The organism is Cohnella terricola (assembly GCF_007786475.1).
Lineage (GTDB): Bacteria > Bacillota > Bacilli > Paenibacillales > Paenibacillaceae > Cohnella > Cohnella terricola.
The window spans coordinates 230,687-346,029 of sequence record NZ_VNJJ01000002.1 but is presented as its reverse complement, the minus strand read 5'-3'; the positions used below and the strand labels follow the sequence as shown (position 1 = coordinate 346,029).

Genomic DNA, 115,343 nt, shown 5'->3' with positions numbered 1-115,343 from the left:
GCAGCTCGTGCTGGAGAAGTTCATCGCCTTCGATAAGGAAATCTCCGTTATCGCAGCGAGAAGCCCTTCCGGCGAAGTGAAGACGTTCGCCCCGGCGGAAAATATCCACGTTCATAATATATTGCATTTATCTATCGTTCCCGCGCGAGTGGGAGACGAGGTGCTTCGCGAAGCGGAGAAGCTGGCGGTGTCGATCGCCGAGACGCTCGGCGTTGTCGGACTGATCGCCGTCGAGATGTTCGCGACTGCGGACGGCAAGCTGTACGTCAATGAGCTGGCGCCAAGGCCGCACAACTCGGGACATTACACGATGGAAGCTTGCCGCACATCGCAATTCGAGCAGCATATTCGCGCGATCTGCGATTTGCCGCTCGGAGATGCGTCGCTGTTGACGCCGGTCGTCATGGCGAATATTCTCGGCGAGCACATGGACGCTTTGCTGGATTGGATGAAGGAACGCGATGTCGCCGCCGAGAAGCTCGGCGTCGAACCGAAAGTTCACTTGTACGGCAAAGCCGAGGCCAAAGCAAGACGTAAAATGGGACATATCAACGTGTTGGCTCCGAACGTGGACGCCGCGTTGGATTGGATCGCCCAATCGAATATATGGAGGGACTAATCACAAATGTTGGAGCGTTATAGCCGCCCCGAGATGAGGGCCATCTGGACCGAAGAAAACAAATTCAAAGCTTGGTTGGAAGTGGAGCTGTGCGCATGCGAAGCATGGGCGGAGCTTGGCCACATCCCGCATGAAGATACAGTAGAACTTCGCAAGAACGCGAAGTTCGACATCGACCGCATCAACGAGATCGAGTTGGAGACTCGCCACGACGTCATCGCCTTTACCCGCGCGGTATCGGAAAGCTTGGGCGCCGAGCGCAAATGGGTGCACTATGGCCTAACCTCGACGGATGTCGTGGATACGGCGATCGGGTACTTGCTTCGTCAAGCGAACGAAATTTTGCGTCAAGATATTCAAAACTTCATCGCGATCCTCCGCGATCAAGCGATTAAATACAAATCAACTCCGATGATGGGCCGTACGCACGGTGTCCATGCCGAGCCGACGACGTTCGGGTTGAAGCTGGCGCTGTGGCACGAAGAAATGAAGCGGAACCTGGAACGGTTCGAGCATGCGGCGGACGGCGTACAGTTCGGCAAAATGTCCGGAGCCGTAGGCACTTACGCGAATATCGATCCGTTCGTGGAGCAGTTCGTCTGCCAGAAGCTAGGCATCAAGGCAGCTCCGATCTCGACGCAGACGCTGCAGCGCGACCGCCATGCGGAATATATGGCGACGCTGGCTCTGATCGCGACTTCGATCGATAAGTTCGCGACGGAAATCCGCGGGTTGCAGAAGAGTGAGTTCCGCGAAGTGGAAGAGCCGTTCGGCAAAGGTCAGAAAGGCTCGTCGGCGATGCCGCACAAGCGCAATCCGATCGGTTGCGAGAATATGAGCGGCCTGTCCCGCGTCATTCGCGGACATATGCTGACGGCGTACGAGAACGTGCCGCTGTGGCATGAGCGCGACATCTCGCACTCTTCGGCGGAGCGGGTCATCCTGCCGGATGCGACGATGCTGCTGAACTATATGCTGAACCGTTTCGGCAATATCGTGAAGAACTTGACGGTATTCCCGGAAAATATGAAGCGCAACATGACTCGCACATATAATGTTCCTTTCTCCGGACGCGTGATGACGAAGCTGATCGACAAAGGCTTCAGCCGCGAGCAAGCGTACGATACGGTGCAACCGCGCGCGATGCAAGCTTGGGAAGAGCAACGCGACTTCCGCGATATCGTGGGGTCTACGAAAGAGATCACGGACGTGCTGTCCGCTGAAGAAATCGCCGATTGCTTCGATCCGACGTGGCACTTGAAGCATGTGGATACGATTTTCGACCGTCTCGGTTTGAAATAAGACGTTTATATAATGAAGGAACGCGAGGAGGCCAACATGACTACCCAAGCTTTGGCTACGGCCGAAGGGCTCGTTAAAGCCCCCCTGATCCATAAGGGCAAAGTCCGGGAGCTTTACGATCTCGGCGAACATCTATTGATCGTGGTAACCGACCGGATATCTGCGTTCGACTACGTGCTGGACCCGCCCGTTCCGGGCAAAGGCAGCGTACTTAACGGCTTGAGCGCCCACTGGTTCGAATTAACGTCGAGTGTTCAGCCGAACCATGTCGTTCACACCGACGTTAGCTTGCTGGGCGATATCGTCAGCGAGCCGGAGAAGCTTGCCGGGCGGATCATGGTTAGCCGCAAAGCGCAACGGGTCGACATCGAATGCGTCGTGCGCGGGTATATCACGGGCGGCGGATGGCGGCAGTATCAAGCGAGCGGCGAAGTGAACGGTATCCCGTTGCCTCAGGGGCTCCATAAAAACTCGAAGCTCGAGCAGCCGATCTTCACGCCGGCCGGCAAGAACGATGTCGGGCATGACGAAGACATCCCGTTCGAGGAGATGGCCCGCCGCGTCGGCACCGAACTGGCGGAAGCTTTGCGCGATCGCAGCCTGAAGCTGTACGAGTTCGGCCGGGATTATTGCGCGAAGCGCGGCATCATCCTCGCGGATTGCAAGTTCGAGTTCGGCTTGATCGACGGAGAGATCATCCTGATCGACGAGCTGTTTACTCCGGATTCCTCGCGTTTCTGGGCGGAAGAGAACTATAAGCTCGACGTCGAGATCGACAGCATGGACAAGGAGCCGGTGCGCGCTTACCTCGCGGGATCGGATTGGGACAAGAACAGCCCGCCGCCGCCGCTTCCGGCAACCGTCGTTGAAGCGACCACGTCGCGGTACAACGATATTTACCGCCGACTGGCGGAGTAGCAAAGTTGGCGATTCCGCCGCTGTAACGATCTGCGGGACCGTTAGGACGACTAAAGTTGGCGATTCCGCCGCTGAAACGATCTGCGGGACCGTAAGTGGTGGCACTCACCGAAAGTGCGGCGAGATAAGACACTGAGGGTGCGTTATTGGCGGCGCGGGCCGAGAGTGCGGCGAGATAAGACACTGAGAGTGCGTTATTGGCGGCGCGGGCCGAGAGTGCAGCGTGATAAGACACTGAGAGTGCGTTATTGGCGGAGCGGGCCGAAAGTGCGGCGCGATAAGACACTGAGGGTGCGTTATTGGCGGCGCGGGCCGAGAGTACGGCGAGATAAGACACTGAGAGTGCGTTATTGGCGGCGCGGGCCGAGAGTGCAGCGTGATAAGACACTGAGAGTGCGTTATTGGTGGCGCAGGCCGAGAGTGCGGCTCGATAAAGCACCAAGAGTGCGTTATTGAAGAAGCTGACCACTACCCAAACTATTTTTAACAAGCCATATGTCCTTATAGAATCCAACTACTCATCACCATCCCATATCAGGAGGAACTCCCACATGAAAGCAAAGGTATACGTGACGATCAAGCAGAACGTGCTCGACCCTCAAGGCAACGCCGTACAAGGCGCGCTCCACACGCTGGGTTTCAACGAAGTGAGCAAAGTGAGAATCGGCAAATACATGGAGCTCGACCTGGATACGAACGACCGCGCTCAAGCGGAGGAAAAGCTCAAAGTCATGTGCGAGAAGCTTCTGGCGAACACGGTCGTCGAAGACTATCGCTTTGAATTGGAGGACTGAGGCGCCCATGAAATTCGCTGTCCTTGTTTTCCCGGGTTCCAACTGCGACATCGACTGCTACAAAGCGGTAGAAGATACGGTCGGCGAAGCCGTCGATTACGTGTTCCATACGGCAACTGATCTGTCCGCTTACGACGCGATTCTCGTGCCGGGAGGATTCTCCTACGGGGATTACCTGCGCTGCGGCGCGATCGCTCAATTCGCTCCCGTCATGGCGGAAGTGAAGAAAGCGGCCGAACAAGGCAAGTTCATCCTCGGCATCTGCAACGGATTCCAAATCTTGACCGAAACGGGCCTGCTCCCAGGCGCGCTGATCCGCAACAACTCTCTGAAATTCCGCTGCCACCAAGTCGGCCTTAAAGTAGAGAACGCCACTACGGGCTTCACGAACGACTACAAGCAAGGCGAGGTCATCACGATCCCGATCGCGCACGGCGAAGGAAGCTACTATGTGAACGATGAGACTTTGGCACAATTGAAAGCCAATAACCAGATTGTTTTCCGCTATGCGGGGGAAAATCCGAACGGTTCGGTCGACAATATCGCCGGCGTCTGCAACGAAGCGGGCAACGTCGTCGGCATGATGCCTCACCCGGAACGCGCGGTCAAAGAAATTCTCGGCTCCGCCGACGGCGCTCGAATGTTTACGTCAGTACTTAACGCTTGGAGGGAACGTAATGGCGCAGCAAGTATCCGCTAAAGAACCAACAGCCCTGCAGATCGCAGAGCAGAAAATATATAAGCAATTCGGCGTATCGGAAAAAGAGTACGAGCTCATCTGCGACTTTATGGGACGTCAACCTAACTATACGGAGATCGGCGTATTCAGCGTTATGTGGTCCGAACACTGCGCATACAAGAACTCCAAGCCGCTGCTCAGAAGATTCCCGACGTCCGGCCCTCGCGTCCTGATGGGACCCGGCGAAGGCGCGGGCATCGTCGACATCGGCGACAACCAAGCGGTCGTGTTCAAGATCGAATCCCACAACCACCCTTCCGCGGTCGAACCGTACCAAGGCGCGGCTACGGGCGTGGGCGGCATTATTCGCGATATTTTCTCGATGGGCGCTCGTCCAGTCGCCTTGCTGAACTCCTTGCGCTTCGGCCGTCTCGAGAGCGAGCGCGTGCGCTACCTGTTCGAGCACGTCGTCAGCGGGATCGCGGGTTACGGCAACTGCATCGGCATCCCGACGGTCGCGGGCGAAGTTATGTTCGACGAAGCTTACGAAGGCAACCCGCTCGTAAACGCGATGTGCGTCGGGCTGATCGATCACGATAAAATCCAACGCGGCGTCGCCAAAGGCATTGGCAATCCGGTATTCTACGTCGGACCGGCAACAGGCCGCGACGGTATCCACGGCGCGACGTTCGCATCCGAGGATCTGACGGCGGAATCCGAAGCGAAGCGTTCGGCGGTACAAGTCGGCGATCCGTTCATGGAAAAGCTGGTCATGGAAGCGACGCTCGAACTGATCGACTCCGGCATCGTGCTTGGCATCCAGGATATGGGCGCAGCCGGACTTACTTGCTCGAGCGCGGAGATGGCAAGCAAAGCGGGCAACGGCATGGAGCTGTACCTCGACGAGGTGCCGCAGCGCGAAGAAGGCATGACGGCGTACGAAATGATGCTGTCCGAGTCGCAGGAGCGGATGCTGTTCGTCTGCGAGCCTCAGCACGAAGAGCAGGCGAAAGGCATTTTTGCACGGTGGGGACTGCATTGCGCCAAAGTCGGCAAAGTGTCCGACGACGGTCGCCTGAAGCTGTTCCACAAAGGCGAGCTTGTCGGCGACATGCCGGTTAAAGCTCTCGTCGACGACTGCCCGGTTTACAACAAACCGTCGGCGGTTCCGGAATATTACCTGAAGAACGGTTCGATCGACACGAACCGCTACGAGCAAACGATCGACTTGAACGGAGCCCTGAAGAAAGTGCTCGGTTCACCTTCGCTCGCAAGCAAAGAGTGGGTTTACAACCAATATGATTACATGGTGCGCACGGAAACGGCTGTACGTCCGGGTTCGGACGCGGCGGTCGTTACGATCCGCGGCACGCGCAAAGGCCTTGCGATGACGACGGACTGCAACGGACGTTACGTTTATCTGGACCCAGAAGTCGGCGGCCGGATCGCGGTAGCGGAAGCGGGGCGCAACATCGTCTGCTCCGGTGCCGAGCCGCTGGCGATTACGGACAACTTGAACTTCGGCAGCCCGGAGAAACCGGAAGTGTTCTGGCAGATGGAGAAGGCAGTCGATGGCATGGCGGAAGCTTGCCGCTTCCTCGATACGCCGGTCATCGGGGGCAACGTGTCGCTCTATAACGAAAATACGAAAGGCGCGATCTACCCGACGCCAGTTGTCGGCATGGTCGGTCTCGTACACGATACGGATCACATCACGACGCAAGAGTTCAAAGCCGAAGGCGACGTTATCTTCTTGCTCGGTGAGACGAAAGCAGAGATCGGCGGCAGCGAGTTCCAATACGCGGTACATGGCGTAACGGAAGGCCGTCCTCCGGAATTGGATCTGGCAACCGAGAAAAAAGTGCAACAGACGGTGCTTGGCGCGATTCAACAAGGGCTCGTCGCTTCGGCGCACGACTTGTCCGAAGGCGGCCTAGCGGCTGCTCTGGCGGAAGCGGGCTTTGGACGCGGCCTCGGCGTGAACGTGACGTTCGAGACGAACTTGCGTCTGGACCTGGCGCTGTTCAGCGAATCGCAATCGCGTATTTTGCTGTCGGCGAAGCCGGAACTTGCGGATAAGCTGGCAGCCGCGATCGAAGCAGCGGGCGTTCCTCTGCAGCGGCTCGGCACGGTATCGGGCGATCGCCTGAAAGTCCGCATCGGCGGACACGATGCGATCGATGCTTCGGTCGAAGAGCTTCGCCAAGCGTGGAAGCAAGCGATCCCGAACCACATGAACGGACAAACGGCATGACATCTAGCGTTGTGAACGGGGGGACAGCAGTGACGCGGCTCTGGACCGGGGATTATTACAACGAAGGCAACGGCAGCAAGGAATCCATTTTCGACAAAGTTAAGGAAGAGTGCGGCGTGTTCGGGGTGTACGGTCACCCCGACGCGGCCAACCTTTCCTACTACGGGCTGCACGCATTGCAGCACCGCGGAGAGGAAAGCTGCGGCATCTGCACGTCCGACGACGGCGTTTTTAATTTCCATAGAGGCATGGGGCTCGTGAAAGAAGTGTTCGACCGCGATCGCCTGGAATCGTTGAAGGGCAGTCAAGCGATCGGACACGTCCGGTACTCGACCTCCGGTTCTAGCCAGCTCGGAAATGCGCAACCGCTCGTGTTCAAATACCGCGGCGGCGACCTGGCTGTCTGCACAAACGGTAATCTGGTGAACGAGCCGGGTATTCGCAAAGAGCTGGAAGAGTCGGGTTCGATTTTCCAGACGACGAGCGACACGGAAGTGATCGCGCATCTGATCGCGCGTTCTCCGAAGGATCTGATCGAAGCGGTGAAAGACGCTTTCTCGCGGCTGATCGGAGGTTATGCGTTCCTGATCCAGACGAAGGACTGCCTGATCACGGCATGCGATCCGCACGGTTTGCGTCCGATGGTTATGGGTCGGCTCGGAGAAGCTTATATTTTCGCTTCGGAGTCTTGCGCGCTGGAGACGATCGGCGCACAATACGTTCGCGATATCCAACCGGGCGAGCTGCTTGTGGTCGATAAGAACGGCTTGCGCGAGGATCGTTTTGCGCCGATGGTGCGCCGGGCGATGTGCGCGATGGAATATATCTATTTCGCCAGGCCGGATAGCGACATCTACGGCGTGAATCTGCACACTTCACGGAAGCGGATGGGCCAGATTCTGGCGCAGGAATCGTTCGTCGACGCGGACGTCGTCACCGGCGTTCCGGATTCGAGCATTTCGGCGGCGATCGGTTACGCGGAGCAGACGGGCATTCCTTACGAATTGGGATTGATCAAAAACAAATATACCGGACGCACGTTTATCCAGCCTTCGCAGGAGCTTCGCGAGAAGGGCGTTAAGATGAAGCTGTCGGCGGTACGCAAAGTCGTAGAAGGCAAACGCGTCGTCATGATCGACGATTCGATCGTCCGGGGCACGACTTCGCTGCGGATCGTGAACATGCTTCGCGACGCGGGCGCACTCGAGGTTCATGTGTGCATCACTTCGCCGCCGTTCATGAACCCTTGTTATTACGGCATTGATACGCCGAATCCGGCGGACTTGATCGCTTCGAGCAAGACGGTGGAGGAAATCCGCCAGGCGATTAACGCGGACTCTCTCTTTTTCCTTAGCGAAAAAGGGCTAAAGGACGCGGTCGGCGTTCACGAGAACGAGTATAACAACGGATTGTGCATGGCGTGCTTCAACAACGATTATCCGACGCCCGTTCAATTCGAGGACGCCAAGCTGACCTCTTGCAGTTGCGATTAATTGCGGCTTAAACGCACCAAATAAGCTCGCCCGGCGAGCTTCAAAGTATAAGGGAGTTGAAACCATTGTCTGAAGCGTACAAACAAGCTGGAGTCGATATCGCGGCCGGCAACGAAGCGGTTGAACGGATGAAGAAACACGTCAAAAAGACGTTTCGTCCGGAAGTGCTGACGGGTCTCGGCGGATTCGGCGGATTGTTCAGCCTGAACAAAGACAAGTATGAGGAGCCCGTGCTCGTCAGCGGAACAGACGGCGTAGGCACGAAGCTAAAGCTTGCGTTCGCGATGGACAAGCACGACACGATCGGCATCGACGCCGTTGCCATGTGCGTCAACGACGTCGTGGTGACCGGGGCCGAACCTCTGTTCTTCCTCGACTACCTGGCTTGCGATCGCGTCATTCCCGAGAAGATCGAAGCGATCGTCAAAGGCGTTGCCGATGGTTGCGAACAAGCTGGCTGCGCGCTGATCGGCGGTGAAACCGCGGAAATGCCGGGTATGTACGCCGAAGGCGAATACGATATCGCCGGATTTACGGTCGGCATCGTTGACCGTAAGAAAGCGATCGACGGTTCGACGATCAAGCCGGGCGACGCCCTCATCGGACTGGCTTCCAGCGGCATTCATTCGAACGGCTTCTCGCTCGTTCGCCGTCTGCTGCTCGAACAAAGCGGTTACTCGCTGACGGACAAGCCGGCGGAGCTGGAAGGCCGTACGCTGGGCGATGTCCTAATCGAGCCAACCCGTATTTACGTCAAGCAAATTCTGAAGCTGCTCGAGAGCGTCTCGGTCAAAGGGATGGCTCACATTACGGGCGGCGGATTCATCGAGAATATTCCACGGGTACTGCCTGAAGGCACGAACGCCGACATCGTTCGCGGCTCCTGGCCGGTACTGCCGATCTTCGGCCTGATGCAGCAGAAAGGCAGCATCTCCGATCGCGACATGTACACGACGTTTAACATGGGCATCGGCATGGTGCTCGTCGTTCCCGCGGAGCAAGCGGAACAAGCGCTGGCGATCGTGAAGGAGCAAGGCGAGCAGGCTTATCGCATCGGCACGGTGACTGAAGGCAGCAAGATCGTCACGTTCGAAGGCGCGGAGCTGCCATGACCGCGTCGTCGCAGCTGCTGAAGGTAGCGGTATTCGCATCCGGAAGCGGAAGCAATTTTCAGGCGCTTGTCGAAGCGATCCGGGAGCAGAACGTTCCTGCGACGGTATCGTTGCTCGTCTGCGACAAGCCGGAAGCGAAGGTGGTCCAACGCGCGGAAGCGCTGGGCATACCGACCTTCCTCTTCGACCCTAAATCGTACGCGACTAGGGAAGCCTACGAAGAAGAGATCGTCGATCGTCTCCGCGAGGAAGGCGTGGAATTGATCGTGCTGGCCGGTTATATGAGGCTAATTACCGCGACGCTCGTGGAGCCTTATTACGGTCGGATGATCAACGTCCACCCGGCTATGCTGCCGTCCTTCCCGGGGGTGCGGGCGATCCGCCAGGCGCTGGAATACGGCGTCAAGCTGACTGGCGTAACCGTACACTTCGTAGATGGCGGAATGGATTCCGGCCCGATTATCGCGCAGAAAGCCGTCGAGATCCGGGATGACGATACGGAAGAAACGCTGGCGGAACGCTTGCATAAGGTTGAACACGAGTTATTGCCGAAGGCCGTTCGCTGGATTGCGGAAGGCCGCGTGACGTTGAACGAACGGAAAGTGAACATTCGTCTCGGCGATTAACGCCGGGCAACGAGGCGAAACAGGAAAGGACGAGAACACTATAATGAGCGAGATCCACGAAATTGCTTTACGCTACGGCATGAACCCGCACCAGAAAGAAGCGAAGCTGTTTGCAGACGGCAAGCCGCTGCCGCTCACCGTGGTAAACGGGGACCCGGGCTTCATCAATCTGCTCGACGCTTTGAACGCGTTCCAACTCGTACGCGAGCTCCGTCAAGCGACCGGGCTTCCGGCCGCCGCTTCCTTCAAGCACGTAAGTCCTGCGGGAGCGGCTGTCTATTCGCCGTTATCGCCGGAATTGGCGAAGGCTTATTTCGTCGACGGAACCGAGCTTTCTCCTCTGGCGACCGCTTACGCCCGCGCTCGTGGAGCCGACCGCATGTCCTCCTTCGGAGACGCGGCCGCGCTTAGCGACGTCGTGGACGCATCGACGGCGACGCTCTTGAAACGCGAAGTGTCCGATCTGATCGTGGCGCCGGGCTATACGCCGGAGGCGCTCGACATTCTGAAGCAGAAGAAGGGCGGCAAGTACCTGATTCTTCAGATCGACCCAGAATACGTACCGGACCCGATCGAGACCCGTACGCTGTTCGGCATGAAGCTGCAGCAGGAGCGCAATAGCGCCGTGCCGGACGCCTCGGTGTTCGACATCGCTAACGTCGTGACGGCGAACAAGGACATTTCGGAAAGCGCCAAGCGCGACATGCTCGTAGCGCTCATCACGCTCAAATATACGCAGTCCAACTCCATCTGTTATACGCTGGACGGACAGACGATCGGCATCGGCGCCGGCCAGCAATCGCGCATTCACTGCACGCGCCTCGCCGGAGACAAAGCGGACCGCTGGTATCTCCGGCAGCATCCAGCCGCGCTGAACATGAAGTTCCGCGAAGGTCTGGCGCGTGCCGAGCAGAACAACGCCATCGACCTGTGGCTCGAGGACGAGGTGACCCCGATCGAGCAAGCGGCTTGGGAAAGCTGCTTCGAGGTCGTACCAGCCCGCCTGACTCGCGAAGAAAAGCGCGAATGGCTGAACGGCTTGAAGGGCGTCTCCTACGGCTCCGACGCTTTCCTTCCGTTCCGCGACAACCTCGACCGCGCCAGCCGGAGCGGCGTGCAATACGTCATTCAAGCCGGCAAGTCGCTGCGGGACGAAGAAGTGGTGCAAGCCGCGAACGACTACAACATGGTGATGGTATACTCGGGAGTTCGCCTGTTCCACCACTAAATAGGAAGTTCAAAAAGTCCAATTTTGATCACGAAGATGATCGGGAAGCGGATTCGACATCGAATCTTGAACTCAGCCGGATCTTCCGGTACTCATGTAGGTCTGCCTACACTCCGTTCCTCATCACCGGTCTTCATCCAACCTTCTCGGTGCTGAAATTCGGACTTTTTGAACATGTATATGAAGGAAAGGGGCGGGGAGAATGTCCGCAAAATGGCAAGAGCTGGCGGAACGCACCGTTCAGCAGTTGAAATCAAACGACTATCCGGGTCGCGGAATCGTCATCGGCTTGACGCCGGACGCATCGCGGTACGTGCAGGTTTACTGGATTATGGGCAGAAGCGAGAACAGCCGCAATCGTATTTTCGTGCCGGAGGACAACGGTTTTCTGCGCACGGAAGCGCGCGATCCGGCCAAGCTGTCCGATCCTTCTCTCATTATCTATTATCCGCTCCGCCATGAAGGCGGCGCGCATATCGTCACGAACGGCGACCAGACCGACACGATCTGGGAAGCGCTGCGAAGCGGCGGCACCTTCGAGCAGGCTCTGGCGAAGCGCACGTACGAGCCGGACCCGCCGAACTTCACGCCTCGCATCTCGGGCATCGTCGATCTGAACGATAAGCAGAATGCCTATAAGCTGTCGATCCTGAAGTCGAACGAGAACGACGAATCCCAGACGAAGCGCCAATATTTCCACTATGAAAAAGCGATCGCGGGATACGGACACTTCATCTCGACGTATCAAGGAGACGGCAATCCGCTGCCTTCTTTCGCGGGTGAGCCGCAGCTCGCTCCGCTGTTCAATGACGAACAGGAGACGGCGCGGTTTTACTGGAATCTTCTGAACGAGGACAACAAAATCTCCTTGCTCGTGAAGACGATCCGCATATCCGACGGCGAAGTATCCTTGAAGGTCATCAACAAGGATTCCGAAGGAGGCGTCTAATCGTGCGCATTCTGGTTATCGGCCGCGGCGGCCGCGAGCATGCGATCGTCTGGGCGCTTAAGAAGAGCGAGAAGGTTCAACAAATCTATTGCGCACCCGGCAACGCGGGCATCGCCCAACTGGCGGAGAACGTGGACATCGGCGAGATGGAGTTCGCGCGTCTTGTGGCATTCGCCAAAGAGCAGGCGATTGATCTCGTTGTTGTCGGACCGGACGACCCGCTGGCCGCGGGTATCGTCGACGAGTTCGAGGCGGCTTCGATTCCGGTATACGGCCCGCGCAAGAATGCCGCCGAGATCGAGGGCAGCAAGATTTTCATGAAAAACCTGCTGCGCAAATACGAGATTCCGACCGCGAAGTACGAGACGTTCACCGATTACGAGTCGGCCAAAGCTTATCTCGGTCAGCAATCGCTGCCGATCGTCATTAAAGCGGATGGGCTTGCCGCGGGCAAGGGTGTAACGGTCTGCTTCTCGCGTGAGGAAGCGGATAAGGCGCTCGAGGAGACGATGGTGAGCAAATCATTCGGCTCCGCGGGGGACAAGGTGGTCATCGAGGAGTTTCTGGAAGGACAGGAGATGTCCATTCTGGCGTTCGTGGATGGCAACGACGTTCGCGCGATGTCGCCGGCCCAAGACCATAAGCAAGTGTTCGACAACGATAAGGGACCGAATACGGGAGGAATGGGCACGTACTCGCCGCTTCCGCATATCGACCAGTCGATCATCGACGACGCGATTGAGAACATCGTGAAGCCGACCGCCCGCGCGATGGTGTCCGAAGGGCGTCCGTTCCGCGGCGTTCTGTTCGCCGGTCTGATGATTACGAAAGACGGTCCGAAGACGATCGAATTCAATGCGCGTTTCGGCGATCCGGAGACGCAAGTCGTGTTGCCTCGTCTGGAGACGGATTTACTGGACATCTTCCTCGCGTCGATCAACGGCACGCTTGATCAGATCGACATTCGTTGGAGCGACGAGTCGGCCGTGTGCGTCGTGCTCGCTTCGGGCGGCTACCCCGGCTCTTATCCGAAGGGCTTCCCGATCGACGGTCTGGACAGCGTAACGGTTCCCGGCGCGCTTGTCTTCCACGCGGGAACCGCGCTAAAAAACGGACGGGTCGTGACGAACGGCGGACGGGTGCTCGGCGTCGTCGGACGCGGCGTGAGCATCGCGGAAGCGCGGGCTAACGCTTATGCGGCTGCGGCCGGCATCACGTTCGAGGGCAAACAGAATCGCACAGACATCGCGGCCAAGGCGCTCGTGTAATGCGCCAAAATAGTTTATTCAAATAAGCCACTGGTACGGATAGCTTGCGCAAGCAAGCGGCCCGCACCAGTGGCTTATTCTTTATAGAACAGCGACTTGCGATGAGCCAGAACCAAGGCGACCGCATAAATGACGCCGAGGATGATCAGTACGGTCAAAACGTGGGACGACACCCACCGGACGAAGTTTTCCATGGCTACATCTCCCATGAGCAAAATGGCCCCCGTCGCTTTGCGGATCAGCGGCAAGGTTATGGGATAAGATTCCCCTTTTTTCGTGGAATCATGAGACTTTCTCAGTTCAGGCCGGGCTCTGGCTCCCTTCGCCGCGGACATGGTAAAATAAGAACATCATACGAAATTGACGCAAGGCTCCTCAGGTCGCCAAGACGGATAAGGGAAGGGCGAATGTTTGGTATGGCCAAGGGCTTCATTACAAGCATCGAACGTTTCAAGCCGCATACTTTTCAGGCCGAGCAGGGAGAAGGCCTGTTCATGTCGCATTCGCACGAATACGACGAGCTGACGTTGATATTGCACGGAGAAGGATATTACAGCGCTAACGATCAAAATATTAAGGTGTCTGCGGGAGATTTGATCCTGATTCCTTCCGGCCTGCATCACGGCTTCGTCTGCACCGAGCCGTGGGCGGGGCTGTCCGTGCATTTTCTCTATGCCAAGGTTCCGGCTTATACCCAATACTTGTTCCTTAACGCTTATCAGAAGCCGCATCGACTTTGGAGCGCGCATCTGGACGAAGGGGACAGGCAATGGGCGGAAATGAGTCTGACCCGACTGGAGAGGGAATGGCATTTCGAGGAACGAGGCGACTATTCCTACGATCTGATGAGAATCGCATTCGAAACGGTGCTGCTGTTGTTCCATCGGAACGCCATCGCCGCTCCCGACGCCGAGACGAACGGTGATAAGCGGATCGTGCAAGAGGTGCTGAAGGAGATTCACAGAAACTACAACACGCCGATCACGATTCACGATATTGCCGCTCGTCATTATTTGTCGGAGAGCATTCTGCGCAAAAAGTTTTCGGAAGCGGTAGGCGTTTCTCCCAAGCAGTACGTCATCAATCTGCGGATCGAGGAAGCCAAGAGACTGCTGCGCCAGACTGGCAAAGCGATCGAGTTTATTTCATCCGAGGTCGGTTTCACGAGCTCCAGCCGCTTTTACGAGCAGTTCGTAAAATCCGTCGGAATCACTCCGCTCGAGTGGCGCAAGCAAATTTAGAATGAATAAGCATACGAAGGGGCTTCCGGAGGTCGAACCGACTTAAGAGGAAGCCCCTTATTCATGCGTCTAGCGAACCGAGAATTTCGCCGTTTTCGACCGTCGAAATCGCAACGGTAACGCTCTTTTTTGCGGAATAAATAAAGCGTTTTCATAATTGTTCGTCCCTGACGCGCGCCTATAATTAAAGGTGAAGACAGATCTAATACAAAAGGGAGTGTCTATCAGATGAGACTCGGAAAGGGTAAAAGCTTGCTTGCCGTTACGGCGTCGTTGACGCTGCTCGCGGGAATGACCGCTTGCGGCGGCAACAATGGGAAGGAGCCTTCGGCCGGCGCGGATAGCACGGCGAAAAGCACGGCGAAGAGCAGCGCGTCCGGAAGCCAAGCTCCTGGGGGCGATCCGGTTAAGATCAAGTTCGCGGGCTGGGGCGATCCGTCGGAGAAGGAAGTGTTCACCAAGCTGATCAAGGACTTCGAGGCGAAAAATCCGACGATCAAGGTGGAATACTTGCATATTCCGGCAGACTACGTCGGCAAGATGAACACGATTTTGGCGGGAGGCGACGCGCCCGACGTCTTCTACGTGCCGGATGGGGATTTCGGCCGTTGGGTCAGCCAGGGCTTGCTGCATCCGATTCAGGAGTTCGTCGACTCCAGCTCGATCGATACCGGAGACATGTGGGAGTCGGGTCTTCTAAGATACCGTTACGACGGGGCGGTCAACGGGAAAGGTCCGCTTTACGCGCTGCCTAAAGATATCGGTCCGACCGTTCTTTACTACAACAAAGAGATCTTCACCAAAATGAACGTACCGTTCCCGAGCGCCGATACGCCGATGACCTTCGAGCAATTGCTTGATACGGCGAAGAAGCTAACCGTCGAAGAGAATGGGAAGATCAAGCAGTACGGCATGGGGCCGATCTGGTGGGAAGGCTTTGTATTCGGCAACGGCGGCGCGTTCCTCAGCGACGACCGGCGAGAATTCGTCGGCAACGGCGAGGCGGCCGTTGCGGCATTGCAGTTTGCGGCGGATCTGGCCAACGTGCATAAGGTCGTGCCGAACGCAGCGGCTTTGAAGGACATGAACGACAGCCAGATGTTCCAGACGGGCAGGCTGGCGATGATGATTACCGGACGCTGGATGGTACCCGAGTTCCGCAAGCTCGGCTTCGATTGGGACGTCGCTCCGCTGCCGGTGAACAAATGGGCGGGCTGGAGCGGTTCGGTCGGAATCGGCATTTACAGCAAAACGAAGCAAATCGAGGCCGCTTACAAGCTCGTGGAATATTTGGGCGGACCGGAAGGTCAGAAGGAGCAGTCCTTGATGGGCTTCGCGATCCCGAGCTTTAAATCGATGGCCGCCACGGAAGTCTTCCTGCAGCCGGGACAAAAGCCGGAGCATGCGGAGGTGTTCATCAATGCAGCGGAAAACCAAGTGCCGGGCCCGTGGACGAACCTGCCGAACGCTAAATGGTTCGACATGCTGTCCCAAGGGCTGGCCCCCATGTGGGACGGCAAAAAATCGGCCGCCGATGTCTTGAACGGGCTGAAGCCGAAGATCGACGCGGCGATCAAAGAAGGAAATCCGGCGATTTTTAAGTAAAATGGACGCCGGGCGGAGGGAAACCCTCGCGGGTTTACCTTCGTCCGCTCCGGAATGACGGAGGGGAATTATGAAGCGCAAGGAATACGCATGGGCCTATCTGTTCATCTCCGCTCCGATAGTGGGGTTTTTGCTGTTCGCGTTCATTCCGCTGAGCTATTCCGTTTATGTCAGTTTCACGGAGTATAGCGGGTATCAAGCTCCCGTATTTACGGGAACCAACAATTACGCCAAGCTCGCCTTGCACGACGAGCTGTTCTGGAAAACTCTGTTCAATACGTTCTATTCGGCGCTGAGCATTCCGATCGGCATGGTCGTGGCGCTCGGAATCGCGATGTCGCTCAATCAGAAGGTGCGCGGTATCCGCTTTTTCCGCACGATGTTCTTCCTGCCGACGATTAGCTCGGTCATCGCGCTGACGCTGCTTTGGAAATGGATTTTCAACGATAGCTACGGGTTGCTGAATTACTTGCTCGAGCTGATCGGTATCCAGGGACCAGCATGGCTGAGCAGCGAGACGTGGGCCATGCCCGCGATGATCATCCAGGGCGTCTGGGCGGGGCTTGGCATCAACATGGTGCTTTACCTGGCCGCGCTGCAGGGCGTTCCGAAGAGCTTTCATGAAGCGGCGGAGATCGACGGGGCCAGCGGCTGGCAAAGGTTCGTAAAGATTACGATTCCATGCATCTCGCCGACAACGCTCTATATTTTGATCACTTCCACGATCACGGCCTTGCAAGACTTTCCGCGCTTCCAGATCATGACGGAAGGCGGACCGAATTATTCGACGACGACGATCGTCTATTATTTGTTCCAAAATGCGTTCCGCTATATGAGCATGGGCTACGCATCGGCTATGGCTTGGGCGCTCGGTCTGTTGATCCTGGCGATTACGCTGCTTAATTTCTGGCTGTCCAAACGCTGGGTGCATTACGAATAGGAGGGACATGCATGTCGAATACCGCAATCGTAAGAAGCGTCAGGCAGAGGAAGAAGAGAGCGGGCGAGCAGGTCCGTAAAGCCTTCGCGTACTTGTTCCTGACGGCGGGATCGCTCGTGATGGCCATTCCCTTCCTATGGATGCTGTCGACGTCGTTGAAGGAGCAGGGACACGAATTCGAAATGCCTCCGAAGTGGATACCCGAGGTATTCGAATGGCACAATTACGCTTTCGTGTTGACGGAAGCCGATATTTTGAAAGGTTTTCTGAACACGCTGTTCGTCATCTCCTTGCCCTGCCTGGTCGGCTTATTCACGAGCGCGCTGGCAGCCAATGCGTTCGCGAGGATGGATTTTCCGGCGAAAAACGTGCTGTTCACGATGCTGCTGACGACGATGATGATCCCGGGCGTCGTCACGATGATTCCGGCGTTTATTTTGTTCAAGCAGATCGGCTGGATCGACAGCTGGCTGCCGCTGATGGTACCAGGAATGTTCGGCGCGGCTGCCGCGGTGTTTCTGCTTAGACAGTTTTTCATGACCATTCCGAAGGAGCTGGAGGAAGCGGCCAGGGTGGACGGGATGAATCCGCTACAGATTTTCCTCCGGATCATGCTGCCATTATCTAAACCCGCCATCATCACGCAAGGGCTGCTTGGCTTCCTTGCCGGCTACAACGATTTTCTCGGGCCGCTCATTTACGTCAATTCTCCCGAGAAGTTCACGCTCCAGCTCGTTCTGGCATCGTTCCAAGGCTTCTATACTTCGCAATGGACGTACATTATGGCCGGCTCCGTGCTGGCGCTGATCCCGTCGCTGCTGCTGTTCTTCTTCGCGCAAAGATATTTCGTCGAGGGCATTACCTTGACCGGAATGAAGGGGTAAAAAGACAGGCAGCGTCATGCTTAGCGCCGGTCACTCGATCCCAATCCGCGCGAGCCGTTCTATCAAAAGCGGGGATCCTGACATTACAATACTAGGAGAGAACGAACCGATGAACCCAACCTTCCGCAATCCGATCGTCGAGAAGGCGGCCGATCCTTGGCTGCTCAAGCACAGCGACGGTTATTACTACTTCATGTCCACGCAGTCCGGCGGCCTGGATATTACAAAATCCGACTCCATGACGGGAATCGCCGCAGGCCGCAAGAAGAGGGTGTGGATTCCGGAGAAAAGCGGCCCTTACAGCCACAATCTATGGGCTCCGGAGCTGCACCGGCTGGAAGGAAAGTGGTACATCTACTATACCGCCAACGATGGAGGCGGAGACGAATCCCGACGAATCTGCGTATTGGAAAACGACGCCGCCGACCCTCTAGAGGGAGAATGGAACTGGAAAGGAGCGCTCGAGACGCCTCTGGCTGGCTTAGACGGTACGGTCATGGAATCGGGGGGACGGTTGTACTTTCTATATGCCGGATACGGACATTACCCCGATTACGGCTCCGCCATCTTCATCATGCGCATGTCGAATCCGTGGACGTTAGATCTTGACGGAGGACATGAGCTGCTCACGGCTCCGACTCTGGAATGGGAGAAGCAGGGCGGAATGGCGATCAACGAAGGTCCCGTCATTTTGCGCAGGAACGGCCGCGTATTCCTCGTCTATTCGGCCAGTACGACCTGGTCCGAGGATTACGCGCTGGGCATGCTGGCGATGAAGGAGGACGCCGATCCGATGCAAGTCTATTCATGGGACAAATCCCCCGTGCCGGTATTTCGCAAAAGTCCGGAAAACGGAGTTTATGCTACCGGACATAACAGCTTCACGATATCGCCGGACGGAACGGAGGATTGGATCGTGTTTCACGCGCTGCCCGCGCCGGGAGCGGAAACGGGGCTTCGCAGCACCCGGTTGCAGAAATTCGGGTGGAAGCCGGACGGTACGCCGGACTTCGGGGTGCCGTTAAGCGATTCGCACGATATCGAGCTTCCCGCGGGCGAGAGGAAATGAAATTGCGTTAGGAATGGCGGGAAGTAAGGATGAAGCTTCGCGATCCAACATTCATCCTGCCGAGATAGGAAGAAAAATGAGAAGTTTCCGAAGACAAGAACGATGCCACCTGGCGTCTTCGCCCTGGCTAGCGATAGATGCGATGGGGCTGTCCTATAAGTCGTCTTGCAGACGACCAAAGGATAGCCTCTATTTTCTTTGTCCATATTAGTTTTACGGGCTTATTCGAAAGCATGAAGTTTGAGGGTTGACAGGAGAATGCGGAGATGTTAATTTTAATTCATACTAAACTAATCGGAATTTAAGGAAATGAGGAATACAAGATGGAAAAACCGATCACGATCCGACACGAAGATCTCTCTCTAGCGGCAACCATTCATTATCCGAACCTAGATGGCGCTTGCCCGGAGAAAAAAATGCCTCTGGTGGTCATTTGCCACGGTTTCATCGGCAGCCGGATCGGCGTCGACCGGTTGTTCTTGCTGGCCAGCAGAATACTAGCCCGCAAAGGTTATCTTGTCATCCGTTTCGATTACGCGGGTTGCGGAGAGAGCGACGGGATATACGGCGAACACGGCCTCGATTCCATGATCGCCCAGACGCGCTCCGTGCTGGACTATGGGCTTGGGCTCGATTGCGTCGATCCGCTCAGGGTGACGTTGCTCGGCCACAGCCTTGGAGGAGCGGTCGCGCTTCTGACGGGAACGAAGGATCGCCGGGTCAAGTCGCTGGCATTGTGGTCTCCGGTCGCGTACCCTTTTAACGATATCGTGAAGATTGTAGGACGGGAAGTATACGACGAGACGGTGAAAAAAGGCTCGGCAGATTACCACGGCTATCCGTTAAAGCCCGAATTTTTCGAATCGCTGCAGCAGCATCAGCCTTTCCAGGAAGCCCGGAAGTTTCAGGGCGACGTGTTTATCGCCCACGGGACTTCAGACGACGTCATACCGACCGATTACAGCTTCCTGCTGGAGAAGACGTTCTGGCTGAGGGGCGAGAGCCGCTGCGACAAAAATATATTGTTTCAGGCCGACCACACTTACTCCAGAGGAGAACATAAAGCGGAGCTTTATCAATCCACGACCGAGTGGCTGGCCAGTCACGAGAAGCGCCAGCAAGATTGGCAGCATTGGAGCATTTAAGAATACGAAGGTTCCCAGACGAAAGGGATAATCTTCAATTAAACACTATAGAATTTATAAGTTTCCGGGGGTGAAGCAGGTCTTCATCCTTTTCGTTTTTTGGTTCTTGGGGTGATTAGTGATGAGAAACATCGTACTTCCGCCTTGTGGGGCTCTGATGGGGAGCAGGTACGATGAAAAACATCGCTAAGAGGAACGAGCCTCCACTTTTTATTCGCCTCAGGGGGTGATTAGTGATGAGAAACATCGTACTTCCGCCTCGCGGGGCGCTGATGGGGAGCAAGTACGATGAAAAACATCGCTAAATGGAGCGAACACACTCATAAGGACCGTCAGGGACGTACGAGGCTTCCCAAAGAACCCACTTTAAAATCAAACTTTTGGTGAATTAATTGCGTCTAGATATTTGAATGTAGTGAGAGGATGAAATTGCAGTCATGGAGCCGTATATATTAGCCGTAGCGTGGGTACCGGGGATTACATTTTCGTAAAAGCCGACGGCCTCTGGAAAGTGTATCGCTTCCAATAAAATCCTGAAGAATTCGCCTTTTTTTCGCTTTGAATCGACCCAATCCAAAGCAAACTTTTTAATTTCTATCTTTTTCCCGATGTGCTCGTATGGTTTAATGATAGAGTACATACAAGCGAAGGGAGAATGAGCATGACGCAACGAATGAGATTCGCGATGCAACTTACGCTTGCCGCCGCGCTCGTAGGGTTGACCGCTTGTTCGAAAGAGACGGCCAAGCCGACTGAGACCGACATTTCGACGGCGAGCGCTTCCGAATCTCCGACCGATACAGCCCCTCCAATCCCGTACTTACTGGCTCCCTTGACGGGTTTGCCTGTGGAGAAGGAAGTCACGAACCGTCCGTTCTCGGTCATGATCAATAACCTTGCCCCGGCCAGGCCGCAATCCGGGCTAACGCAGGCTGACACTGTATGGGAACTGCTTGCAGAAGGCGGCATTACCCGCCTTGTGGCCGTGTTCCAGAGCAAAGAGTTTACGGACCCGATCGGACCGATTCGCAGCATTCGGCCTTATTTCATCCAAGTCGGCGAATTTTACAGTGGCGTGCTCGTCCACGTAGGCGCAAGCAACGACGCTTTCGCCATTCTGCAGAAGCAGCACAAGGAAGATCTCGACGAGATTACGAATGCGGGCGCTTACTTCTACCGGGACAAAACCCGCAAAGCGCCGCACAACGTCTACTCGACGCTCGAGAAGCTCCGCGCTGGAGCTGAGAAGCGCAAGTACAAGGATACGGCCATCGTGCCCGTCTTGAAATTCGATAGTGTACCGCCTGCGCTGGCGACGGCCGAATCGGCCAATCAGATCGACATTAAGTTCCAACTGTCGAATTATAAGGTTTCTTACGCCTACGATAGCTCGAAAGCGCTCTACTTCCGTTCCATCAACGACAGTCCGCACATCGACAAAAATAACGACGAGCAGTTGTCCGCAACGAATCTCGTCGTCTTATCGGCGAAGCACGATATCAAAGACGATGTCGGCCGTCTGGTCGTCGATCTGGACAGCGGCGGGGAAGCGATTCTGTTCCAGCAGGGCAAGGTGATTCCATGCCGCTGGGAACGTAAAGAAGGCGACGTCATCCGTCTCGTGAAGGATGGCGAGGAGCTGCCGTTCCTGCCCGGAGTGACTTATTATCACGTCGTGCCGAATTCGTCCGCCATGGACAAGCATGTCACCTATCAGTAATAATGGTATGGAGGCCGTTCCGAAGGGACTTCGGGACGGCCTGTTTCGTATGATTGCAACTTGACCTTCCTTTAATTCGTCAATTTTACTGTGATTCGATTTCTTTAGATGACGCGATGGAAGATTGGTCTCGCTATGGAGGATATGATGACGGATTCGCAAAGTAAGAAAACCAAGAAAAACCGGAAAAACAAGAGCATGACTCGAAGAGTTCTGACGATCGCCTCGATCGTGATCGGGGTTCTCCTCATCGGAGCTGGGAGTTATGCGGGATTTTTAATCAACAAGGCGGATTCCGCGATCCATCGGATGTCCGCGAACTCGAACGGCCAATCGCCGTTGAACGGGAATGCGACGGCGGAGGATGAGGAGATCGAGGCGGGCGAATCGATCAAACCCGTGACTTTTCTGCTTGCGGGGGTCGACAGCCGGGACGGAAGCGGCGGCGCTATGAATACAGACGTTCTGATGTTAGTGGCTTTTAATCCAGATACCCGTTCGGCGAGTATGTTGTCCATACCACGGGATTTGTTAATGAAAACGAAATCGCTGCCTTCACGCAAAGCCAATTACTATTATCCGTATTTCTATATCAAGGATAAAGAGACGGTTATCCCCAATGTGAAGCAATTTTTCAGCGATCAAACGGGACTGCCGCTCGATCATATGGCCGTCGTCAATTTCGATGTCCTACGCCAAGTCGTGGATGCACTCGGAGGGCTGGAAATCGACGTCGACATGGACATGAAGTACGTGGATAAGGCGGACGGGACGTCCATCGATTTGAAGAAAGGATTGCAGAAGCTCGACGGGCAGGGCGTGCTCGATTTCGTGCGTTACCGTAAATCGAATCAAGGAACCCGGGAGTCGTCGGACTTTGCCCGTAACCAACGGCAGCAGATCGTGATCAAACAAATCGTGGACAAGCTGGGGACGTTAAACGGAATGACGCAGTGGGGAAAAATATTGGACATCATCGGCGATAACGTGAAGACCGATGTTCCGGAATCGGATCTGCGCCAGTGGGTGCTGAACTTCCCGAAAATCAAGCCGAATACGATTCGCTCCCTTCAGTTGGAAGCCCAATGGTCAAGTCCTTTCGTCTACGCGAACGCCGATGATCTCAGACAAGCTTTGTCCGCTTTACGTTCCGAGGTCGGGCTGGCGCCGGACACTTCCCTTCGAGTCGAAGACGTCTTCGGCATCATGAAATAATGCGATCATTCTAGCGATTGTCCGCTCTGTCTTGAAGAGCTGGACAATCCTTTTATTTTCTGTTGACAAATACCGACTATACCGATAAGATATAAAAACATAACTGACTGACCAGTCAATCTGGAAGAAGGGATATGCCATTACAAGCGTAAATCAGCCTACTCAGCGGGATTTGAGAAAATCGCAATTGTTGGATATCGCGGTGGAGCGTTTTGCTAAGTACGGTTACCAGAATACGAAGATCTCGGATATCGTGAATCAAGCGGGCGTAGCGCAAGGAACTTTCTATTGGTACTTCAAAAGCAAAGAAGCCATTGCTCTTGAAATCATCCAGAACGGAAGGGAGCGGTTGCTTAAAGTAATTCAGCGGGGTTACCGGAGCGGCGTCGGTTCCGTCGAGGAAATGGTCAAGGGCTCCGAACGCCTCTTGGCCGATATATTCCGATTCGCTCAGGAGAATCGTTACTTTATGGAACTGCTGCTGACGGGCAATGGCGAAGAAGAAGCGATTCGCAAAGCTTTTCGGGACATGCGCATCGAAATGGAAGAAGCGTTCAAAACTAACATTCAGCGGGCCGTGGAACTTGGAATGCTTCCGGAGTCGACAGACTTGCACATTCGGGCGGCGCTGCTGGTCAGTCTGATCGAAGGCATCGTCGCAAGATGGTTGTTCGGCCCGATATCTCCTCAATCGGATATCGGCGAAAGAACGGTCGAGCAGATGGCTGCGGAGACGGTACGATTTGAATTTTTCGGGTTGCTCGGCCTATGACAACTATGTGCAAGGAGGATGACGGGCGTTGCTTACGTATGCTTTAAGACGTATAGCTATGATGGTTCCAAGCGTGATCGGAATCATCCTGATCACCTTCATCTTGACTCGGGTATTGCCGGGTGATCCCGCTCTGATGATTACAGGGGAGCAGGCTCTGCCGGAATTCGTGGAAAAAGTCCGGGAGCAATACGGGCTTAACGATCCGCTTTGGGTTCAGTTGTGGGATTACGTCAAACAATTGGCACATGGCGATCTTGGTTTTGCCTGGCATACCGGGCATTCCGTAGCCTCGGACTTCATCACCCGGTTTCCGGCTACGCTGGAGCTGACGCTAGCCAGTATGGCGATCGCCTTGATCGTTGCTATTCCGCTAGGGATTCTCGCAGCTTCCAGACAAAATTCGATCTTCGATCATATCGCCCGCGTGTTATCCATTCTCGGTTCTTCCGTTCCGATCTTCTGGCTCGGGTTGCTTCTAATCACGATGTTCTATGCGAAGCTTGGTTGGCTGCCTGCTCCTATCGGGCGGATTAGCGGAGGGATCAATCCTCCTACCGACATCACTGGACTATACGTGTTGGACAGCTTGCTTAGCTGGGACATAGTAGCGCTGAAGGATTCGCTGCTGCACCTCCTGCTTCCCGCATTATGTCTTAGCATGGGTACAATGGCGATCGTGACCAAGATGATCCGGGCAAGCATGCTCGAAGTGATCCGTCAGGACTTCATGAGAACCGCCAGGGCAAAGGGTTTGTCCGAGCGGGCCGTCATATATAAGCACGGGCTCATTAATTCGCTTATTCCGACGCTGACGGTCATCGGCCTTCAATTCGGCTACTTGCTAGGAGGGGCCGTCATTACGGAGACGATCTTCGTGTGGCCGGGCATCGGCAATTACGTTACGGAGTCGATACTATCCGCGGATTACGCGCCGATTCAAGCGATGACGCTCATTAGCGCCGTGCTGTACGGCATTCTCAATCTTGTGGTCGAATTGCTGTATGGGGTGCTTGATCCCCGGGTGAGATATGAATAAGTCGAGATGGAAGTCGATCAGGGAGCAAGCAGGGAAGATCCTAGCTAGAAAGCTTGTCTTGTTTGGTCTGATATTGGTATTGTTGTGGGTCTTGCTTGCTTTGCTTGCTCCATGGATTGCCCCTTACGGGCCGAATGAAATCCGAACGGAAGACAAGCTGCAATCGCCGAATCTGTCGCATTGGTTCGGCACCGATAATTTCGGCAGGGATATTCTGAGCCGAATTCTATACGGGGCGAGGGTCACCGTATGGACAGGCATCGTCTCGATCGGGATCGCTTGCTCGGTAGGGATTCCGCTTGGAGCGATAGCCGGTTTCTTCGGAGGCAAGCTGGGGAACGTGATCATGCGCGTCATGGATACGCTGCTCGCTTTCCCGTCCTTGATTCTGGCGATGGCGCTCGCCGCCTCGATCGGCCCGGGACTGACCGGCGCATTACTGGCGGTCGGAATCGTGGCGATTCCGGAATTCGCCAGATTGATGTACGGGCAAACAGTCGTCATTAAGGAAAAAGAATTTATCGAAGCCGGCAGAGCGTTGGGCGTGCGGAATAAAGCAATTCTTTTCAAGCATGTACTGCCCAATGCGTTCGCGCCTCTCATCGTGCAAATTACGCTAGCGCTCGGTTCAGCCGTGCTGACCACGTCAAGCCTTAGCTTTATCGGCCTCGGAGTAAGGCCGCCTACCGCCGAATGGGGAGCGATGATCTCCTACGGACGGGGGTATATCATATCCGGAGAATGGTGGATGACCGTATTCCCGGGCATCGCCATCGCTTCTACGATATTCGGCTTTATCTTGCTTGGAGACGGTTTGCGCGACGCGTTCGATCCGCATGGCCGCAATTCCAAGACCAAATTCAAATAGAAAAACTAACATCAGGAGTGGACGCATAATGAAAAGACAAAAACTTCTCATCGTAATTTCCGCCATGCTCGCAATACTGCTGCTGGCCGGCTGCGCCAAAAGCGCAAACCCAAAGAATAACGCTAGCCCGAGCGCTTCCGGAGAGGCTCAGCCTTCCAAACCCGCTGGGGGCGATACGATTACGATCGCTTACTCCCAGGGCGCGGGACAAACGATGGACCCTCATGATGCGGGCGATTTTACCTCTGCGTCTTATGCATTCGCTCTGTATGACCAACTCGTCACGAGCGGCACGGAAGAGAAAGACGGCAAGACGATCGGTCGCACGGATCTAATCGTTCCTTCGCTTGCCGAATCTTGGACCGTATCCGACGACTTGAAGACATACACTTTCAAGCTGCGCGACGACGCGAAGTTCCAAAGCGGCGAGCCGGTAAACGCGGATGCCGTCGTCTACTCCTTCGAACGGGTACAGACGAAAGGCGAAGGCGGTTCCCTGTACGAGCTCTCCGGCCTGACATCGGTCAAGAAGATCGACGACAGGACGGTAGAATTCACCCTGGCAAACCCGAATCACTTGTTCCTGAAATATCTGGCGACCTTCACGTTCTCCATCGTCGATCCTTCGATCGCTAAGAACAACCCGGACGACTACTTGGCGCAGCATTCCGCTGGCTCCGGCGCGTTTAAGCTGGAGAAGTGGGATCCAGCCACTGAAGCAGTATTCGTAGCGAACAAAGACTATTGGAAGGGCGTTCCGAAAGTCGACAAAGTCATCGTCAAATTCGTAGCCGAGGCATCCAACCGCGAATTGTTCCTTGGAAAAGGAGATGTAGACGTCGCGCTCGACATCCCTGCGAAAGACGTGGAAAGCCTGTCCAAGAAAGACAACCTGACGATCAGCTCGGAATCTTCGAACCGGATCGTATACCTGGGCATGAACGCGAAGTTCAAACCGTTCGACCAATTAAAAGTCAGAGAAGCGATCAACTACGTGATCGACCAGCAGAAGCTGATCAAGGACGTGGCATACGGCCAAGCTTCGCCTCTCAAGAGCTCGATCTCGAGCAGATCGCCAGCCTTTAGCGCCGACGCCTATCCGTACAGCTATGATCCAGAGAAAGCGAAAGCTCTTCTGAAGGAAGCGGGCTTGGAAAAGGGCTTTACGTTCGATCTGACCGTGAACTCGTCGACGCAAGACTATGAAGACATTGCCGTTCTGCTTAAAGCGGAGCTTGAAAAAATCGGCGTAACGATGAACATCAACAAAGTGGCTCCGGCGCAATACCGCGAGCTGATCAACAATAAGAACGCCGCGGCTTACTTGGGTAAATACACGTCGCTGGTCAACGATCCTTCGTATCATTACGGATTCCTCTTGGACAGCAAGGGAGCGTCCAACTACACGGGTTACTCCAGCAAGACAGTGGACGATCTGCTGGCGCAAGCCAACAAGGAGCCTGATAATGCGAAACGCACCGATCTGTACAAACAAGTGCAAGCGCAGGTTACGGCCGACTCTCCTTGGGCGTACCTGTATGAAAGCAATTTGATCGCGGGACTGAACAAAGATGTGAAAGGGTACATTTTCTACCCGGACGAAATCATCCGCTTCAGCTCGTTGTACAAGTAATAGAGGAAGACCCCCGAGCGGCACGGGGGTCTTACCCCATTTTTAACTCATCATGGGAGGCAGCTATGACGAAGCTTCTGGAAATCGATAATTTGTCCATTGAATTCGCGACTCCTTCGGGGCCGGTCGAGGTCGTGAACGGGGTCAGCTTGGATATCGAGCCCGGACAGACGTTAGGCCTTGTCGGAGAATCGGGCAGCGGCAAAAGCGTTACATCGTTGTCCGTCCTGCGGTTGCTGCCCAATAATCTGGCCCGTGTCGCCGAAGGGGATATCCGGCTGAACGGGGAAAGCCTGCTCGGCATGTCCGAGAAACAGATGCAGAACGTTCGCGGCAATCGGATCTCGATTATTTTTCAGGAGCCGATGACAGCCTTGAATCCGGTGTTCAAGATTGGCCGGCAGGTTCGCGAAGCGGTTCGCCAGCATAACAAAATGAGCGGAAGAGCAGCTCAGAAGAAAACGATCGAGCTGCTGAGCGAAGTCGGGATTCCGTCGCCCGAACAAGTCGTGAACGTCTACCCGCATCAACTGTCCGGGGGAATGCGCCAGCGCGTCATGATCGCGATGGCGATGGCCTCCAATCCGGAGGTGCTGATCGCGGACGAGCCGACGACGGCTCTTGACGTGACGATCCAAGCGCAGATTCTGGATCTGATGCGGAAGCTTCAGAAGGAGCGGGGGACGGCGATCATTTTGATTACCCATGACTTGGGGGTCGTCGCCGAGCTTTGCGACCGGGTATGCATTATGTATGCGGGGCAGATCGTCGAGCAGGGGGACGTCAAGACGTTGTTCAAGGAGCCGAAACATCCTTATACAGCCGGACTGCTGAAATCCATGCCGCAATTTACCGGCAAAGAGAACCAGCTGCAAGCCATCTCCGGTCAGGTTCCTCATCCCGCTGATTATGCGGAAGGCTGCCAATTCGCGGGGCGTTGCTCTTCCAGAATGGAGATGTGCGATACAGTCGAACCGGAATCGTATGACTTCGGCAACGGCCACAGGTGCAAATGCCATCTCTACAAGGAGGGAGCAGAATGACGCCTATTCTTAAAATCAAGGATCTCAAAAAACATTATCCGGTGAAAAAAGGGCTGTTCGGAGCGAGGAGCACGGCCAAGTCGTTGGACGGCGTTTCGCTAGAGATCAACAAGGGAGAAACCTTCGCGATCGTAGGCGAATCGGGTTCGGGAAAAACGACGCTCGGCAAAACGCTGCTGCGCTTGATCGAGCCGACCTCCGGAAGCATCTTCTTCGAGGGGACGGATATCACGCATCTTGGCGCGGAGCCGATGAGGCAACTGAAGACCGACATGCAGATCGTCTTCCAGGATCCGTACGGCTCGCTCGATCCGAAGTGGACGATCGGACGCACATTGGAAGAACCGCTCCGTACCCATTTCAGCCTGACCGATTCGGAGGTCGCCGAGAAGGTGAGCCGCATCCTGGAAGTCGTCGGGTTGACCCCGCGGCATGCGCTCCGGTATCCGCACGAATTGTCCGGCGGACAGCGGCAGCGGGTAGGCATCGCAAGGGCGCTTATTTTGGAACCTAAGTTCGTCGTATTCGACGAGCCGGTATCGGCGTTAGACGTCTCGATACAAGCTCAAGTGCTGACTTTGCTTCAGGATCTGCAGAAACGGCTGTCGCTCACGTATTTATTCATCTCCCATGATCTGTCCGTCGTGCGCTATATCAGCGATCGCGTCGGCGTCATGTATTTAGGCAAGATGATGGAGGTCGGACCCACGGAGGCATTATTCTCCGAACCCCTCCACCCTTATACGCAAGCGCTGATCTCTGCGATACCGCAACCCGATCCGGAGCAAAGGCGGGAAAGAATCGTGCTCGAAGGAGAAGTGCCGAGTCCGCGCAATCCTCCGTCCGGCTGCGTGTTTCATACGCGCTGTCCCCATGTGATGCCGCAATGCCTGACGATCGTCCCCGAATTGCAGCGGATTTCCGAGGGGCGTTACACCGCTTGTCATCTATACAACAACAAATAACAGAAAGAAGGATGTCATATGCGCGTTATTACAAAATGGCAAGGGAAAAAGTTTTTTCAAGCGACGGGACCGTCGGAATATCCGATCAACATGGATGCTACCCCGTCTTGGGGAGGAGAAGGCAACGGCGCTTCTCCGGTCGAGGTGCTCATAGGGAGTTTGGCTGGCTGTATCGGAATGGACATCGTGCTCATTCTCGAGAAATTCCTTCCCTCGATCGAACGGATCGAGATCGAAGCGAACGGCGTGCGCAAGGAAGAAGCGCCTAAAGGGTTTACCGATATCGAGCTCACTTTCCACGTCGACGGCGACATTCCGGACTATCGCATCTGGAAAGCGATCGAGATGGGAACGGAGAAGTATTGTTCCGTATCGGACTCGCTGAGCGCTAAGATCACCCATCGGGTCATCCTGAACGGCACGGAAATCATCAAAAACTAATGCGAAATGAGAAATGGTGGTGTTAGGGAAGTTATCCTTGCGCCACCATTTTGTGTTTCTGATAGCCTGGAAGCAGAAATAATCGACTAACTCAGGCGGTGCCGGGCCAAACCCTGGGAATAGCTCGAAATAATCGAGTAACTCACGCCGCGTCGGGCCAAACCTGGGAATAGCTCGAAATAATCGAACTGCTCGAGCCCCGTCGCACCATTCCGGAGGAATAGCTCGAAAAAATCGACTAACTCACGCCGCACCGGGCCAGACCCCGGGAATAGCTCGAAATAATCGACTAACTCACGCCACGTCGGGCCAGACCCCGGGAATAGCTCGAAATAATCGAACACTCATGCTGCACCGCGCCAAATCCTGGGTGTAGCTCGAAATAATCGAACTGCTCGAGCCCCGTCGCACCATTCCGGAGAAATAGCTCGAGAAAATCGACTAACTCACGCCGCGTCGGGCCAGACTCCGGGAATAGCTCGAAATAATCGAACTGCTCGAGCCCCGTCGCACCGTTCCGGAGGAATAGCTCGAGAAAATCGACTAACTCACGCCGCGCCGGGCCAAACCCTGGGAATAGCTCGAAATAATCGAGTAACTCACGCCGCGTCGGGCCAGACTCCGGGAATAGCTCGAAATAATCGAACTACTCGAGCCCCGTCGCACCATTCCGGAGGAATAGCTCGAGAAAATCGAGTAACTCACGCCGCGTCGGGCCAGACTCCGGGAATAGCTCGAAATAATCGACTAACTCGTGCCACACCGCGCCAAATCCTGGGCATGGCTCGAAACAATAGAACAACTCACGTCTGGCCAACTTATTAGCGCACGTATTAGCTTTCCACAGCGCTGAGGAAGAAAAGAGGTTCTTCCTCAATCATCCAGATTCAACCAAATAACGGAAGCATAGCGATAATCAACTAAGGAAAAAGTAATAAAAAGTATGAATGTGGCGATCGGGGGATATACCCAGCTTGTCTGCCCTGTGATAAAATAATTAAGTTAACGGATTGTAATCGGAAGATTAACGATACGTAAACTCGAGCCAGCAACATACATGGGAAAGAAGGGTTATCCGTGTTTCGCAAAAAAGACATTTTTTTTAAGACGTTGGAGGAAATGGCGGACATCATCGTTGAAACCGTCGACCATTTCGCAGGTGCCGTGAACGGAGACCTGCCCGACGTCGCCGCTTTCGCAAGAGAAATGAAGGAGTTCGAGCATAGAGGAGATAAGTGCACTCACATTATTTTGACCGAACTGAACAAAACCTTCATTACGCCGATCGAGCGGGAAGACATCATGGAGCTAATCAAGAAGCTGGACGACGTGCTCGACGGGATCGAAGCTTGCGCTTCGCGGTTCGAGATGTACCATATCGTCAAAGCGGACCCTTTCATTCGCAATTTCGGTGATTGCTTGCGCCGCTGCTCGCAAGAGATCAAATCAGCGATTTACCTGCTTTCTCAGAAAAAATTGCTGGCCATGCAGCCGCACTGCGTGAAGATCAACGAGCTGGAGAACGAAGGCGACGATCTGATGCGCCAAGGTATTAAGCACCTGTTCCAGAACGTGACCGATCCGATTGAATTGATTAAGCATAAAGAGATCTACGAACGATTGGAAGAAACGACCGATTCGTGCGAGGATGTCGCCAATACGCTGCAATCCATCATTATGCGCAATTCTTGATCGGCGCAAGCGGGGACGGATTAGAATATAATGGATTATACATTGTCTTTAGTTGTCATTATCGTCATATTGGCTCTTAGTTTTGACTTCATCAATGGATTCCACGACACCGCCAACGCGATCGCGGCCTCGGTATCGACGCGGGCGCTAACTCCGCGCAGAGCGATCCTGCTGGCGGCTATTATGAATTTGGTTGGCGCGCTGACGTTCACGGGCGTAGCGAAGACGATCGGAGGCAGCATTACCGATCCGTTTAAGCTGGAGCATGGTCTGACGGTCGTCATCGCGACGCTGATCGCGGCGATCGCCTGGAACTTGGTTACCTGGTGGCTGGGCATTCCGTCGTCTTCGTCCCATGCGATTATCGGGGCGCTAGCCGGCGCGGCCATCGCGTCAGAAGGATGGAAAGGGATTAACTATTCCGGGTTTACGACGATTCTCAAATGGCTGATTCTTTCGCCGATCATCGCGTTTATCGTCGGTTTTTGCATCATGTTCGTATTAAAGCGCATTTTAGCCAATTTCAGCCCGCACCGAGTGAACAAAGCTTTCCGAGTTGGACAAGTGATCACGGCCGCTTTTCAATCATTTACGCACGGCACGAATGATGCGCAGAAGGCAATGGGAATCATAACGTTGGCTCTCGTAACGGCGGAAATCCAGCCAACGCTCGACATTCCTTTGTGGGTAAAGCTGTCGGCGGCCATCTCGATGGCGCTCGGCACGTCCGTCGGGGGCTGGAAGATCATCAAGACGATGGGTACGAAGATTTTCAAGATCGATCCGATGAGCGGCTTCTCTGCCGACTTGGGATCGGCGTCGGTTATTCTGGGCGCGACACTGTCGCACTTCCCCGTCAGCACGACGCACGCCGTAACGTCTTCCATTCTGGGTGTCGGATCGGCCAAGAAATTCTCGAATGTGAAGTGGAGCATGGCGGGACGTATCGTCTTGACTTGGGTCATTACGATTCCGGCCGTCAGTCTGCTCGCGATGCTGATTTATTACCTCCTCGCTTTTTTCCTCCATTAATGGGGCTAGGATTCGAAAAATAGGCGCGGGAGGACCCAAACCTGATCGCCTTGGAATACTACAATAGAGTAAGGTCGTCGCCGCCATCTCTGTTAGTCTGGAGGATTCCCCATGCTTGCGTATTCGGATCAGGCAAAATCGAGCGTCCAACTATTAGAGGAATACGTCGCAAGCAATCCGACCGCCGAGGGGAAGAAACTTGTCTTCTCCGGCGTCGGCAACCGCGACGTCTATAATATATGCGCCCCATTCATGGACCAAGGCGAGCCGGTCATTGCCGGCCGGGTGGAGGACCGCAACAAGGAATCGTCCGAAGTGATGTTTTTCGTCGAACGGCAGGGCGTGTGGGTGCCGAGGAACGGCGCTCCGGTGTTCGCGCTTCAGGATCCTTTTTTTACTTTCATCGGCGATGAGCTTGTTTTCGGGGGCGTCGAGGTCTATTTCGACAATGAGGATCCGGACTACGTTACTTCTTGGAGAACGGTGTTCTACCGGGGATTTTCCGTGGGTGGGCTGCAGCCGTTCGCCAAGGGGCCGCTTACGATGAAAGACATTCGTCTCATCGAGCTCGAGAACGGACGGATCGGCGTATTTACCCGTCCAATGATGGTGGAAGGCGCCCGCGCTTTAATCGGGTACGTCGAAATCACTTCTCTCGACGAGTTGACGGAGGAGACGATATCGGGGGCGCGGCTTCTGCGAGGCCAATTCCTGCGGGAGGAATGGGGCGGAGCGAACGAGGCGCACCTGCTTCGGGGCGGACTCATCGGCGTGCTTGGCCATATCGCCTGGATGGAGGAACACAATATCCGGCACTATTATCCGATGGTGTTCGCCTTCGATCCGGCGGAGCATCGGAGCACACCGATCAAGCTGGTTGCCTCCCGAAGTATGTTTCCCGACGGTCCGGCCAAGCGGACGGACCTTGTGGACGTCATTTTCAGCGGGGGGCTCATTAGACACTCGGACGGAACGGCTTCCCTGTATACGGGAGTCAGCGACGCGGAAGCCCATATGATCGTCATTCCCGATCCATTCCTGGAATATGAGACCTAAATGGCATAAAAGAGGCTGCTCCTTGACTGGTTGACAAGGAACAGCCTCTTTGGTTTCTCGGGTATAGGCAAAACACGTCAACGCCGCTTAGTCGGTTTTTTGCGGCGCGATTTGGAACCGGAAGGACGTCTTCGCCTGCGAGGAGCGGAACCTTTCGAAATGGCGGGGGCGTCGGATTTTCCTTTGCCCATGAACAGCTTGAGCATGGGGGCCATCTGCTGCATGGTCGCCATGAATTTCTGGACCTTGCCCATCGTGGAAAGCACCCCTTCAATGCCTCCCATGCGATCGATAATCGATTTGATGTCGCCCAGATTGGAGAGGTTGAAGGGAAGTCCTCCTTTGGCCGGCGCCGGAGTCGCCGCCGGTGCTTGAACGGGGACTGCCGTCTGTTCTATGACTGCGGGAGGACCGGAGTACGCGCCTTCGATTCCCGGATAATTTTCCTGTCCGTAACCCGGAGTCCAGCTATGCAGAGAGGGAGAAAACGGATCGTTCATGAGGTCACACCCTTTCTTCAACACTAGGTTATTCCGGGCCGGAGCCTTCGGCATGGACGGATGCCTGCGCCCAACGATATTTTAATCCTGTAATGCGTGAATACGGTGATCTTGAACAATTGCGAGGTAAGCAGTACAATGAAACCGAAGCCAGATCGGAACGAGGAAAGGATGCGAAGGTATGCAACTTAAGAAGCTTAACGATAAATCCATAGATCAATTGTTCGAAGCGATCCTGACGCTCAAGAGCGTGGAGGAATGCTACGTCTTTTTCGATGATCTGTGTACCGTGAACGAGATTCAATCTCTATCCCAACGACTTGAAGTCGCCCGTATGCTCGGCAAAGGCAATACATACAATCAGATCGAGACGGAGACGGGGGCAAGCACGGCGACCATCTCCCGTGTGAAGCGCTGCCTGAATTACGGCAATGATGGTTACAAATTAACGTTGGAGCGGCTCGGCCGATTCGGTAACGAAGCGGACGCGAAATAATCAAGCGCACCTTATAACAACTTCCGCAGATGAGCAAGCCGCCGGCGTATCAGCGTCCGGCGGTTTTCTATGACAGTATAGGCATCTTTTTCGTTTTTTTAGGTTCCTGGGGTGATTAGTGATGAAAAACATCGCACTTCCGCCTTGCGGGGCGCTGGTGGCGAGTAAGTACGATGAAAAGCATCGCTAAGAGGAGCGAGCCGCCACTTTTTGTTCGCCTCCGGGGTGATTAGTGATGAAAAACATAGTACTTCCGCTTGTGGGGCGCCGATGGGGAGCAAGTACGATGAAAAACATCGCTAAGAGGAGCGAACACACTCAAAAGGGCCGTCAGGGCGATATTTCCTGACGGTTCTTATCATGGGGGCGGTCGATTTACGAATACGCGCAAGGTCGACGTCCGGCGTTGACATTGCTATGACGATTCGCTAGCATGAAGATAATGAAAGAAGATGCAGACGGAGTAGAAAGGGGCCTGCTCATACATGAAGCCGGGCTTGTTAGTCATTAGCCACGGTTCTTCGGATCGCGGATGGGTCTCCCTGGTGGACCGAACGATAGAGACCGTTCGCGAGCGAATGGGAGATGCCTTGCGCATCGAAGCCGGATTTCTGGAACTGGTAGATGGTAGGCTAATTCAAGACGGAATTGACCGGTTGATCGCTGAAGGCGTGACGGATGTATTGGCGTTGCCGTTATTCGTCTCTTCCGGGAGCACGCATGTCGACGAGATCGGTTGGGCTTTGGGGGCTTTCCAGGAGCCCGGAACAGAGACGGACTTGGAGCGTTTTCGGACATCGCCGATGCGGGTTACCTATGAGAAACCGATGGGGACGGATCCGGAGATCATTGGCATTGTTGCGGAGCGATTGTCGGAGATGTCCGTCGATCCTAGCGAAGAGATCGTCTTATTGGTCGGACACGGCAGCTCGGTGGACGACTTTCGCGAGAAGTGTGAGCAAGAGCTCCCGATAATCGCGAAGAAGGTCGCGGAGAAAGGGAAATACGCGGAGGGTACGACGGCGCTTCTGTTGCCGAGCCAAGTCGGGACGAGGCTGGCGGAGCTCGCAGACAAGAGGCCTGGGAACCGGGTGTTGGTATGCGCGTTGTTCCTGGGCGAAGGGTATTTTACCAAAACCGTTGTTCCGAGGCGGTTAGAGGAATCCGGCCTGATGGAGCTGTGTCGTTATAACGGCCGTGCATTAATGCCGCATCCGAACGTGGCCGAGTGGATCGGCCGCAAGGCGAGTGAATGGTTGAAGAACGTTCATGCACACACATGATGGAGAACATGAAGAGGGGATTCGGTTGGAAACGATTCGTGCCCGATTGATCTATAATCCGACTTCCGGACGGGAGGAAGTCAAACGCAAGCTTGGCGCTATTTTGCAGCGACTGGAGAAGGGTGGCATAGAGACTTCGTGTCACGCAACCGAAAGTAAGGGCGATGCGACCAGAGCCGCTTCGGAAGCGGTCGCACGGGGCTTTGACCTGATTATCTCGGCAGGCGGAGACGGCACCTTAAATGAAGTGGTGAACGGGATGTCGACCCATGAACAGAGGCCTGCTCTCGGAATTCTGCCGCTTGGGACCACGAACGATTTCGCGCGCGCTCATGGCATTCCGCGGAAGTGGGAGGACGCCTGCGAACTGATTACCCGGCGGCATACGACCCCGGTCGACATAGGCCAAGCGAACGATAGATATTTTATTAATATCGCGGGCGGCGGTTCACTGACGGAATTAACTTACGAAGTTCCCAGCAAGCTGAAGACGATGGTCGGACAGCTTGCTTATTATATGAAGGGACTCGAGAAGATTACGCGGCTGAATCCGACTCAGATGCGCATTCAAGCGGAAGGCGTAGGCGAGTTCGACGAGGAATTCATGCTGTTCCTGATCGCCAATAGCAATTCCGTAGGCGGCTTCGACCGGCTCGCGCCGAACGCGAGTACGAATGACGGCGTGTTCGACGTGCTTGCTTTGCGCAAATGCAACCTGGCGGAATTTTTGCGAATCGCCACCTCCGTGCTGCGCGGCGAGATGGTGATGAACGATCCGCACTTCATCCATTTTCAGACGAATCGCATCTCGGTGGACTCGGATCATCGCGTTCAGTTAAACGTAGACGGAGAGTTCGGGGGCACGCTTCCATGCGCGTTTAACTTGCTGCCGTCTCATCTGAACGTGATCGTGGATGAACGCGGGAAATCATCTTATCGGAAGAACGGACCGGGACGGGCGTTGCAGCTATGAGCGGAAAATACGGCAAGAGAAGCAAGGACGGTAGGGACAGCATGAGGGGCACGAAGGGTGAAAATAAGTTTGGCGGTCGGGGCGGCGCGTCGTCGCTCGCGGGCGTTCCCGTAGCGGTCGGGCAACGGGTCGAATGCGAGATCATCGGATTGACGCATGAGGGAGAAGGGGTAGGCCGGGTCGAGGGCTATACCCTTTTTGTTCGTGATGCGCTTCCGGGGGAGCGGGTGCGGGCGGAAGTGCTTAGCATCGGAAAGTCGTTCGGCCGCGGTCGGATGACGGAGGTTCTGGACGCCGGCGTGTCGCGCCGGGTCTCCCCGCCGTGCCCGATCTACGATTCGTGCGGCGGCTGCCAGCTCCAGCATCTAGGCTACGCCGAGCAGTTGAAGTGGAAACGCAGGCACGTCGTCGACAACCTGGCGCGGATCGGTAAGTTGCCGGTGGCAGGGGAAACGAGAGAGATGATCGAGGGTTCGGGCGAGGGAGAACGTCCTCCGGTGATCGTGCATCCGACGATCGGCATGGACGAGCCTTGGCGTTACCGAAATAAGGCTCAAGTGCCGATCGGCTTCGGCGATGGCGGCCTGATCGGCGGTTTCTATGAGATGGGCAGCAACGACATCGTCGAGATGGACGCTTGTCTCATCCAGCAGGAAGAGAACGAAGAGACGGTGCGCGCGGTGAAAGAAGCCGCCCGTCTGCTCGGCGTGTCCGCCTACAATCGCGCGACGGGCCGCGGGCTGCTTCGGCATGTCGTCGTGCGCCATGCGCGGACGACTGGACAGCGCATGGTCGTGCTCGTGACGAACGGCCGAGATATCCCGCACGCTCAGGAGCTGATCGGGCTGATTCGGGAGCGGGTGCCGGGCATCGCGAGTATCTGCCAGAACGTGCAGACGGCGGCGACTCCGGTCGTCTTCGGCGATGAAACCCACGTGCTGTGGGGAGAGGAAGTCATCTACGACGAGATCGGCGGCATTGCGTTCGCGATCTCTCCTCGCTCCTTCTTCCAAGTCAATCCGGAGCAGACGGTCCGGTTATACAGCAAAGCGGTGGAATATGCGGCCTTGACCGGGACGGAAACGGTCGTTGACGCCTACTGCGGTATCGGCACGATCTCGCTATTCCTCGCGAAACACGCGGATCGCGTCTACGGCGTCGAGATCATCCCGGAAGCGATCGAGGATGCTCGTAGGAACGCCGCGATCAACGAGATCGCGAACGTGGAGTTTGCCGTGGGCGCAGCGGAGTTGGTCATGCCCCGCTGGCAGGCGGAAGGCATTACGCCTGACGTCATCGTCGTCGATCCTCCCCGCAAGGGCTGCGATCCGGCGTTGATTAGCACGATGCTGGAGCTGAAGCCGGAACGGATCGTGTACGTATCTTGCAATCCTTCTACGTTGGCGCGGGACTTGAGGCTGCTCGAGGATGGGGGCTACCGCACGGTGGAGGTTCAACCGGTGGATATGTTCCCGCATACGGGGCATGTGGAAGTTGTTTGTTCCTTGATTTATAAGGGCTTGGAGTGAGTGGATAAGGTGGTTGGGGACGGAAGCTATTCCCGTCCCTGTTTTCGTATTAATATTTAAATCCCGCAGATATAGCCCGTTTACTGATACAATATTTTATTATGTGAAGTCTTCTAAGGCAGAGCTTCACTTAGATAGAGTTAGAATTCCTTTAACTGTTATACAGGCGCTTGCCGCGCAAGGACTCGCGGGTAAAATACCGGTGGCCGGACAAGACGCGGAGCTTGCGGTCAAGCTGGCACAAGGCGAAAGCGTGGACGCGGACCGGAAACTGAACAACGGTAAAATCGAGTTGCCGTCCGTACTGCTTGAGCCGATCGCCGTGGACAAATTCAACATCGACGAAACGATCATCGCCGACGGATTCCACTCGCGAGCCGATGTGTATAAGAACGTGAAGAAGGAATAGTAAGCGCGAACGAAGCCCGGCCGGGGTTACCCGGACGGGCTTATTTTATAAACGTACGATCCGCCAGCTTAAAAAAGTATAGATGGTCGTAAAAAAGTGCTATTGTAAAGCGCTTTCAAGCAAGCCTCTCGGTGATATATTTGACTTGTTACCTATCTATTCCATTTCTGAAGGGAGCCTGAAAAATGAAAAGCTTTAAAATGATTGCAATGCTGGTGATTATCGCACTTTTTGCCGCGGTCCCCACAGCCTTCGGCAAGAGCAAAGTAAACATCGGAATCGTCCTGCCGACCAAAGACGAGCCGAGGTGGGTGCAGGACGAGGCACGGTTCAAAGATGCGCTTAAAGGCACGAAATACACGACGGAAATTTTGTTCAGCCAAGGCTCTTCCGCCAAAGAGAAAGAAAACGTGGAAACGCTGATCAACAAAGGCATTAAAGTGTTGATCATCTGCCCGCAAGACGGCGATGCGGCAGCCTCTGCCGTGAAAGCCGCCAGAAAAGCGGGCATCAAGGTCATCTCCTATGACCGCCTGATCACGAACACCGACGCGGTCGACTACTACGTTACGTTCGACAGCATTGCGGTAGGCGCGGCTCAAGCGAAGTACCTGGTCGACCATGCGAAAGGCAAAGGCCAGCCGTTGTACCTCTACGCCGGCGCCGCTTCCGACAACAATGCATTCCTGTTCTTCGAAGGCGCATGGAACGTTCTGCAGCCGAAAATTAAAGACGGCACGTTCAAAATCGCCAACTCCAGCGAAGCCGTCGCCCTGAAAGACAAAGCCAAATTATCCCGTAAAGAAATGAGTAAAATCATCGGCCAGATCACGACAAACTGGGATCCGAACGAAGCGAAAAACAAAGCGCAAACGCACTTGACCGCGGCCGCGGCCGACGCGAAAGGCAACGTTTTGATTCTCGCGCCGAACGACGGCACCGCCCGCGCCATCGCGGACGTATTCGCTTCCGACAAGGAGATCACCAGCTATGTCGTGACGGGTCAAGACGCCGAGAAAGCATCCATCCAATCCATCATCGACGGCAAGCAATCTATGACGGTGTTCAAAGACGTTCGTACGCTCGTCCAAGACGCCATGGGCATGGCCGTCAACATCCTGGACGGCAAAACGCCGCAAACGACAGGTGAATACGACAACGGCAAGATTAAGGTCAAAGCCAAACAGACGAAAGTCATCGTAGTCGACAAAAAGAACGTGAAAAAAGAGATTATCGATTCCGGCTACTACGCAGCGAAAGACTTCAAGGGTCTGTAATTCTCAAAAACGCATAGCATTCGAGAGGAATAGTGATAGGTTCGTCTATCGCTATTCCTCCATTGTTTGAGTTGCTTGGCTAAGGAGTGCGAACGATGAGCGAAAACATACTCGAGATGAATCATATCTCCAAAGAATTTACAGGCGTCAAAGCCCTGACGGACGTCAGCTTTAAAGTCGCGAGGGGAGAAATTCATTGCCTCGTCGGCGAGAACGGGGCGGGAAAATCGACGCTGATGAAAGTGCTCAGCGGCGTGTATCCATACGGCACGTATACGGGTGATATCGTGTTCGAAGGCAGCGTTCAAGCGTTCGGCAAAATCAGCGACAGCGTAGAAGCCGGAATCTCGATCATTTACCAGGAGCTTGCATTGTTCCCTGATTTATCCGTTTACGAGAACATCTTTGTGGGTCATGAAGTTAGACGAGGAGCGCTCGTCGACTGGAACCTGACGATCGTTCAGGCCAGAAAAATGCTGGAAAAAGTGAAGCTGAAAGTTGGCGCCGAAACGCTAATCAAAGACTTGGGCGTTGGCAAGCGGCAACTCGTGGAAATCGCCAAGGCGCTGAGCAAAGACGTCAAGCTGCTCATCCTGGACGAACCGACGGCGGCGTTGAACGAAAACGACAGCGAAAACTTGCTGCAGCTGTTGCGCGAGCTGAAAGATCAAGGCATTACGAGCATCATGATCTCCCATAAACTGAAGGAAGTCATTTCTATCGCTGATAAAGTAACCGTGCTCCGTGACGGCCGAACGATCTGCACGCTCGACGGATCAAAGGGCGAAATATCCGAAAGCGTCATTATCAAGAACATGGTCGGCCGCGAAATCGAAGACATTTATCCGAAGAGACTGAATAAAAAATTCGGCGACAACATTCTCGAAATTAAGAACTGGACTGCCTACGATAGTCAGGCGGGCCGGAACGTCGTGAAAGACGCGAATATGCACGTGAGAAAGGGAGAAATCGTCGGCATCGCCGGCTTGATGGGTTCGGGACGGACGGAGCTGGCGCTTAGCATTTTCGGCAATCCGAAGTCTTATAAACTGCAAGGCGACTTGTGGATGGATGGAGATCCGGTATCGTTTAAGCATACAAGCGACGCGATCAAAGCCGGGATCGCCTACGTCACCGAAGACCGCAAGGGCGACGGGTTGTTCCTGATCCAAGACATCAAGCGCAACATTACGACCGCCAATCTGCGAAAGGTTTCCTCCAACGGCTGGATCAACAACAACGAAGAAGTCAAATCCGCCAACGTTTACAAAGACTCCATGAATATTAAGGCGCCTTCCGTGGAGCAGATCGTTGGCAACCTCAGCGGCGGCAACCAGCAGAAAGTGTCGCTCGGCAAATGGCTGTTCGTCGGCCCCAAATTGCTGATTCTGGATGAGCCGACCCGGGGCATCGATGTGGGGGCCAAATTCGAGATTTACTCAATCATGAACAAGTTGATCGACGAGGGATTGAGCATCATCATGATTTCGTCCGAACTCGGCGAAGTGCTCGGCATGAGCGACCGCGTGTACATCATGGCCGAGGGCAAGGTGAAGGGCGAGCTGTCGATCGATGAGGCGGACCAGGAAAAAATTATGCAGCTTGCTACGCAATAGGAGGAGCCGGTACGATGCATTTTTACAATGGGGCAAAATCTCTGATCAAACAAAATATTCGCGAATACGGCATGTACATCGCCCTGTTCGTCATCATTCTGATTTTTTCGGTCATGACAGACGGCCTGTTCATTTCCTCCCGCAACATCAGCAACCTGCTGGACGCCACGGGGTATATCGCGGTGCTGGCCGTCGGCATGACGCTCGTCATCGTCATTCGACATATCGACCTGTCCGTCGGATTCGCAGCCGGATTCATGGGCGCGATCGCCGCGATCTTGCTGACGCAGGCCGGAGTTCCATTCTATTTGACGATTCCGGTCATTCTTGTGCTTGGCATCGCGGTTGGCCTACTGAACGGCGTGTTGATCGCTTCGATCGGCATTCCTTCGTTCGTCGCGTCGCTTGCGGGCATGCTCATCTTCAGAGGTGCGCTGCTGCAAGTGACCGAGGAGACGGGGACGATCGTCATCGATGACGATAACTTCAATGCGATCGGCAACGGATACATTCCGGAGATCGCCAGAGTGGGCGACTTGAGCTTGCTGTCTTTGATTCTCGGTGTAGTTGCGATTTTGCTCTATATTTACTCCCGTTTTTCCAACCGCAGAAACAAGCTGAAGTATGAATTCGAAGTTGTCTCCCGAGGCGTTTTCGCGTTGGAACTGATCTTCGTTTCGGCCATCATCGCGTACATTACCTGGATTATCGCAGGCTACAACGGATTTTCCTGGACGGTCATCATCATGCTGTTCGTCGTTATCGTGTATCATTACCTGACGACGAAAACCGTGCTCGGACGCCATATTTACGCCGTGGGAAGCAATCCGGAGGCTGCGCATCTGAGCGGGATCAGCGTCAAGAAGATCACGTACATCGTATTCGGTTCCATGGGTATGCTCGCCGGATTATCCGGCATTCTGTTCACGTCCCGGATGGAGTCGGCGACGACGACCGCGGGCACGTTGTTCGAACTGGACGCGATCGCGGCCGCTTATATCGGAGGCGTATCCGCAGCCGGAGGCGTTGGAAAAGTCACAGGATCGATCATCGGGGCGCTGGTCATGGCTTCGCTGACCAGCGGCATGAACTTGCTGGGAGTCGGCATTTCCTATCAATACATGATCCGCGGGGGCGTGCTAGCGGCGGCCGTTATCTTCGACGTCGTGACCCGCAGAAAAAGAGCTTAGTTGGATTTTCATTTTAAGCCGTCCTCGGCTCGTACCGCGATATCGCGCGGGAGAGTAGAGGGCGGCTTGTGATTTATGTGATTGGATTATGTTCCTTCCTAGGGGGCATGTGGAGTGCTGTGTATCGGTTGTCTTAAATGTCCTAGTGCCGAATGAATTACTTTTGTTGTCGCGGCGAAGGTTGCCTTTAAATCACCTGCGAGAAATTTTTGAAAGGTTGAAACTGTAAATAGAGTGGCGGCTATTCCCCATAAAGTGCCTGTAATGCGTTCCTACTCGTCCGCAATGCTGTGTGTTGCTTACGCACACAGATACAACAGAGCGTTAATATCAAAATGAAGTGATCATTTGGGGGAAGCAAAGAATGCTCAGATGCCTTACAATAGATAAAGCACGAAAAGTCAGGGTGAGCATTCGCTACCACGATAGCTACTGCCGAAAATCTAAGAAACAGACAGGATGAGAAGATTTGAGCAACATTGGATTGGGAAATGAACTACCTTCCAATTATGAGCAGCTAAAAATAGCCGCGAATCGGACTTCAAATTGGAAAGAACGTTTAGCGGCTGTGGAAGAGTTAGGTCAGTGGAAACACGCAAAAATCATTGACGTTCTTAGGCATCGATTGAATAACGACCTCGTGTATTCCGTACAAGAGGCGGCCTTCCGCAAGCTCCAACAACTTGGTGAGGATGTGCAACTGCCGCCAAGGAAGCAAGGTGAACCGATTAGTGGCGTTACAAAAATTCTGGTGAGAATAAAGAAGAGCTTGCCGGCAGGCCATTCGTACGAAGCTTTCAAAGAGAAACTCAAGAAGATGCGGCTCGATATTTACGATACTTATGAGGGTAACAAGGGCGATGATTTTGATCAGTGGCTTGAGAACAAGTGGGCTGAATTATCGGCAAGGTAAAATTAGGAAAAAAATAGGAGTGATGGTTTGAAGAAGAATAAGCCAATGCCGTTCGATGAACTGTTGAAGGAATTGCAAGGGCAAAAAACAGCTCAAGTAGATCCCGATCATATTCCATTAGAGCAACTGTTTGACGAGACATTTATGAAGAAGCATTCCCAATTAAATAGTTTCTCGGAGTTTCTGGCGAAGGGCAATTTTCAAATCGAAACACAAGAAGATATTCGGAACATTCCTGACGAGCTGTTAGAACGACATGTTGCAAGAGAGACGGAATTTGCAAATTGGAACGAGATGCTACAAGCGGCGAGTAGTGAGTTTGGAAGTAAAGATAAAAAAGCTGATAGTTAGTGCACGCGTGTGGAGTGTATATTGTCAACATACAGAAAAGATCTTCTTATAGGTGAAGGCGATGAGGGGCGGACCGAATCTCGGCCTCGAGCATTTTAATAATTGCAAGTTATTAATAATGAGCGTTCCGACAAGTTTTTTCGTTGGTACGCTCTTTGTTTTTTTATTGTACTAGATTCATCCTTGCAAGTAAGTCCCGCTAATCAATTTCCTTTGCAGGCTAAGAGTAAAGGAGCAAAATTGGTCATCGTAAATCAAGAACCAACACAGCTAGTTGATTAATTTTGGGCTTGGGCTGTTCTCAGGCTAAGCATCCGGAGAGGACTACTTAAAGACACATTACATTTGATTTAGTGTGCAACCACCTTATTTATATAATCGGGGACGGATGGGGGACGAAAGCTTCCATTAGAGAGCAAACGGCAACCAAACAGAAGCATATTTGAATCGGGAAAACCCTAATAAATCATGGATTTAGTCGGCCTCGGTAGATAGGAACCAAGTAGACTATGTTCCCTCATACGACACACGTTGAAAATGTCGCGTTACTTGTAAGAAGTGTTGCAGAGGTAAAGCTCAGAAAAAGCTGCGGAAATAACAATCGAATCCCGTCAGATTGAAGCGACTACGATAAAACGTACAAATGACCCTGGCTTGGGTGTAGTTAGAGCCATTTTGTACGTTTTTTCGTACATAAGGACGTCTGATGGCGACGAAATCATAGATTTTGTACGAATAATCGTATGAATAGGCTTAATTAGACGGTACCGATTGAATTTTATACGATATTTCACTCAAAGTGGCGAAGCACGCCCCAATGATCCTGCACCGAGCAGGGTTAATTGGGGCGTTTTTTATTTTAGTCAAGGAGGGAATGAAATTGAGCTTCGAAATCAAACATGAATTGAGTCAAGGAAACATGTCCTTTTGATTTTGTATGTAAGCGCGAACTTAAAGTTTTCTTTGTAATTCACATGTGGTCCCATCTTCCATGATAAAGTTAGAGGGGAAAAATCGACAAAAATTGTGGTGAATTGAGGGGAGTATTCGGTTCTTAATCATCACCATGGTGTTTAGTATGTTTTTTCGTCGGAAAACCGTTGTCGAATTTTCATTTACGACTCATATTATGTCGCATTGTCGAGGGACACGGGTGTTTACATGAGAGGGAAGGTTATATCGTAATGAAGATTAGTATCGTCCTCTACGCGCAGCATTATCGTTTGGCCGTCCAATGTCTGGATCGTATCCAACAATTCACGTCAATCCCCTACGAACTGCTGATCGTAGCCGATGATGGATTGGACGATGTAATTAATTTTTTGACTTTTGAATACGAACATCGGGTCATTCGCAACGAAGGCAAAAGCGTAGCCTCCGCCTACAATCTGGGCGCAGCGGCGTCTTCTGGAGAACGGATCGTCTTCCTTCGGGATCAGATCATGGTGAGCGAAGGCTGGCTGGAGGCTTTGTCGGGCTGTTTGGATAAGCACCCCAATGCGGCTATCGCAGGACCGATGATGAATGACGTCAGCGGGGAGCAGCGGATTTCGGTGCTCTTCAAGAACAAGGAGCATCTCTATCAATCGGCGCCAATTCTGAGGCTTAACAAGTCGGATGTCTATACCCGGGTGCCAAGGCTCATCAGTTTGCTCATGATGATACCTCGCGAATGCTATGATCGCATCGGCGGCTTCGATGAGCGCTTCGAAATCGAGACTTACGAGGACGATGATCTGTGCTACCGCGCTTTGATGCTGAACTACGATCTATACATCGCGGAAGGCAGCGTTGTCTTCTGGCTCGAACCGCCGCCCATGGATCCGAACGATCCGGTGGACTTGGCGACGGTTCGAAGGTGTGCTGTTGGAGCGTTTGGCTCCCGCTGAATTGAATGTAGGCAGCTCGGTGACGGCGATCACTGCAGGCTATATGAGCAGCAGCGCCGTGAGCGATGGCGGGAAACTGTTGATCTGGGGATACAACGGTTATGGTCAACTGGGGAACGGCACACAGACCAGCGTCTACGAACCGATAACCATTCCGCTTGTCGGAGGTCATGAACAATAAAGATCGTTAACACGACAGGGGCTGTTTCGGCAATCGCACAAGCGATGCCGGCAGCCCCTGTCTGCATACTTCGAGTCGGATATCACTGAAAATGCTAAGAGCATTACGTTGGCACAAGTTCATCTTCGAAGACTTATTGTCGCCGTGCAATCCGTCTCACGCAAAGAACACGCCTATGTTGGAGATTTGCAATAAGCATGTAGCTTTTTGCTCACTGCGCGAAGCGCCTTCCACGTGGAAGCCCTTATCGTATGGGTGGCGGACGATGGAACCGAAGAATTGGCGTATGTGGACGATATAAAACAATGGATTGACGTCGAATAATCGGTGTCTTTTTCGTATTGAATATTAAAATTCAAAGACAATTAAGAAGGGCTGCATGGGAAAGTGAGAATTAGTGTAAGAAAATTACAGGGCTCTATCGACAAAACGATTCTACTCAAGTAGAATATTGATGTGTGATTCTACAGCAGTAGAATAATAATGAACGAGGTGTATTCATTTGGTTATGAAGCTATACGATAGCGAGCTTAATATTATGGAAATCTTGTGGAGAGATGGCGATACCCCCGCAAAGAGAATTGCGGAAATTACAAAAGAAAAAGTAGGTTGGAGTAAAACAACAACGTATACCATCATCAAGAGATGCCTTGATAAAGGGGCGATCGAGCGGCATGAGCCTAATTTCGTTTGCCATGCGGTTGTTACACGGGAACAGGCGCAAGAACACGAAACAACGGAACTGATTAATAAAATGTATGATGGCGCCCCCGACAGACTGATTGCTTCATTGTTGGGACAGAAACGACTGTCGACAGAAGAAATTAGCCGCTTGAAACGTCTTATCGATAGTTTGGAATGAGGTGAGGGAATGCCGTTACTACAAATAAGCATCTCGGCTTCCGTCTTTATTCTTGCAGTTATCTTCTTACGTTCCTTGTTCATTCACAAGCTGCCCAAAATCACCTTTATGCTTCTTTGGGGCGTTGCACTAATTCAATTGCTTGTACCTATTTCAGTTCAATCGCAATTTAGCATTTTTACGGTAGCGGAATATTTAAGCAGAATATTTACAGTGCCGCAATTGATTCCCACGCCGGAAAGTTCAACATTTGTTAATGGAACTACGGTAATCATGCCACCCCTTACAGAACATGTGACCGCGCCGATTATGCCGCTGAAGACGGCTTCACAAATATCGCCCATCGTATGGGTGTGGTTAGTTGGTTTTACGTTATGTGCTTTATTTTTTATCGTTCCGCATTTAAGGTATCGCCAAATCTACAAAATGGCTGTGCCTATAAGAAACGATTTTATAAGAAAATGGCAGCATTCAAATTTGTTATGGCGGGATGTTCAAATCAGGCAACTAGAGCAGATTTCAACGCCGCTTACGTACGGTATTTTTCGGCCTGTTGTACTCTTGCCGAAAAATTTAGATTATGACGATGAGAAACAACTTGCGCTTGTCCTGACCCACGAATTTACGCACATCAAGCGATTCGACATACTCAAAAAATGGATTCTTGCCACTAGCGTATGCGTCCATTGGTTCAACCCTTTTGTATGGGTCATGTATATTCTTGCTAACCGTGATATCGAGCTTTTCTGTGATGAAACAGTCATACGGAAATTCGGAGAAAACACGAAAGCTACTTATGCTAGAGCACTTGTCCGGTTGGAAGAAAAGAAAATCGGCTTGTCGCCGATGATTAGTAGCTTTTCCAAAAACTCAACCGAAGAAAGGATTATATCCATCATGAAAACCAAGAAAATCACGATCACCACGATAATGCTCGCTATTGGGCTTGTAGCCAGTGTCGTTATCATCTTCGCGACATCTGCATTGGACAAAACGAAAGCTGCTACGGGTGTGGACAATCCTATAGCCGAACCTTCAGCTGAAGTAGAGCCCGCATTATATCAAGGTGTCATCACTACCGAAATAGTGCCCGCATTATCTCAAGGTGCCACCATAACGGATTTAATGCCGCACGATTTAACATTCAACAAGAAATATGATGTACCGAAGTTGATAGACAGCCTTATGGCTTCAAAGTATCGTGCAGTTTATGTGGACAACGAAATCTATCTTCGTGTTAGGATGGATAACACAATAGAGATAAGCAAGGATAATGGCGCGGTTTGGAAAACATACGATACAGATGAAATTGATGCAAAAGATTTTGCAAAATGGCTGCTGATAAATGATCCGATTCCGGGCTATTCCATGAAAGAAGTTCAGAGTCGCTTGGCTAACGGGGCAGTAGTAAAACATGTAGTGTTTGAAAACGTAAAGGAAATGTATTTCATAATCGACAGGAACGGCGTACAGATTGAACTCGTACAGCCTGAAAAAATATCTTCCGTTCTGATCGACGGTCAAAGAATGATGATTACTTCCGCTATATCAGCCCAGATGCTGAAATCATTTTACGACTTGTTAGTGTCGAACGATATACTTTCGGATACTCATGCAGAACAAGATTATTCGGAAAGAATGAAGTATCTTGAAAAAAATCTACCTAACTTTATCGTGACGAAATAAAGGTGGGTTGCCGTTTTTTGAAGAACTAATCGGCGTCGGTCTAAATGATTGCTCCTTTGATTACCGTCATTTGATTAAAGGTTCTTAAACATGCTATAAGTGTAGATGAAGCAGGGACATTTAGTCCCGATATCCATAGTGAGGTTTTTTGTTATGATGACTAACTTTTGGCGTGATTTGCCGCGGCCTTTTTTTGTACTGGCTCCCATGGAAGATGTGACGGATGTTGTTTTTCGCCATGTCGTGAGCGAAGCGGCAAGACCCGATGTATTCTTTACAGAGTTTACGAACACGGAGAGCTATTGCCACCCGGATGGGCACCAGAGCGTGCGCGGGCGTTTGACTTTTACGGAAGATGAGCAACCGATGGTAGCGCACATATGGGGAGATAAGCCGGAATACTTCCGTCAGATGAGTATCGGCATGGCGGAACAAGGATTTAAGGGTATAGATATCAATATGGGCTGTCCTGTATCTAATGTAGCGGAAAATGGGAAAGGAAGCGGCCTGATCTGTCGTCCCGAAGTCGCGGCAGAAATCATTCAAGCAGCCAAAGCGGGAGGACTGCCCGTAAGCGTAAAAACAAGGCTTGGATTCAGTGCTGTAGACGAATGGCGCGATTGGCTGGCCCATATCTTGAAACAAGATATCGTTAATCTATCCATTCATCTGCGGACAAGAGAGGAAATGAGCAAAGCAGACGCTCATTGGGAGCTAATCCCGGAAATTAAGAAGCTTCGCGATGAGGTGGCACCGGATACGCTGCTAACCATTAACGGAGATATACCTGACCGTCAAGTCGGCTTAAAGCTCGCGCAACAATATGGTGTAGATGGAATTATGATCGGGCGTGGTATTTTTAATAATCCATTTGCCTTCGAGAAGGAGCCAAGGGATCATAGCAGTGAGGAATTGCTTGCTCTGCTGCGGTTGCATCTGGATCTTCATGATCATTATTCAACGCCGGAACCGCGTTCGTTCAAGCCCATCCCTCGCTTCTTTAAAATATATGTCCGTGGATTCCGAGGGGCGAGCGAATTAAGAAATAACTTAATGAACGTAAAGTCAACAGATGAAGCGCGTGCCTTGCTCGATGCATTCGACAACAAGCCTTATGACGGAGTGGAGGAACAGTAAGGGTTCAACCGGTGGATATTTCCCGCATACTTTCCATGTGGAGTGCTGTGTGTCGCTCGTGAGGAAGTAGTAGTTAAAAGACGCATTTTGCACGTTAATGAACCGTCCAGGGGTGGACGGTTTTTCTTATGTTCAAAATAGGACCTCATCGTGATGTTTGCGTTCAACGCCTCTCAGATATTTATAGGGCACATTTTTCTTTAATGATGATATGATTTAGATAAACAACTTACTTATCGCGCATCTTGTAGATTGGGGTCGATTTCATCATGAGGGGTATTCTCCGATTCGGTTCACGTACGATCTTGCTTTATATAGCTGCTGCCGTTGTTGTCGGCTTGGTTGCAAGCTATGCCGTCATCTCTGTACCGGATTCCCCCAAGATCGAAAGTAAAGAAGGCATTCTGGATTTAACGCAGGTTCATGTCAGTGAGAATCCACTAAAGCTGCAAGGGGAGTGGGCGTTCTACTGGCAAGAGCTGCTGTCGCCTGAGGACATACAGAATCGCTTGTCAAGGGACGGAAATCATGATCGCTGGATCAGCATCCCTAACTCCTGGCTAGGTTATCGGTTAGATGACCAGCGGCTGAGCGGTACAGGTTATGCAACCTTTCGAATAGTGATAAACCTTAGCGAGCACGATCGGAACGAGCGGCTTGCTCTGCGGCTGCCGACTATTTTTCATGCCTATAAATTATGGGTGAATGGCGAGTTGCTGGCAGAAGTCGGCGTGGTTGGTCGGGACAAGAGCAGAACGATCCCGCGTCTGGCAACGAAGCTGGTGTTCTTCCAGCCCGAGAATGATAGGGTGGATCTGGTCATGCAAGTAGCCAACTTCCATCATACACGAGGCGGCATCACTAAGCCTATCGAGTTGGGCGGCAGTGATGCGTTAACGGTCAGGACCCATCTGAACATCGCCGCTGAAATGTTCATCACCGCAAGCCTGCTGGTCATTGGCGTGTATCACCTGCTGTTATTCGCCTTGCGACGCAAAGACAGGGCTCCATTGTATTTTGGTCTATTAACCTTGTTGCTCGGTATCCGCTCGTTGCTGGTCGGCGAGCTATTGCTCACACAATGGTGGCCGACTTTCCCGTGGGAATTGCAGTTCAAGATCGAGTACCTGATTCTGTGCAGCAGCGGGTACATCATCACGATGTACTTTGATTGCATCTTTCCAAATTATGTATCGCGTTGGTTTCGGCGTGGCACGCGGATCGTAACCGGCGCATTCTGTATCGTTGTTGTGGCGACCCCTGCCATTATCTATACCAAAATGTTGCCGATTATCGGGGTTATGGTTGTTCTGCATATGGTTTATCTGATGGTTGGGTTGGCCCATGCGGCTGTGCGGCGTATGGAGGGAGCGCTGATCTTCCTGCTGATGTCGGTGGTTGCTTTAGTGACGGTTGTCAATGACTTTTTATATTACAACGAATGGTCGCGAATCGGAAATACATCTTCGCTGGGTCTGTTGGTGTTTACGATCGCACAGATGATGCTGCTTTCTTCGAGATTTACGAGGGCGGCATCGAATGAAGAGAGGATTGCACGTGAGCTGCAGAACGCTAACAACAAGCTGACCGAAATGAATATGAATCTGGAACGGACCGTGCAGGAACGCACACAGGCTTTATCCGCAGCTCATGACGATCTCCGCTTATCGTATGACCAGTTGCTTCAATCCGAGCAAGGGAGGAAGAAGCTCCTTGCCTATATCACGCATGATCTGCGCATGCCGCTGTCCAGCATGCTTGGTTATGTCGAGGCTGTGCAGGACAGGGTCAAACCGGAACGCAATGATCAGTACCTGAAGTATATCCGGGAAAACACGATAAGGATTAACCGCATGATCGAGGAGTTGAGCTTCTTGTCGCATTTGGAGACGGGACAAGTCTCGTACCGCATGGAGCCGGTTCATGTGGTTCACTTCTTGCGCCGGTTCTATGAACAATATGAGCTGGTTGTGCGTGACGCAGGTCTGGATTTCAGGCTGGATTGCGGAGATGAGGAAGATCAAGGATCTGATTCGCCTGTTGTCGTGATGGATGGGCAAAGACTGGAGCAGGCGTTGTTTAATCTAGTGTCGAACGCAATGAAGTTTACCCCAGGGGGTGGGGCGGTGCGTATTGCGCTAACAGTGGATGAGGTGAATCTTACCCGCTATGCGATCATTAGCGTGCAAGACTCAGGCATGGGGATTCCGCCGGAGCAGCTCGAGCAAATCTTCGATCGCAATTACAGGTATGATCAACCGGGCGCGGAGATGGGGGTAGAGGGAAGCGGGCTCGGGCTGGCGATATGCAGGGAAATCGTACAAGCGCATGGAGGGACGGTTCGAGCGGAGAGCGATGGCAAGACGGGGTCGATCTTCTATGTATCGCTTCCTTGTATTCGTGAAGAGGGAAGGTGACAGTGTAATGGACTCTCACAAAATCATGATCGTCGACGATGATCCCCAAATATGCGAGATTGTTCAGGCGTATTGCGAGCGCGATGGTTTCATAACCTCCTATTGCCACAGCGGGGCAGAAGCCATGAAGCTGCTTGCATCGTTCGAGCCGGATTTGATTGTACTGGATGTATTGCTGGCTAATGAAAACGGCATTGATTGGTGCAAGAACGCACGTAGCATCACGAATGCGCCGATTGTGTTTCTGAGCAGCCGTGAGGAAGACGAGATCAAAATCAGTGCGTTATCCAATGGCGGCGACGACTATGTAACCAAGCCGTTCAGTCCGGGAGTACTCATGGCCAAGATCAAGGCTCATCTTCGCCGAGTGTCGACGGGTAGAAGAGAACAACTGCTGGAGCTACAGGGTTTGACGCTGGATTTCAATGCACAGTCCGTCATCATGAGTAGTGAAACCATCTTTTTATCGAAGAAAGAATTCAGTCTACTGTCCTATATGGCACAAAACGTCAATCGTGTCGTTAGTGTCGATGCGTTGTTTCAGCTCATCTGGGGAATGGAGAGTTTGGAGGATACGAGGACGGTCGCTGTACACATCAGTAATTTGCGTAAAAAAATCGAGGCTGATCCTGCCAGTCCCGAGAGAATTGTTACGATTCGGGGGACAGGCTATATGCTGGTTGCCAAGGATGCGTTGCAAGCGCGAACTTAAAGTTTTCTTTACATTTCACAAATGGGCTAATCTACCATGCTATTATGAAAGTAATATATGTCGACCGTCTGATAACGACCTATATAAAGGGAATAAATTCCCAATATATAGGTTTTTTATTTCTTAGAGAAGGAAGGTGACGGTGCAATGGACACGCACAAAATTATGATCGTCGATGATGATCCCCATATATGCGAGATTGTGCAGGCGTATTGCGAGCGTGAAGGCTTCATATCCTCCTACAGTCATAGCGGGACAGAAGCCATGAAGCTGCTTGCGTCGTTCGAGCCGGATTTGATTGTACTGGATGTACTGTTGGCTAATGAAAACGGCATTGATTGGTGCATGAACGCACGTAGCTACACGAATGCGCCGATTGTGTTTCTGAGCAGCCGTGAGGAAGACGAGGTGAAAATCAGTGCGTTATCCTATGGCGGCGACGATTATGTAACCAAGCCGTTCAGTCCGGGAGTACTCATGGCCAAGATCAAGGCTCATCTTCGCCGAGTGTCGACGGGTAGAAGAGAACAACTGCTGGAGCTACCGGGTTTGACGCTGGATTTCTATGCGCAGTCCGTCATCATGGGTAGTGAAACCATCTTTTTATCGAAAAAAGAATTCAGTCTCCTGTCCTATATGGCACAAAACGTCAATCGTGCCGTCAGTGTCGATGCGTTGTTCCAATCTACTTGGGGAATCGAGAGTTTGGAGGATACGAGAACGGTCGCTGTACACATCAGTAATTTACGCAAAAAAATCGAGGCTAACCCTGCCAATCCTGAGAGAATCATTACGATTCGGGGGGCCGGATATATGCTGGTTGCCAGAAGCGCGTTGCAAACGCGAACTCAAAGTTTTCTTTATGATTCATAAATAGGCTAATCTACCTTGATAAAATAGGAATCTGTTAAGGGGGGATAAGTTAAATATGGTTATATACTCATCTTCTTCGGGAGCTCAGCTTGGAACTTTCGAGCCTTTTGAAATCGGAGACGAAGAGGTTGTGCTTACTGGTCTATGGCTAGATCATCTAGATCTTTCATACCGGATAATGTTTGAAATTGAAATCGGATGGGATAGACCGATCCACGCCGATCTGGGCGAATTGGAAATCATGATTCGAAGAGGAGACTCTACCGGGGAGATCGTCGATTGGACCCAAGAAACGTGCTTCAATAGCACTTTAACGATTGTCGATGCGAGCACGGTGGAAGGATCGTCTTATCAGAACTATGTTTTGACGGTCAAATCGCCGGGGACGAGGGCGCGAATCATTGGTCCGTACCTCTTGAAAGGAACCGTTCTATCTAAATAACGATAGGAGTGTTGGCTCATTGAGAATTGCCGACATTAAAGGAAAATATGACGATATCTTTAGTCTAGGGGAACTGTGCTTTATTTCTATACAGTTAGAGAAAAACGGAATAAGGCCCTATTCGGGCGTTCTGGACTGGGTGGGCTCACCTAGCTTAAGCGGAGTTAATAGATTGTTACGGAATCGGTTCGAGGGCTTCATGGATCGTCATCAGATGGAGTGTATTGGAACCGCGGGCGAAAAATTATATCTTGTGCAAGACAAAACGTACGACATTTACTCCAATCATGACTTTTTTATCGCGCAGAACGACCCGAATCTGTTGGAGGCCTATCCAAGCGTCAAGGCCAAATACGACCGCCGGGTAGCCCGATTTTTAGAGAAAGTCGACACGTCCGAAAGGTTGCTCTTTGTCCGTAGCGGCGGGACATACGAAGAAGTCGAACAATTGCAGCAAGTACTTGACGATCTCGTGCAAAATGATTATGTTTTGCTGTTTATCAACGCTGTCGGCTCGGATGGTCTTGAGGAAAATGACTGGCCTATGGAACGAGTTTGTTCGGTAAATCTCCCCACCGTCGATAAATTATGGGGAGATAGCGATCACCTTTGGAAAGAATTATTTGAAGGAATCGAATTGCGAAAATGATGAGGTGTATGAATTCGTGGCGGCTGAACCTAAAGTATCCATTGTCATTCCCGTATACAACGGTGCGAATTATTTGCATGAAGCCATAAATTGCGCTTTGGCACAAACGTATTTAAACACTGAAGTCGTTGTTGTTAACGACGGCTCGAACGACGACGGCGAGACGGAACGAATCGCTCTCTCGTACGGCGACAGAATCCGTTACTTTGCCAAAGAGAACGGAGGAGTGGCTACGGCATTAAATCTAGGTCTCGAAAAGATGACCGGAGACTACTTCTCGTGGTTAAGCCATGATGACATGTACACGCCCGATAAAATCGAAAAACAAATAAAAGCTTTACGCCAATTCGGCGAACAAGCGGTCGTATTCAGCGATTATTGTCATATTTCCCCCACGGGTAAATTGCTTCATACTTATCGTGTCTCCCCCCATGGAACATCCAACACTCGCGCTTTGTTAGCCATTTCATATGAAGTCGGATTTCATGGCTGCGCTTTTTTAATTCCTCGGCAATATTTCGATAGGTTTGGAGTGTTTAATCCGGCGCTTCGATATACCCAAGATGCCGATATGTGGTTCCGCATGGCCGGCAACGTTCCTTTTATTCACGTTAAAGAGGTACTTGTACGTTCCCGTCAGCACGAGGAACAAGATAGCCAGAAGCATCGAGACGGATTTTTGTTGGAAGCCGATCGCGTGATGAGTCGAATGATCCGGGATTTAACGATGGAGGAAGTCGGTCTATATAGCGGGCAATCGTATACCTATCTCGAAAGCAAGTTTCACTCTTTCATGAAAACGGGATTCGAGAAGTCGGCGTATCGGCTGTTAAAACATTTGTGCTCGTCGACGATGGCACCCAAAGAGATAGAGATGGTCTCGAATTTGATTCAGGCGAATGCCGGGATTAAGGAAATCAATCACTCTCCGTGCCATTGGGAGCGGAATTTATACCCCCTGCTGACCAAGAAGAAAAGCAAACCGCGGATTGTCGTCTATAGCGGGGTATGGATTCGAGGCGGTGGCGAAAGAGTACTCTCCGCGATAACCGAGACGTTAAAGGACAAGTACGATTGGTATATCGTGTCCAATGATCTTCTGAACAAAGAAGGTTTCCCTATAGCCAAAGAGATTACGCATATTCGATTAAAAGTCGGCACGATGGAGAATCTATGCACGCAGCTGGCGGTCGTATGTTCGTTGCTCGACGCGGATTTGTTCATGGCTAGCCCGAACTTCGACATTAATCTTCTTCCCATATACGAGAAATTAAGAGGGCTTGAGATTCGAAGCATCGCATGCAATTTCGGTCATTACTTTCTGCCCTATATCATCGAAGATTTGTATCCCATCATCGAACGTCGAACGGAGGCTTTCAGTCAAGCGAGTGCCGTCACCTGGCTTACTTCTTTCAGCGCGAACGTTTATGCCCAACTTAACGACAACGGCGCTTTGCTGCCGACTCCTAACACGTTTCCGAAATCCTCGGTAAAGGCACCCAAGGATAAAAAAGTCGTGCTCTCCGTTGGCAGATTCAATGACCCGATTAAGAGATTGGATCGGATACTGAAGGTGTTTGCCAAAGTATTGACGAGCCAGCCCGATGCAGAATTGCACCTAGTCGGACCTTACAAATTAAACGTGCGAACCGATAGTCGGTCCAAAGAAACGATCGGCGAATTGATAGCGCGCTTACGGATCCCGAAAGATAAAATGTTATTCGTCGGAGAACAAGAGAACGTCGAACCGTTCTATATGAAGGCTTCCGTTCTCCTGTTAACCTCGGAGAGCGAAGGGATTCCGATGGTTTTGAACGAAGCGGGCACATTCGGATTGCCTTGCGTTATTAGCGATATTTCCGGATTGGAAGACATGATTACGGACGGAGAAAGCGGCTATATCGTTCCTCAAGAAGATTTGGATCTGATGGCCAGCAAAGTCTCGGCACTGTTATCCGACTTCGATTTGCGCGATCGAATGGGCAATCGGGCGTACGAACTGGTCGAACGTTTCGCAAGGCAGCGGATTTGCGAGAGATGGGAGAGGCTGATGGACACCGTGCTGTCGGTCAAAGGCCAAGACGAGCTGAATTCGATACTGAACGATCGATTTATGGAGCCTCCCGCGCATTACGAAAGCTTCTCCAGAAAAGTCATTCGCGAGTACGAAAGAAACATCTCTTTAGTGATTGAAAACAAAGGGGCGCACAATGTGCCTCAGCCGCGACTTGAGACAGACTTGGATAGTCATTTGGAAATCGCGGCCGAGATCGAAGGGAATTTCCGGGCAAGTATTCATGCGGAGGCTTATCAACAAGCGGCGCAAGAGTTTTCCAATACTGTGTCATGGAGAGTGACGAGACCGCTGCGTTGGTGCAAGCGTTTCTATGTATCGGCCCGCGAGAGGTTAACACGGAATGAATAACTTGATCGCCGCATGCCGACTCGCAAAAACAGCCGATGAGATTCATGAAGCGGCACGAATGTTGGATGAAACGATTTTTCGGACCTCGGAACTTGGCGATATATCGGAATTGTTGATCCATGTCATCCAACCCCTATTAAACGAAGAAAGGCATGAACCAGTACTGCTTTTTCACGCTTACGGATGGCAATTCGGCGGAGCGGAGAGGCTTATTGCAGGGTTAACCAATTACTTGACGCACCAAAAATACCGGATCATCGTATCCGTTTTTGAACCGGTTCGGAGTAACGGCTTTCAATTGGACCCTTCAATCGCTTTTGTGCCTATTTTGGAGAACGATCGAAGGATCGAGAGACTTATCGAGCTAGTCGGACTGCTGTCGCCCGATTTGTTTATCGGCCACAATAATAGCATCCCCGAGTTAGCTGCCGTATACCCCGTTTTAAGAAATTCGGGCATCCGAACGATTGCGTATACATTGGAATATTATTTTTTTCCGCACAGAATTCCGGAATTGGCTTCCACGGTAATTGCCAGAAGCGAGGCGCTGGCTAAGGCGAACGCGTCGTGCTTTCTCACTCGATTCAGCGCCAACGCTTACGGAATGGCTTATCCTAACGCTGCAGTCATGCAGGGAATCAGCTCGTTCTCCGTTCCGGATTATCGTTCCGACAAACGAAGCGGTAAAACGGTAATCGCCGTTGGAAGGTTTTCAGATCCGATAAAGCGGCTGGATCGCGTATTATTCGCATTTCACCATCTGTTGCAAAGTCACCCCGATGCACGCCTGTTGATCGTGGGGCCTTATGATTTGGAAGCTAGAATTCCTCGGCAAACGAAGGAAACGATAGGCGAGTTGCTTATAAAAACGGGAATATCCGACTCACAAATACAATTCGTTGGGGAGCAAGAGAAAACGCAAGACTTCTATCATCAAGGGGACGTATTCTTATTAACTTCGGATAGCGAAGGCTTTCCGTTAGTTCTCAATGAAGCCGGGAGTTACGGTTTGCCGGCCGTTATCGTAGATATTCCCGGCTTAGAGGATATCATCGCGGATGGAGAAAACGGCTTTATCGTTCCGCAAGACGATATGCGGGCAATGGCCGAGAAGATATCGGCATTATTCGATGATGCGGAATTATTAAAGAGAATGTCAAATAATGCGCGGGAAATGGTCGCGAGATATTCCATTGATCAAGTCGGACCTCGCTGGGAAGAACTGATCCGAGTCGTGTTAACCCATTCGGACCAAGATGAGATCAATCGGATCTTAGCCGAACGTTTTATGGGCGAGGTCGTAAACAAGAAGGCATTCTGCAGAACAATCGTCAAGGAATACGAACAGACGGCAGCCTTGATTGCCAGAGTGCCTAAAGTTCGCACGGCAAGAACGCAATTGCATGAAATAGAGACGATCGCCGTAAAGCTCGTAAACCACGTAAGGGACTACGGGCTTCGCGCCACGATAAGCAAGGCAACATCTAAACTGAGAGGACGTTTGCAAAGACGCTTCAGGAGATAGGCCTGACAATGAAATGACCATCGAGGAGAGGTTTGGCCGTGCGAATGCTTTATAGCAGGCTTTCTGTTGTTTGGAAATATAACAATTTACTCAAGGAACTAGTGATTCGAGATATCAAAGTCAGATATCGGAAATCGGTGCTGGGACTGCTCTGGACATTACTTTATCCTTTGTTGACCATGATCATAACGACGATTGTATTTTCTTCGCTTTTTCATACGTTGCCTCACTATTCGGTATATTTTCTGTCCGGAAGCATTTTATTCTCTTTTCATACCGAGGCTACTACTTCGGGCGCGATGTCTATTGTGAGTAATGCCGGGTTGTTGAAAAAAATATATATTCCTAAGTATTTGTTTCCTCTCTCCCGGGTGTTGTCCTCTTTAGTCAATCTAGCATTCGCATTCGTAGCATTGCTGCTGGTCATGTTGGCAACGGGAGCTCCCTTCCAACCGACCTTGTTGTTAAGCTTCATACCGGTCCTCTATCTGATTATATTTACGACCGGGATTTCATTGAGTTTATCCGCGTTGACGGTTTATTTCCGTGACGTTAATAGTTTGTACGGCGTAATTGCGCTTTTATGGACGTATATGACTCCAATATTTTATCCGATCTCCATCATTCAGGATAAGTATTCCTGGATCTACGAATGGAATCCCATGTACTACTACATAGATTACTTAAGATCTTTAATTCTCGAAGGCGTTATGCCCGGAATGGTTCCAAATCTTATCTGTTTGCTTTGCGGGATCGTTTCGCTTAGCATAGGCTGGCTTATTTTCAACCGGACGCAAAATCGGTTTGTTCTATACATGTAAGACATGGAACGGAGAGGTGTTTATGCCCGAAACGCTTATAGAAGTCGACGAGGTTTCGATGCTATATAATATCAGTCGCGAGAAAGCCGATAACCTGAAGGAGTATTTGATACGCGCTCTGAAAGGGGGACTGGCGATCGATGAGTTTTGGGCTCTTCGAAACGTCTCTCTGCGGATGAGGAGAGGGGAATCGTTAGGAATTATCGGATTGAACGGCAGCGGCAAAAGCACATTGCTTAAGCTGATTGCGGGAGTGTTACAGCCTGCCAAAGGAAAGATACAAGTTAGGGGATCCATAGCCCCGTTAATCGAACTGGGCGCCGGCTTCGATTATGATCTCACCGCACGCGAAAACATTTACCTAAACGGCGCAATCCTCGGACATAGCAGGGCGAAGATGAACGAGAGTTTTGATGAAATTATTTCGTTTTCCGAACTGGAGGACTTCATTGACATTCCGATAAAGAATTTTTCCTCCGGAATGGTGGCTCGGCTTGGCTTTGCGATCGCTACGATCAACAGACCGGATATTCTGATTGCGGATGAAATCTTGAGCGTCGGCGATATGAAATTTCAGAAGAAGTGCGAATCCCGAATTTCGGAGATCGTGAACCATGGCGCCAGCGTGATTTACGTTTCCCATTCCGTGGAATCCGTCAAAAAATTATGTACGAAAGCGGCATGGTTACATAAAGGGGAACTGGTTCGTTTCGGTGATGCGAATTCGGTGTGCGACGCTTATCTAGAAAGCTTGGAGTAATTGTTCAATCGCATTCAGAAGGGAACATCATAGATGAATTCTAGAATTTCCGATCAGGTCTTATGCGAGGTCGATAATATTCGCAGATCGTCAAAACTAAAAGTCGCTTCCGTCGGATCGACCTCCCGTCTGCTTGCCGAGTTTCTGGTGCTGCCAAGGAGATCATATGAGCATTTTGAGTGTATCAACTTTCTAGTCTCAAGGCCGGAAGATGCGAGATTTTGTTTTGAACGTCTGGATGGCGTCGTGGATATCGTACTTGTGGACGTAGAGGCGAAACAGAGCGTGGATCTGATGGAAATCGCCACCAAGCATGTCCAGCATTCTTCTATCGTAGCTTATAAACCCAACGATGCCAGCGTAGAGGCTGCCGATTTGCTAGTCAGGCAACATTTCCAAGATCAATTAAGCGGGAAAACGATATTGATTTTAGGAGCGGGGAATATTTCGGCGAAGCTAGCTCTGCGATTATGCGAAAGGAATGCCAGTATTAAAATGCTTTCCAGAAATTATAGCAAAGCGAGGACAGTTGCCGATGGATTGAATGCCATTCTGCCCAAATATTCTCGATCTTCTATTGAGGGGATTGAAAGTTTGCCGAATGATCCTGTATTTGACGGGTTGGTTTCCTTTGTAGCTGCTGACTGTGTAGCTCAAGAGGAAATGGCTTGTCTCGTAAAGAGAGGCGGGATAGCGATTGACGGGGGCATTAATAACTTTTCTCCGGGATTTCTGAAGGCAAGCGGGGAGAACGGCGTCATTTGCAATCGCATGGATGTCAGACTAGGCTTTGTGTACTCGTTGCTGTCGTCCAGTCCGGACGTATCGAATTTCTACATGAATGTAAGGGGCGAGCGCTTTAACGATAACATTCGCTTAATAGCCGGTGGCATAATAGGCAACCGGGGGGATATTATCGTAGACCGCATTCAACAACCAACTCAAATTGTCGGAATGGCCAACGGGGTTGGGGGGGTTCTTTCAAGCAAGGACTATTCCCCAAAGGACAAGATCAGGCTGGAACGAGCCAGGGACATATTGATCATCGGCACCGAGGGAGGAGGGGGATGAAAGACGGCCTTAATAGGATAAATACTCGCTGGATCTTCGCGGCAACGTCCGTTTTCGTCGTGATGTTTTTGTTCCTCGCGCCATTTAGTAAGGGTTTGTTCGTCGGGTACGAAATTACTTTCGAAAGACCATTGTATGTCGCTCTTGTTTGTAGTTTGGTATGTCTAACTTTCATTTGCGTCTATCTTTACCGAGAATGGCAAATGGCTTCTCACGGGGATATTCTTGTTGCTCTGATATGGATCATACCGATATCCTATTTCATTGCGACGTTCGAGGCGATAACGAGCCAATGGGCTTTCATCGAAGCTTTCGTCAGATTGGGTTGGGGCGTATTTTTTGTTCTTGGCTATTATATAACCCGTCATTCCGCTGGTTATAAGATATTACTGTTCGCATTAATCGGTTCAGGATATGTGATCGTTTTATTTGGATTATTGAACTGGTTCGGCAACGCTCATTATACAGATGCAGTTCTAGCAGATCGATTATCTAGCGTCTTTCAGTACCCGAACGCTTATGCGGCCTACTTAATCGCGATAGCGATATGCGCCTTGATCATGGTTCAATCCTCTCGAAAGAAAAGATATCTTTTTTTTCATGCTTTTATGCTGGTACCCGTGTTTTTGTCCTTGCTGCTTACCCTTTCCAGGGGGGCGCTGCTTGTTCTATTTGTCGTTCTGATTTTCTATTTGGCTTTGCTCCCTTGGAAACGACAACTCATAAGCGTGATGGAACTTGGGATTGTCGGGATAGCTGCATTTGCCGTATATGGTTTTGCAGTCAAGACAAGGGGACAATTGCTGGAAAATTACTCGCCAGGGGTATCTTTACGTGGATGGCTGCTCGTGCTGGGAATAGCCGCGATTGCAAGCTTGATTGTTCTTGGCGTAAGGCTGCGGTTCGGCAGGTTAGATAATAATAAACCAGACAAGCTATGGAGCCCTAGACGTTTGGCGTTACCGGTCGTTCTTGTCTCGTTAGGTCTGGCGTTCTATGTTCTGATCATGTCCAACTTTCCATTCAGCAAGATCCTGCCTGCCGGAATTGCCGCCAGGCTGGAGGGGGTCAATCTTCAATCTACTAGCGTTTTCTTAAGAAATACATTGTACGAAGACGCATTAAGGGCAGGAGCGGAATATCCGGTATTCGGTGCCGGAGGCGGCGCCTGGTCGGTATTGTCCGAGTCATTCAAGAGCTATCCTTATTCTAGTTCCAAGGTTCACCATTTTTATATAGAAACTTATTTAGAATCCGGATTGTTCGGCGTGATCGTTCTTATGGCGATCCTATGTTACGTGTTCGTTTTATTGATCGGTCAAATAAAAAAGAAGATCAGAGAAACCAATGACGACATTCGGTGGCTGATATTTCCCGTTTTTTCTATCGTTATTCTAGGTCACAGCTTCGTCGATTTTGACATGAGCTTCTTTTATCTGTCTTCCCTTGTTTTTTTAACTTTGGGAGCTACGGCGGCCATCTCGAATAGACCGATAGCGGTTATCTGGAGCAAAGGAAGAGTAACGAAGGTATTTGCATCGGGCTTGTTCCTGGTAGCGATATTCATGATTTACAAGTGTATTGTAGCGTTAAGGGCGGATGAATATTATCGATCCTCAATGAACGTTCTCGCCGAGACGGGGAACTACGATGCTGTTCAATCCGCAATAGAGCAAGCGGAGAGCTTGATGCCCGGACATTCCCAATATCTTTTATCCATGGCTAAATTGAATCAACTTATGTATCGCGAAATGAAGAACGAAAGCTATTCGAGGACTGCGGAGTACGCTTTGAACAAGTTGAAAGCCGTTGATCCTTATAACATCGAAGCAGTAGAGATTAATTACGATCTGGATATGGATAGGATGAACCTCGATCGTGCTCATGAGGTAGTAAGGAGAGCCGTCGAACTCTTTCCTTGGACGATCGGATTTTACGAGAAAGCCATAGAGCTTAACCTCAGGCTCGGAGCCGATTCTACTTTGTCGGACGATAAACGTAGCGATTATTTAAGAGAGGCCGGATTGCTAGCCGACGAGATTAAAAGGAGAATTGAAATTATTGATGACTTGCCTGAGACCGAGCGCGTAATGAGCCGAGGAGTTTTCGGCTTGAACGACAACCTTCAAGCTCAGCTTCAACTGCTGGATGCGATAGAAGCGATACGAATAGAGGGAAACGAGCGGGTGTCCATGGAGAATAAAAGATGAAGAAATATGCGGTAATAAAAAGGGTTATCGACATCATGATTTCAATAATTGCTCTTGTCTGTTTCCTGCCTGCGTCACTGATCATCGTTATTTTGATAAAAATGGAGTCTAAGGGACCTGTGTTATTTAAGCAGCAACGCATAGGCAAGCACAAACAACCATTTACGATTCTAAAATTCAGAACGATGAAATTAGACTCCCCTTGCGATGTGCCTACTCACTTGCTGCTTCACGAAATTCACAAGCATACAACCAGAATCGGGGCTTTTTTGCGGAAGACTAGCCTGGATGAATGGCCGCAATTCATTAATATTCTGAAGGGTGAAATGAGCCTGGTAGGTCCTCGGCCGGCGCTGTGGAATCAATACGATTTGATCCTCGAAAGGGAGCGCTACGGCGTGAATGTTATCGTTCCAGGTTTGACGGGATGGGCTCAAATTAATGGCAGAGACACTCTTTCGATCGATGCCAAAGTGGGTTTTGACGGCGAATACCTTTTAAAAAGGAGCACTCTGCTCGATTTGAAGATTATTTTCTTAACTATGATGAAAGTGTTAAAGAGAGAGGGAGTGGGAGAGGGCGCAGGCGCTAATAGGGGAAAGGGGGAATTGTTGTGAAAGTATTGGTCGTTTGTCAGTATTTTTATCCGGAACAGTTCAGAGTGAACGAAATGTGCTTCGAGATGGCCCGTTCCGGGACAGAAGTAACCGTATTGACAGGCCTCCCCAATTATCCTGGGGGAATCATCCATTCAGAATATAAGCGATTCAAAAGACGAAATGAGGAAATACAAGGGGTTACCGTAAAACGAGTGCCGATAATGGGACGGGGTCGTAATCGGATTACTTTATCGCTTAATTATTTGAGTTTTGCACTTATGGCTTCCATTCAATCCTTTTTCCTAAGAAAAAAATTCGATCTCATTATCGTATATCAGTTATCTCCGGTAACGATGGCATTACCCGGAATTATTCTTAAGCGACTTACAGGAAAGCCCCTCATCCTCTACTGCCATGATTTATGGCCGGCCAGCGCTTCCGCGGGAGGAATAGAAGAAGGGGGCATTCTCTATCGGTTACTGTTGGCCATGAGCAGATGGTTATACCGAAATTCTGATGAAATCATCATCAGTTCTAAACAATTTGAACATTATTTCCGCCATGTATTGGGAATAGAGCGGAAACCCGTCTATCTTCCGGTTTTTGCCGAATCGCTCTTCGAAGAATTAAATCTGGATAAGGGAAATTGTAAGGAAACTCATTTCGTCTTCGCGGGGAATATTGGTGAGATGCAAAGCATCGAAACAATCCTGTATGCGGCTAAAGAGTTAATCGATGAGAATCGCATTCGCTTTCATATTGTCGGAAGCGGTACATCCCGAAAGAAATGCCAACAACTGGCCGAAACCTTGGGAGTAAATAATGTGACTTTCTATGGACATCTTTCCTTGGATGAGCTCCCATTCTTCTATAAGATGGCGGATGCAATGATCGTCACGCTGAAAGCGAACAAATCGCTATCCTATACGCTTCCGAATAAAGTTCAATCTTATATGGCTGCAAGCAAGCCAATATTAGGCGCTATCAATGGCGAGACTAGAAGAGTCATTGAAGAATCGGGTTGCGGATATTGTACGGCGGCGGAAGACTACAAAGGACTTGCGTCGATTATCCGAAAGTTTGCCTCTGAAAAAAATAGGCATGAACAATTCGGACAACGTGCTAGGAGCTATTATGACAGCCACTTTTCAAAAACGCTGTTTATCGAGAGGCTGAATAAAGTGATGCAAAAATATGGTTAAGGTGGAGACGGGAATGTTAGCAGACAGAACGATTGCCATTACCGGAGGAACGGGATCTTTCGGACATGCGGTAGCGAAAAGGTTACTTCAGTCGGACATCAAAGAAATACGGATTTTTTCCCGTGATGAAAAGAAGCAAGACGATATGAGGAAACATTTTGGAGATCGAAGGCTTAAATTTTTCATTGGCGACGTCAGAGATTCGCTCAGTCTGAAAGAAGTTTTCTACGATGCGGATTATGTTTTTCATGCGGCGGCTTTAAAGCAAGTTCCTTCCTGCGAAATTTTCCCGATGGAAGCCGTTAAAACTAACATAATCGGAACGGAAAATGTATTAAACGCAGCAATCGAGAACAAGGTTAAGAAAGTGATTTGTCTATCTACGGATAAAGCCACGTATCCCATCAACGCGATGGGAATATCCAAAGCAATGATGGAGAAGCTCGCAGTTGCCAAATCAAGGCACGCATCCTCGAAAAATATGGTTATCGGGTGTACGCGTTTCGGCAACGTAATGGCTTCACGCGGCTCTGTTATCCCCTTGTTCATCGAGCAAATTAAAGCCGGACGTGCGATTACGGTGACTCATCCCGATATGACTAGGTTTATGATGAGTTTGGAGGATGCGGTTGACTTAGTTCTATTTGCATTTACGCACGCACAAACCGGGGATATCTTGATCAATAAATCTCCAGCATGCACGGTTGGAGACTTGGCGACGGCGATAAAAGATTTATTGAAAGCGAGCAATGACATTGTCGTTACAGGAGTAAGGCACGGAGAAAAGTGGCATGAAAAGTTACTTACGAATGAAGAATCAATGATCGCGGAAGAATTGGATCGTTTTTATAGAATTCCGGCCGACCATCGGGATCTGAGTTACAGCAATGATTACGTGAGCGGAGACAGACGTCCTTATCTTGATAGTGAATATTCTTCAAGCAGCGCCAGACGGCTTCAGATAAGCGAGATAAAAAATAAATTACTGGCATTGGATTGTATACAAGAAGCAATCGGGCAACGGGGGGAGGAAGTGTCATTAAATACTTAATTATCGGCGCTGGAGGTATGGCCGGGCACTTGGTTACCCTTTATTTAAGAGAGCATGGTCATTCCGTTACCGCGATTACTAGACGTCCACTGTCGTTTGCTCCCCATACGGTTTGCGATGTGAGAGAATTGAAAAGATTAAATGAAATTATTATAGCTGAACAATACGATACAATCGTCAATTGCTCGGGAGTTCTTAACCGCGAAGCCGATTCCCGGCCATCTGAAGCCGTTTTCGTTAATAGTTTTCTGCCCCATCACTTAAGCGATATTACGAGGGACACGAACACGCAAGTTATTCACGTTAGCACGGATTGCGTCTTTTCAGGACTTCAGGGAGGATATTCGGAACACGCGTACCGGGACGGAATTTCTTTATACGATCGTTCTAAAGCGCTTGGTGAAATCGATAACCATAAAGATCTTACCTTTCGTACTTCTTTGGTTGGACCGGACTTAAACCCCGACGGTATCGGATTATTGAACTGGTATATGAAACAAGAGAAGGAAATGGTCGGATTCGTCAAAGCGATTTGGACAGGCGTTTCGACTTTAACGCTAGCGAAAGCGATAGAAAAGGCGTCTATCGTTAAGTTAAGCGGGATCTATCATCTAGTTAATCAAACGTCTATTCATAAGTTCGGGTTGTTACAACTGTTTAATAAACATTTCACCGATAACAAAAGGATCATTCATCCAAGCGAAAGCCTCGTTGTGGACAAATCTCTAATCAACAACAGGACGGACTTTGAATTTATCGTATCGTCATACGAAACAATGGTCACCGACATGAAAAATTGGATGGAACAGCACCAAGAGTTGTATCCGCATTACTATAAAAATCGAAAGGAAATGCGCGATGAATCGACTCAAAGTAATGACTATAGTGGGAACAAGACCCGAAGTTATCCGATTAAGTGAAACGATTAAGAAAATGGATCGTTATTTCGATCACGTACTCGTTCATACCGGGCAAAATTGGGACTATACGCTGAACCAAGTGTTTTTCGAGGAACTGGGCATTAGGCCTCCCGATTATTGCTTGGAGTGCATTGGAGATCATTTGGGCGAGACGATGGGGAATATGATTTCAAAATCCTATGCTCTCATGTCGGAGATTAAGCCTGAAGCGTTGTTGATCCTAGGGGATACGAATTCGGCATTATCCGCAATCGCCGCCAAGCGCTTGAAGATTCCCGTATTTCATATGGAAGCGGGCAATAGATGTTTCGATGAGAATCTCCCCGAAGAGATTAACCGAAGAATCGTGGATCATATTTCGGATATTCATATGCCCTATACCGAGAATGCCAGAAGAAATTTGATCGCGGAAGGGTGCAGAAGCGAACATATTTTCGTCACGGGGTCTCCTCTGACCGAAGTCTTTATCAATCATCGGGATCATATTGAGAAAAGCAATGTCCTCGAGCGCCTTGGGCTGGAGGTCCGTGGCTATTTTCTCGTATCCGCTCATCGGGAAGAGAACATAGATAACGAGGATAACTTTCTCTCCTTGATGAACGCGCTTAACGAGATCGCCCGTAGGTATCAAATCCCAATTCTATATTCGACGCACCCCAGAAGCCAAAAAATGATCGAAAAGAGAAATTTTATTTTCGACCCTCTTGTTAGAACAATGAAGCCCCTCGGATTTTTTGATTACAATAAGCTCCAATTAAACGCGTACTGCGTATTGTCAGACAGCGGGACGCTTCCGGAAGAAGCCTCCATTCTCGGCTTTCCGGCAGTATCGATAAGAACTTCTACCGAGCGGCAGGAAACGTTCGATAAGGGTGTCATTCTGATCGGCGGAATCACGACAAATGAAATATTGCAATCGGTTGAACTATGCAGGCAAATGTGGGATAACCATGAAGCCTATTCCCCAGTCGGCGATTATGTGGATTCGAACGTGTCCGGCAAAGTGGTCAAGCTCATCCAGAGCTTTACATCGATCGTAAATAGAACGGTCTGGAGGAAATCATGAGCGAGACGGAGGGGGATAATGCCGCTCCAAAGACGGTACTCACGCTTGTTCCGTATTTCGAACCAGGATATAAGGCGGGAGGTCCGATTACGACGATCCGTAATTCCGTCGATCATTTATTCGATAAAGTAAAGTTTATGATCGTAACTTCCGACAGAGACTTAGGCGATAAACATTCTTATCCGCTTCCGCTAAATCGCTGGATCCCGGGAGTCCCCGACAGATATTACTTTTCGGGACGAAACGGAATAAAGCTCATACGAATCATGCGCGGAACGAATTTCGATGTTGTATACTTAAACAGTTTTTTTTCATTCCAATACTCCGTACTGCCCGTTATCTGGAATAAATGCTTTAAAGTGCACCTAAAGAGAACCGTATTGGCTCCGAGAGGAGAGTTTTCCGAGGGCGCATTATCTATAAAGCCCTTAAAGAAAAAGATATTCATAGCGTTAGCGAAATGGTTTGGCATTTACTCGGATATGATCTGGCAAGCTTCAAGCGTTCAAGAAGAAGCGGAGATCGTCAAGGTGTTCGGACCCAAAGCTATGGTGATCGTAGCTCCGGATTTTCCATCTTCATCCAAGCCCGGAGAGGGACCCGTGGTAAAGAAATTGCCCAAACAATGCGGTTCTTTAAGACTCGTTTTTTTATCTCGTATATGCAAAATGAAAAATTTGAAATTCGCTATCTCTATTCTTCGAAATGTTAAAGGAGAGGTGCAATTCGACATATACGGGCCAATCGAGGATGAACCCTACTGGGAAGAATGTCTTACCTTGATCCGGGAGCTTCCCGATAACATTAAGGTTAATTATCTAGGAGCGGTAACGCCAGCTAAAGTCAAAACTGTTTTAGGGTGTTATGATTTATTTTTTCTTCCTACGCTCGGGGAAGGATTCGGTCACGCGATATTCGAAGCTTTGCAGACGGGGTGTCCCGTTGTAATCTCGGATCGTACACCTTGGGGAGAGGTAGCGCGTTCGGGAGGGGGGATGGTGATCTCTTTAGATAAGCCGGAAGATTTCGCCCTAAGCCTCCAACGATATGTAAACATGGATTTCGAGGAACATGCACGGGCTTCGATATGCGCTCTTGAATTTAGTTCGAATTATATAAATAATAGCGAATTGTTAAATTCGCATCTGTCATTATTTGAGTGAACGAAAGTTAACCGCCTTGATAGAGTGTTGTGTGTTGTTAATATGGCGGTAACCGCTGTTCATTTGAACTGAGGAATACGAAAAAGAGAAACGGCTGAAGTCCTTGTAAAAAGGGTTTCAGCCGTTAATTTTCACATCTAATTAAATTTAATACCACCTGTTGGGTTTAATGTCGTTCCTCCAATTTCAACTTTAATTTCACTAGATAATGGAACATTGTATTCATCAATAATGGTTCTCCACCACTCCCAAGCAAGGCCGGTACATTCTTTCGCAAAAATCCTTATATTTTTTGCATTAGGTGGCAGAGGAATGACTGTAGTGAAAGGAGCTGTTCTGTCTTTGTTGCTTCCTTCCCACGTTTTATGCGTTAGTACTTCTTCACCCTTTTCATGATATGAAACTTCATCCCAGGATACATCAAACTGAGCGACATACCAGCCATAATGACCAAGCGATATTTTACCTTTCGAATATTCTGTAGCTGTAGTCTCAATGTAATCTGTATTGTTATGAACGGCAGCAATTGCATTATCTTTTAAGAAAACGCTTGTATATGAAATTGGATAGGCTGGGTTCTTTAGGCTAAATTTCGCATTATCTTTAATGATATTACGGATTTCATTAAAGTCTTTTGTAACAACCTTGTTATGCTCTTGTGAATCTCCGCCTAATACAACAGCCGTAAAGGAACTGTTTTCAAAAATATCCTTGTACTCCAAATTCGTTTCCACATTGGCGGTATTCTGAAGCAAGGCTTTAAATGCTGCTTTTACGTCTTTGCTCTTAGAGGTTGTTTCTAATTTCACATAAATGGTTCTACCATAAGCTACATTTGATACCATAAGAGGTGGGGATTGATCACGTACCCCTTTGCGTAATAAATCGTTAAAAGTAACACTATCATCAAAAAGATCTGATGGATCGTTAGGCAGTTCCGCACTTACCGTATAAAATATTTGTTTATATGCCGCCACCATCACTTTTTTCTCTCCACTAGAAATCGCATTAAAGTCAATTCCTAATGTAGAATCAAGATATTTAGCGTTAACATTAAGAGCACTTCCAATTTGAGATTTGCTATAAACCATTGATTCTGCATACTGCAATCGCGCAGGTAAAGTATGCGTTGCCGAATACTCATCGCTCCATTTAGATACAAGTCCATCTACTGCTCCAGACACATTACCGTATGTTGGATTATTCACAATAATTGAATTTTCATTCTTCAAACCTGGTAAATCAATGCTAATAGTCAAAGGTTTTCTTGGTACCAGTAATACACTCGGTTTATTATCAGCAAAAGCTTGATTTGCAAGTTGTAATGCTCCTGGGTAAGAGCGATTAGCCATAGAATCAATAATTGAAATATCTACTGGAGAAGTTGCAAGTGACTTTCTTATACGTTCTATGACTATAAACTTACCATTTGAATTGATTCCTTCTTTTGGAACAAAACTATATATCTCATCACCATTTACTGCTAAAATTTCGTCATTATTATAGTCTAAGTTTGCTATACCGATATTAATGTCATTGGCGTTGCTTGTTTCACTGGCTAAACTAGAATCAACTGTTTCGGCAAAAGAGATAACTGGATAACTTAAAGTCGTGAATATAACAGCTAAACTAACGATTAATTTTAAAATCCTAGCATGATTTCGAATCTTCATAAAATAGCCCCCTTTGAGTTGCGAGCATAACGCCAATCAGATATGCTCATATTTAGAATTTTTTGTAATAATAACTATATCGGTAGTTTGAGGAATATTTTAAATTGAACTAGAAGAAGGAAAACCGTTTATACCAAACAAAAGCCTAAACCTCATCTGTTCAGAGGATTAGGCTTTTGTTTATTTTGAGTTCAGTTTGCAGGCACTATTATTTTGCGATCCGTTAACATTTTGGCCCAAGTATTCGTTGAACCGCTTGATCAGTGCCGAGTGATATCGCTTATTGTTCGTTAAGGCGTATACGTATCGCTCCACGCGATTGCCGGGTATCGGCCGCATCAGCAACAGGCCGCGTGTTACTTCGGATTGTACCGCCATTCGGGAAACGAACGACACATGCTCGCCCAGCATGACCGCCTGCTTGATCGCTTCCAAGGAATCGAACTCCAAATAAGTAGGCAGATGAACTCCGCTGCTTTGCAGCCATTTCTCGGTTAATCGGCGGGTGCTTGATTCTTCGCCGTGCAGTACGAACGAAGAGGAGGCGATCAGCTCCGGCGTCAGGTCCTCTTCGGGGCTGGCGACGAGCGGGTGACTTGGGGCACATATAAGCACAAGATCGTCCTCGCCAATCGTTTCCGTATTCAGTTCTGGAGATAGGAACGGTTCGGCGGAAATAACGCCAAGATCGATTTCGTGATGCTCCAGCATATCCTTCACGACTGGCGCGGTTTTGACGGACAATGAAATTTGGATGCCCGGGTACTCTTTGGAAAAACGGTGCAGCACGGAAGGCAAAATATACGTGGCTGGCACGTAGCTGGCCCCGATCAGCAGGCTTCCTTGCCGAAGCGAATCGAATTCCGTTACGATGCGGTGTGCTTCTGCGGCCAGCGCGCCGATTTTCACCGCGTAATGATGCAGGGCATGCCCGGCGTCGGTCAATATGATTTTCCCCATTCGCGCTTCGAACAGTTTGACTCCGAAATCCCGTTCCAGGTTTTTCATATGAAAGGTTACGGTAGGCTGCTTTAGATCAAGTATTTCCGCAACAGCGGTAATCTTATTGTATTTTTCCAACAGCTCCACAATCCGCAGCTTTAACAGACTCAGGTTCATCATAAACCTGTCTCCCTCCTGCATTTTAATCACGCCTATCTATAGATTTTATCTATGAATGTAAATACAATTCATTGAAATAATAAATTTCGTTTTAACTTTGGTCTAACACAGCCATACAATTCGCCAAGTAGACTTGTATATGAAAGACGATCACCGAAATAAAGTTATGCAAACGGGGTAATCGCGTGGACTTGAATATTCGAGGGCTCAGAAAAACGTTCGGCGGGACGGTTGCGTTGGAAACGACCGATTTAACGGTGCGCCTGGGCAAATTTACGACGCTGCTCGGTCCGTCGGGCTGCGGCAAAACAACGCTGCTGCGTATGATTGCCGGACTCGAGACGCCGGATGCCGGCACAATTGCGATCGGCGGGGAAACGTTGTTCGCGGGGCCGGGGAGTAAGGAAGTGCCGCCGCACCGTCGCGGCTTCGGCATGGTATTTCAGGATTTTGCCTTGTGGCCGCACATGACTGTATTCGAAAACGTCGCCTTCGGCCTGCGTGCGGGACGCCGCTCCAACGGCATCCGGGGAACGGTGATGGAAGCGCTAGACAAGGTCAAGCTTGGCGGAATGGCAGAACGTTACCCTCATCAGCTATCCGGAGGGCAGCAGCAGCGGGTCGCCTTTGCCAGAGCGGTGGCAATCCGTCCCAGATTGGTGCTGTTCGACGAGCCGCTAAGCGCACTGGACGCCGTACTGCGAGAGGAAATGCGGCTGGAAATGCTGTCGCTCGTTCAGGATATGGGACTTACCGCTTTATACGTCACCCATGACCAGATCGAAGCGATGTCCATGTCCGACGAAGTCATCGTCATGAACGGCGGCCGCGTGCTGCAAGCAGGTACGCCGGAGCAGGTGTACGGCTTGCCGAGGGATCCGTTCGTCGCTCGGTTTATCGGCAAGTCGAATTGGCTCATTCCGGACCGGGTCATGTTCAGGCCGGAGCACCTGCTGTGGGTGCCTGAGCATGATAGCGAACCGTACCATTCTTATGAGGTTGAGGTCACTCATGTCGGCTATATGGGCGACCGGTACGAGCTGCGGGTTAAGACTGAAGGCGAGGCGGAAGAATGGACCGCATATCACCAGACGAGACAATCGGTTGGCAGCAAACTGAAAGCGTATTTGTCGGAACGACGCATCCATCGATTAGATGCAACACAATAAGGAGGAATAACAACAATGAACCATTTGAAAACTCGGTTAGGATGGAAAAAAGAAACGTCGCTTGCTTTAGCGCTCGTGTTCGGGCTGACGCTGGCGGGCTGCAGCAGCAATTCGGAGGCTACAGGCTCCGCGAATACGCCAGAGCCTTCCGTTGCCACGGAAAGCGCCACAGAAACAGCAAACCAAACGAATCAAGCAAACGATAATAAGCTAGTCGTATATACAGCCGGCCCTGAAGGACTTGCCACTAAACTGATCGATGGTTTTAAAGCCCAAAGCGGAATTGAAGTTGAAATGTTCCAAGGAACGACCGGTAAAATTTTGGCCAGAATGGAAGCCGAAAAATCGAACCCGGTCGCCGACGTGGTTATTCTCGCATCGCTGCCTTCGGCACAAGGCTTGAAAGCAGCGGGATTGACGCTGCCTTATCCGGATGCTGTCAATGCGGACAAGCTGAATCCGGAATGGTCCGATTCGGAAGGCAACTATTTCAGCACCAGCGCTTCCGCGCTCGGCATTGCCTATAACACGAAGCTGGTGTCCGCGCCGCCGACCTCCTGGGCCGACCTTGCCAAGCCGGAGTATAAAGATCAGGTGAATATCCCCGATCCGTCGTTGTCCGGCTCTGCGCTTGATTTCATTACCGGTTATCTCAGCGCGGAAGGGGACGGGGGATGGTCCTTGTTCGAGAATTTGAAAGCGAACGGCGCGGTCATGGCCGGAGCCAATCAGGAAGCGCTAGATCCCGTCATCACGGGCGCCAAGAGCATAGTTGCGGCGGGCGTCGATTATATGACCTACAAGGCTAAAGCCAAGGGCGAGCCGATCGATATCGTATATCCGAAGGAAGGAACGATCATCAGCCCGCGTCCGGCGGCTATATTGAAATCGACCAAGCGCGAGGAGAACGCGAAATCGTTTATCGATTACCTGCTGTCCGACGAAGCGCAGAAATTGGTGTCCGACGCGGCGCTGCTTCCCGGCCGCACCGATGTAAAAGCCGAAAACCGGGCCAATCTGGATGAAATTCCGCTATTGAAAGCGGACTGGTCCTGGATGAGCGAACATGGGGACGAAGTGACGACCCAATTCCTGCAATTGTTCAAATAAGATGATGAATTCTCTTTCCATGAAACATATCCGCATTTGGTCCATCGCTTTATCGCTGGTCGTATTGACCGCTTTAATCGTGGTGCCGTTGGTTGAAATTTTTGTGCAAAGCGTGTATCGGGATGGAGAGCTGCGTTGGGCAGCTCTTTTCCGTACCCTTGCCGATTCGCAGCTTACGGGAGTGATGTTTAGCTCTATCTGGCTCGGGCTCTGCGTCATTGCCGGTACGACCGCACTGGCGCTGCCACTGGCCTGGATTATGGTCAATACCCGGATCGGCCGGCAGAAGTGGCTGGAGATTGTTTTTCTAATCCCGTTTATGACGCCGCCTTATATCGGCTCGATGGGTTGGATTTTATTCATGCAGAAAAACGGCTACCTGGAGCAACTCATGCCGGGACTCGCTTTCCTGACGCCTTCCTTCTTTACCTTCGGCGGCATGATGATGATCATGAGCCTGCATTTGTTCCCTTTCCTTTATTTGCTGCTGCGCGGAGCGCTGGAAAGGATCGGAGGAAGTTTGGAGGAGGCGGGCGCCATTCACGGAGCGCCTTTTGCATACCGATTCCGGCGGATCATCGCTCCGCTCCTGTTTTCGGCTTTCGGCATGGGCGCAATGCTGATCTTCGTTAAAACGATCGCCGAGTTCGGAACACCTGCTACTTTCGGGAAACGGATCGGTTATCAGGTCATGACCTCGGAGATTCACAAATACATTTCGAGCTGGCCCATCGATTTCGGCAAGGCGACTACGCTTTCATCCTTGCTCTTGACGGCCTGTTTGTTCATTTGGTACGCGCAGACGGTGCTTAATCGTCGCTTTACGTACAATCTGGTCGGCGGCAAGGGCAGCCGGCGTTCAAGCCTGCGCATGAAGGGCTGGACGGTGTGGCTGTGCGGGCTGTTCGTCGCCCTGCTGCTGCTATTATCTATCGGCATTCCCTATTTTTCCATTATTGCGGCCTCCACGATGAAGCTGCGCGGCGTTGGACTTGCATGGGATAACTTTACGCTGGACTTTTACAAGCAATTGCTCACTTGGGGTTCGCCCAGTATGAAGGCGCTGATGAACAGCATTACGTTTTCGCTAATTGCTTCGACCATCGCGGTCGTGTTGGGCACTTGGTTTGCGCTGGTCATTCAGCGTTCCAAGACAGGACTGCAAAGAACGGCCGATTTATTCAGTCTGCTCCCGAATACCGTGCCGGGAATCGTTATGGTGGTCGGGTTGATTTTGTTGTGGAACGCCCCATGGATGCCCATTCGTCTCTATAATACGGGCGGAATGGTTGTTCTGACTTATGTGGTTCTGTTCGTGCCCTATACCGTGCAGTATGTTAAGAGCGCAAGCAGCCAAATCGACCCGTCTTTGTTTCAGGCCGGGCAAGTATTCGGCGGTAGGCCGGGTTATATTTTTCGCCGCGTGCTGCTGCCGTTGATCATCCCCGGCATGCTGGCCGGCTGGATGATGACGTTTACGATCGCATCGCGCGAGCTGGTCGGCTCACTGCTGATTATGCCGCCGTCCGTGCAAACCTCGGCGACTTATATATTTGCCCAATTCGAGCAAGGGCAAGTGTCTTTGGGCATGGCGATGGCCGTCGTGTCCGTCGGGCTTACCACCTTGATGCTCGTCATTATAGAGAGCCTTGGCTCTAGAAGAAAGTGGAATGCATCATGAAGCTGGAAATATGGGGCGGGGCGGGGGAACACGGCCGCTCCTGCTATGTAATATCCGGCGACAAACACCGGATTATGTTTGACTGCGGCGCCAAAAAAGAAGGCCAAGGTCATTATCCGCTGATCAAAGCGGAGGAAATTCCGCGGTTGACGGCGGTTTTCTTGTCTCATGCCCACGAGGACCATTCCATGGCGCTGCCGCTTCTTTATAGGCTCGGGTACAAAGGGGACATTTGGGCGACCCGGGCCACCGCGGAGCAGGTGGAAATCTATTTCGCAAGCTGGAGCAAATATGTAGCGCAAAGGGGCGGAGAGCTTCCTTACGGGCAGGCTGACATCGCCTTGTTGCGCTTTCGTTTCATTGAGGATGAGGCGCCGCCGGGCGAATGGTGCGAACCGGTAGAAGGGATCAAGCTGGCATGGGGACGGAGCGGGCATTTGGCGGGAGCGGTTTGGTTCAGGGTGGAGCTTGAAGGGAGACGACTTTTCTTCTCGGGCGACTACAGCCGCGAATCGCAGCTCCTTATGGCTGATCCTCCCGATCTTGGACAATTAGGGAACACCGAGTCTTACATTGCGGACCTGGCGATTGTGGATAATGCCTACGGGTTGGAAGAGGAGGCGCAGCCAGCCAAGCTGGAGCAACTGCGTCAGACGGGCGAAGCCGTATTCAAGGCAGGCGGACACTTAATGCTTCCTTTGCCGGTCTTTGGGCGCAGTCAGGATTTGCTGATCTGGGCGCATGAACAGCTTCCGGAATTTACGATTTTGGCCGAAAACGATATTTGGCAGGGTTTAAAACGAATGCTGTCTCAACCTCAGTGGCTGATTCCGGATGCGCTTGAGCGAATCAAGCGGGTGGTGGAGGGAAACCGGAGGGTGAAGATTCCCGAGGATGATCAGGAGCGGCTCCAACTGCTTCAAGGCGGGACGCCATGCTTGATTCTGACCGGCGACGGGACGATGGAGTCCAGCAGGTCACGCTGGTATTATGAACGGTTATCGAGATCCTCCGAAAATGCGATTGTCCTCACAGGGCATGCCTCTCGGGATTCCTTAGCGAAACAACTGCTGGAGGCCAAGCAGATCAGCCCCGCCTCAGCCGTGCGATACATTGTCTATAAAGTGCATCAAGGGCTGGCGGATGTCCGATATATGCTGGATCGGGCGCCTAGCCGCCGGACGCTGCTGGTGCACGCCCCAAAAGCGGTTACCGATCGGGTTGTTGAGCGCTTGCTGGCTGAAGGGCGGACGGGGTTGCATTCCTTGCAGCCCGGAGTGGAACTTGTCATATACTAGCGGGGTTTACTATTGAATTGCTACTTTCGGATAGTATCTTCACCCTTCCGGACAATGATATCGTGATATTGATCACAACCGGGAAGGGTGAGAGATTTGCGGAGATTGAAGTTCAATAAAATTATCCTCTGGGCGTCTATTTTCTTGATGTTGTTCAGCATAACCCCCTCGTATGTTGCCGTAGCTGCCGTAAGCGACAACCAAGGCAAAGTACAAACCGTTACGTTCAAGGACATTCAGTCTCATTGGGCGTACAAAGATATTATGGAGCTTGCGGAACAAAACATTGTATCAGGCTTCAAGGATGGAACTTTTCGGCCTAATGGCGATGTAACGCGGGAACAGTTTCTGAAAATACTCGTTGATTTAAGAAGACTTCCGACTGATTCCAGGGATGTTCCGTTCCGCGATGTCGAGCAGAAAAGTTGGTCTGCCCCCTACATTGCGGCGGGAGTAAAGCAGGGCATTCTGATTGTCGGAGAATACCCGGACGGTTTCAAACCGAGCCAGCCGATTACGCGTAGCGAGATGGCGATCTGGATTGTGAGAGCGCTTCAACTTGCGCCGCAGACGCAAGAGAAGATGCTTGGCGAATTGAAAGACCAGGGAGATATCAAGAGCCACCGCGACCTGATCGAAGCGGCACTGAGGACGGGAATTATTAAAGGTTATCCGGACGGCTCTTTCAAAGGGGGCAACAAATCCACCCGAGCGGAAGCAGCCGTTATGGCCGTGCGCGCGCTTCGTTATTCACCGGAGCAACCGTCATCGTCGAATTCGGGAGATACGCGTAAAATCGTCGAATATTTGCCGGAAGTGAAGCAGAGTAATAGCAAAAAGTATTCGAAAAAAGATGACAATACATGGGTCATTCACGATCCGGATTTGATATTGAACGTTGGCGATGTGTTCGTCATGCCTCCGAATGATGAATTTTATGGCGGTATCGCGAAGAAGGTAGAGTCCGTTCGCAAGGAAGATGGCGAGCTAGTCGTGACGACGTCCGTTCCCAAAGTTCGAGAGGTTTTCTCCAAGCTGGATATCCATACGACCGAGGCGATTGATCCCAGGTTGCTTACCCCGGCTGATCCTTCGATCCAGATTGTTACGGACATTCGGGATTCAACCGCGAAGCTTGCTTCTACACAGGATATTGCGCTGAAGTTGCCATGCTTCATGATCAAGATGGATAACGTGAGCTACGAAGGATTTGCCATGGATGCGCGTATGAACTTTTGCAACCTGGGCGTCGATGCGGATATCGGACTTGATATTGATTGGGGCGATCTGGATTTCTATGCAAAATTGGTATTAACCGGGGATGTCACGACGAACGTGAATGTGAGAGCGAAAAAAGCGATAACCAAACCCGTATACATTCCTTTGACGACTCCGTACTATGTACCTGTCTTTACTGGCGTGTTCATTAAAGGACAGCTCTATTTGAAGATTGAGCCTGATTTCCAAGCTTCACTCGAGATCAAATTCGAAGATCGATTTCATCTCGAGCAAGGTTTCTCCTTCTCGTCAAGCAAAGGGTTCCGATCGATCGACAAGACGACGAACACCGCAACGCTTGATGTGAATTCCAAATTGAATGCCAGTCTTGCTGCAGGTCCGGACGTTCAATTGACGCTGACATTATTAGACATTGCCTATGCCGGTCTCGAGCTGTATCCGGGAATCAAGGCAGGCTTTTATCGCTATTATGAACAAGGGCGATGCGATGAGATCCGGGTTGACGCTTTTCTCAAATTGGACGTGATCGCCGGTTATGATGTGTGGGTAGCCAAAGGGAAACTCAGTAAAACATTAATCAACTTGAATTATCCGCTATTTGAGAATCAGCTCCTCTGTCCGCCACCGCCAGCGCCAGGGAATTTGAAGGCCCAGCTCATTCGTGAAATCTTTTATCCTCCGCAGTTGGCCATAACGATCACGGATCGCATCAACGTCCAACTGAATTGGAGTGCCGCCAAGGATGCAACGAGTTACATGGTGAAACGCGCGGATGCTCCGGGCGGTCCGTTCAAGACGATACGTTCCAACGTTAAAGTTCCCACGTATACGGACACAACAACCGCAAGAGGCAAAACGTACTATTATCAAGTCGTAGCCGTGAATCAACACGGCGAGAGCGCGCCAACCCAGGTGCTGTCGGTTCAGATCGTCGATCTGCCGCCGCCCCGGCCCACCAACTTAAAGGCAAAAAGGGATGGATCGAGCGTTACGCTTCAATGGGACCGACTTGACGGTTTGCGTTTTGTCAGCAATAGTACCCTTCTTGGGCTCGAGATGGAGCACAACGGGGTTACGTATAACGTAAGGCGAAGCGACAAGGAACGCGGCGGATTGATGACACTCGCTTCCAACCTGCCGGATGCTGCGTTCACAGATACGACTGCCAATTTTAATGAGACCTATCTCTACGTTGTCACAGCTGTGGATCGCTATGGAGAGAGCGGTATTAGCAATTGGGCATGGGTGAATAAAGGCAGCACGACCGACTTACAGATCAACCCGGATATCATAAAAGAAATACCATGGGCAGTCCAGTTGGTCATACCGTCCGCTCCCGACAATTTCATCGCTGAGCCGTATAGTGGGAAAGTCGTCCTCAGTTGGAGCCAGGTTGAGGGTGCGACAGGTTATCGTGTGAAGCGTGCGAATGTTTCCGACGGGACATATGAAACGATAGGTTCCCCGGTTAACGATACGACGACGTTCACAGATACAGCGGTTGAAAATGGCAGAACGTACTACTACAAGGTGACTGCGATGAATAATCTGGGTCTTGAAAGCAAGGACTCACCGATTCAGGCGGCTAAGCCGGAACTGGCCGGAATTCGCGACATCATTACGCCAATCAGACAGATAAACCCTATTCTTGTACTCCTTGCAGCACCGGGAAATTTCCAGGCGGATACCGAACCGAGCAGCGGGAGGGTGACGCTGAGTTGGAGCGCGGTCAGCGGCGCGGCTGGCTATAATGTGTGGCGCTCGGACGCTGCGAACGGCACATTCGTAACGATCGGCGCCAAGGTAAACAGCACGACGTTTACGGATACGACAGCCGCTATCGGCCAGACGCACTACTATAAAGTTACGGCAGTGGATGACAAAGGCAACGAAAGCCTCGCTACGCCTGTCAGGTCGGCGATTCCAACGCGCGGTATCAGGTAGAAACTATGGAGCCACATATACCTATACTGTATCAAGAAGTATCGGCGTCGACGGAGGAGATGTCGGCCGGCTCGCAGCAGATTACCGCGTCGGTGGGAGAATTGTCGGTTATCGCGGAACTAGCGGAACAGTTGGAGCAGATGACGCTTCGTTTTCCAGTGTGAGAGATGCGGAACAAGTAGAATATTGAACGGGGTTACCCAGAGACAGTTTAACCAACTGCTCGAGGGTAACCCTTATTTTTTATACCAAGTCCACCCGTAGGTGGAGACGGATCATCCACCTACGGGTGGACTTCAGGCTCGCCAGGCCGCGGTATAATTCAGAGCATCGCCGCGAATAATTTTAGAAAAGAGGTAAACACATGACAACCTATATCATTGTCGTCATCGTTGTTGTCTTGCTCAGCTTGCGTGAAAAAGAAATAAAACCTTCCCGCTTGTGGGTAACTCCCATTCTGTTTTCCTTTCTAATGCTCTCGAGAATCGATCACCTCGACTTTAAGCCGATCAGTCTGTTGCTCTATCTGGTATGCTTGTTATTGGGTCTGGCCATTGGCGTATGGAGAGGCAAGCTCCAGAAGGTGAGAATGAACCCGGATACGGGGAAAATCACTTCACGGGGTTCGATTCTCGGTATCGTCGTCTTTCTTGCAGTTATGCTGCTTCGGAATCTCGCCGCTTACTGGGGAGCTCATAGTGCCTTCCTGTCCTTAAGCACTGCGGTGCTGTTCATTTCGCTCGCCAACATCTTCGCCCGCCGTTACATCATCTTTAAGAAGTATCAGGAGATGGCAGGATTATCGGGCCGGAGAGTGTAGATAAAGCATACCGCCCTCCATCACTAACTATAGTTATCCATCATTTTATTTAAATAATTTCGAAAGTCTTCAACATATGTTTTGGGCTCTACGACTTTTAAATTTGTACCGAAACTAGCTAAAAATTGATATCCCGTACTGTTTTGAGGGACTTTAATCGTTGCTAATAAATATTCAGAACTATAGTTTTCGATACTCTTCCGACCGTACCTTTCAATGAACTGATCTTTTATGCTAGGCGAAATCAATGCCCGAATAGTGACTAGTAGCGGTTGATAACTTGCTTCGCGTTCTTGTTCTACTAAATAATCTCTAGGGTCAAATGTTTTCTCATCCATAGTCAGATGATTGATCCGGGACAATTTGAACGTTCTGTAGCTCATACGAGATAAACAGAATCCTTTCAGATACCAACTCGTTTCGCTGAAATGAAGCTGATCGGGCTCGACAATTCTGTTTGTCGTAGTGCCGTCTTTATCAATATATTCGAATGAAACCAATCTTCTCTTGAGTATGGCTTCTTGACATATTTTTAAGATTTGAAGAATCTCGGACCGACCCTCCCAATCGTAAAATGACAGTTGAATTGAACTTTTCAGAGACAATGGGCTAACCATTGCTTCTATTTTTTTTATCGTCATTTCTACTTCTTGGCTAACTAGGATTTTTTCCAATCCGTTCAACGCAGTTAATATATTCTCCAAATCAGAGCTGCTTAAAAGACGTTTATCAACTTTGTATTCATCCATAATACCGTAGCCGCCATTCACCCCGCTGACGGCATAGATCGGGATGTTTGATAAGCTCAGGGTTTCCATATCGCGAAGGATCGTTCTTTTCGAAACATTGAATAATTGCGCGAATTCTGTTGTGGATACGATATCTTTTTTCAGCAATATCATGATTATCGAAATGAGTCTCTCAGTTTTATCCATATTTTTGTCCTCTATTTTCTCAATTTGATCTCAGAAAGGTGACACTAAGATGTCACCTTTTATTGATTATACTACACATATCACAAGAAGGAGGTCATGCTTTATGTCAGCTATTACCTATTTAAACTTTGATGGAAATGCAGAACAAGCGATTGAGTTTTATTCTGAGGCTTTCCGTGTTACTGAAGTAAAGAAAGTTAAATTCAAGGATCTTCCGCAAGATCCAAACTATCCGCTGCCGGAAAATGAGTTGAATATGATCATGGAGTCTTCGATCGAATTCGCGGGCGGGAAGATCATGATGTCGGATATTTTGCCAGCAATGAAAATGGTAACAGGCGAGTTGGTGAAAGGAAATCAGGTGCTGATTAGTCTAGTCATCGAGGACAAACAAATACTGGAGGAATACTTCAATAATTTATCTGTTGGCGGCAATGTGATGATGCCGCTATCCGATACTCCTTGGTCATCGTGCTTTGGAATGCTGGTGGATAAATTCGGGGTTTCTTGGAAATTCAATCGTGATGCAGAGAAGTTCCTTGATCAATTGAGTTCCAACAATGGAAATTAATAATTTGATTCCGGCAAAACGGAGAGAAGATCTTAGGTTTTGGCTGCAGGAAAACGGCAAGACCGAAAAGTCTTGCTGGGTCGTGGTTTGTATGACGCCTACTCCTGATCGGTTATTATATTTGGACGCGGTCGAGGTAGCTTTATGCTTTGGATGGATCGATGGAGTCAAAAAGAAAATTTCCGAAACGGAACTGGCTCAGAGGCTGTCTCCTAGAGGTAAAACAAGTTCATGGACGGAATTAAATAAAGAACGTGCCCGCCGCCTTGAGAAGTTGGGTTTAATGACAGACGAAGGAAGAAGGGTTCTGCCTGATCTGGATCATCATTCTTTTAACATAGATGAAGTGATCGAGCAGAGGATGAAAGAGGAAGAGCAAGTATACAATCATTTCATGGCATTTCCGGATCTATATAAAAAAGTTCGGATCGACACGATACAAAGCGTAAAGAATCAGCCTGAATTGTTTAGAAACAGATTAGACAAATTCATAACAAACACGAGAGAAAACAAAATGTACGGTCAATGGAATGATAATGGACGTCTACTGGATTATTAAGTCAGCGGCGGTTACATAACTCAGTATACCTAGCATTTCCATTACTGCGCTTAACAATGAAATAACACTTAATAGGTACAATATATTTTAGAGTATATAAAGTGGAGTTATGATGCGGGCAGAGTAGGAGGAGGAGCGATTGGAAGCCACAGTAAGGCGCTCTGAAGTGTTGGAAAGCATATTCAAGGCTGCACCGTTCTTTGCCCAGCTTTGCCGGGAGGAAGATATTGCGCTGGCGATCGCCGACAAAGAGAAATTGATATTTTATTCGCCGGACCGCAGCAATCCGCTAGATGTAAAACCCGGTTCGCTGATCTCGAAAGGTCAAGGTATCGAAGTGGCGATGACGACCAGACAGATGGTCATCAAGTCGATTCCGAAAGAAATGTTCGGCGTTCCATCGCGTACGATTGCCATTCCTGTAATCGATGAGAACGATGAGGTAGTCGGCGCGATTGCGTTCGGAGTGAGCTTGGCAAGACAGTCCAAGCTGTCCGACCTGGCGGAGCTGCTCGTCTCAGCAAATACTCAAATTACGGCAAGCATGAGCAATTTGCTGGAAACGTCCAAAGAACTTCGGGAAGCGCAGGAATCGATGAGCAAGTCAGCGGATCAAACGAAGAAGGAAGTTCTTGAGACAACGAAAATTACCGATTTAGTAAAGAGGATCGCCTCGCAGTCGAACATCCTTGGACTTAATGCTGGTATTGAAGCTACTCGTGCAGGCAACGCAGGCAGAGCGTTCCAGGTCGTAGCCAACGAAGTGCGCAAGCTGGCCGGCGACAGCGTGAACGCGGTACAGCAAGCCGAAGAGCGTATCGGTCGGATGAAGGAGAAGGTAGAGACGATTCTCTCCAAGACCGGCACGGTCGATGCCACGGTGCTGCGTCAGTCTGCGGCATTCAAGGAAATTGAAGAGACGCTGACCAGTCTGAATGACTTGTCGAATCGCTTGCTGGAAGCTTCGAGATATTTTTAAGTATCGTTGGGCAGAGCCTTGCCTTTCGGCTTTAATAAAACTAAAGTAGAATTCCGATCAGGATGAGAGACGCCGGGTGAACCCGAGCGTCTCTTCCTTGTCATTGTGCTGTTTTTTGGTAAATAAATTTAATATAGCCTTTATGTTAAGGCCTAATAGACTTTATAAACCGAGGTCATAATGAGTCTGATTTTTAATTTGAGAGGAGACATCTTTGGCGTGTACAGAAAAAAAACCTCTATGTCTAGACTCGTGTCAGCAATGCTAGTCGTAATTCTAGCAGTATCTGCAATCGCAGCGCCTATGAGCGCATGGGCAGCAGCGCCCGCAGCCATACCGTCGCAAATCACGTTGGCTATAGGCGGAGGCGCAGAAGCCGGTAAAACGGCTATGGCTTTCAACTGGGTTACGGATCCGACGGTTAGTGTTTCAGAAATCGTTTATGGCACATCTCCTGATCTAACCGGTGCTGCAACAAAAAGCGCCACAGTCACCGCAGTGAATACTTCGACCGTAACGGGTAGCGTTCCGGACAACAAGCTGGTTAACGTTAAAGAGGTTATTACCTATCGCGTAGTTGTTCAGGATCTGATACCTGAAGCCACATACTATTATAAAGTAGGAAACGCAACCAACGGTTATTCCGCGATCTCCAGCTTTACCGCTCCTGCAGATCCAACTGCTAATAAACCGTTTTCTTTTGTGATCACTCCCGATACGCAGGGAACATCTCCAAGCACGTATCAAAACACCGCCGACTTGTACGATTACATTAAGGCGAACCATCCGGATGCTGCGTTTCTCGTTCATAATGGCGACGTAGTTGAGGATGCGAGTTTTTCGGACCACTGGCAGTATTTCTTCGATGCAGCTCAAAACCTTTCTAGCACAATGCCGATCATGGCTACCCCAGGTAATCATGACAATTCAATCTATGACCAAGATTCCATTCAATATACGAACAGATTTAACTATTCATCTTTGCGGAGACCAAGCGGTCTGTCTTCGGCAGCCGTTGGGACTGTATATTCATTTGAATATGGAGACGCTTTGTTTATCTCCCTTAATTCTTTTGGTCTTAATTCCAGCGACGATGCCGTACAATGGCAATTTTTAGCTGAAGAAGCGGCAGCATCGACTAAAAAGTGGAAGATCGTAAATCTTCATGCTTCGCCTTATGACCCGGGCGCAAGCCACTACGCAGTGGACAATGTAATCGGTAAAAGGTTTACCGATGCCGAGATCGATCTCGTTCTCGCCGGTCACGAGCATGCCTATGCCAGAAACACAATTAAGACAAACTCAACTGCGCCGGGCACAGGAAGCATTCAAAAAGCGAAGTTCGGCGAAGCGCCTACCTATGTCATAGGCGGATCGGTGTACAATTACGCGTACAGCTTGAACGCCACCAAAGACACTTCGTGGAACGACTTCTTCTATGACCTTCGTATCAACAAAACAAATCCGGGCGGCGGATCCATCTATTCGCCAGGCGTATACAGCAGAGCAGAGGTTACAAGCAATTCGATCATTTATAAAACGTATTATAAAGCGACAGGCTCTGACAAACCGTTCCGAGTCATCGATGAATTCACCATTACCAAATCTGGGGGCAGCATCACCCAGCCGATAGGCGGCGGTAAAGAGCCTACCTCGGTGACATTTATGTTCGACAACTTTAATGAAGAAACGCGCAAGCCGGAAAAAGACAAGTACATTGCCCGCTTTAACTGGGTAACTCCGGTAACAACGAAGTCAACGCAGCTCTTTTATGCGAAAAAATCGGACTTTGACAATAACGGCCATATTTTTACGGATTTTGTGATGGGGACCAATTTTACAGTAGACTTGAGGAAAAACATTGAGAATATGAAGTATACGGGAGCTGGGATAGAATACTCTGTCGACCCGGTCCAAAGCCATAAGGCAGAAACGGCGGTCCTCGAGCCGGATACGGAATATGTGTACAGCGTAGGCGACGGCGCCCAAAATGTGACGAGCGTTACAGCGCCGGCCAGCTTCACGACGCCTGCCAGCAATATCGATACGTTTAACTTCAACTGGATTTCCGACGCCCAAGCAAACGACACTAATGGTTATGCAGCAACGCTCGATAGTTATAATCAAATGAGCAAAAAAGCGCTGACGCAAGCCTTTGCGGATTATCCGAATGCGGCGTTTGTCCTGAGCTCGGGCGACCAGGTCAACTTTGGTTTCGACACATGGGAATGGGATGCATTCTTCGAGGCCAACCAGGATTTGTTCTCGAGAGTGCCGCTCTATATGGCGACGGGCAATCATGAGTTCGATGGAGCGGGTAACAAATGGGCAAGCAACAGCTGGGCTCCTGTGGACCCCACGCTGCAGAACTTTTTAGGCCGTCACAATCCGCCTAAGAATGGAGCATCCTTCTACGGTGGCGGCAACGGTACTGAGCGCATGGTTTCAGGTACGACGAAATTGCAGCTCGAGTCCAGCAACTACTATTTTGTATATGGCGACACGCTGTTCTTGGTTATGGATTATCAGGATCAGAGTTCCAAAGCACAGATCCAAGCACAGCAAGACTGGATGAAGGCCGTTGTGAAGCAAAATCCGACAAAATGGCGCGTTGGCATGTTCCACAAAACGCTGTTCGGATATCGGATGCCCACTCCTATAGCCACCTGGACGGACGCTTTTGATGAAGCAGGCATTGATGTGGTGCTGATGGGACATGACCATATTTATGCCCGCACCAAGCTTTTTGCGAGCGGCAAAGTCGTTGCTGATTACGGAGACGGAACAACCTATTTGACGAACTACTCTGCAAATAAAGACAACCGCGGATCGTATTACAAAACAGACAACCCTGCGATTGCGTACATCGATATAAGAGAAGTCGGACGGGGATATGCCAATATTTCGATTTCGCCTTATGAAATTAGAGTGACAAGCAAAGGTTTCGATAAAAACGATGTACTGCAAACCGGTGATGTCGACGTGCTGGTTACCAACAAGCCGCGCACTTATGATTTGCAGAATTGGAAATATCCGGAGGTTCCACAGGAGACCAACGAGTTTACGCTCACGAATATTGCCGTTAATGGGATAGCCAAAGAAGGACAAACATTGAATGCCTCGATTACGCCGGCGGGCGCTACTGCTTCCTTCAAGTGGGAAAGCTCCAAGGACGGTTTGGCGTGGACGGCTATTGCAGGAGCAACAGCATCGCAATATACGATTAAAACGGCGGATGTCGGTTCGTATTTGCGCAGCGTCGCCACGGGAACGGGTTTTTATAACGGCGTCGTAACAAGCGTAGCTACGGCTAAAGTCACGCCGCTTGCCGGCAGCGGCTCGGCAAAAATAAAAATCAAAACAGCAAGCGATTTGGTTGCACTGTCACAGAAATTCGGCACGCCTGAATATCCTTATGACGGGAATTATGAGTTGTCGGCTGATATCGATATGACAGGTGTTTCATTTGAATCGATCGGCAGAGGCACCATTCCAAAACCGTTTATTGGAACATTTAACGGAAAAGGTTATTCCATTCGCAATCTCAAAATATCGTCCACCGATTCTAGCACCGGCTTCTTTGCCTATATCGGTACTGGTGGCAAAGTCGTAAATCTTAAATTGGAAAACGTAGATATTACCGGCATGAATAGAACTGGGATCATTGCAGGTGTATCGAGCGGGACGATTGAAAACAGCTATGTGGACGGCAAAGTAACCGGCACCGGTTACACAGGCGGTATAGTAGGACTGCTCTATGCGGGTACTTTGCAAAACAATGTCATGAACGCAAATGTTAGCGGGACTATAGTAGGCGGCTTAATTGGAGGCACGAATTACAGCGGTTCCGGTTGGTCGCTTGATCAACAAACAGTTGGCAATGTAATTTTGAATAACGATGTGAGAGGTACGGTTACAAGGATCGGCACAGGTTCAAATACCGGTGGTATTGTTGGAGATATGGGTGGCAGTGCCGGTAGCGTGCTTAAAACCTTTAATGGTAATGCATTCTCATCTGAAATCATTGGAAATCCTACGAAGCTGCTCGCAGGTTATTGGTCCAGCGGCAGGCCGATCGTCGACTCCAATCAAAAGAACTACTATGACAGCGCCAAGTTAAATACAAGCGGCATACCTTCGGGAATCGTCCCAGTTTTTGCAGCGAAGTCAGCAGCTGATTTTGCACAGCAAGCAACTTACGAGTCCTTGGGATGGGACTTTACGAACGTTTGGAAATGGGATGAGACGATTAACGTACCTGTGCCGCGCGTACTTGATCTTGGCGGTGGAGGCCCAGAGAAAATAAGAATTAAAACAGCAAGCGATTTGGTTGCATTGTCACAGAAATTTGGCACGCCTGAATATCCGAACGATGGAATTTATGAGCTATCTGCGGATATCGATATGAAGGATGTGGAGTTTTCCGCGATCGGTGGAAACGATACTTCAAAGCCGTTTATAGGCACGTTCAACGGAAAAAAATATATGATAAGTAATCTCAAAATTTCGTCCACCAAAAGCAGTACTGGCTTCTTCGCTTATATCGGAACTGGCGGTAGAGTCGTAAATCTGAAACTGGTGAATGCCGAGATCACCGGCGGCAACAGCACAGGTGCTATTGCAGGAGCTTCCATGGGTACGATTGAAAACAGCTATGTGATTGGTAAAGTATCCGGTGGAGATAATACTGGCGGTATTGTAGGAACGCTCCATGCAGCTACACTGAAAAATTCCTTCATATCCGCAGATGTGAACGGAACTAAGGTTGGAGGCTTGATTGGCGGTACCAATTGGAACGGTACAGGTTCGCCTATTCCCGCTCGATATGAGAATTCGCCAACCGTAATTCTGAATAACTACGTGGGTGGAACGTTTAATAAGCTTGGCACGTATTCCGGTGCCTTGGTTGGGGATATGGGCGGTTCTTCAGGTAATCTGCTGCAAACCCTAAATGGAAATGCGGTAGTTAATGCAATTAATGGGTCCGCTCCAGGTCCAATTGGAGGGTACTGGTCCAGCAGCAGGCCGATCACCGACACCAATCAAGTCAATTACTATGACGGCGCGAAGTTAAGCACTAGCGGATTGCCTTCTGCGGTTGTTCCTGCATTCGTATCAAAGCCCGCTGTTGATATTGCGCAGCAAGCAACCTACGTGGCCTTGGGATGGGACTTTACGGACATTTGGCAATGGGATGCAACGAATAAAGTACCCGTGCCGCGAGTGCTTGATCTTGGCGGAGATGAAGAAGAAGGGACGATCTCTACTCTAACTGTTGATGGCGGTACGATTAAAGTAGACGGAGCTCTAGTAGGAAGTTCTGCAGAGGTCGAGGAAGGCTCGACTGTTATCGTGGCTGCAACTGTTCCAAACGGAAAACGCTTTGTCAAATGGACAGCGGCAGGTCTTGCAAACGAAAGCTATATCGACAATCCATTGACATTTGCGATGCCGGCTAACCAAGTTACTTTGACGGCTGTGTTTGAAAACTTGCCAACAGATACTTCAGGTGGCGGCGGAGGAGGTACACCGCCAGCTAACGACAACACGCAAAAGTTCCCTGCAGGTCAAGGCGGTACGGCTCAGTTTGACAACAAAGCAGTTACGATTACAGTGCCCGCAGGAGCAACTGACAAAGAATTGATTATAAAGATTGAGAAGGTTGTAGATACTTCGCGGCTTGTAACCGACAAAGAAGTTCTCTTGAGCCCGGTGTACGAGATCTTGAAAAACTTCACGGAGAATTTCAAGAAGCCGATCACGATCACCCTATCGTTCGATCCGAAATCTGTCGGCGCGAACCAATTCGCTTCTATCTTCTACTATGACGAAGCGAAGAAGGTGTGGGTAGAAATCGGAGGCAAGGCGAGTGGCGATCGGATTACGGCGGAAGTCGATCACTTCACTAAGTTCACGGTATTCGCCGTAGATAAGAAAGCGGAAGAAAAACCTGAAACTAAGCCTGAAGAGAACGGCGAAGTTAAGTTCAGCGACATTGTTGGCCACTGGGCGGAAGCAAGCATTAAGCTGGCTGCGGCGAAGGGAATTGTCGGCGGCTATACCGGCGGTACGTTCAAGCCGAAGGGCGAGGTTACCCGCGCCGAGTTTGCAGTCATGCTGGCTCGTATGCTGAACCTGCAAGGCAACGGAGCTGCGCTTGAGTTTACGGATAAGGCAAGCATCGGCGCGTGGGCGAAGCAAGGAATCGCTCAAGCTGTGCAAGCCGGAATCGTAAAAGGCTACGGAGATGGCAGCTTCAAGCCGAATGCGAAGATCAGCCGCGCCGAGATGGTGACGATGATCGCGAATGCGCTTGGTTTGGTCAACAACTCGAGAGCAAAAACCGCATTTACGGATGATGCCGAGATTCCTGCATGGGCGAGAGCGGCAGTTGACGCAATTGTGGAGAACGGTATCGTTCAAGGCATCGGCGGCAACAAATTTGCTCCGAAACAAACGGCAACAAGAGCCGAAGCGGCGGTTGTTCTGCTTAATGCGCTCACGTTCGTCAACAAGTAAAGTTTCATCCAGTCTTAAAGCCAAGCCCCCGGCTCATGTGCCGGGGGCTTGGTGCTGTCTTTAATGGCATTCCAACTCTGATGGAGTGTATTATTATTAGACAAGGGGGGCAGCCAATGAACAAAACAGACCGTTTATTAGCCATCGTTTTGGAGCTGCAAAGCAGAGAAGTGGTACGGGGCGAAGATTTGGCGGACCTATTCGAAACCAGCGTGCGGACCATCTATCGTGACATTCAGGCACTTAGTGAAGCGGGCGTGCCGATAATAGGTGCCCCAGGCACAGGATATTCTTTGATGAAAGGCTATTTCCTGCCGCCGATCAGTTTCACGGTAGAAGAAGCCGTGACCTTGCTTATAGGAACGGACTTTATCGAGCAACGATTTGATGACGAGTATCGTGTCAGGGCTCAAGCCGCTCAGAGGAAAATCGAGGCTATACTATCGGAGAACGTTCGCAATGAGACCTCTCGTGTGCGCAAGGCGCTGCGCTTGCTCGCTCCCGGTAAACGAGTCGCGCTGTCAAAAGAACGGGAAAATTTCGAAAAGATCCGTCGAGCGATATTAGTTGAACGAAAGATCAGATTTCATTATTCGAAAGGAACTGGGGATTCCAAGGGAAATCACCATAGCGATCGTACCGTCGCTCCCTATGGCCTGGTACTCGTTGAAGGATCTTGGATGCTCGTGGCTCGTTGTGATCTACGCCAAGACATTCGCCATTTCCGTTTGTCCCGAATGACCGAACTTATCGATCTGGAAGAACGATTCGAACTACCGGCGCAATTTAACTTAAAAGAGTATATCCCTCCGGATGATCGCCACTTGCGAGTTCGCCTTCGGTTTAACCATGACATCGCAGATAAGGTGAAGGAATCGAACTATCATTACATGGAGGAAATGGAAGAGCATCAAGATGGATTGCATGTGGTCTTACGCGTTCGCCGACTGGATGAATTGCTGCAATGGGTGCTTGGCTGGGGAGCGGGTGTGATCGTATTGGAACCTGAATCATTCCGAAATCGGATTCGTGAGGAAGCCAGCAAAATGTTAAAACGCTACTGACATAACGTTGTCAGTAGCGTTGTTTTATAATCGGGTATGTAAACGTAAAGAAGTGGGTATTGTATCATTTATTATAGGAAGGATGATATCTTGTGAATTTCGCTTCTGTGCGCATCATTACCGACGGCGTGGATCGTCTCGTTGAGTTCTATGAGAAAGTCATGGGTGTTTCGGCGGAGCGCCCCGCGCCCGTTTTTGCCGAACTCGTTGTGCCATCATGCACCCTGGCAATCGGTCACATCCAGACGGCGCAACTATTCGGTGCTGGTTCCGTAGAGGCGGCCAATAATCACACTGTCATCATCGAGTTCCGCGTCGATGATGTCGAAGCCGAATACGCGCGCTTAAAGCCGTTTGTCGATGATTGGGTAATGGAACCGACCACGATGCCGTGGGGAAACCGTTCTATGCTTTTCCGCGATCCCGACGGCAACCTCGTTAATCTCTTCGAGCCGATGACCGAGGAAGCGATCAAACGGTTCAGCGGTAGGCATTGATCATTTTATTTAAATAATTACGAAAGTCTTCAGCATATGTAAAACATGAGATAATCTTCCTCAGAATGATTTGAGGAGGATTTTTTCGATGTAGAATTTTATTCTAACCGATACGGCATTCAAGTGATGATATTATGAACTCCACCATGCAGTTGTATTTCATTGACTTGGCCGATAAACATTTTCCGGATGCCAAAGATCTGGCTTCATCGCTGACACCTGTATCCGTAAACGTCGGTATCGCGCTTGGCTCATCTTTGGGCGGATTTGCCGCGACGAATATGAAGCTTGTCGATGTTTCCTGGATCGGAGGACTTATTGCGGTTGCGGCTTCGCTGACGACATTTATAAGTTATATCCTGGATCGCAGAACCTCATCTGCTTCGGATGCTGTCAAGCCGCCTGGGAACTTGCCGTGTTTCTATATTCGAATCCAAGAGATTAGTATTGTACCGGTTGTTATTCACTTTTCGTATGATATTTGATAATTTTGAACAGGAGGGGAGTCAATCGTGCTGTTTCGAAAAGCGATTACATCCGATATACCGCAATTAATTAAATTTCGTAAGATATATGGCTAAACCGATGTATGAAAGATTTGGTTTTGTTGAAGGAAAGAACTATATGTCAATAAACTTTGAGGGAGAAAAACAATGACCATACTCGACAAATTAGCAACCGCTCTCAACCGCAAAGATGAAGGTCCCAATCAGGAATTGGCAATATATATTGCCGACCGAGATGATAGGGAAGCTGTTAAAGAACTTGTTGTTAACTTATCTAACAGTGACAAGAACATTCAAAGCGATTGCATTAAAGTTCTCTATGAAATTGGAGACCTTAAGCCCTCTTTAGTTGCTGAATACAGCAAGGAGTTCGTAACATTGCTTGATCATGGGAACAATCGACTTGTTTGGGGCGCAATGACAGCCCTTGATGCGATAGCTCTTGAAAATCCGGAAGCCATTTATTCAGCACTTGCAAAAATTGTTGATGTCACTGATAAAGGATCGGTAATTACCAAAGATCACGGAATAAATATTATGATAAAACTTTGTTCCGTCAAACCATATGCTGATCATGCATTTACCTTGCTTATCGAACAGTTTAAGAGATGTCCGACCAATCAACTTCCAATGTATGCGGAGAATGCATTATCCATCGTTAACGATAAAAACAAAGCCTTATTCATAAAGACACTTTTCTCACGACTCGACGATATTGAAAAAGATACAAAACGAAAGCGTGTGGATAAAGTGATTAAGAAATTAAGTTGATTCAATTAATTCTGCATCGCTCCGTTTACGATAGCGATTTGCTCAGAATCCTCAATAATTCCTCGGTTAGCGACTTGCTAGGAACTATTGTTCAATTCATAGGCTAATTTACGCACCGCGTATTTTAAATAGCGATAATATGTCGGAACCGACATATTTAAATACTCGGCAACCCTCTCATGAGAGCCGATTTTTTGGATATATGCGTAATGCAATATTTGATAAAAGCGGTAATCTTCTTCAGTTCCGGCAGCAAGCTTGCGAAGAATCCCGTGACACCTTTCTTTGAAATGAGAGGCAATCACATCGGCTTCCATATCCGCACTAGGGATTGACAGTAGGGAAGACAAGGATTGGGCGGTTTCCGGATACAATGGGAGCTTTGAATAGTATTTCAAAGCTCGTTGGACGAGTTTAACGGCAATTTCCAAAGGGATTTTTTCCTTGACCGAATGAAGGAGCGATTCCTCTTGAACGACGGGATATAGACCGATCTTCGCAGTGAGTATTCGATCTATTTTAGACGGCAAATCCTCTGTCCGAAGATCCAATAGGTATCCCTCGTAAACAACTCCGTTTGACGTGCGCGAATCGGCCCATGGTTGTCTCTCGTAACCTAGCAAAGATAAATACAGCTTCCAGTTCGGTTCGGAGATCAGGTTCAAGATGTAGGTGTGGCGATTAATGAGACTGGCCATCGCGCGGGCGATCGATCCGCTGATTTCGTTCTCCAGATGCGGCTCCATCCCGGCCATGCTGATTAAGCATTGGCTTTGATCCGGATTGTAGCGGGTAGTCGCGGGGGCCGTTATTGGATTTCCGCGGAAAAGGCGGACGGTTTGCTCGGTTAAAGCTACGCAGGAGCAAAAAGCGACAAGTTCATTGTCTTGCCACAAGCCGATGAAAGAATTCGGATCGATCTCCCATAAAGGGCGAATAAGTTGCATCATCTGGAGTTCCTCAGGATAACAAAGCGAACGATCCTCCAAATACTGCAGATATAACCGTTCGAGCCGCTCCAAGTCGTGCTCGGCGCATTCGCGTATCATCAAGCTGTCGTCCCACTGAAAACAAAATTGTCGTATAAAATCGTTTTCGTGCATGTAGATTCGTTCGAAGCTCAATTCCGTCTTTGCATGAGAAGCGCGCTGTTCTCGATTTCGCAGTTCTTTCCATGCCCGACTGCGATAATCGCGGAATATTTGCGGCATGCGGCTGCGAAGATCCGCGAAGGTCCATTGGCGGACGGAATCGTGAAGCGACCAATTGTCTTCATGCCAGATGATGAAGGGGAGCTTGCAGAACTCGCGGAAGTGCTCAGTCGGAATCTTCTCATCGAGCAGAGCCTGCAGCAATTCCTGATCGAACTTCCACACAACGGAAGCGGCTTCAATGCAGCGCTTCGACCAGTCGCTCTCCATCGTCGCCGTCAATTCCGATGCCAGGTATCCAATCGTTTGCTGCTGCTGCGGCAAATCGAGAAACGCGGCATTCCCCTGACGTGCAATAATTTCACAGGACATGGACAAAGCTAGAGGCACTCCGTTGGAGAAGCGCTGTAAAGAAAGCACGATTTCTTGATCCGTTATCCCCCTTGAATAAGCATACTTCCCTACTTGCTTTGAGGAAAGCGGTTTCAATTCCGCGTTCTTCATGAGCAAATTCCAACCATCACGCAACCAGCGATCCTCAAGAATAAACCGCCCTGCCGTGCACACTTTGACCAGCGGACTAAGGCGGGGAAACCATTCGTTTCGCAGCCAATTTTCTATCGCCCCCCAGCGTTCGAAAGTATCCAACAAGATCATGATTCCTTGCCGGCGAAATGCATATTCGTTAAGGTCATCAGACGGTTCCTCGCTTGATTCCCGATCTGGCAAAGCATTCCGAACTTGATTCAGAAAATCTTCCGGTTTCTGGAACCCGCTATTTCCATCGAAATAAAAGCAGCGATCCGTGCCGATCATGTCGGCAAACATTTTCAATAGCGTCGTCTTGCCGATGCCGCCTTGCCCATGAATGTGCAGCAAATGCCATTCCGAATCGGACAGGGCGCGATGGAGAGCGGCGAGTTCTTGATCTCGGCCGATAAACAAGGACCGTTGCCTCTTTAACAACAAATCGCTTATTCGCATCTTCCCAGAATCCTCCAACTTTAATATTGATTTCCATGATACCACGTCGTGATAGTTTATTGATATAGAAATCGATAGTTGTTCTATGGGATGATCACTTCGGAGTTTGACTGCTTATCACTATGCGAAAAGAAGGTGCTGTTTATGGGGAAATGGTTCAGCAAAAAAAAGCTTGCGATCATGTTTACGGTGTCGATGGTGTTATTGATGTTTAGCGTTGCACTGAATGTATCGGCCGCTTCCAATCTTATTGAAATTACTGCATATTTCAATAAAAGCATCAAAATGGTGCTGCACGGAAAGGCTTTCGAGCCTAAGGAAGCCGGCGGAACGAACATTCTTCCGATTACGTATAAGGGCACGACCTACTTGCCGATGAGGGCGATTGCCGAAGCCGTTGGATTAAAGGTGACTTGGGACGGCAAGACTCAAACGGCTTATTTAGGCACGACCGAAGGGGAAGTTGTCAAAGATCAAATCTCTTATATTAAAGCAAGCCCAGAACTTGGCGGTTATGGCCCCCGTTACCGGCTCAAGAGCAGAGAACCGCAACTGTTGACGGCAGGAAATGGAACCGTGTTCGAGTTCGGTTATTTTGGAGAAAATCAAGCGGGACAATCGGAATATTTCAATACCAATTTTGAATATGACAAATTCAAAGTTCGGATTTGGTCGGATGATAATAAGGATGACAATGGCAACTACGAATATGTTCCGGATATCGAATTTACTGACGAGAACGGAATCTCTGTTAAGAAGATAGATGCTGAATACGGTAAGATGTACGACATCGAGATCGACATCAAAGACGTCAAGGAGCTCAAGGTTTGGGTTCGGGGCGGAAAGAGCATCATCGGCGAACCGATGCTTGGGAAATAAATTATACGGAATAATAACCAAAGGGCGATGTCTCTGTCGGATGGAGGCATCGCCTTTTCTACATCGGATTATTCTGTTGTCGTATTGATCAACTCGAAGGTTAATTTTCGCACCGCTATTCGCAAATGCCGATAATAAGTCGGAACGGCCATATGGAGATGCTCGGCCACGACTTCATGTGTGCCGTTTTTTTGGATGTAGGCGTAATGCAAGATCTGATAATACCGGCGTTCTTCCGCGGTTCCGGCGGAAAAGGCTTGAAGAATCCGAAGGATATCGATCTGTAATTGATGTGCGATTCGTTCAGTTTCCATGTTCTGACGATCGCCCGAAACAAGCGGTTCCAAATAACGGCAAATGTCCGCGTCAAACGGGAGTCGCGAGAAGTTTTTAAGGGCACGCTGGACAAGTTTAACGGCTTCCTCCATCGGAAGTTTCGTTTTTGTCCTCGCGGGTACAGCTTTTACACGGAGGATGGATGCCGGCGAAGCCCTATCTGTAAACATCCGTTCGATCCCGGAAGTAAAATCTTCCGTTCGAAGGTCCAACTGATAGGCTTCATAGACGACGCCCCGCGGTGTAGCCGAATCCGCTTCCGGTAGCCGCTCAAATCCTAGCAAAGACAAATACGGCATCCAATTCGTCATGGATAGCAGATCGAAGATAAGGGCGTTGCGGTCGATGATTTTGGTCATCGCACGGGCAACCGGTCCGTTGATCTCGTTCTCCATGCGCGGTTCCACGCCGGCGATACAGATGATGCACTGCCGCTGTCCCGGATCGAAACGGGCTGCTATCGGAGCCGTGATCAAGTTGTCGCGGAATATCCGAACGGTATGCTCCGTAAGCGGGATACAGGAGCAAAATGCGACGAGCTGGTCTTCCTTCCACAACCCGATGAATGCCGCGGGATTGATTTCCCATAAGGGGCGGATTAATGGCTCAAGGTGAGCTTCGCCCTCGATAAAGTTGGATTGATTATGCAAGTGCTCCGCATAGAGGCGCGTAACTTGAGCTAAATCCTCCGTTCTACATTCACGCAAGACCAAGCTGTCGTCCCAATGGAAACAAAAATCCCGTACAAAATCGTTTTCATGCAAGTAGATTTTCTCGAATGCCCACTCTGCTTTTTGATCGGGGTGAGCGCTTTCCCGATTGCGCAATTCAATCAATGCTCGTGAGCGATAATCATGGAAGGTCTGGGGCATACGATTGCGAAGGTCCGAAAATGTCCATTGACGGACAGAGTCGTGAAGCGACCATTTCTCCTTCTGTCTAGTCACGAATGGGAGACGGGAAAAATCACGAAATCGTTCCGTCGGAATTTTCTCTTGGAGTATCGATTGAAGAAGCTCCTGATCGAATCGCCATACAACCGAAGCGGCTTCCGTATAAAGCCTTAACGAGGGGTCGTGAATGTTTTTGGTTAATTGTTCGGCAAGGTGGCCGATTAATTTTTTTTGCTGCGGAAGATCGAGAAAACTCGTTCTTCCTTGGTGAATAATAATTTCGCAGGACATGGACAATGCAAGCGGCACGCCTCTGGAGAAGCGCTGAAGCGAGTTTACGATTTTCCGATTGTCGATTCCTCTCGTATGGGCATATTGAACGACTTCGCACGAAGATAACGGGGGTAGCGGAATGTTCTGCACGAACATATTCCATCCGTCACGAAGCCACTGATCCTCTAAAGCGTAGCGTCCGGCCAAGCACACTTTAACGGACGGACTCAGAACGTTAAACCATTCATGTCTGAGCCAGTTTTCTATAATACCGCACTGTTCGAAAGTATCCAGCAATAGAACAATCCCCTGCTGTTGACGGGCATAGCTGTTGAGGAGGTTCGCGACGTGTGCACAGTCCGTTCCGCCGACGGCAAGATCCGGATTTCCGCTGCTTTCCTGAAGAGCAACCCGAACTTGATTTAGAAAATCTTCGGGCCTTTGAAAACCATAGCTTCCATCGAAATAAAAGCAACGGGTTGGACCGATGGTATGGGCAAATAGCCGCAATAAAGTCGTCTTCCCCATACCGCTCGGGCCATGAATGTTGAGCAGTTGCCACTCAGGATCGGATAAGGCACGATGAAGAACAGCGAGTTCCCTAGCACGGCCGACAAACAAAGATTTTTGCTTCTCGATCAATAGGTCGCTAATCTCCAAAAGTTGCATCCACCCTTCAATTTATTCTACAAACTTATTTTACCATGGGATTTCATTCCACATTGAGTATATATTCTAGGATTTAGAAGCGGATTCCCTCATATGGGGCATGTGGAGTGAACATCCGCCACGATGCCTGCAGCCGTTCCTCCGTAAATGATGGATATTCCTTTTTCTTTTGACGAAACCGGTGCCGATTTCTTGAAGTCGTCGCCTGGATTCGGACAAGACGGCATCCGCTCGAAAGTGAATACGCTTGGACATATTGCGGAATAAAGAATAGGGAAGGGAATCGAAAGCGGGTAAGGAAGGGAAATCGGATGAAATATTTGATTGCTATTGCCGGATTGCTGGCTGTATTCGGATTTAGCTACTTGGCGAGTAAGGACCGGGGCCGCATTCGCTATCGGCCGCTGGCGCAAATGATTATTTTGCAGATTGTCCTAGCGTTTGTGTTATTGAACACTACGGTTGGCGAGAGGCTGATCCGGGGATTTACTTCCGTGTTCGAATCGCTGCTGGCCTACGCGGCGGAAGGGGTAAACTTTGTGTTCGGCGGAATCGTAAATGAAGGACAGGGCACGCAATTTTTCCTGATGGTGCTGCTGCCGATTGTGTTTATTTCCGCGCTGATAGGCATTTTGCAATATACGAAGATATTACCGTTTGTTATCAAGTACATCGGCCTTGCGTTAAGTAAGGTGAACGGTATGGGGAAGTTGGAGTCGTATAATGCGGTTGCTTCCGCGATTCTGGGGCAATCCGAAGTATTTATTTCCGTTAAGAAGCAGATCGGGATGTTGCCGGAACGCCGTCTGTATACGCTATGTGCTTCTGCCATGTCGACGGTCTCCATGTCCATAGTCGGGGCATATATGACGATGATCGAGCCGAAATATGTCGTCACGGCGCTTGTTCTGAACCTGTTCGGCGGATTTATTATCGCATCGATTCTGAATCCGTATACGGTGCCGAAGGAAGAGGACATTCTTGAGGTTAACGAAGAGCATAAGCAATCCTTCTTCGAGATGCTGAGCGAATATATTATGGACGGGTTCAAGGTGGCGATTACGGTCGCCGCGATGCTGATCGGCTTTGTCGCGCTGATTGCTTTAGTTAACGGCTTGTTCGGAACCTTGTTCGGTATCACGTTCCAGCAAATTCTGGGCTATATCTTTTCACCGATCGCATTCCTTATGGGCGTGCCTTGGAAGGAATCAGTCGAAGCGGGTAACATCATGGCAACGAAAATGGTGGCCAATGAATTCGTGGCGATGCTTGATCTGTCGACTATGACGAAGGGAGGCGCATTATCTGCACGAACGATTGGCATCGTATCCGTCTTCTTGGTCTCGTTCGCGAACTTCTCGTCGATCGGAATCATTTCCGGGGCCGTGAAGGGGCTGCATGAGAAGCAGGGGAATACGGTCGCCCGCTTCGGCCTGCGCCTGCTGTTCGGGGCCACGTTGGTCAGTATACTTTCGGCCACGATCTCCGGTCTGTTCCTGTAAGGAATTGACGCCGTGCTTTGATACGCGGCAAGATAGAATATCCCACAGGAGTGTCACTCTCGCGGGACATTTTGTCATGGCAAAGTCAGGACACCGGTCACATGCTGAAAATCGCCGTACTCCATATAATTTTGATTATAAGTTCTGCGGCGGGTTGCTGTGGGTAGCGCTTGTTGGTGTCGAGCAAATACAGGCGAGAATACCCGCTATAGTCAGCGGCTTACTGATACCCCTTCCGATGTTGCTGGGTATGGCGTGCGGGCCGATGGGTCTCCTCATACTCTCTACCAGAGGGAGTGGCCGAATGAGGCGGGTTGGACTCATCGGCGCGTATATCAGCCTACTTGGGGTATGTTCTTATCTGGGAGCTACCTTGTCAAAATACATCGTGGGGTACGAGGTGGAGCTCTTTTATCCCGTAGGTGCTCTACTGATTGGAATCGGTATGCTCATGCTGGGGATTGCAGTGTTCGTTGCGCGATGGATGACGGGTTGGCGTCGGATGGCGCCGCTTTTCGTTGGGTTGTATTACGTAGCGATGATCCCGTTCCAAATCGTCTTCTTTATTATCCCTGATGGGGAACCTTCGCCGATACTGCTCGGATTCTGGAGTGTCGCATGGATTCTGATGGGATATGCCATTTGGTCTAGTGCATCACGTAGTTAAACGATAATGAGCAAAATCTAAGATTTTCCTTTCGCCTTATCCTTTCTATCACGTTCTCTCTTGGGGAACGTGATTTTTTATGCTCTTGGCAGCGCGTCACAGCGCACATTGGTCTTCATCCTGCCTACAACTTAATGAGATAAGGCAACATGAAACTCCCGCACATTTTTCTATGATTTATTAAAGTTCTAAAAAATTATTAATGCCGTTAAGGCTCTGGTTTGGTTGAACGGGTTTGTTGCCTTGTGCTACAGTACTTCATACACCTGCTAGACCGACAACTAGATTACACACACGAGGAAGATGGCAATGAAAAAGTTATTCAAAAACGGCTTTGTCAGATTAGGGCTTGTCATTGCAATTGCAGGCGGGGCCGTCGCTTATTGGTTGATGCCGCCTATTGCCAAAGTAGAAAGCGCCGAGATCGGCAATGGCACTAAAGTGAAATTCAAAACGAACGGGACGCAAATCGAACAATTTCAAAACCAATCATGGAACCCTTATTTTGCTAAAGGGGTAAATATGGGAGCTGCCGTTCCGGGACATTTCCCAGGCGAGCTTGAGATTTCGAAAGACGACTATATGAGATGGTTTGAAATGATTCAGGAGATGGGCGCCAACGTCATTCGCGTGTACACCGTTCTTAAACCGGAGTTTTACGAGACTTTGGTCCGATATAACGCGAAACATCAGGATAATCCGCTCTTCTTCATTCAAGGAGTATGGAGCCCGGAAGAACAATTGATTGCGGGTCAGAACGCCTTTGATCCGAAGGTCAAACAGAAGTTTGAAAAAGAGATTCAAGAGGCCGTAGAAGCGGTGTACGGAAATATCGATCTGGAAGCCGAGGAACACTCCGGTAAAGCCAGCGGCAAATACGTATTCAACGCAGGGCCCTATCTCATGGGATGGATCGTTGGCACGGAATGGGATCCTGTGATGGTAGTAAAGACGAATAAGAACAATCCGGACGTAGCGGATTATCTAGGAAAGCATTTTCAAAGCAAACCCGGGGCCAGTCCCTTTGAAAAATGGTTGGCCGAGATGGTCGACATCACGGCTGCAACGGAAGTGAAGCACGGATGGCAGCATCCGATTGCCTTCTCGAATTGGGTGACGACCGACCCGCTTGAACATCCGGGCGAGCCCTTGGTTGCCGAAGATATGGTCAGCGTTGATCCGACGCATATTGCGGCCGTTGATTGGGATGCCGGTTATTTTGCCTCCTATCACGTGTACCCCTATTACCCGGATTTCTTTACCTTCGACAAATCGTTTCAAACCATGAAGAACGATAGAGGGGAAGTAGACAGCTACAAAACTTATCTTCACAAGCTGAAGAATTACCATAAAGATATGCCGATTATGATTACCGAGTTTGGCGTTCCCGCCTCGCAAGGCATCGCCCATACAGGCATGCTGGGGCGCAATCAGGGAGGACACGACGACAAGACGCAAGGGGACATGGATGCGGATATGTTCCGTCAAATCCATCAGGAGGGATACTCCGGCGCGATCTTGTTTACGTGGCAGGATGAATGGTTTAAGAAAACTTGGAACACGATGCACTACGATATCCCTGACCGACGGGCTTATTGGTACAACCCGCTCACGAACGAATCCCATTTCGGTGTACTCGGCATGTATCCGAGCAAAGATGATGTGATTCACATCGACGGGGATGCTTCGGACTGGGATAAGCTCGATGACGGAGATAAGACTAAGCTGGATATGCAGGCTGAAGGATTTAATGAAATATGGGCTACGCATGATGAAGGGTATCTATACCTCTTGATTAAGTTATCCGAATCTTTAGAATTTTCTAATGAATCAATCTATCTCGGATTCGACACATTAAAGGGCGGCAATCGCCATGCGCCGCAGCTCCATGGAAAGACGCTGGACGAAGGATTGGAAACATTAATCGAACTCGGCAACAAGGATAAAGGACGGATGATGATTGCCTCCAATTATGACTTCCATACCCGGTACTATGGCCATTTATCGAAAATATTAGCTTACGATCCCAAAGATTTGCAGGACGATAGCGGACTCTTTAAGCCCTGGAAATTGGTCGTGAATTATTTGCTCGAACATCCGGATGCCCGTGTCGATCATCCCTTTGGCGATATCGAAGTCGGAGACTTGCTGAGAGGAACGAGCGATCCGCAAGATCCGGACTACAATTCAAAGGCGATGTGGCAGGCCAAAGGCAATGTGCTGGAAATCCGAATTCCTTGGATGCTGCTAGGATTCAATGATCCGAGCTCGCTCAGCGCGATTAGTTACACGGATACCGGAACGAAGGAATTCGAATCCGTGAAAGTCGAGGGTGTCCGCCTTGTTCCATGGATCGTCCGCAAGGATTCGAAAGAAGTGATCGGACTCGAAGGCAACAACCCGTATCCGGTGTCGAAGCTTCCGGTTTACTCTTGGAAAAGGTGGGAGGATATCGACGTCAACTATGTGGAACGTCCAAAACAAAGTTACTATACGATGCAAAAAGCGATGCGCGAAGTGAATCAACCGGCATCCGAGTAACCATAAAGGAAGGGTTTTGTTTGTGTATATCAACATCGAAGTGGCGATCAAATTTTTATATGTTCTCATCCTTCTGAATGTGGTGTTCGCCGTCGTGGTGTATGCCATGAAAATCAAGAAGTTGAGAAGAACCCGAACGGAACGCAGGTTCGAGGTCAAAATCAAAGATTACCTTACGTATGTACTGGTTAACATCGAAGGCAAAGAACCGTTGCACGCACCGCCGTTTTCAATGAACAAAGTCGAACAAGAAGCGATGCAAGAGCGGTTGAACGATATGATCGAGAACTTTACCGGAGCTGCTCGCGAGAAATGTATGGAGCTATGCGAACGTTTGGGACTGGTGCAGATTCATCTGGACCGTATGAAAAAAGGTTCTTACTCCATGAAGATCGATGCGGCGTATCACTTAGGCTGCATGAGAGTCCGGGAAGCCGTTCCGGCTATGCTCAAGTTTCTCCAAACGCATAAACTGAATTCTTCCCTCTTCGTGATCGCCCGTGCGATTGCGAAATGCGCTCGCGACGAGCGGGATGTCAAGGAAATGGTGCGGATTGTTCTGAGGCATAACAAAGGATTTTACGATTTGCTTGTCGACATGATTAAAGAAGCGGATATCGATCATGGGGCGTTGTTTGCCGAATTCGTTCAACAGGAAAACCATGAATTCATACACATCGGGTTGCGGGGATTAAAAGACTATACAGAGCCGACGGCGGCATCTGCAGTATATCGGCTCATCGATTCTTCGGACGCTACCATTCAATATAAAGCCGTGGAAATCTATTTGAAATCCGTTCATTTTATCCCCCGCAACGTCGTTCAGAAGCTGCTTCGGCATCCGAGGGAAGAAGTACGCATCCTAGCGGTTCAAGCGATTGCCGATCTGAAGCTGGCGACGTATATCGATGTCATGAGAAACGCCTTATTGGATGAAAGCATGCGAGTATCCGATGCCAGCGCGAAAGGGTTATTGCTTCTTGGAGAAGAGGGAATCGCTGAATTGTGCGGTGTCGCTGCAGAAGTAAGAGGGTCGGAGCAAGGGGAATACCTCCACATGCTTATTGAGGAACAGATTCATTCTCTTTCGTTACAGCTCCATGATCTTGACCGACTGACGCGATATAATTCGTTGGTTTACCATTACGGGAAAACGTTCGGCAAGACCAAACGAATTTATCGGGTTGTGTAGCTTATGGATTTAGGAGGAAACAAAGAATGAGAATGCTGGAATATTTATTGCAACAATTCATGAACTTCTTGCGCGACTTTTTATTGGGGTACGGCTACTTTGCGATGTATTATGCATTGGCGATTACTTTCGTTTATTTCCTGATCTTCTCCCTATCGATTCGGCATACTTCCCCACTTCAAAGAGGGATTAAATATAATCGCGTGCAGAAGCTATCCGGTTCCGAACATGTGCCGCCAGTATCATTGTTAGTCCCGGCCTATAACGAAGAATTGATGATTAAAGAAAACGTACGATCCTTATTGGCCTTGAATTATCCGGAATACGAGGTCATCGTCGTGAATGACGGCTCCAAAGACGATACGGCCAAAATCATGATCGAAGAGTTTCAACTGAAAGAAATCAAACCTATTGTTGCCAAACAGATTAAAACCGAAAAAGTCAGAGGCTATTATCACAATCCCGAATACCCCAATTTGTATTTCATCGATAAAGAAAACGGAGGGAAAGCGGACTCCTTGAATGCAGGGATCAATCTTTCCCGACATCCGTTGATTTCTACGATCGATGCGGATTCGCTTCTGGAGAAGGATGCGCTGACTAGAATCGCCAGAGTGTATATGGAAAATCCCGAAGAGACCGTGGCGGTTGGGGGAAACGTTCGAATCGTTAACAGTTGCACAGTAGAAGACGGGATGGTCAAAAACATCAGATTCCCCAAACAATGGTGGCCGGCTCTCCAGAACGTAGAGTATATCAAGGCATTCTTGGGCGGTCGGATCGGTTGGAGCGCCATTAACGGATTGATCATCGTATCCGGCGCCTTCGGCGTATTTCAGAAAGATAAAGTCATTGCCGTAGGCGGTTACCGCGGCGGATACCCTGGGGAAGACATGAACATCGTCATCAAGCTGCATCGGTATTGCCTGGAGAACAAAATCCCTTATCGGGTCGCTTTTTGCCCGGATGCCGTGTGCTGGACGCAAGCGCCGGATACGTACCGGATTCTAAGCAGCCAACGGATGCGTTGGGGTCGCGGAAACTTGAAGAACATGATCGAAGAAGGAGTCCATATGGTTTTCCGCCCCCGTTATAAGGTGTTTGGGCTTTTAACGCTTCCTTATAACGTCCTGTTCGAAACGTTAAACCCATACTTTCGCTTGAGCGGCTTGCTCGCCATGATCGGGTATTGGCTGCTCAATATGTCGGATTGGAAAACGGTCGCCGTCTTTATGCTGGTGAACTTCTTCTCCAGCTTCATTCTTAGCCTCGGCGCTTTATTTATCGAAGAAAAAGCGTTTAGTCGTTATCCTAGGCTGAGCGATCTCCATAAAATGGTGCTTTATTCTATCCTCATGTTTCTCGGTTATCGTCAAGTCGGCGTTCTGTGGAGGTTCTTGGGGCACATCGACTACTTCCGCAACAATAATACGTGGGGAACGATGGTTAGAACCAATTTCAATAAATAACATTCAAATTGATTAAAGGAGTGAAAATATGGCGATTGTGATTCGCAACAGCATTCAGGAAATCACGCTGCAGCTGTTACAGTACATTCATTCGGCGACCGCGAAGAGCGGTTCGTGCGGAGTCATTCTGGCTCCGTGCGCGAAGACGAACCCCAAAACGCTCGAACAAGCAAAAGGGCTTATGAGCAAAAATGATGCCTCTCTTTCGGTCCAATTGTTCTATGACGATCCGAATCAAGTTCTGTGCGCCGTATTGGACGGCGGGACCTTGGGCAGTACCCATTATGCGTCTCTCGTATTAAAGGATTTTCTCCAACCTCAGCATCTGCTGCAAGGGCATTTGATCGTATCCAGCTTCCCGGAGAGCGCAAAACCGACCGAGTCCGCGATCGCGGCATTCCTGCAACAGGCGATCCTGAGCAAAGGGAACGAGGATGACATCCGCTTCTATACGGCAGCCCATGCCGAGACATCCGTTCTGCTTGCCGATCCCGACGATCTCGTTCGCGAATTCATCAAGATTCGGCTGGATCTGAAGGGGTATCGCGTCTATGAGGCCAAGGATGGGCAAGAGGCCTACGAGGAATTCGTCCGGCGATTGCCGGACCTCGTCATTACCGAGTTGAATTTACCGATCATGGACGGATACCAACTTATCCGTAGCATCCAACGTCATGATTCGTATGAAGGCAAGGTGATCGTTCTGACGGACAAGCAGCTCTCGGAAAACAGGAGTCGCGCTTACGAGTCGGGGGCTGCCGACTATGTGACCAAGCCGCTATCGATTTCTGAATTGGAATGGAAAATCAAGAGACTGACCAGTAACTCTTAATCTTGTGAATTCGAGGAGCGGATAGGACATGACATACAATATATTAAAAGAAAATCTGCAAAATAAAACGGCGAAGGTAGGCGTCGTTGGTCTCGGGTATGTCGGCTTGCCGTTAGCGATGGAAATGGTGAAAGGCGGTTTTACCGTCTATGGCATTGATTTGGACGAGCATAAAGTAAAGTCCCTTCTGGATGGAGAGTCCTATATTCAAGATGTGCCAAGTTCCATGGTGGCCGATGCCGTGGGCAGTGGGAAATTCGTGCCGACGAACCGATTCGAAACCATTCGGGAACTGGATACGATCAGCATTTGCGTACCGACTCCTTTAAGCGAGAACCAGGATCCGGACACTTCCTTTATCGTGAGCGTCGTGAATGAGATTAAGAGCTATATCAAAAAAGGAACCTTGATCGTCCTTGAAAGCACGACGTATCCCGGAACGACGGAAGAATTGATCGAATACGAGCTTGAGGCTATGGGATTAACGGTAGGCCGAGACTACTTCCTATGCTTCTCGCCGGAACGGGTGGACCCGGGCAATCCCGACTACAATACGTTTAATACGCCCAAGGTCATTGGCGGAACGACCGAGAAATGCAAAGAGCTTGGGGTTACGCTATACAACAACGTGGTCAAAACCGTCGTTCCGGTGTCTTCTCCTAAAGTGGCGGAGATGTCCAAGCTGCTTGAAAATACGTTCCGCAGCGTTAATATCGCGTTCGTCAACGAATTGGCCATGATGTGCGATCGCATGGCGATCGACGTATGGGAAGTCATTCGAGCGGCTTCTACGAAACCGTTCGGATTCATGTCCTTCTATCCGGGGCCGGGAATCGGCGGTCACTGCATTCCTCTGGACCCGATGTATTTGTCCTGGAAAGCCAAAGAATTCCGCTTCTATAGCAAATTTATCGAATTGGCCCAATCCATTAACGATAATATGCCGGAATACGTGTTGAACCAAACGGCTCAAGTGTTGAATGTATATGCGAAATCGATCCGCAACTCGAAAGTTCTGATACTAGGTATGTCCTATAAGCCGGATATTGACGATCTACGCGAATCTCCCGGCTTGGAAATCTATGAATTGTTCAAAAAAAGCGGAGCGAAAGTCGACTATTACGATCCGTATGCGACTTCGTTCAAGGACGAGCAAGGTCACGTCGTTCATACGGTAAAATACGATACGGAAACCTTCTCCCAATACGATTGCATGGTGTTAATCACCAATCACCGAAGCTTCAGCTATCATGAATTGGCGGAGATGGGCGTTCCAATCATCGATACGCGCAATGCTTTTGCAGATATCAAATCGGATAACATTCACAAGCTAGGAACCGGAATCCATCAAAAAGACGTGAAGGTTCTTGTTGGCGCTTAAGCCCCAATCTCTAAGAAGAGTATCATTACTTAAAATGATCCTGATCGCCTTGCTAGTCTGCATGGCGATCACAACGGTTCTTATGCTGAAATGGAAATCCGATAAGCCGCCTGTAATGGCAACCTGGGTATGGGATACGACGACGTTGACGAAAGACAAAGGCCAAATGCTCGCTTTTGCCGAAGAGCAAGGCGTAAACGTGATCTTCCTGCACATCGACCGCGAATCCAAAGACTTCGAACCGTATCGAGATTTCGTCGAGGAAGCGCACGGTTTAGGAATTGAAGTCGAGGCGTTGGGAGGAGACCCGTCCTGGGGATTAACCGGGCACCTGCAGGAGATCGACTCCTTTATCAGATGGATGGAGGACTATCATAGCGCCGTGGGAGAACAAGCCGAATTTGACGGCATTCATATGGACATCGAACCCTATCTATTGAAGGAATGGGAACGGGATCGCGAAGATGTCGTTCGCCAGTGGATGGAGAATGTGGAGTATTTGGTCAACAGGATAAGGCGGGACACATCCTTGCGAGTATCGGCCGATCTCCCCTTCTGGATTCATAAGATTCCTGCCCGCGCCAACGGAAACCTGGGGGCTTGGATGATCGAGCGGCTCGACTGCGTCGTGCTTATGAATTACCGAAATTTCGCCGTCGGAGAGAACGGAATTATAGACAATGCTCTGCCGATGATCAGGGAAGGAACTAGAGCAGGGAAACCTGTTATCGTAGGGCTGGAAACAGGCCCTGTGAAAGAGGGAGAGCACGTCACTTTTAAAGGCAAGAGCATCTCCAGCTTGCATCGACAAATGCGGCTGAGCCATTTGTCCTTGCGGGGGCATGCCGGCTATCGAGGCTTTTCCATCCATGACTACAAAAGCTGGAAGGAAGCCGCGGAATCCGGCCTCCATGAATGAAGGAAAGGACGATAAGAATGGGTAAATATTTTGGAACCGATGGGGTACGCGGCGTAGCAAACGGGAAGTTAAGCCCGGAATTGGTCTTTCGTTTAGGCCGAGCGGGCGGATATGTACTGACCCGGAATAAGCAAGGGAAGCGCCCTACCATTTTAATAGGAAGAGATACTCGCATTTCGGGAGAAATGCTGGAGGCGGCTCTTGTTGCAGGATTATTATCGATCGGCGCGGATGTGATCCGATTAGGAGTCATCTCTACGCCGGGCGTGGCATATTTGACGAAAGCAAGGGAAGCCGATGCGGGTGTCATGATTTCCGCTTCCCATAACCCCGTGGAGGATAACGGAATTAAATTTTTCGGCGGGGACGGATTTAAGCTGTCGGATGAGATGGAAGCGGAGATCGAATCGCTTCTGGATACAGACGAAGATCGGATTCCTCGCCCAATCGGCGCTGATGTAGGGGCGGTACAGGATGATCCCGATAGCGGACAAGCGTATCTCTCTTATTTAAAGTCGACGGTTAATCAACGATTCGAAGGGCTCAAAGTGGTCGTGGATTGCGCCAATGGGGCGGTATCGCGGCTCGCCCCCCGGATTTTCCGCGAATTGGGTGCCGACACGATTGTGCTGGCCCATCAACCGGACGGGTTGAATATTAACAAAGACTGCGGCTCTACGCACCCCGAATCTGTTCAACGGGCGGTTTTGGAGCATCGGGCCCATCTGGGCCTTTCCTTCGACGGGGATGCGGACCGGCTTATTGCCGTCGACGAGAAGGGAATGATCGTGGACGGCGACCATATCCTCTATATCCTGGCTGAATTCATGAGGAAGCATCGTCGGTTGAAGAACAATACGGTGGTCTCTACCGTAATGAGCAACCTAGGCTTCTACAAGGCGCTGGAGCAACAAGGCGTGGAGGCTAAACAAACCAAAGTCGGAGATCGCTACGTCTTGGAGGAAATGCTGCACGGCGGATATAACCTAGGCGGAGAACAGTCGGGCCATATCGTGTTGCTGGACTATAGTACGACTGGCGACGGTATGCTGTGCGCGATCCAACTGATGAATGTGATGAAGTCCGAATCTGAGTCTCTTAGCGGGCTTGCCCAAGGCATGACCAAGTACCCGCAGCTTCTGGTGAACGTTCAAGTCGAGGACAAGTCGAAGCTGGCGGGGAATTCGATGGTCGAAGAAGCCATCAGGACGATAGAGAGTCGGATGGGCGGGAGCGGAAGAGTGCTGGTTCGCCCTTCAGGCACGGAATCGCTTGTGCGAGTCATGGCAGAGGGCCCGAATGAGCAAGAGCTTGCAGGCTTTGTCGATCATATCGTCGAGGTTATTAAGGATGAATTGGAATTCAGGTAATCGGATATGAAAAGATGGCTCATCGGTCTTTTGATTGCAGCCCTTGGCGTAGCTATTATCGTACCTACTGTTTTTGCCGCTACCGAAATCCAAGTCGTTGTCGATGGGCAGCATGTGGTTTTTCCGGATGAACCTCCGTATGTCGACCACCGCTCCAACCGCACGATGGTACCAGCAAGATTCGTAACCGAAAAACTGGGCGCAAAGATGAAATGGAATAGACAGCTCAATCAGGTGACTTTTTCGTATAGAGATCGAACGATCCGCTTAACGATAGGCCAAAACCAAGCGCTAGTGAATGGTAAGGCGATAAAAATCGATGCGCCGGTCGTAATCAAAAATAACCGTACGATGATTCCGCTTCGACTGATCGGCGAAATCTTTCAAGCTGAGGTAGAGTGGGATGCGAAACGCAAGCTGGCCGTAGTTACGACATTAGCGAAAATCACCAAGGGAACGTGGATTTGGGATAGCCGCATGATCGCAAAGGATCAAGATCGAATCCTAAGCTTTGCAAGCGATCATGATGTGACGGCTATATACCTTCAATGGAATAGGGATATTGCGCCTAAAGTGTATGCGGATTTTATTCGAAGCGCCAAAGTAAAAGGAATCAAAGTGGAGGCTCTGGCAGGCCGTCCCGACTGGGCTCGTAAGTCGAATCAGGACCAAATCAAAACGTTTATTGCCTGGACCCTGCAATACAATGCGTCCGTGAAATCGGATGAACGTTTTGATGGCCTGCATTTGGACATTGAACCTTATCTCTTAAGCGAATGGGAAACAAAAAAGAAGACGATTATGGAAGAATGGATACATAATTTGAGATTTATAGAGCAGGAAACGAGAGGGCGCGGCTTAAAGATCACGTTGGATGTCCCTTTTTGGCTGCATACCTTGAAGGTACCCGACACCGAATACAGCTTAAGCGCATGGCTACTGGAAAAGTTCGACTGCCTTGTGATCATGGATTATCGCAATCATGCGTTGGGGAAGGACGGGATCGTCGACAATGCCCAAGCCATATTGAGAGAAGCCTCCGTTCTTAACAAGCAAGCTATCGTTGCCGTGGAAACCGCTAAAAGCTCGGAAGGCGATCGCGTTTCGTTTTATTCCAAGAGCGAAGATTTTATGAACCAAGAGCTGCAAACCGCTCATCAAGAGTTATCCCGATCTGCCGGTTATGCCGGAATGGCGATTCATGATTACAAAAGCTGGCTCTCGATGGTTGAGAAATCACATTAAAGATGAAAACCACAAGCCCTGACCGTACGATCACGCGAGCCGAGTTTGCGGTGGTGATTCAGCGGCTGCTTCGTAAATCCGATTTGATTTAATATCAAGGCTCAAAAAGAGACCTGGAATCCGTTGAGATTCCAGGTCTCTTTTGCGCTGACCCGGAATCCGAATGTCGAGCCGCTTTATATAGGCTCCCAGAGCAGTCGACATACAGCTGCGATTATTTTACGGAATTAAGGAGATCGACGTTCTGCCAAGAACGTTTTTTCCATCGGAGGAGCATCATAAATGCTCTTACCCATTCATCGATCGAGAAGGCTAACCAAATGCCTACCAACCCCATATGAAATACAATCCCGAATACATAGGCCAATGGCACGCTAATCGCCCACATGGACACTAGGCCAACAACTACCGGGAATTTGACATCTCCGGCTGCATTTAGTGAGCTAATTAGCACCATGTTACATGCGCGGGCCGGTTCCAGTAAAATAGAAAAGAGCATGAGTTGCTTCCCTAGCTGGATAATTTCAGTGTCATTGGTAAATAGGCCGAACAACGGACCGGATAGACTATAGAGGAAAATACCGATCGCAAGTGAAATTAGCAACGCCAGCTTCAAACTTTGCAGACCGGATCGATAGGCAGTATCCTTCTGATTAGCCCCGATCATATGTCCGACTAAAATTTGTGTTCCTTGGCCGATCGCCATCGAAAAAATAAAAACGAGGGAGGTTAAATTCTGGGAATAGATCTTTGTCGTTAATGCAGTCGTACCTAATATAGTTACCAGATAGGTGATAACAACTTGCGAGAGATTATAGGATACATGCTCGCCGGCAGAAGGGATGCCTAATTTGAATATAAGCCCAAGGTTTCTTTTCTGAAATCTAAAAGGATTTATTAGACATAAAGGGGACCCCAAGCTTCGCATACATAAAATCAGATAAGCGATCATCCCAATTGCTCGGGAGATCCAAGTGGATGCCGCAACACCTTCTACACCTAGATTCGGCAACCCGAATGGTTCCATCAGCACCAAGTAGTTTCCGAAAATATGGAGCACGTTTAACGCCAATGAGATTAGCATCATTTCCTTCACAATACCGCGGCACCGTAAAATTGTACCTAAAGTCATGTTAATAGCGGTGATGAAGACGGAACTGCCGACAATGGATAAATAAGAGATTCCTTCAACGTTTACATGATCAGGTACTTTGAAAATGGATAGAAAGACATCTGCGTATATAAATAATCCTACGCTAGCTATTAAACCGATTATTAAATTCAGAGTCAGTGCTGCTCTTCCTATTATATCGGCATCATTTAACTTCCCCGCGCCAAGCCATTGATTGAGAATTACGCCTGTACCTACAGTAACAAATCCGAATATCAAGCCCACTACGACTAAAATCTGATTGGCTAATCCAACTGCTGCCACAGCTTCATCGGAGTAACTGCTTAGCATCATTGTATCTACAGTTCCGATTAGCATGCCGAATAAAGCTTCTATGAATATAGGCCATGTTATCGAAATAATGCTCTTTTGACGCAGGTCATACGTTTTGCTCATACAAGTTCACATTCTTCCTGTTTATATCCAGCGGATCGGGTATACAAAAGCGACTATACGATAAATAATGGTTGAGAGAATGCGCCAAAGCCGCCTTCCAAATAAGCTGCCGCCCTTACGTAGCCTTCGTCTCCGCGACAGTTATAGCTAACGCTGTTGATGCGCCCGGAGGTTTCGTATAAGATGTTCCCGTCTCTGCCAATCAAGGTTATGTATTTGTACATGCGGTCTAACCCTTCACTGGAAAGCAAGTTAAACGTAATCGTGCCGCCTTCTGTTCGGATGGACTTGAAACCATAACCGGTTGAAATATAGAAACTTCCGGCTTTCATCGCCGTAAGGATGCTTGCATTCGTATTTTGTTCGGCCAGTACCATATTCCAGGCCCGTTTCTCTTGCCCGTACACGTGAAAATCGTCTCCACCAAAGCCCCATACTTTACGTTCAGCTGACAGCAATGCATCCCATTTGTCGAATGCAATGTCGTATTCGGGGTTTCCTTCGCCATTGATGACTTCAATTCCGGTGTAGTCATTCATCGCCAGCATATCTTCAATCGGCCAAAACTGGGAATAATAACGGTTTGGATGAACAAGTACGCTCATTCCGCCATATCGGGTGCAAAGGTCGGATAGCTGCTGATACCTCTCTATCGAAAATGCGTTCGAATAATCGTCCATGATCGACCGTGGAGGATTGATGAGGAGCATATGCCTTAGCGGACTGCTTACTTCTAACGCTTCGTAGACGGAAGGGATAGAACGTTCCCCTTCATGGGCGGTTATGAAGTCGTGATCGGAAATACCGAGAAAGTCGTATTGCCCATACATACGGTAGACGGTTTCGAGCGGCTGTGAGCCGCAAGCGCTATTCGTCGTATGGTTGTGGAAACTTCCCTTAAGCCATATTCCTTGCTTGTCATAAGGATTTGAAATTACTATTCGGTCCATGCCTATTCCGTCCTTTCCCGCTTTACTCTTTGATCGAACCGATCATAACGCCTTTGGCAAAATACTTCTGAATAAACGGATAAATTAAAATAATCGGTGCAACGACGATGATGATCGTTGCCATTTTCAGCGAGTTTCCCGTTACCTGAATTTTATCCAGCATGTCGTATTGCTGCGTTCCCGCTGCTTGTTCAAGTGAATTACGAAGTGCATCTGCCCGGGTTAGCATTTCCTGCAGCAATGTTGACAAGGGTCTCAATTTGCTT

General features: G+C 50.0%; 96 protein-coding genes and 2 pseudogenes (2 of these 98 running past the window's edge). 89 read left to right on the top strand and 9 right to left on the bottom strand.

Annotated features, from left to right (window positions below):
• The 30 genes from purK to FPZ45_RS04585 form a co-directional block, all read left to right on the top strand.
• A protein-coding gene (purK, locus tag FPZ45_RS04730; RefSeq protein ID WP_246120335.1) for a 5-(carboxyamino)imidazole ribonucleotide synthase crosses the window boundary here: on the top strand, positions 1–619 show its 3' portion. Its footprint begins 518 nt before the window's first position; the window shows 619 of its 1,137 coding nt (coding positions 519–1,137); its start codon lies off the left edge, out of view; it ends in the stop codon at positions 617–619.
• Positions 620–625: 6 nt separating this feature from the next.
• Positions 626–1,921 carry an adenylosuccinate lyase gene (gene purB / locus FPZ45_RS04725; protein ID WP_144698931.1) on the top strand — a complete coding sequence of 432 codons (1,296 nt, stop codon included), beginning with the start codon at positions 626–628 and terminating at the stop codon, positions 1,919–1,921.
• Positions 1,922–1,957: 36 nt separating this feature from the next.
• Positions 1,958–2,839 (top strand): phosphoribosylaminoimidazolesuccinocarboxamide synthase, encoded by an 882-nt coding sequence (locus FPZ45_RS04720; RefSeq protein ID WP_144698929.1) that lies wholly within the window; start codon positions 1,958–1,960, stop codon positions 2,837–2,839.
• 551 nt (positions 2,840–3,390) lie between these two features.
• Positions 3,391–3,633 carry a phosphoribosylformylglycinamidine synthase subunit PurS gene (gene purS / locus FPZ45_RS04715; RefSeq protein ID WP_144698927.1) on the top strand — a complete coding sequence of 81 codons (243 nt, stop codon included), beginning with the start codon at positions 3,391–3,393 and terminating at the stop codon, positions 3,631–3,633.
• Between the two features lie 7 nt (positions 3,634–3,640).
• Positions 3,641–4,333, top strand: a complete 693-nt coding sequence (gene purQ / locus FPZ45_RS04710) for a phosphoribosylformylglycinamidine synthase subunit PurQ (protein WP_144698925.1) — start codon at positions 3,641–3,643, stop codon at positions 4,331–4,333.
• Positions 4,311–6,566, top strand: coding sequence for a phosphoribosylformylglycinamidine synthase subunit PurL (purL, locus tag FPZ45_RS04705; RefSeq protein WP_144698923.1), 2,256 nt, complete (start codon positions 4,311–4,313; stop codon positions 6,564–6,566). Before purQ ends, purL begins: the two co-directional genes overlap by 23 nt.
• Positions 6,563–8,059, top strand: coding sequence for an amidophosphoribosyltransferase (gene purF / locus FPZ45_RS04700; RefSeq protein WP_144698921.1), 1,497 nt, complete (start codon positions 6,563–6,565; stop codon positions 8,057–8,059). The genes purL and purF overlap by 4 nt, the downstream gene beginning before the upstream one ends.
• Before the next feature lie 65 nt (positions 8,060–8,124).
• Entirely contained in the window at positions 8,125–9,171 is a 1,047-nt protein-coding gene (purM, locus tag FPZ45_RS04695) for a phosphoribosylformylglycinamidine cyclo-ligase (RefSeq protein ID WP_144698919.1), read from the top strand.
• Positions 9,168–9,797, top strand: a complete 630-nt coding sequence (gene purN, locus FPZ45_RS04690; protein ID WP_144698916.1) for a phosphoribosylglycinamide formyltransferase — start codon at positions 9,168–9,170, stop codon at positions 9,795–9,797. Before purM ends, purN begins: the two co-directional genes overlap by 4 nt.
• A 43-nt stretch (positions 9,798–9,840) precedes the next feature.
• A complete protein-coding gene (locus tag FPZ45_RS04685; RefSeq protein WP_144698914.1) occupies positions 9,841–11,025 on the top strand; it encodes a phosphoribosylaminoimidazolecarboxamide formyltransferase in 1,185 nt (394 codons plus the stop codon).
• A gap of 202 nt (positions 11,026–11,227) precedes the next feature.
• A complete protein-coding gene (locus FPZ45_RS04680; protein ID WP_144698912.1) occupies positions 11,228–11,974 on the top strand; it encodes an IMP cyclohydrolase in 747 nt (248 codons plus the stop codon).
• Between the two features lie 2 nt (positions 11,975–11,976).
• On the top strand, positions 11,977–13,242 hold the full coding sequence (purD, locus tag FPZ45_RS04675; RefSeq protein ID WP_144698910.1) for a phosphoribosylamine--glycine ligase: 1,266 nt from the start codon (positions 11,977–11,979) through the stop codon (positions 13,240–13,242).
• Between the two features lie 407 nt (positions 13,243–13,649).
• The gene (locus FPZ45_RS04670; protein ID WP_144698908.1) at positions 13,650–14,483 is read left to right on the top strand and encodes an AraC family transcriptional regulator; all 834 of its coding nucleotides are present in this window, start codon (positions 13,650–13,652) and stop codon (positions 14,481–14,483) included.
• A 228-nt stretch (positions 14,484–14,711) separates the two neighbouring features.
• The gene (locus FPZ45_RS04665; RefSeq protein ID WP_246120320.1) at positions 14,712–16,088 is read left to right on the top strand and encodes an ABC transporter substrate-binding protein; all 1,377 of its coding nucleotides are present in this window, start codon (positions 14,712–14,714) and stop codon (positions 16,086–16,088) included.
• 70 nt (positions 16,089–16,158) lie between these two features.
• Entirely contained in the window at positions 16,159–17,028 is an 870-nt protein-coding gene (locus FPZ45_RS04660; RefSeq protein ID WP_144698906.1) for a carbohydrate ABC transporter permease, read from the top strand.
• 11 nt (positions 17,029–17,039) lie between these two features.
• On the top strand, positions 17,040–17,912 hold the full coding sequence (locus tag FPZ45_RS04655; protein WP_144698904.1) for a carbohydrate ABC transporter permease: 873 nt from the start codon (positions 17,040–17,042) through the stop codon (positions 17,910–17,912).
• Between the two features lie 109 nt (positions 17,913–18,021).
• Complete coding sequence (locus tag FPZ45_RS04650) at positions 18,022–18,981, top strand: glycoside hydrolase family 43 protein (protein ID WP_144698902.1); 960 nt, start codon at positions 18,022–18,024, stop codon at positions 18,979–18,981.
• A 323-nt stretch (positions 18,982–19,304) separates the two neighbouring features.
• On the top strand, positions 19,305–20,126 hold the full coding sequence (locus FPZ45_RS04645) for an alpha/beta hydrolase family protein (RefSeq protein ID WP_144698900.1): 822 nt from the start codon (positions 19,305–19,307) through the stop codon (positions 20,124–20,126).
• 661 nt (positions 20,127–20,787) lie between these two features.
• A complete protein-coding gene (locus FPZ45_RS04640; RefSeq protein WP_144698898.1) occupies positions 20,788–21,846 on the top strand; it encodes a DUF3048 domain-containing protein in 1,059 nt (352 codons plus the stop codon).
• A gap of 144 nt (positions 21,847–21,990) precedes the next feature.
• Entirely contained in the window at positions 21,991–23,061 is a 1,071-nt protein-coding gene (locus tag FPZ45_RS04635; protein ID WP_246120319.1) for an LCP family protein, read from the top strand.
• A gap of 172 nt (positions 23,062–23,233) precedes the next feature.
• Positions 23,234–23,833, top strand: coding sequence for a TetR/AcrR family transcriptional regulator (locus FPZ45_RS04630; RefSeq protein WP_144698896.1), 600 nt, complete (start codon positions 23,234–23,236; stop codon positions 23,831–23,833).
• A 28-nt stretch (positions 23,834–23,861) separates the two neighbouring features.
• The gene (locus tag FPZ45_RS04625; protein ID WP_144698894.1) at positions 23,862–24,872 is read left to right on the top strand and encodes an ABC transporter permease; all 1,011 of its coding nucleotides are present in this window, start codon (positions 23,862–23,864) and stop codon (positions 24,870–24,872) included.
• Complete coding sequence (locus FPZ45_RS04620; protein ID WP_144698892.1) at positions 24,865–25,740, top strand: ABC transporter permease; 876 nt, start codon at positions 24,865–24,867, stop codon at positions 25,738–25,740. Before FPZ45_RS04625 ends, FPZ45_RS04620 begins: the two co-directional genes overlap by 8 nt.
• Positions 25,741–25,768: 28 nt before the next feature.
• Positions 25,769–27,373: an ABC transporter substrate-binding protein gene (locus FPZ45_RS04615; RefSeq protein ID WP_144698890.1), complete on the top strand. Its 1,605-nt coding sequence runs from the start codon at positions 25,769–25,771 to the stop codon at positions 27,371–27,373.
• Positions 27,374–27,438: 65 nt separating this feature from the next.
• A complete protein-coding gene (locus FPZ45_RS04610; RefSeq protein WP_144698888.1) occupies positions 27,439–28,416 on the top strand; it encodes an ABC transporter ATP-binding protein in 978 nt (325 codons plus the stop codon).
• Positions 28,413–29,381, top strand: coding sequence for an ABC transporter ATP-binding protein (locus FPZ45_RS04605; protein WP_144698886.1), 969 nt, complete (start codon positions 28,413–28,415; stop codon positions 29,379–29,381). The genes FPZ45_RS04610 and FPZ45_RS04605 overlap by 4 nt, the downstream gene beginning before the upstream one ends.
• 18 nt (positions 29,382–29,399) lie before the next feature.
• Positions 29,400–29,822: an OsmC family protein gene (locus tag FPZ45_RS04600; RefSeq protein WP_144698884.1), complete on the top strand. Its 423-nt coding sequence runs from the start codon at positions 29,400–29,402 to the stop codon at positions 29,820–29,822.
• A 1,077-nt stretch (positions 29,823–30,899) separates the two neighbouring features.
• Positions 30,900–31,514, top strand: a complete 615-nt coding sequence (locus tag FPZ45_RS04595) for a DUF47 domain-containing protein (RefSeq protein WP_144698882.1) — start codon at positions 30,900–30,902, stop codon at positions 31,512–31,514.
• Positions 31,515–31,544: 30 nt separating this feature from the next.
• Entirely contained in the window at positions 31,545–32,546 is a 1,002-nt protein-coding gene (locus FPZ45_RS04590) for an inorganic phosphate transporter (protein WP_144698880.1), read from the top strand.
• A gap of 111 nt (positions 32,547–32,657) precedes the next feature.
• Entirely contained in the window at positions 32,658–33,602 is a 945-nt protein-coding gene (locus FPZ45_RS04585; RefSeq protein ID WP_144698878.1) for a DUF1861 family protein, read from the top strand.
• Positions 33,603–33,679: 77 nt separating this feature from the next.
• Here the strand turns inward: FPZ45_RS04585 and FPZ45_RS04580 are convergent, their stop codons facing one another.
• On the bottom strand, positions 33,680–34,102 hold the full coding sequence (locus FPZ45_RS04580) for a tyrosine protein kinase (RefSeq protein WP_144698876.1): 423 nt from the start codon (positions 34,100–34,102) through the stop codon (positions 33,680–33,682).
• A 181-nt stretch (positions 34,103–34,283) separates the two neighbouring features.
• Here FPZ45_RS04580 and FPZ45_RS04575 point away from each other — a divergent pair, with 181 nt between their 5' ends.
• The 33 genes and pseudogenes from FPZ45_RS04575 to FPZ45_RS04415 all read left to right on the top strand — a co-directional run bounded on the left by FPZ45_RS04575 (position 34,284) and on the right by FPZ45_RS04415 (position 69,800).
• Positions 34,284–34,598 carry a YerC/YecD family TrpR-related protein gene (locus FPZ45_RS04575; RefSeq protein WP_144698874.1) on the top strand — a complete coding sequence of 105 codons (315 nt, stop codon included), beginning with the start codon at positions 34,284–34,286 and terminating at the stop codon, positions 34,596–34,598.
• A gap of 485 nt (positions 34,599–35,083) precedes the next feature.
• Positions 35,084–35,881, top strand: coding sequence for a sirohydrochlorin chelatase (locus FPZ45_RS04570; protein WP_144698872.1), 798 nt, complete (start codon positions 35,084–35,086; stop codon positions 35,879–35,881).
• Positions 35,868–36,854, top strand: coding sequence for a diacylglycerol kinase (locus tag FPZ45_RS04565; protein ID WP_144698870.1), 987 nt, complete (start codon positions 35,868–35,870; stop codon positions 36,852–36,854). Before FPZ45_RS04570 ends, FPZ45_RS04565 begins: the two co-directional genes overlap by 14 nt.
• Positions 36,851–38,383, top strand: coding sequence for a 23S rRNA (uracil(1939)-C(5))-methyltransferase RlmD (rlmD, locus tag FPZ45_RS04560; RefSeq protein ID WP_144698868.1), 1,533 nt, complete (start codon positions 36,851–36,853; stop codon positions 38,381–38,383). Before FPZ45_RS04565 ends, rlmD begins: the two co-directional genes overlap by 4 nt.
• 160 nt (positions 38,384–38,543) lie before the next feature.
• Positions 38,544–38,792, top strand: a pseudogene (locus FPZ45_RS04555) (D-xylose ABC transporter substrate-binding protein); the annotation flags it as partial.
• Positions 38,793–39,001: 209 nt separating this feature from the next.
• Entirely contained in the window at positions 39,002–40,069 is a 1,068-nt protein-coding gene (locus FPZ45_RS04550; protein ID WP_425456957.1) for a sugar ABC transporter substrate-binding protein, read from the top strand.
• Positions 40,070–40,164: 95 nt separating this feature from the next.
• Positions 40,165–41,685, top strand: a complete 1,521-nt coding sequence (locus FPZ45_RS04545) for a sugar ABC transporter ATP-binding protein (protein ID WP_144698864.1) — start codon at positions 40,165–40,167, stop codon at positions 41,683–41,685.
• 14 nt (positions 41,686–41,699) lie between these two features.
• Positions 41,700–42,875: a sugar ABC transporter permease gene (locus FPZ45_RS04540; protein ID WP_144698862.1), complete on the top strand. Its 1,176-nt coding sequence runs from the start codon at positions 41,700–41,702 to the stop codon at positions 42,873–42,875.
• Between the two features lie 469 nt (positions 42,876–43,344).
• Positions 43,345–43,788, top strand: coding sequence for a HEAT repeat domain-containing protein (locus FPZ45_RS04535; RefSeq protein WP_144698860.1), 444 nt, complete (start codon positions 43,345–43,347; stop codon positions 43,786–43,788).
• A gap of 45 nt (positions 43,789–43,833) precedes the next feature.
• Positions 43,834–44,139 (top strand): hypothetical protein, encoded by a 306-nt coding sequence (locus FPZ45_RS04530; RefSeq protein WP_144699283.1) that lies wholly within the window; start codon positions 43,834–43,836, stop codon positions 44,137–44,139.
• Between the two features lie 162 nt (positions 44,140–44,301).
• Positions 44,302–44,412 (top strand): annotated as a pseudogene (locus FPZ45_RS25655) (NAD-dependent protein deacylase); the annotation flags it as partial.
• Between the two features lie 911 nt (positions 44,413–45,323).
• Positions 45,324–46,028 (top strand): glycosyltransferase, encoded by a 705-nt coding sequence (locus FPZ45_RS04520; RefSeq protein WP_144698858.1) that lies wholly within the window; start codon positions 45,324–45,326, stop codon positions 46,026–46,028.
• Complete coding sequence (locus tag FPZ45_RS04515) at positions 46,006–46,209, top strand: hypothetical protein (RefSeq protein ID WP_144698856.1); 204 nt, start codon at positions 46,006–46,008, stop codon at positions 46,207–46,209. The genes FPZ45_RS04520 and FPZ45_RS04515 overlap by 23 nt, the downstream gene beginning before the upstream one ends.
• Positions 46,210–46,717: 508 nt before the next feature.
• Positions 46,718–47,071 carry a BlaI/MecI/CopY family transcriptional regulator gene (locus FPZ45_RS04510; protein ID WP_246120318.1) on the top strand — a complete coding sequence of 118 codons (354 nt, stop codon included), beginning with the start codon at positions 46,718–46,720 and terminating at the stop codon, positions 47,069–47,071.
• 9 nt (positions 47,072–47,080) lie between these two features.
• Positions 47,081–48,757, top strand: coding sequence for a M56 family metallopeptidase (locus FPZ45_RS04505; protein WP_144698852.1), 1,677 nt, complete (start codon positions 47,081–47,083; stop codon positions 48,755–48,757).
• A 153-nt stretch (positions 48,758–48,910) separates the two neighbouring features.
• Positions 48,911–49,894 (top strand): tRNA dihydrouridine synthase, encoded by a 984-nt coding sequence (locus FPZ45_RS04500; RefSeq protein ID WP_144698850.1) that lies wholly within the window; start codon positions 48,911–48,913, stop codon positions 49,892–49,894.
• 269 nt (positions 49,895–50,163) lie between these two features.
• Positions 50,164–52,311: a sensor histidine kinase gene (locus tag FPZ45_RS04495; protein WP_144698848.1), complete on the top strand. Its 2,148-nt coding sequence runs from the start codon at positions 50,164–50,166 to the stop codon at positions 52,309–52,311.
• A gap of 7 nt (positions 52,312–52,318) precedes the next feature.
• Positions 52,319–53,023 (top strand): response regulator transcription factor, encoded by a 705-nt coding sequence (locus tag FPZ45_RS04490; protein WP_144698847.1) that lies wholly within the window; start codon positions 52,319–52,321, stop codon positions 53,021–53,023.
• Positions 53,024–53,170: 147 nt separating this feature from the next.
• A complete protein-coding gene (locus FPZ45_RS04485) occupies positions 53,171–53,896 on the top strand; it encodes a response regulator transcription factor (RefSeq protein ID WP_144698845.1) in 726 nt (241 codons plus the stop codon).
• 55 nt (positions 53,897–53,951) lie between these two features.
• Positions 53,952–54,338: a hypothetical protein gene (locus FPZ45_RS04480; protein ID WP_144698843.1), complete on the top strand. Its 387-nt coding sequence runs from the start codon at positions 53,952–53,954 to the stop codon at positions 54,336–54,338.
• 19 nt (positions 54,339–54,357) lie between these two features.
• Entirely contained in the window at positions 54,358–54,987 is a 630-nt protein-coding gene (locus FPZ45_RS04475) for a DUF1796 family putative cysteine peptidase (protein WP_144698841.1), read from the top strand.
• Between the two features lie 16 nt (positions 54,988–55,003).
• Entirely contained in the window at positions 55,004–57,412 is a 2,409-nt protein-coding gene (locus FPZ45_RS04470; RefSeq protein ID WP_144698839.1) for a glycosyltransferase, read from the top strand.
• Entirely contained in the window at positions 57,405–58,937 is a 1,533-nt protein-coding gene (locus tag FPZ45_RS04465) for a glycosyltransferase (protein ID WP_144698837.1), read from the top strand. Before FPZ45_RS04470 ends, FPZ45_RS04465 begins: the two co-directional genes overlap by 8 nt.
• Positions 58,938–58,981: 44 nt before the next feature.
• Positions 58,982–59,758, top strand: a complete 777-nt coding sequence (locus FPZ45_RS04460; RefSeq protein WP_144699282.1) for an ABC transporter permease — start codon at positions 58,982–58,984, stop codon at positions 59,756–59,758.
• A gap of 22 nt (positions 59,759–59,780) precedes the next feature.
• Positions 59,781–60,518, top strand: coding sequence for an ABC transporter ATP-binding protein (locus FPZ45_RS04455; protein WP_144698835.1), 738 nt, complete (start codon positions 59,781–59,783; stop codon positions 60,516–60,518).
• A gap of 33 nt (positions 60,519–60,551) precedes the next feature.
• On the top strand, positions 60,552–61,589 hold the full coding sequence (locus FPZ45_RS04450; protein WP_144698833.1) for a hypothetical protein: 1,038 nt from the start codon (positions 60,552–60,554) through the stop codon (positions 61,587–61,589).
• A 203-nt stretch (positions 61,590–61,792) separates the two neighbouring features.
• On the top strand, positions 61,793–63,799 hold the full coding sequence (locus tag FPZ45_RS04445) for an O-antigen ligase family protein (RefSeq protein ID WP_186438232.1): 2,007 nt from the start codon (positions 61,793–61,795) through the stop codon (positions 63,797–63,799).
• On the top strand, positions 63,796–64,416 hold the full coding sequence (locus FPZ45_RS04440; RefSeq protein WP_144698829.1) for a sugar transferase: 621 nt from the start codon (positions 63,796–63,798) through the stop codon (positions 64,414–64,416). The genes FPZ45_RS04445 and FPZ45_RS04440 overlap by 4 nt, the downstream gene beginning before the upstream one ends.
• Positions 64,413–65,600, top strand: a complete 1,188-nt coding sequence (locus FPZ45_RS04435) for a glycosyltransferase family 4 protein (protein ID WP_144698827.1) — start codon at positions 64,413–64,415, stop codon at positions 65,598–65,600. Before FPZ45_RS04440 ends, FPZ45_RS04435 begins: the two co-directional genes overlap by 4 nt.
• A gap of 13 nt (positions 65,601–65,613) precedes the next feature.
• Positions 65,614–66,651: a UDP-N-acetylglucosamine 4,6-dehydratase family protein gene (locus tag FPZ45_RS04430; RefSeq protein WP_144698825.1), complete on the top strand. Its 1,038-nt coding sequence runs from the start codon at positions 65,614–65,616 to the stop codon at positions 66,649–66,651.
• 17 nt (positions 66,652–66,668) lie between these two features.
• Positions 66,669–67,571 carry a sugar nucleotide-binding protein gene (locus FPZ45_RS04425; protein ID WP_246120317.1) on the top strand — a complete coding sequence of 301 codons (903 nt, stop codon included), beginning with the start codon at positions 66,669–66,671 and terminating at the stop codon, positions 67,569–67,571.
• Positions 67,510–68,637: a non-hydrolyzing UDP-N-acetylglucosamine 2-epimerase gene (gene wecB / locus FPZ45_RS04420; RefSeq protein WP_144698823.1), complete on the top strand. Its 1,128-nt coding sequence runs from the start codon at positions 67,510–67,512 to the stop codon at positions 68,635–68,637. Before FPZ45_RS04425 ends, wecB begins: the two co-directional genes overlap by 62 nt.
• Before the next feature lie 380 nt (positions 68,638–69,017).
• Complete coding sequence (locus FPZ45_RS04415) at positions 69,018–69,800, top strand: glycosyltransferase family 4 protein (RefSeq protein WP_186438231.1); 783 nt, start codon at positions 69,018–69,020, stop codon at positions 69,798–69,800.
• A 137-nt stretch (positions 69,801–69,937) separates the two neighbouring features.
• Here FPZ45_RS04415 and FPZ45_RS04410 read toward each other — a convergent pair whose 3' ends face one another.
• Together FPZ45_RS04410 and FPZ45_RS04405 are read right to left on the bottom strand one after the other, a co-directional pair.
• A complete protein-coding gene (locus tag FPZ45_RS04410) occupies positions 69,938–71,473 on the bottom strand; it encodes a thiol-activated cytolysin family protein (RefSeq protein WP_144698819.1) in 1,536 nt (511 codons plus the stop codon).
• Positions 71,474–71,653: 180 nt separating this feature from the next.
• Positions 71,654–72,592: a LysR substrate-binding domain-containing protein gene (locus FPZ45_RS04405; protein WP_144699278.1), complete on the bottom strand. Its 939-nt coding sequence runs from the start codon at positions 72,590–72,592 to the stop codon at positions 71,654–71,656.
• A gap of 188 nt (positions 72,593–72,780) precedes the next feature.
• Between FPZ45_RS04405 and FPZ45_RS04400 the strand changes: the two genes are divergently transcribed.
• The 7 genes from FPZ45_RS04400 (at position 72,781) to FPZ45_RS04375 (ending at position 81,856) form a co-directional block, all read left to right on the top strand.
• Entirely contained in the window at positions 72,781–73,764 is a 984-nt protein-coding gene (locus FPZ45_RS04400) for an ABC transporter ATP-binding protein (protein ID WP_144698817.1), read from the top strand.
• A 15-nt stretch (positions 73,765–73,779) separates the two neighbouring features.
• Positions 73,780–74,874, top strand: a complete 1,095-nt coding sequence (locus FPZ45_RS04395; RefSeq protein WP_144698815.1) for an ABC transporter substrate-binding protein — start codon at positions 73,780–73,782, stop codon at positions 74,872–74,874.
• Positions 74,875–74,878: 4 nt separating this feature from the next.
• Complete coding sequence (locus FPZ45_RS04390) at positions 74,879–76,555, top strand: ABC transporter permease (RefSeq protein WP_144699276.1); 1,677 nt, start codon at positions 74,879–74,881, stop codon at positions 76,553–76,555.
• Positions 76,552–77,853, top strand: coding sequence for an MBL fold metallo-hydrolase (locus tag FPZ45_RS04385; RefSeq protein WP_144698813.1), 1,302 nt, complete (start codon positions 76,552–76,554; stop codon positions 77,851–77,853). The genes FPZ45_RS04390 and FPZ45_RS04385 overlap by 4 nt, the downstream gene beginning before the upstream one ends.
• Positions 77,854–77,949: 96 nt before the next feature.
• Entirely contained in the window at positions 77,950–81,036 is a 3,087-nt protein-coding gene (locus tag FPZ45_RS04380) for an S-layer homology domain-containing protein (RefSeq protein WP_144698811.1), read from the top strand.
• 5 nt (positions 81,037–81,041) lie between these two features.
• Positions 81,042–81,200, top strand: coding sequence for a hypothetical protein (locus FPZ45_RS25215; protein ID WP_186438229.1), 159 nt, complete (start codon positions 81,042–81,044; stop codon positions 81,198–81,200).
• 200 nt (positions 81,201–81,400) lie between these two features.
• Entirely contained in the window at positions 81,401–81,856 is a 456-nt protein-coding gene (locus FPZ45_RS04375; protein ID WP_144698809.1) for a CcdC protein domain-containing protein, read from the top strand.
• A 23-nt stretch (positions 81,857–81,879) separates the two neighbouring features.
• Here the strand turns inward: FPZ45_RS04375 and FPZ45_RS04370 are convergent, their stop codons facing one another.
• Positions 81,880–82,791: a helix-turn-helix transcriptional regulator gene (locus FPZ45_RS04370; RefSeq protein ID WP_144698807.1), complete on the bottom strand. Its 912-nt coding sequence runs from the start codon at positions 82,789–82,791 to the stop codon at positions 81,880–81,882.
• A 103-nt stretch (positions 82,792–82,894) separates the two neighbouring features.
• On the opposite strand from FPZ45_RS04370, the gene FPZ45_RS04365 reads away from it, so the two are divergent.
• The 8 genes from FPZ45_RS04365 to FPZ45_RS04330 all read left to right on the top strand — a co-directional run bounded on the left by FPZ45_RS04365 (position 82,895) and on the right by FPZ45_RS04330 (position 94,257).
• On the top strand, positions 82,895–83,362 hold the full coding sequence (locus FPZ45_RS04365) for a VOC family protein (RefSeq protein ID WP_144698805.1): 468 nt from the start codon (positions 82,895–82,897) through the stop codon (positions 83,360–83,362).
• Positions 83,352–83,921 (top strand): YdeI/OmpD-associated family protein, encoded by a 570-nt coding sequence (locus tag FPZ45_RS04360; protein ID WP_144698803.1) that lies wholly within the window; start codon positions 83,352–83,354, stop codon positions 83,919–83,921. Before FPZ45_RS04365 ends, FPZ45_RS04360 begins: the two co-directional genes overlap by 11 nt.
• Before the next feature lie 139 nt (positions 83,922–84,060).
• On the top strand, positions 84,061–84,900 hold the full coding sequence (locus FPZ45_RS04355) for a methyl-accepting chemotaxis protein (RefSeq protein ID WP_144698801.1): 840 nt from the start codon (positions 84,061–84,063) through the stop codon (positions 84,898–84,900).
• Positions 84,901–85,080: 180 nt separating this feature from the next.
• A complete protein-coding gene (locus FPZ45_RS04350; RefSeq protein ID WP_144698799.1) occupies positions 85,081–91,419 on the top strand; it encodes an S-layer homology domain-containing protein in 6,339 nt (2,112 codons plus the stop codon).
• Positions 91,420–91,535: 116 nt separating this feature from the next.
• Entirely contained in the window at positions 91,536–92,483 is a 948-nt protein-coding gene (locus tag FPZ45_RS04345; protein ID WP_144698797.1) for a helix-turn-helix transcriptional regulator, read from the top strand.
• A gap of 92 nt (positions 92,484–92,575) precedes the next feature.
• A complete protein-coding gene (locus FPZ45_RS04340; protein ID WP_144698795.1) occupies positions 92,576–92,980 on the top strand; it encodes a VOC family protein in 405 nt (134 codons plus the stop codon).
• Positions 92,981–93,114: 134 nt separating this feature from the next.
• Positions 93,115–93,465, top strand: coding sequence for a hypothetical protein (locus FPZ45_RS04335; RefSeq protein WP_246120316.1), 351 nt, complete (start codon positions 93,115–93,117; stop codon positions 93,463–93,465).
• A 168-nt stretch (positions 93,466–93,633) separates the two neighbouring features.
• On the top strand, positions 93,634–94,257 hold the full coding sequence (locus tag FPZ45_RS04330; RefSeq protein ID WP_144698793.1) for a hypothetical protein: 624 nt from the start codon (positions 93,634–93,636) through the stop codon (positions 94,255–94,257).
• Between the two features lie 77 nt (positions 94,258–94,334).
• Here FPZ45_RS04330 and FPZ45_RS04325 read toward each other — a convergent pair whose 3' ends face one another.
• Positions 94,335–96,353 carry an ATP-binding protein gene (locus FPZ45_RS04325; protein WP_186438228.1) on the bottom strand — a complete coding sequence of 673 codons (2,019 nt, stop codon included), beginning with the start codon at positions 96,351–96,353 and terminating at the stop codon, positions 94,335–94,337.
• Positions 96,354–96,536: 183 nt separating this feature from the next.
• Here FPZ45_RS04325 and FPZ45_RS04320 point away from each other — a divergent pair, with 183 nt between their 5' ends.
• The gene (locus FPZ45_RS04320; protein ID WP_186438227.1) at positions 96,537–97,271 is read left to right on the top strand and encodes a stalk domain-containing protein; all 735 of its coding nucleotides are present in this window, start codon (positions 96,537–96,539) and stop codon (positions 97,269–97,271) included.
• A 68-nt stretch (positions 97,272–97,339) separates the two neighbouring features.
• On the opposite strand, the gene FPZ45_RS04315 is transcribed toward FPZ45_RS04320, so the two are convergent.
• Positions 97,340–99,433, bottom strand: coding sequence for an ATP-binding protein (locus tag FPZ45_RS04315; protein WP_186438226.1), 2,094 nt, complete (start codon positions 99,431–99,433; stop codon positions 97,340–97,342).
• Between the two features lie 320 nt (positions 99,434–99,753).
• Here FPZ45_RS04315 and FPZ45_RS04310 point away from each other — a divergent pair, with 320 nt between their 5' ends.
• The 10 genes from FPZ45_RS04310 to FPZ45_RS04265 all read left to right on the top strand — a co-directional run bounded on the left by FPZ45_RS04310 (position 99,754) and on the right by FPZ45_RS04265 (position 112,560).
• The gene (locus FPZ45_RS04310; protein WP_144698784.1) at positions 99,754–100,944 is read left to right on the top strand and encodes a NupC/NupG family nucleoside CNT transporter; all 1,191 of its coding nucleotides are present in this window, start codon (positions 99,754–99,756) and stop codon (positions 100,942–100,944) included.
• 304 nt (positions 100,945–101,248) lie between these two features.
• Complete coding sequence (locus FPZ45_RS04305; protein ID WP_144698782.1) at positions 101,249–101,611, top strand: hypothetical protein; 363 nt, start codon at positions 101,249–101,251, stop codon at positions 101,609–101,611.
• Between the two features lie 309 nt (positions 101,612–101,920).
• Complete coding sequence (locus tag FPZ45_RS04300; protein WP_144698780.1) at positions 101,921–104,152, top strand: hypothetical protein; 2,232 nt, start codon at positions 101,921–101,923, stop codon at positions 104,150–104,152.
• A 22-nt stretch (positions 104,153–104,174) separates the two neighbouring features.
• Positions 104,175–105,344, top strand: a complete 1,170-nt coding sequence (locus FPZ45_RS04295) for a HEAT repeat domain-containing protein (RefSeq protein ID WP_144698778.1) — start codon at positions 104,175–104,177, stop codon at positions 105,342–105,344.
• A 68-nt stretch (positions 105,345–105,412) separates the two neighbouring features.
• Entirely contained in the window at positions 105,413–106,813 is a 1,401-nt protein-coding gene (locus FPZ45_RS04290; protein WP_144699274.1) for a glycosyltransferase family 2 protein, read from the top strand.
• A gap of 28 nt (positions 106,814–106,841) precedes the next feature.
• Complete coding sequence (locus FPZ45_RS04285) at positions 106,842–107,645, top strand: response regulator (RefSeq protein WP_144698776.1); 804 nt, start codon at positions 106,842–106,844, stop codon at positions 107,643–107,645.
• A 28-nt stretch (positions 107,646–107,673) separates the two neighbouring features.
• Complete coding sequence (locus FPZ45_RS04280; RefSeq protein ID WP_144698774.1) at positions 107,674–109,026, top strand: nucleotide sugar dehydrogenase; 1,353 nt, start codon at positions 107,674–107,676, stop codon at positions 109,024–109,026.
• Between the two features lie 34 nt (positions 109,027–109,060).
• Entirely contained in the window at positions 109,061–109,945 is an 885-nt protein-coding gene (locus FPZ45_RS04275) for a hypothetical protein (protein ID WP_144698772.1), read from the top strand.
• A gap of 17 nt (positions 109,946–109,962) precedes the next feature.
• A complete protein-coding gene (gene glmM / locus FPZ45_RS04270; protein WP_144698770.1) occupies positions 109,963–111,315 on the top strand; it encodes a phosphoglucosamine mutase in 1,353 nt (450 codons plus the stop codon).
• A 6-nt stretch (positions 111,316–111,321) separates the two neighbouring features.
• Entirely contained in the window at positions 111,322–112,560 is a 1,239-nt protein-coding gene (locus FPZ45_RS04265) for a copper amine oxidase N-terminal domain-containing protein (RefSeq protein ID WP_144698768.1), read from the top strand.
• A 214-nt stretch (positions 112,561–112,774) separates the two neighbouring features.
• Here the strand turns inward: FPZ45_RS04265 and FPZ45_RS04260 are convergent, their stop codons facing one another.
• The 3 genes in view from FPZ45_RS04260 to FPZ45_RS04250 are tightly spaced (at most 53 nt apart) and all read right to left on the bottom strand, a layout consistent with a single transcriptional unit that may run on beyond the window.
• On the bottom strand, positions 112,775–114,127 hold the full coding sequence (locus FPZ45_RS04260) for an MATE family efflux transporter (protein ID WP_144698766.1): 1,353 nt from the start codon (positions 114,125–114,127) through the stop codon (positions 112,775–112,777).
• Positions 114,128–114,180: 53 nt separating this feature from the next.
• Positions 114,181–115,077 (bottom strand): CehA/McbA family metallohydrolase domain-containing protein, encoded by an 897-nt coding sequence (locus FPZ45_RS04255; protein WP_246120315.1) that lies wholly within the window; start codon positions 115,075–115,077, stop codon positions 114,181–114,183.
• Positions 115,078–115,099: 22 nt separating this feature from the next.
• Positions 115,100–115,343, bottom strand: partial view of a carbohydrate ABC transporter permease gene (locus FPZ45_RS04250; protein ID WP_425456947.1) — the 3' portion only. The gene runs 668 nt beyond the window's last position; only the last 244 of its 912 coding nucleotides appear in the window; the start codon falls outside the window, past its right edge; the stop codon is at positions 115,100–115,102.

Bases quoted from the DNA above. Each gene is read 5' to 3' on its own strand.
- purB (WP_144698931.1), top strand. From the start codon at position 626: ATGTTGGAGCGTTATAGCCGCCCCGAGATGAGGGCCATCTGGACCGAA.
- FPZ45_RS04720 (WP_144698929.1), top strand. From the start codon at position 1,958: ATGACTACCCAAGCTTTGGCTACGGCCGAAGGGCTCGTTAAAGCCCCC.
- purS (WP_144698927.1), top strand. From the start codon at position 3,391: ATGAAAGCAAAGGTATACGTGACGATCAAGCAGAACGTGCTCGACCCT.
- purQ (WP_144698925.1), top strand. From the start codon at position 3,641: ATGAAATTCGCTGTCCTTGTTTTCCCGGGTTCCAACTGCGACATCGAC.
- purL (WP_144698923.1), top strand. From the start codon at position 4,311: ATGGCGCAGCAAGTATCCGCTAAAGAACCAACAGCCCTGCAGATCGCA.
- purF (WP_144698921.1), top strand. From the start codon at position 6,563: ATGACATCTAGCGTTGTGAACGGGGGGACAGCAGTGACGCGGCTCTGG.
- purN (WP_144698916.1), top strand. From the start codon at position 9,168: ATGACCGCGTCGTCGCAGCTGCTGAAGGTAGCGGTATTCGCATCCGGA.
- FPZ45_RS04685 (WP_144698914.1), top strand. From the start codon at position 9,841: ATGAGCGAGATCCACGAAATTGCTTTACGCTACGGCATGAACCCGCAC.
- FPZ45_RS04680 (WP_144698912.1), top strand. From the start codon at position 11,228: ATGTCCGCAAAATGGCAAGAGCTGGCGGAACGCACCGTTCAGCAGTTG.
- FPZ45_RS04670 (WP_144698908.1), top strand. From the start codon at position 13,650: ATGTTTGGTATGGCCAAGGGCTTCATTACAAGCATCGAACGTTTCAAG.
- FPZ45_RS04665 (WP_246120320.1), top strand. From the start codon at position 14,712: ATGAGACTCGGAAAGGGTAAAAGCTTGCTTGCCGTTACGGCGTCGTTG.
- FPZ45_RS04660 (WP_144698906.1), top strand. From the start codon at position 16,159: ATGAAGCGCAAGGAATACGCATGGGCCTATCTGTTCATCTCCGCTCCG.
- FPZ45_RS04655 (WP_144698904.1), top strand. From the start codon at position 17,040: ATGTCGAATACCGCAATCGTAAGAAGCGTCAGGCAGAGGAAGAAGAGA.
- FPZ45_RS04650 (WP_144698902.1), top strand. From the start codon at position 18,022: ATGAACCCAACCTTCCGCAATCCGATCGTCGAGAAGGCGGCCGATCCT.
- FPZ45_RS04645 (WP_144698900.1), top strand. From the start codon at position 19,305: ATGGAAAAACCGATCACGATCCGACACGAAGATCTCTCTCTAGCGGCA.
- FPZ45_RS04640 (WP_144698898.1), top strand. From the start codon at position 20,788: ATGACGCAACGAATGAGATTCGCGATGCAACTTACGCTTGCCGCCGCG.
- FPZ45_RS04635 (WP_246120319.1), top strand. From the start codon at position 21,991: ATGATGACGGATTCGCAAAGTAAGAAAACCAAGAAAAACCGGAAAAAC.
- FPZ45_RS04620 (WP_144698892.1), top strand. From the start codon at position 24,865: ATGAATAAGTCGAGATGGAAGTCGATCAGGGAGCAAGCAGGGAAGATC.
- FPZ45_RS04615 (WP_144698890.1), top strand. From the start codon at position 25,769: ATGAAAAGACAAAAACTTCTCATCGTAATTTCCGCCATGCTCGCAATA.
- FPZ45_RS04610 (WP_144698888.1), top strand. From the start codon at position 27,439: ATGACGAAGCTTCTGGAAATCGATAATTTGTCCATTGAATTCGCGACT.
- FPZ45_RS04605 (WP_144698886.1), top strand. From the start codon at position 28,413: ATGACGCCTATTCTTAAAATCAAGGATCTCAAAAAACATTATCCGGTG.
- FPZ45_RS04600 (WP_144698884.1), top strand. From the start codon at position 29,400: ATGCGCGTTATTACAAAATGGCAAGGGAAAAAGTTTTTTCAAGCGACG.
- FPZ45_RS04590 (WP_144698880.1), top strand. From the start codon at position 31,545: ATGGATTATACATTGTCTTTAGTTGTCATTATCGTCATATTGGCTCTT.
- FPZ45_RS04585 (WP_144698878.1), top strand. From the start codon at position 32,658: ATGCTTGCGTATTCGGATCAGGCAAAATCGAGCGTCCAACTATTAGAG.
- FPZ45_RS04580 (WP_144698876.1), bottom strand. From the start codon at position 34,102: ATGAACGATCCGTTTTCTCCCTCTCTGCATAGCTGGACTCCGGGTTAC.
- FPZ45_RS04575 (WP_144698874.1), top strand. From the start codon at position 34,284: ATGCAACTTAAGAAGCTTAACGATAAATCCATAGATCAATTGTTCGAA.
- FPZ45_RS04570 (WP_144698872.1), top strand. From the start codon at position 35,084: ATGAAGCCGGGCTTGTTAGTCATTAGCCACGGTTCTTCGGATCGCGGA.
- FPZ45_RS04565 (WP_144698870.1), top strand. From the start codon at position 35,868: ATGCACACACATGATGGAGAACATGAAGAGGGGATTCGGTTGGAAACG.
- rlmD (WP_144698868.1), top strand. From the start codon at position 36,851: ATGAGCGGAAAATACGGCAAGAGAAGCAAGGACGGTAGGGACAGCATG.
- FPZ45_RS04550 (WP_425456957.1), top strand. From the start codon at position 39,002: ATGCTGGTGATTATCGCACTTTTTGCCGCGGTCCCCACAGCCTTCGGC.
- FPZ45_RS04545 (WP_144698864.1), top strand. From the start codon at position 40,165: ATGAGCGAAAACATACTCGAGATGAATCATATCTCCAAAGAATTTACA.
- FPZ45_RS04540 (WP_144698862.1), top strand. From the start codon at position 41,700: ATGCATTTTTACAATGGGGCAAAATCTCTGATCAAACAAAATATTCGC.
- FPZ45_RS04530 (WP_144699283.1), top strand. From the start codon at position 43,834: ATGCCGTTCGATGAACTGTTGAAGGAATTGCAAGGGCAAAAAACAGCT.
- FPZ45_RS04520 (WP_144698858.1), top strand. From the start codon at position 45,324: ATGAAGATTAGTATCGTCCTCTACGCGCAGCATTATCGTTTGGCCGTC.
- FPZ45_RS04510 (WP_246120318.1), top strand. From the start codon at position 46,718: ATGAAGCTATACGATAGCGAGCTTAATATTATGGAAATCTTGTGGAGA.
- FPZ45_RS04505 (WP_144698852.1), top strand. From the start codon at position 47,081: ATGCCGTTACTACAAATAAGCATCTCGGCTTCCGTCTTTATTCTTGCA.
- FPZ45_RS04500 (WP_144698850.1), top strand. From the start codon at position 48,911: ATGATGACTAACTTTTGGCGTGATTTGCCGCGGCCTTTTTTTGTACTG.
- FPZ45_RS04495 (WP_144698848.1), top strand. From the start codon at position 50,164: ATGAGGGGTATTCTCCGATTCGGTTCACGTACGATCTTGCTTTATATA.
- FPZ45_RS04490 (WP_144698847.1), top strand. From the start codon at position 52,319: ATGGACTCTCACAAAATCATGATCGTCGACGATGATCCCCAAATATGC.
- FPZ45_RS04485 (WP_144698845.1), top strand. From the start codon at position 53,171: ATGGACACGCACAAAATTATGATCGTCGATGATGATCCCCATATATGC.
- FPZ45_RS04480 (WP_144698843.1), top strand. From the start codon at position 53,952: ATGGTTATATACTCATCTTCTTCGGGAGCTCAGCTTGGAACTTTCGAG.
- FPZ45_RS04465 (WP_144698837.1), top strand. From the start codon at position 57,405: ATGAATAACTTGATCGCCGCATGCCGACTCGCAAAAACAGCCGATGAG.
- FPZ45_RS04460 (WP_144699282.1), top strand. From the start codon at position 58,982: ATGCTTTATAGCAGGCTTTCTGTTGTTTGGAAATATAACAATTTACTC.
- FPZ45_RS04455 (WP_144698835.1), top strand. From the start codon at position 59,781: ATGCCCGAAACGCTTATAGAAGTCGACGAGGTTTCGATGCTATATAAT.
- FPZ45_RS04450 (WP_144698833.1), top strand. From the start codon at position 60,552: ATGAATTCTAGAATTTCCGATCAGGTCTTATGCGAGGTCGATAATATT.
- FPZ45_RS04445 (WP_186438232.1), top strand. From the start codon at position 61,793: ATGGCTTCTCACGGGGATATTCTTGTTGCTCTGATATGGATCATACCG.
- FPZ45_RS04440 (WP_144698829.1), top strand. From the start codon at position 63,796: ATGAAGAAATATGCGGTAATAAAAAGGGTTATCGACATCATGATTTCA.
- FPZ45_RS04430 (WP_144698825.1), top strand. From the start codon at position 65,614: ATGTTAGCAGACAGAACGATTGCCATTACCGGAGGAACGGGATCTTTC.
- FPZ45_RS04425 (WP_246120317.1), top strand. From the start codon at position 66,669: ATGGCCGGGCACTTGGTTACCCTTTATTTAAGAGAGCATGGTCATTCC.
- wecB (WP_144698823.1), top strand. From the start codon at position 67,510: ATGAATCGACTCAAAGTAATGACTATAGTGGGAACAAGACCCGAAGTT.
- FPZ45_RS04410 (WP_144698819.1), bottom strand. From the start codon at position 71,473: ATGAAGATTCGAAATCATGCTAGGATTTTAAAATTAATCGTTAGTTTA.
- FPZ45_RS04405 (WP_144699278.1), bottom strand. From the start codon at position 72,592: ATGAACCTGAGTCTGTTAAAGCTGCGGATTGTGGAGCTGTTGGAAAAA.
- FPZ45_RS04395 (WP_144698815.1), top strand. From the start codon at position 73,780: ATGAACCATTTGAAAACTCGGTTAGGATGGAAAAAAGAAACGTCGCTT.
- FPZ45_RS04390 (WP_144699276.1), top strand. From the start codon at position 74,879: ATGAATTCTCTTTCCATGAAACATATCCGCATTTGGTCCATCGCTTTA.
- FPZ45_RS04385 (WP_144698813.1), top strand. From the start codon at position 76,552: ATGAAGCTGGAAATATGGGGCGGGGCGGGGGAACACGGCCGCTCCTGC.
- FPZ45_RS25215 (WP_186438229.1), top strand. From the start codon at position 81,042: ATGGAGCCACATATACCTATACTGTATCAAGAAGTATCGGCGTCGACG.
- FPZ45_RS04375 (WP_144698809.1), top strand. From the start codon at position 81,401: ATGACAACCTATATCATTGTCGTCATCGTTGTTGTCTTGCTCAGCTTG.
- FPZ45_RS04370 (WP_144698807.1), bottom strand. From the start codon at position 82,791: ATGGATAAAACTGAGAGACTCATTTCGATAATCATGATATTGCTGAAA.
- FPZ45_RS04365 (WP_144698805.1), top strand. From the start codon at position 82,895: ATGTCAGCTATTACCTATTTAAACTTTGATGGAAATGCAGAACAAGCG.
- FPZ45_RS04360 (WP_144698803.1), top strand. From the start codon at position 83,352: ATGGAAATTAATAATTTGATTCCGGCAAAACGGAGAGAAGATCTTAGG.
- FPZ45_RS04350 (WP_144698799.1), top strand. From the start codon at position 85,081: ATGAGTCTGATTTTTAATTTGAGAGGAGACATCTTTGGCGTGTACAGA.
- FPZ45_RS04345 (WP_144698797.1), top strand. From the start codon at position 91,536: ATGAACAAAACAGACCGTTTATTAGCCATCGTTTTGGAGCTGCAAAGC.
- FPZ45_RS04335 (WP_246120316.1), top strand. From the start codon at position 93,115: ATGAACTCCACCATGCAGTTGTATTTCATTGACTTGGCCGATAAACAT.
- FPZ45_RS04330 (WP_144698793.1), top strand. From the start codon at position 93,634: ATGACCATACTCGACAAATTAGCAACCGCTCTCAACCGCAAAGATGAA.
- FPZ45_RS04320 (WP_186438227.1), top strand. From the start codon at position 96,537: ATGGGGAAATGGTTCAGCAAAAAAAAGCTTGCGATCATGTTTACGGTG.
- FPZ45_RS04310 (WP_144698784.1), top strand. From the start codon at position 99,754: ATGAAATATTTGATTGCTATTGCCGGATTGCTGGCTGTATTCGGATTT.
- FPZ45_RS04305 (WP_144698782.1), top strand. From the start codon at position 101,249: ATGAGGCGGGTTGGACTCATCGGCGCGTATATCAGCCTACTTGGGGTA.
- FPZ45_RS04300 (WP_144698780.1), top strand. From the start codon at position 101,921: ATGAAAAAGTTATTCAAAAACGGCTTTGTCAGATTAGGGCTTGTCATT.
- FPZ45_RS04285 (WP_144698776.1), top strand. From the start codon at position 106,842: ATGGCGATTGTGATTCGCAACAGCATTCAGGAAATCACGCTGCAGCTG.
- FPZ45_RS04280 (WP_144698774.1), top strand. From the start codon at position 107,674: ATGACATACAATATATTAAAAGAAAATCTGCAAAATAAAACGGCGAAG.
- FPZ45_RS04275 (WP_144698772.1), top strand. From the start codon at position 109,061: ATGATCCTGATCGCCTTGCTAGTCTGCATGGCGATCACAACGGTTCTT.
- glmM (WP_144698770.1), top strand. From the start codon at position 109,963: ATGGGTAAATATTTTGGAACCGATGGGGTACGCGGCGTAGCAAACGGG.
- FPZ45_RS04265 (WP_144698768.1), top strand. From the start codon at position 111,322: ATGAAAAGATGGCTCATCGGTCTTTTGATTGCAGCCCTTGGCGTAGCT.
- FPZ45_RS04260 (WP_144698766.1), bottom strand. From the start codon at position 114,127: ATGAGCAAAACGTATGACCTGCGTCAAAAGAGCATTATTTCGATAACA.
- FPZ45_RS04255 (WP_246120315.1), bottom strand. From the start codon at position 115,077: ATGGACCGAATAGTAATTTCAAATCCTTATGACAAGCAAGGAATATGG.